The following is a 114,443-nucleotide window of genomic DNA, read 5'->3' on the forward strand; positions in this document are numbered from 1 at the left end:
CGTGGCCGACTCCGGCGTGGACGCCCTGGCCGTCGCCATCGGCAGCACCCACGCCATGACCACCCGCACCAGCACCCGGCGGGTGCCGCCGCTTCTCTCGTGGTCACGCCACCGCGTCCACCAGTCGGAACGCCGAGTCCGCGCGGTAGAGGCCGTTGTCCTGGTAGGGGTCCAGTTCGAGCTGGAAGTTCCGGTGGCGCAGGAAGCGGCCCGGGTAGTTCACCGACTCCAGCATGACGGCGCCGGAGTAGGCGGAGGGGCGGGGGCAGAAGGTGGCGTCCCCCTTGAAGAAGGACGAACCGTCGTCGCGCTCCGCGCGCAGGATGAAGTCGCGGTGGCGGAGATAGGCGCCCCCGGCCGTGGTGAAGGAGTAACAGGAGCTGTCCGCAAGGCCCTTGACCACTTCGAAGCCGGCGTTGTTCCGGGCGGAGGGCGAGTCGACCGGGTCGAGTTTGACGAGGCCGCCGGTCACCTGCCAGTAGCGGTCCGGGTAGTTGACCGAACGGATCGCCTGCCAGTCGGCCGAGGAATCCGACGAGGAGCCCGACGAGCCGGACGAACTCCTGTGGGACGAGGAGGACTTGGTGGGTGCGGGCGCCTTGGCCGACGCACCGGAGCCGTGCTCCGGGGAGGCGGACGGCGAGGACGGGGCGGACCCGGACCGCCCGGCCGTGGACGGGCGGTGGGCGGGCGCGGACGTCTTCTTGGACGGCGAGGCGAAGGAGAGCAGCCCCGGCCCGTCCGTGTCGACCGGCGCGGTGGTGTTCCGCGACCCGTCTGACGTCGCGTCAACTGCCTTGTCGTTCAAGAAGATCGCGGTGCCGCACGCCGCGATCGTGGCCACGGCGAGCGCGGCGGCCAGATAGAGGCGTCGGGTTCCAGGGGTCGGGGAGGTGTCCGGGCTCCAGTCGTTCTCCCAGGGACCGTTCTCCGGGGGCTGGGACGTGCTGTCTGGCATGCGCTGTTCCTCCAGCGGCGCCCAAGGCGACGGCCGTGGCATGAAAGCCAACTGTGTGAAGGCTGAAACACTAGTGGAGCCGGAGGCTGCCGAGCACCCCTTTCAGCGAGCGGTTTCTACGAGATCGCCGCGTCCTCCCCGAGCGGGCGGGACGGAGGGGATCCGCACCCGCGCGCACCGCCCCGCGCGGGTGCGCCGACCAGGCCGCCCGGTCCCCGAGACACCCCGTCCGCCGGTTCGCTCCCGTCGCCCCCGCCAGGCTAGGTTTTCCCCATGACCGACACGACTGCTGCTCGCACCACCGGCGCCGTTGCCGCCGGCCTGGCCACCATCGCCGCCGACGGTACCGTCCTCGACACCTGGTTCCCCGCGCCCGCACTCTCCGCCGAGCCCGGCCCGGCCGGTACCGAGCGGCTCTCCGCCGAGCGCGCCGTGGAGCTGCTGGGCGACGGTGCCGCGCGGGCGGTCGGACCGGACGTCCGCCGGGGTGTCGAAGTGATCGCGGTCCGTACGGTCATCTCCTCCCTGGACGACAAGCCGATCGACGCGCACGACGTCTACCTGCGTCTGCACCTCCTCTCGCACCGCCTGGTCCAGCCGCACGGCCAGAGCCTGGACGGCATGTTCGGCTTCCTCGCCAACGTCGCCTGGACCTCGCTCGGCCCGGTCGCCGTGGACGACGTGGAGAAGGCGCGGCTCAACGCGCGCGCCGAGGGCCTGCACCTCCAGGTGACCTCCATCGACAAGTTCCCGCGCATGACGGACTACGTCGCCCCCAAGGGCGTCCGTATCGCCGACGCCGACCGGGTCCGGCTGGGCGCGCACCTCGCCGAGGGCACCACGGTCATGCACGAGGGCTTCGTCAACTTCAACGCCGGCACGCTCGGCACCTCCATGGTCGAGGGCCGGATCTCCGCCGGTGTGGTGGTCGGCGACGGTTCCGACATCGGCGGCGGCGCCTCCACGATGGGCACGCTGTCCGGCGGCGGCAACGTCCGCATCACCATCGGCGAACGCTGCCTCATCGGCGCGGAGGCGGGTGTCGGGATCGCGCTCGGCGACGAGTGCGTCGTCGAGGCCGGCCTCTACGTCACCGCCGGCACCCGCGTCACCATGCCCGACGGCCAGATCGTCAAGGCCCGCGAGCTGTCCGGCGCCTCGAACATCCTCTTCCGCCGCAACTCGGTCACCGGCACGGTCGAGGCCCGCCCGAACAACGCGGTCTGGGGCGGCCTGAACGAAATCCTGCACAGCCACAACTGACCACAGCGAACCGTGAGTCGAGCGCCCACCCGGCTTCGGGGAGGGCGCTCTTCCGTCTCCCTGCCCCTCCGCGCATCGCGTCACCCCCGCCAAGACGCCCGCAATCGGCTCCGGTTGAAGGTCGGCGTCGGCTCAGGCGGCCACGAACTCCTCGTACACCGCCCGCAGGCCGTCGGCCGCCTCGCGGGAGGCGGGGCGCAGCGGGGCCCGGACCGGGCCCGCGGGCAGGCCGAGTCGGGACAGGAGGGCCTTGGCGGTGACGGTGCCGGGCAGGCCGGCCGACATCATCGCCTCGATGAGCGGGGTGAGGCGCTGCTGGAGGCGGGCGGCCGTACGGGTGTCGCCCGCGTCGAACGCGTCCAGGATCGCTCGCACCCGGTCCGGGACGACGTTCGCGACCGTGCTCACATACCCCGCCCCGCCCACCGCGTAGAGCGCCAGAACGTGCTCGTCGCATCCCGCGTAGTACGCCAACTCCGTCCGCTCCAGCACCTTCTGGATGCCGAGGAAGTCGTAGGAGCAGTCCTTGACCGCGACGATCCGGGGGTGTCCGGCGAGGCGGATCATGGTCTCGGGCTCGATGCGGGTGCCGGTGCGGCCCGGGATGTCGTAGAGGACGACGGGCAGGCCGGAGGCGTCGGCGACCTCCCGGAAGTGGGCCTCCACCGCCTCCTGCGGGGGCCTGCTGTAGTACGGCGTGACCACCAACCCCCCGTCGGCGCCCGCCTTCTCGGCCTCCAGGGCGAGTTCGACGGTGTGCCGGGTGTCGGCGGTGCCGACGCCCGTCACGAGGGGGACGCCGTCACCGACCGCCTCGCGGACGGCCCGGACGAGCGCCGACTTCTCCGCGTCCGTCGTGGTCGGCGACTCACCCGTCGTCCCGGAGAGCACCAGCCCGTCACAGCCCCGCGCGACCAGCCGTGCGGCGAGGCGCCGCGCCCCGTCGAGATCGAGTCCGCCGGTCTCGGTGAAGGGCGTGACCATCGCGCAGAGGGCGCGGCCGAAGGGCGGGGCGGGATGCAGGAGTCATGGGAGCAGTCTCGGCGCACCGACCGTACAGCTCCACTTAAATCTTCTACGGGGTACCGGTCAGTTCTGCTGTCGGGACGGGTGAGGAAACCCGATCCCTGTCGACGACCTGAGTCGCCTGGACAAACTAATTGTTCGGTGGGAGGGTGGACCCATGCTGGACGTCACCGTGATCGAGGACCCCGAGGCCGCGGTCGCCTCCCTGGACCCTGTGAGGGCCCGGCTGCTCGCCGAGCTGGCCGCCGGGCCCGCCTCGGCCACCATGCTGGCCGGGCGGGTCGGACTGCCCCGGCAGAAGGTGAACTACCACCTGAAGACGCTGGAGCGGCACGGCCTGGTAGAGCTGGACGGAGAGCGCCGCAAGGGCAATGTCACCGAGCGGCTGATGCGGGCGACCGCCGCGTCGTACGTCATCTCGCCGCTCGCGCTCGCCGCCGTGCAGCCCGATCCGGACCGGTTCCGCGACCAGCTCTCCGCGCGCTGGCTGCTGGCGCTCGGCGCCCGGCTGGTCCGGGACGTCGGCTCGCTGGTCACCGGCGCGGCCAGGGCCCACAAGCGGCTGGCGACCTACGCCCTCGACGGCGAGGTCCGCTTCGCCTCGGCCGCCGACCGGGCCGCGTTCGTCGAGGAGCTGACCGCCGGCGTGAGCGCCCTCATCCGCAAGTACGACGCAGGCGACGCGCGGGACGGCCGGGACCACCGGATCGTCGTCGCCGTCCACCCCACGGTCCGGCAAGAGCCGCGACCCCTTCCCGCACCGGATCAGCAGGACTGAGGAGTCAGCCATGCCCGAGGAATTCGAGATCGCCTACGAGTTCGAGGTCGACGCCACTCCGGAGGAGGTGTGGGCGGCCCTCACCGACGGCACCGGCGGCTGGCTCTGGCCGATGGAGTTCGACGGCGAGAACCGCGTCGGCCCCTTCGGCTCCACCCTGACCGCCTTCGACCCGCCGCACCGGCTCACCGCCCGCACCGAGGACGTCGGCTTCCCGACCCAGAGCCTCAACCAGATCGACGAGACCGTCGAGCCCCGCGACAACGGCCGCCGCGCCTGGGTGCGTTACGTGCACAGCGGGATCTTCACCGACGACTGGGACAACCAGTACGACGGCGCGCGCAGGCACAACGCCTTCTACCTGCACACCCTGCGGGAGTACCTGACGCACTTCGCGGGCCGCCCGGTCGCCTTCGCCACCCTGCACGGCCCCGGGGCGTCCACGGCCGCCGACGCGTTCACCGCCGTCGGACGGGCGCTCGGGCTCGGCGACGACACCGCCGAGGGAGCGCGGGTCCGGGCCCGCGGACCCGAGGGTCAACTCCTCGACGCCGTACTGGACTTCCGCAGCCCGTACTTCGTCGGCCTGCGCACCGGCAGCGCCCTCGTCCGCTTCTTCGGGCGCAACCACTGGGGTGCGCCGGTCGGCATCAGCGTGCACGACTTCGCGCCCGACGCCGACGCCAAGGCGAACGAACTCGCCTGGCAGGGCTGGCTGGACGGGGTCTTCGCCTGACCCTGGGGCCGTCGACCCCGTCCAGCCGCCCGGCCTGCTACGGCTGGAAGCGCAGCACCTGCGGGTCGTGGTCGCTGATCTGGTCGCGGAACTCCGAGTTGATGTGCACGCTGTCGTACTCGAAGCGGTCCTTGCGGATCGAGGGGCTGATCAGGATCTGGTCCAGGACCTGCTCGTTGCCCTGGTAGTCGTAGGTGTAACGCTCGTTCTTCGGCAGGGACTTGATCGCCGAGTACAGCTCGCCGTGCCCTTCCAGGATCTTCGCGGTGTCGGAGAACTCGAAGTCGTTCATGTCGCCGAGCGTGATGACGTCGGCGTTCTTCTGCGCGGCCAGGATCTGGTTCACGAAGGTGTTCACCGCCGTCGCCTGCGCATGGCGCTGGGTCTCCGAACCGCGGGTCACCGGCTGGTACTGCGCGGTCAGCCCCTGGTCGCCGCCCTTGGAGATCAGGTGGTTGGCGATGACGAAGACCGTGCGGCCCCGGAAGACGAACTCGCCTGCGAGCGGCTTGCGGCTGGCGCTCCAGGCCGCGTTGGCGGGGTCGATCCGGCCGGGGGACGCGGTCAGCTGCGCCTTGCCGTGCACCTTGGTCACCCCGACGGCGGTCGTGGAGTCGCCGCCCGCGCGGTCGGTGAAGGAGACCCGCTCCGGGTTGAAGAGGAACACCTGGCGGATGTTGCCGCCCGGCTCGCCGCCGTCCTGGTCGTTGACCGGGTCGATCGAGCGCCAGTCGTAGCGGGGACCGCCGGCCGCGACGATCGCGTCGATCAGCTTGTTCACCGTGACGCTCGCGTCGACCGTGCCGTCGTCGGTCGCCCCGTTGTTGTCCTGGATCTCCTCCAGGGACACGATGTCGGGCGACTCCAGGTTGTTCACGATCGCGGAGGCGTGCGCCGCGAAGGTGGCGTCCGAGGGGTCGAGGTTCTCGACGTTGTACGTCGCGACCGCCAGCTGGTTCTTCGACTGCTTCTTCGTCGTCTCGCGCTCCAGACCGCCGCCGCGCACGGTGCCGATCTTGTTCGCCACGAGGGTGTAGCCGCCGAACTGGTTGTAGTCCAGAGGGCCGTCCGTGACGCCCGCGAGGGTGTCGCCGACGTTCACGGCCGGGAAGTCCGCCGTCGCGCCGAGGGACTGGATCTGCAGCCGCCCGGTGTTCTGCGAGGTGTAGGAGCCGTAGACCGTGCCGCCGCGCCGACTGGCGTTCTCGTGCGGCTTCACCGTGACCCACAGCTCGCTGTACGGGTCGGTGCCGGTGACGACACGTGTGTCGGCGACCTGGACGTTCATGCCCTCCAGGGACTCGTAGTAGTCCAGGGCGTACTTCTTCGGCAGCAGGGTCAGGGCGTTGATCGAGCCGTTCGCCGCGGTGTCGCCGGCCGGGGTGTAACGGCCGGGCACCGAGCGGGAGTTGATCACGGTGGCGGCCGGTACCGCGTTGCCCTTGGAGACCACGGTGACCGTCGGCTTGGTGATCTCGGTCACCGACTGGTTGCCCGAGGAGGTACCCCCGGGGACGTACTCGGAGACCGTGCCGGAGACGGTGACCGAGTCCCCGGTCGCCACGGTCGGGGCCGAGCTGGTGAAGACGAAGACGCCCTCGCTGGTCGCCGGGTCGGCGTCCGGGTTCGGGTCCTGGAACCAGAAACCCTTGGACGAGCCGTAGGTGCGTACACCCGTGACGATGCCGGGCACGTCCGTCACCTTCTGGCCGGCGTAGGCAGAGATGCGGGTGGCGCCCTGGATGTCGTGGATGTGCACCGAGTCCGCGTGGGCGGGCGAGGTGAGGACGACCGCGGACGCCGCGGAACAGACGGCGGCGACGGTGAGTGCGGCGAGACGCGAGGAAGACTTGCTCGGCAACGGAATCCCTCCGGGGACAGACATGGGTGCCGGGACGAGGTGCGGGAGAACCAGGACTGAGAACTGCCGGAACTCGGAACTGCGGGAACTGCCAGAACTGCCAGAACTGCCAGAACTGTGAGCACACGGTGTGCCACCACGATGATGGGGGTCGCCACCGTGGAACAGGAGTGACGCGCGTAGAAAATACGGTGAACAGATGTCCAGTAGATTTCTACGCGCGTCAATCTCCTGCCTGCCGAAGCCAGTTGTCAAGGTTTCGGCCATGCACACCTCCCAGCCCCCAGATGAACCGGGCGGCATGGGGCGATATCCGTCTAGGCTGAGCGGCTGAGTCACGTACGGCCTTCGAGGCGCCCTAGGAGAACAGCCGATGTCAGACAGCTCCCCCCTGCCGCCGGTGCGGTTGCACCCCGAAGCGGAGCTGGCGCGCGACGCGCTGTCCACGCCCTTGCTCGCGCGGGCCGCGCGGCTCGCCCGCTGGGCCGGCCCGGAGACCCGCGTCGACGCAGGTGGCGGGCTGGTGGAGGAGCAGCTGCCGGCCGCCGCCGAGGCGCTCGGGCTGAGCGGCGAGGAGGCGGCGGCCGACGCCAGTGAGGCCTGGCGGGTCGCCGTGGACACCGGACTGGTCGAGATCGTGGACGAGGAGGAGGGCACCGTGGCGGCCGGCGAGGAGCTGGCGCTGCTCACCGCGGGCTCGCCGCACGACGTGCTCGCGGTCTGGCTGGCCGCCCTCGACGCCGTGCTCGCGGACGCGAGCGTGCCCGATCTGGACGGTCTTGTCGAGGCCATGGACGAGGGCGGCGAGGTCGATTTCGCGTCACTCGACTGGGACCCGGAGGCGGAGGCCGACTTCCTCGACGGGGTGCTCGGCAACCTCTACCTGCTCACTGTCAGCGAGGACGGTCCGGGCGACGGCCCCGTCCCGCTGCCCGCCCTCGCCGCGTCGATGATCGTGCCCAGCGACATGGGGGAGCCCACCAACGACGTGCTGGAGCAGGTCTCCGACGCGATGATGCGGCTGGACGACCAGTTCCGGCTGCTCGAACCGGTCGGGATCGTCGCGTACCAGCCCGTCGACGAGGCGCTGATGGCCGACCCCGACGACACGGCCGGGTCCGGCGCCACCGCGGAGGGGGCCTCGGCGCCGGTCGACGAGAGCGATGTCGCGCGCTACGGCATGGTGCGCCTCACCCCGCTCGGGCTCTACGGGCTGCGGGCCCGGCTCCTGGAGGCCGGCTTCGCGGCGCCCGCCGTCGGCGAACTCGTGGACAAGGGCGCGGACGCGCTGCTCGACGGGGTGACGGTGTTCCCGCCGACGGCCGCCAGGGCCGAGACCGAGCAGTGGCTGGACCGCCGTGAACCCCTGCCCGCCGCACGGGAGTTGCTGGCCGCGGCCCGGGGTGCCGACGCCGGTGCGCCGGTGCGCAGGCTGTACTGCCAGCAGGCGCTGTCGCTGGTCGGTCCGGCGGCCGAACCGGCGCTGCGCGAGGTGCTCGACGACCCGGAGCTGGGCGGCCTCGCCCGGGTCTGGCTGAGCGAGCGGGGCCTGCCCGACGTGCCGGTCCCGTCCGAGGAGCTGGTGTTCTGGCTGACCGTCGACACGATCGCCGCGCAACTGGCCGCCGAGGGCAACTCCGAGGAACTGCAAGCCCTGGTGGAGGGACTGGCCCAGCGGCACAGCGGGTTCTTCGCCGCCGCCTGGCGGGTGGACCACCCCGCGACGGCCGACGTCCTGGAGGCCATGGGGCGGCTGCACCCCGACAAGCGGATCGCCAAGGAGGCCAGGAAGGCGGCCTTCAAGGCCCGCTCCCAGCGGGGGAATTGACGCGGGCGCCCTGAAGACCGCCCATGACCTGGGCGTTTTTGGGAATCCTGGCGGAGTGCTTACGGATTCATGGAAGTAAGCCCGGTGCGGTCGGCTGGTGTTCAACTCCCGTTCAGACACGGGCGGGACGGTGGCGCACGAGGGCCGCCGGCCTCCACGGCACCCCACCGTCACAGGAGACTCCATGTCGCTCACCCGCAGGGACTTCACCGCGAAATCCGCGCTCACCGGCGCCGGGGTGGTGCTGGCGGGCAGCGTCGGCGCCCTCGCCACCGCGCCGAACGCCCTCGCGTCCACCGAGACCACCACCGACCGCGAACCGGAGACGGCCCACCACGGCGTCGGCTACGGGCCGTTGGTGCCCGACCCCGACGGCCTCCTCGCCCTGCCCGCCGGCTTCACCTACCGCGTGATCACCTACAGCGGCCGGACCAAACTGGAATCGGGGGAGTTCACCCCCTCCAACCACGACGGCACCTCCACCTTCGACGGCCCCCGCGGCACCACCCTCCTCGTCAACAACCACGAACTGGCCGGACCCCGCGCCAACTGGAAGTACCCGGTGCCCCTCACCGAAGGCCTCGTCTACGACCCCGCGGCCTCCGGCGGCTGCACGGTGGTGGAGGTGCGCCCCGGCGGCCAGGTCGCCGAGTGGGTCGGCATCGCCGGCACCGCGACCAACTGCGCGGGCGGCAACACCCCTTGGGGCACCTGGCTCACCTGCGAGGAGACCGAGGACAGGGCCGGCTCCAACGGCATGACCAAGGACCACGGCTACGTCTTCGAGGTCGACCCCGAGGACCGCCGCGCCAACCGGAACCCCCAGCCGATCAAGGCACTCGGCCGCTACGCCCACGAGGCCGTCGTCGTCGACCCGCAGCGCGGCCATCTCTACCTCACCGAGGACGCCGCCAACCCCAACGGCCTGCTGTACCGCTGGACTCCGCCGGCCCACTTCCGGCACGGCCGCGGCCGGCTGCGCACCCTCGCCGCCGGCGCGGGCGTCCTCCAGGCCTTCAAGTGCTTCGACTCCGGCGGCACGTTCGTCGACGACCTCTCCCGCGCGACCAAGATCGGCACGGTCTACGGCGTCGACTGGGTCGACGTCCCCGACCGCGACGCCACGTCGGTCTCCGTCCGCAAGCAGTTCACCACCGGCCAGGTCACCCGCGCCCGCAAGCTGGAGGGCATGTGGTGGAGCGACGGCGGCACGTACATCGTCTCCTCCTTCGCCCGCACCGAGAGCCCCGTCCAGCACGACGGCGCCGTCTGGTTCTACGACCCCAAGCGCCGCACCCTCACCCTCAAGGTGCTGCTCGGCGTCAACCCCGACCCGTCGGCCGACGGCGCCTTCGACGGCCCCGACAACATCACCGTCTCGCCCTACGGCGGCCTCGTCATCGCCGAGGACGGCGAGGGCGTCCAGCACCTGTTCGGCGCGACCGACAGCGGCCGTACCTACCCCATCGCCCGCAACGAACTCAATCTCGGCACCGAAGAGGCGCCCGAATACAGCGAGTTCACCGGCGTCACCTTCTCGCCCGACGGCCGCACCCTGTACGCCAACATCCAGACCCCCGGCATCATGCTGGCCATCACCGGCCCGTGGAAGCGCCAGCGGCGCGGCTGACTCATCGGCCGGCTCAGGGGGTGACCCCCCGTGTCGGTTCCGCCGACCTTGCTGTCGGGAGGCGTGGCTCCGCACCGGCGCGCCTTCGCCGATTCCGGTCCCTGACCGCCGCGGGCGCCCCTGACCCGGGGGCGCCGCGGCGGTCGTAGGACCGCTGGTCACAGGGCCTGCGCGGACGGCTTCACCATGCCTCGCACCGTGCGGGACTTCACGAAGTCGCCCATCGCGGTCATGTCCCACTCGCCGGAGAACTGTCTGATCAGCTTCGCCATCATCACGCCGGTCTGCGCCTCGGCGTTGGTGAGGTCGAAGCGGACCAGCTCCTCGCCGGTCGCGGCGTCCAGGAGACGGCAGTAGGCCTTGGCGACCTCGGTGAACTTCTGGCCCGAGAAGGAGTTGACCGTGAAGACCAGGGCGGTCACCTCCTGCGGGAGGCGGCCGAGGTCGACCACGATCACCTCGTCGTCACCGCCGCCCTCGCCCGTGAGGTTGTCGCCGGAGTGCTTCACCGCGCCGTTCAGGATCGACAGCTTGCCGAAGTAGCAGCTGTCGACGTGGTTGCGCTGCGGGCCGTAGGCGATGACCGAGGCGTCCAGGTCGATGTCCTTGCCGCGGAACGCCGGCTCCCAGCCGAGGCCCATCTTGACCTGGGAGAGCAGCGCACGGCCGTCCTTGACCAGGGAGACGGTCTGGTTCTTCTGGAGGCTGACGCGGCCCTTGTCGAGGTTGATCTTCCCGGCGCCGAGCGGGGGCGCGGCGGGCGGCGGCGGGGGAGTCACGGCGGCCTGCGGCACCGGCGGGGCCTGCGGCGCGGGGGGCGCGGGCGGGGTCTGCGGCACGGGCGGCGCCACCGGGGTCGAGGCGGGGGCCGGCTCCTCCACCGTGACGCCGAAGTCGGTGGCGATGCCCGCGAGGCCGTCGGCGTATCCCTGGCCGACGGCGCGCGCCTTCCACACGCCGTTGCGCAGATAGATCTCCACCACGACCAGAGCCGTCTCCGTGCCGAGCCGCGGCGGCGTGAAGGTGCCCAGCACGCTGTTGTCGTCCGCGTCGCGGATCGTGGCCGTCGGTTCGATGCCCTGGAAGGACTGGCCGGCCGCGTCCGGACTCGCGGTGACCACGATCTTCTCGATGCCCGGGGGTACGGCGGAGGTGTCGACGGTGATCGCGTCGGGCGCCGTACCGCCGCCCGAGCGGTAGGTCACGCCCGGGCCCGCGGGCTGGTTGTAGAAGATGAAGTCGTCGTCGGAGCGCACCTTGCCGTCGGCGGTGAGCAGCAGGCCCGAAACGTCGAGCCGTACCGGGGCGGCGACGTCCACCGTCACGCGCGCGGCGGAGAGAGGGATGTTCGAGCCGGGGGTCATAGCTGTCATACCGGGAGAACGAGCGACATGGCTTTGCCGTTCCCTTACCCGCCGGTGCCGTGGCGCGAGGGCGAAGGAGAGGGGCGGGTCCCCCGCGACGTCCGGGGCCGGACGGTGCGGGGGACGGTCGGCGTGCGGCCGTTCGGCGGGGGCCGGCGTGCGGCCGTCGTCGGTGATCGGGACGCGTCCGTCCGTGTACCGGCCCCCGCCGCGGTCAGTTCAGACTCACCACCGTTCCCGCGCCGTTGGCGTACTCGATCCACGCCGTCGACCGGACGTCCGCGGGCAGGCCGGACCAGGAGGCGGTGAGGTCCAGGGGGGTGCCCGGGGTTGTCGTGGTCTGCCTGGGTGTCACGGCGAGCGTGCCCGTCGGGACGCTGTCCGCGGTGACCTGGTTGTCCTGGTACACGTACGGTGTGGTGGCGGCCGTGGGGGTTCCGGTCTCCACCGCCAGGACGGCGACGAGGTACGTGCCCGCGTCGGGCTTGGGCAGGACGACGTCCGCGACGCCGTGGGCGTCGGGCAGGACGACGTTGCCCTCCTGGAGGGTTCCGTCGATCCAGCGGCCGTAGACGATTCCGGTGAGCGCGGAGGACGGGTCGAACTTCACGCTGAACTCGGCGGCCTCGGTGCCCCCGGCTATCACCGGGTGGTAGTCCTGCTCCTCGGTCCCGGTCAGGGTCCCGTGGACGGGTGGCGCGGAGACCGGGCCGTAGACCGTCGCCGTCAGTGACGTCGAGGCCGGCGTGACCGAGTAGGACAGCTGTCCGGCGGCGCCGCTGCCGGTCACCAGCTGGGGCGCCCGTACGGTCTGCGGGACGACGACGACCGGACTGCGTACGGCGGTACGGCCGGACGTCCAGGTCAGCGAACCGGTGTCGGTGACGCCCACGCGCGCGGCGGTGACGTCGAAGCGGACGGTGAAGGTGCGCCGCTGGCCGGGTTTCGTGAAGTGCAGGGTGGCCGGGCTGACCGTGGCCTTCACCCCTGGCAGGTCGACGGCGACCCGGTAGGTGCCCGGGGTGACGGCGGTGACGGTGCGGGTCACGGTCTGGCTGCCGAACAGGTCGCCGATCGCGATGGACGCCGAGTTGAGGTCACTGGCGTCGAGGGCCTTCGTGCCGGTGCCGGTGTCGATACCCAGGCCCTCCAGGTAGCCCAGCCAGTCCTCTTCGGTCGAGTCGTAGACCAGGCCGGGTCGGAGCATCGCCCGCGTCTCGACCTCGCCGGCGCCCTGCGCGAAGGCGTCGTCGCTGTCCTTGCCCTCGGGCGACTTCGTGGGCGTGGCGGTGGTCATCATCGCCGACTTGACGGCCATGGGTGACCAGGCGGGGTGCAGGCCCAGGTACAGCGCGGCGAGGCCGGATATGTGCGGTGCCGCCATGGACGTACCGGAGTAGAAGTCGAAGGAGCGCCCGCTGTTGGTCGGCGGGGCGACCGCGGCCAGGATGGAGACGCCGGGGGCGGTGATGTCCGGCTTGAGGATGTCGCCGTTGCTCGCGGTGGACGGGCCGCGCGAGGAGAAGGCGGCGACCTGCGGGTACGGGACGTCGCTGCCGCCGGTGACCAGGCCGGCGGTGGCGCCGTCGGTGGCCGCGTAGGCGCGCACGGTCGTGGAGTCGGGGGTGTTCAGGTGCACGGTGGGCACGCTGTGCAGGTCGCCGTCGGTGCTGCCGTCGGTGAGGTTGACCAGCACCATGCCCAGGCCGCCGGCCCGGCCGACCTCGGCGGACTTGGCGACCCGGGCGTTGACGCCGCGGTCGCACACCACCAGCTTGCCCGCGGTCTTCGCGGGGTCGAGCGTGCCCTCCTCGCAGAGTGCGGCGTCGGCGGCGGCGGCCGAGTCGTTCTTCAGCGACACCGCCCGTACCAGCGGCGCGGGGCCGACGGTCCGGGTGACGGTGGTGCTGATGCCGGTGTAGCGCTCACCGTTGCCGAGTACGACCGTGGCCTTGTGCGGCGCCACGGTGCCGGCCGCCACGGTGGTCGTCCAGGGCGCGGTGTTGGACAGTGTGCTCGCTTCGGGGCCCGAGTTGCCGCCGGCCGTGGAGACGAACACCCCGGCGGCCGCCGCGTTGCGGAAAGCGGCCTGCACCGGGCTGTCGGGGGCGTCCTCCACAAGGCCGCCGACCGAGTAGTTGATCACGTCGACGCCGTCGGCGACGGCCTGGTCGATCGCGGCAACGATGTCACTCGTCAGACCGCCGCTCTGGGTTCCGTCCTTGCTCTCCCACAGCGCCTTGTACACCGCGATCGCCGCGCCCGGCGCCACACCGGAGACGGTGCCGAAGTCCCGTCCGGCGACGCGGGCTTGGACGTTCGCGTCGCCCGCGGCGGTGGAGGCGGTGTGGGTGCCGTGGCCCTCGCCGTCCCGGGGCGAGACGTAGTCGGCGCGGTTGGACTCCGGCACCGTTTTCAGCCAGCCGTCGCCGTAGTAGCGGGCGCTGACGATCTTCTGGTTGCAGTCGGCGGCGGTGAAGTCGTCACCGGTCTGGCAGGTGCCGGTGAAGGTGGTGCCGTCGGCCTTGCGCATGACGGTGGTGGTGCCGCGCAGGTAGGGCCGGTACCGGTCGGAGGCCGCGGCGGACGGCTTGGCGGTCTTGAGTTCGGGCGCGGCGAAGGAGGCGCTCTCGGGCCAGATGCCGGTGTCGATGTCACCGATGACGACGCCGCGGCCCGCCTTCGCGGTGCCGCCGAGCGCCGCCCACAGGCCGCTGCGGCCCGAAAGGCCCATGAAATCAGTGGAGTTGGTGTCGTCCGTCACATGGAGCAGAACGTCGGGCGTCACCGAGGTGACGCCCTTCGCCACGGTCAGCCGCAGGACCTGGGCGGGGGTCAGCTGGGCGGCGAAGGTGTCGCTCGCCACCGCGTAGTGCCGACTGACCTCGGCACCCACCTTGTGTGCCGCGGCGGTCTGTTCGTCGAGGAGATGGGCGCGGTAGCGGCGGGCGGCGGACGTGCCGACGTCCACCTTGGCGTCCTTGGCCGGCCTGGTCGCTGGGATGCCGTCGACGCCGCCGGCGTAGGTGGCGATCGGCTGGTCGGTGAGGGTGACGAGATATCGCCCCGCGACCGGACGGGCGGGGCCGGTCGTGGTACCGGAAGCCGCGGCGGGGGCCGCCAGTGCCGGTGCGGCCAGCGGCGAGGCGGCCAGCAGCAGAGTGGCCACGACGGTACCGGCCGTGCGGCGTGCTGGGCGTGCTGGGCGTGCTGATCTTCGTGACGGAGATGCCACGGGACTCCTCCCAGGTTCGGGCATGAAGGGGAGAGAAGCGAGCGACGCTCGCTTCTCCAAGAGCCGTGCGGGAGACGGCAGTTCGCACCACTGCTGGGGCGTGTGATGCCGGATGTGACAGAAGTGAACGCCGGGTGATCACTTGTTGTCCAGACAATCCCGTGGCGTCTTTGGCACTCTGTCCAAACACGCCACCCGTGCCGCACGTGCCACCCGGCCACCCCGGCCGTAGCGGCCAACGCCCTTCACCCGGAAGGCAGTTCATGCTGGACGCGCTCGGCATCAGCACCTTCGACGAACATGTCTACCGCGCCCTGCTGACCGGGCCGCAGACCACGGTCCGCGAACTCTCCGGTGCCGTGGACGCCACCGTCGCCCGCACCGTGCACGCCCTCAGGCGCCTCGCGGGCCTGGGACTTGTCCGGCGCACCGGTCCCGGCCGCTGGGAGGCGGCGGGGCCGCAGTCCGCGCTCACCGCGCTGGTCAACCGGCGCCGTTCGGAGGCGGAGACGGCCTTCACCGACGCCGAGGCCATCCTGCCCGACCTCAACCGCCTCTACCGCACCGGCCGGTTGCAGACCGACCCGGGCAGCCTCGTCGAGGTGCTGACCGGCCGGGAGACCGTGGCCCGGAAGGTCGAGGAGCTGAGCCGGTCCGTCACCGCCCACTTGTGGACGCTGGACAAGCCGCCCTACCTGGAGCCCGTCGGCGAACCAGGGTTCAACGACCAGGAGACGGCCACCACCCGGATGTGGCTGGGGCGTGGAGTCGAGGTGCGTACGGTCTACTGCCGTGAGTCGCTGGAGCCCCCGGGCCGCTTCCGAAGTCTGCTGCACCTCGCGTCCCTGGGCGAACAGGCCCGGCTGCTGCCCCGCCTCCCGTTCAAGGCACGGATAGTCGACCGCCGAATCGCGCTGGTGCTGCTCGTCGGCGGGAGCCAGGACAGCATCGCCGTCGTGCACCCCTCCGGCCTGCTCGACGCCCTGATCGAACTCTTCGAGGCCTACTGGGACCGGGCCGAACCCCTCGACCCGGCCCCGGCGCCGGCCGAGGCGGAGCCGCCGGGCGCGAGACCGGGCGAGGATGAACTCCTGCTCCTGCGCATGCTGCACGCCGGCTACAAGGACCATGCCATCGGCCGTCAGCTCGGTATCAGCACCCGCACCGCCACCCGCCGCGTCGCCGCCCTGATGCGCACCCTCGACGCCCGCAACCGATTCCAGGCCGGCGCCGCCGCCTACGCCCGTGGCTGGCTCTCCTGAGCCGGGCCACAGCCGGTCGGCCGCGAACCGCAACCGCAAACCGCAACCGGCAACCGGCAACCGAACCGCCAACGCGGCCGGGCCGCGGGCCGGGGACCCGCTACGGCACCACCACGATCTTCCGCCCCACCCCCGCCGCGAACTGCTCCAGCGCCTCCGGGTACCGCTCCAGCTCGATCCGGTCGCTGATGAACACCTCCGGATCGAGCACCCCGTTGGCGAACAGCTCCGCCGCCCGCTCGAAGCTGTGCAGCACCGCCATCGAGCCGGTGATGGTGATCTCCTGGTTGTAGATCCGGTACGGGTCGATCGACACCCGGGTCGCGTAGTCGGCGACCCCGAACTGGAGGAACGTGCCCGCCTTCGCGACCCGGTCCAGACCGTCCTGGATGGCCGCCGCGTTGCCGGTCGCGTCGATGACGAGGTCCCAGCCCTGCGGCCGGTCCAGCTCGTCCGCGCCGGCCGCCGACCCCGAGACGCCGAGCTTGCGCGCCGTCTCCAGCCGGGCCGGATTCAGGTCGACCACGTCCACGCTCGCCGCGCCGGTGCGCTTGGCCAGCTCCAGCATCATCAGGCCCATCGTCCCGGAGCCGTAGATCAGCACGTGCGCGCCGAGCCGGGAGCGCAGCACGTCGTAGCCGCGCACCGCGCAGGACAGCGGCTCCACCAGGGCGGCGTCCTGGGTGCGTATGTGCTCGGGCAGCTTCACGCAGTTCGCCACCGGGGCCACCGCGTACTGGGCCGCGCCGCCCGCCGTGGTGACGCCGATGGCGGCCCAGCGTTCGCAGAGGTTGTTGTGGCCGTTGCGGCACTGCCGGCACTCGTGGCAGTACAGCGAGGGGTCGACGGCCACCTGGTCGCCGACCGAGACCTCGGTGACCCGGGTGCCGGTCGCGACGACCTCGCCCGCGAACTCGTGGCCGGGCACGATCGGCAGCTTGGGCGCGAACTCGCCCTGGAGGATGTGGAGATCGGTGCCGCACAGCCCGCAGGCCGCGACCTCGACGACGACCTCGCGGGGGCCGGGCGTCGGGTCCGGGACGTCGGCGACGACGGCCCGGCCCACGGACTCGATGACGGCGGCCTTCATTTCACGGCTCCCAGCGACAGGCCCTGGACGAGTTTGTCCTGGGCGGCGAACCCCGCGGCGAGCACCGGCAGGGAGACGACGAGCGACGCGGCGCACACCTTGGCCAGGAACAGACCCTGGCTGGTGATGAAGCCGGTCAGGAAGACGGGCGCGGTCTCGGCGGCCACACCGGTGAGCACCCGGGCGAAGAGCAGTTCGTTCCAGCTGAAGATGAAGCAGATCAGGGCGGTCGCCGCGATACCGGGGAGGGCGATCGGGGCCACCACGCGCGCGAGGATGGTCGGCAGCCGGGCGCCGTCGATCTGCGCCGCCTCGATCACCGCGACCGGGACCTCGGCGAGGAACGACTGCATCATCCACACCGCGATCGGCAGGTTCATGGAGGTGTAGAGGATGACCAGGAGCCAGATGTTGTCCAGCATCCCGGTGTTCTTCGCGAACAGGTAGACGGGCAGCAGACCGGCCACCACGGGGAGCATTTTGGTGGAGAGGAAGAAGAACAGGACGTCGGTCCACTTCTTCACCGGCCGGATCGACAGCGCGTAGGCCGCCGGGAAGGCCAGCAGCAGCACGCAGAGCGTCGAGACAAGGGACGCCACCGTGGAGTTGATCAGCGCCGGCCAGGGGCTCGCGCCGCCTCCGGTGCCGAAGAACTCCCGGTAGCCGTCGAGGGTGAAGGCGGCCCCGAAGGACGGCGGGTTGGTCGCCGCGTCGGTCTCGGAGTGGAACGACGTCAGCGCCATCCAGGCGATGGGCAGGAAGAACACGATGCCGACCAGCCAGGCCACCAGGCCGAGGCCCGATCCCTTACGGCCGGCTCGCACGCGTACGGCGACGGTGCTCATGCGCGGGACACCTCCTCGCGGAACAGGGACGACACCACGCGCAGGGCGAAGGTCGCGATGATGATCGAGCCGATGACGACCAGGACGCCGGCCGCCGAGGCGAGACCGTTCTCGTGGGCCTGGTAGAAGCTCTGGTACACGGTGTAGGGCAGGTTGGCGGTGCCGAGGCCGCCGGAGGTGATCGTGAAGACCGCGTCGAAGTTCTGCACGATGTAGATCGAGCCCAGCAGGGCGCCCAGTTCGAGGTAGCGGCGCAGATGCGGGAGGGTCAGATAGCGGAAGACCTGCCAGGCGTCGGCGCCGTCCACCTTCGCGGCCTCGATCTGCTGCTGGTCGCGGCTCTGGAGTCCGGCCAGCAGGATGAGCATCATGAACGGCGTCCACTGCCAGACCAGGGAGGCTTCCACGGCGAGCAGCGGGGTGCGGGAGATCCAGTCCGGCTGGGGGCCGCCGACATAGTGCAACAACCCGTTGAGCAGGCCGTATTCGGGGTTGTACAGCACATGCTTCCAGAGCAGGGCCGCGGCCACCGGCACCACCAGGAAGGGGGCGATCAGCAGGGTGCGGACCACGCCCCGGCCGCGGAACCTTTGGTCCAGGAGCAGCGCGAGCAGCAGGCCGAGGACCAGGCTGGCCAGCACCACCGACACCGTGAGGAGCACGGTCGTCCACACCGAGTGGCGCAGGTCGGCGTCGTTCAGCACCTGGCGGTAGTTGTCGACGCCGGTGAAGTGACGGGCCTTCGGGTAGAGCGCGTTCCAGTCGAAGAAGGAGATGAACAGCGTTGCCACGAAGGGCAGTTGGGTGACAACGATCATGAAGACCAGGGCGGGCAGCAGCGGGGCGCGGGTGGCCCAGGCGCGCAGCCGGCCGGACGGCGTCCGTACGGTGCGGGCGGGAGTGGCGGCCAGCGGGGCCGTTGTGGTGGCGGTCATCGTCCCTCGTACTCCTTGGCGATCTTCTCGGCGAGTTGCTGGGACTTCCTCAGGGCCGAGTCGACCGACTGGCGTCCGGCGATGGCCGAGCTGATCTCCTGGGAGACCTTGGTGCCGAGGTCGGTGAACTCCGGGATGTCGACGAACTGGATGCCGGGTGCGGGGCGCGGCTGCACGCCCGGGTCGTTGGGCCGGGCCCCCTCGATGGCCGCCTTCGTCATCTCCTGGAAGGCCGCGGCCTCCTTGCGGTAGTCGGCGTTGGTGTACGTCGAGGCGCGCTTCCCGGCCGGGACGTCGGACCAGCCGTCCGTGGCGCCGACCAGTTGCTCGTACTCCTTGCCGGACGCCCAGGAGACGAACTTCCAGGCCTTGTCCGGGTTGTGCGACGCCTTCTGGATGCCCCAGGCCCAGGTGTAGAGCCAGCCCGAGGACGGCGTCTTCTCCACGGGGGCGGGCACGTAGCCGAGCTTCCCCTTGACCGGGGAGTTGTCCGCCTCCAGCGATCCGGCCGCGGAGGTGGCGTCGTACCACATGGCGACCTTGCTCTGGGTCATGTTGTTGAGGCACTCGGCGAAGCCGGACTGGGCCGCGCCGGACTCGCCGTGCTTGCGGACGAGGTCGACGTAGAACTTCGTCGCCTGCTCGAAGCCCGGGGAGTCCAGCTGCGCCTTCCAGTCCTTGTCGAACCAGGTGCCGCCGAAGGTGTTCACGACGGTGGTCAGGGGCGCCATCACCTCGCCCCAGCCGGGCAGTCCGCGCAGGCAGATCCCCTTCATGCCCGGCTTCGCCCCGTCGGCCTTGGCGGCGAGGTCCGCCACCTGGGTCCAGGTGGGGTGGGCCGGCATGGTGAGGCCCTTCTCGGCGAACACGTCCTTGCGGTAGATCAGGAAGGACGACTCGCCGTAGAACGGCTGCCCGTAGAGCTTGCCGTCGTCGGCGGTCAGCGCCTGGCGCATCGGCTTGAGGATGTCCTGCTCGTCGTAGCCGTGGTCCCTGCTGACGTAGGAGTCCATCTCGTGCAGCCAGCCGTTGCGGGCGTACATCGGGATCTCGTAGTTGGAGAGGGTGGCCACGTCGTACTGGCCCGCCTGGTTGGCGAAGTCCTGGCTGATCTTGTCGCGGACGTCGTTCTCGGGCAGGACGGTGAAGTTGACCTTGATGCCGGTCTCTTTGGTGAAGTGGGCGGCGGTGAGCTTCTGCAACTCGGTCATCTGGGGGTTGTTGACCATCAGGACGTTGATCGAGTCGCCGCCTGATCCGGCCCCGCCCGCTCCGACCCAGCAGCCGGAGAGCAGCGGGGCGAGCAGCGTCCCTGCGGCGGCCAGGGCGAGCGTTGCTCGCGAGGGCCGTCGTCGGCTCTGGGTTCGCATGGATCGCTCCAGGAGATAAGGGGAGATTTGTGGCATGAAGAGGGTGTGAAGTCGCCCTACGGGGAGGTGGGTTGGATGTCCCGAGGAGGCTAGTGGGGCGCGATGGAATTTCAGACGCGGATGACCTGCGGCCCCAGAAGTGCGTAACGATGGGCCTCGGCCGACGGGAGCAGGGTGCTGGTGACGATCGCCTCCAGGGCGCCGACTTCGGCGAACCGGCAGAAGCTGACCGCCCCGAACTTGGTGTGCACGCCCGCGAAGACGGTGCGCCGGGAGGCGCGCACGGCCTGCGCCTTGACCTCGCTGACGGCGGGGTCGGGCGTGGTCAGTCCGTGTTCCCGGGTGATGCCGTTGGCGCCGATGTAGGCCAGGTCGACGACGAAGCCGGCGAGCATCTTCGTCGTCCAGTGGTCCACGGTCGCCAGCGTGCCGTGGCGGACCCGGCCGCCGAGCAGCAGCACGGAGGTGTTCTCGGCCTCGGCCAGCACGCCGGCGACCGGCAGGGACGCGGTGACCACGGTCAGCGGCCGGTCCCGGGGCAGGGCCTCGGCGATGAGCTGCGGGGTGAAGCCCTCGTCGACGAAGACGGTCTCGGCGTCCCCGAGCAGTTCGGCCGCGGCGAGCGCGATCCGGCGCTTCTCGGGCACCTGGCTGGTGGCGCGGAAGGCGAGGGTCGTCTCGAAGCCGGCGCTCTCCACGGGATAGGCCCCGCCGTGCGTCCTGCGGACCAGCCCGTGGTCCTCCAGGGCGCGCAGGTCACGCCGTACGGTCTCCTTGGCCACGCCGAGTTCGGCGGCGAGCGCGGCGACATCGACCGCGCCGGTGCGCCTGGCGGCCAGCACGATCTCCCGCTGCCGCTCCTCCGCGGTCCGCGCGCTCATGGCCGACACCTCCCTTGCTGTCGCTCACTCCTGCCCGTTCGGGCCCGGTGGGACCCATGGGGGAAGTTGTACAGGCGGTGTGCGGCACTGACCAGGCTTGTTGCACGCCCGATGCTGCCCGGGTGTGCCCGTTTGCCGGGCGACGGCCCCGGGCCGGACCTGCGTGGCTGCGGGACGAGGCGGGGGAGCGGGCAGCGTCCGTGCCCGCATACGCCGGCGGACGGGCCCGTTCGGTGCCCGCCCGCCGCTTCGGAACGCGTTTTCCCGTCAGTACGGCCAGATCGGCGGGTCGTTCACGAAGTGGCCGCCGAGGTAGGCCTGGGCCACGTTCTCCGGGTCGAGCTCGCCCTGTTCGGCGATGAGCTTCTCGGCGAACTGCTCGGAGTCGTCCCGGGGTTCGTAGCCGAGGGCGCGCGCGGTCGACAGGTCCCACCAGAGCCGGGTGTTGGCGGAGGAGCCGTAGACGACGGTGTGGCCGACCTCCTCGGCGGTCAGCGCCGCGTGGAAGAGGCGGGCGCCGTCGGCGGGGCTCATCCAGACGGACAGCATGCGGACGCTGCTGGGCTGGGGGAAGCAGGAGCCGATGCGGACCGAGACGGTCTCCACGCCGTGCTTGTCCCAGTAGAGCTGGGCGAGGTCCTCGCCGAAGGACTTGGACAGGCCGTAGAAGGTGTCCGGGCGGCGCGGGGTGTCGACCGGGATGAGCGGGGCGCCGTCGCGGGGGTACGGGGTGAAGCCGACCGCGTGGTTGGAGGAGGCGAAGACGACGCGCCGTACGCCCTCCTCGCGGGCGGCCTCGTAGAGGTTGTGGGTGCCCTCGATGTTCGACTTGAGGATCTTGTCGAAGGAGGCTTCCAGGGAGATGCCCGCGAGATGGATGATCGCGTCGACGCCCCGTACGGCCTCGCGGAGCGCGGCGCGGTCGGCGAGGTCCGCGGTGATCGCGTCCGGTTCGCCCTCGATCGGGCGCAGGTCCAGCAGCCGCAGGTGGTAGCCGAAGGCGGGGAGCAGGTTGCGCATCAGGGTGCCGAGTCCGCCTGCGGCGCCGGTGAGCAGAACGGTGCGGGGAGCGGGCATCCTTGGGTCTCCTCGGGTCGACATGGACACAGGGCCCGACACAGAGTCCGGTCCATGGATGATATTCACATGCATGGACAAACTAGGGACCTGTGCCGCACCCGTCAAGTGTGGCGCGGACCTGGGAAATCCGCTCGCCTCTTGCTCATTTCCCTGCTTGACCCATCCTGAGAGGGCTCCATAGGGTGGGCTTGTTCAGAAATGTGGACGTTGATCAGAACGTTGATCCGACGACGTACGTGCCTGTCAAGGGAGAGCCCGTGACGCCAGCCCCTCTCGCCGCCCGGCTCAGTGTCCCCAGCGGGCCGCTGTTCTTCCCCGTCACCGCCTACGGCCCCGACGGCTCGCTCGACCTCGACGTCTACCGCACGCATGTGCGCCGGGGCGTCGAGGCCGGTGCCGCCGCCGTCTTCGCGTGCTGCGGCACCGGGGAGTTCCACGCGCTGCTGCCCGAGGAGTTCGAGCGGTGCGTCCGGGCCGCCGTCGAGGCGGCGGACGGCCGGGTGCCGGTGGTCGCGGGCGCCGGCTACGGCACCGCGCTCGCCGTACGGTACGCCCGGCTCGCCGAGGCGGCCGGCGCCGACGGGCTGCTCGCCCTGCCCCCCTACCTCGTCCTCGCCGGACAGGAGGGGCTGCTGCGGCACTACCGCGAGGTGGCCGCGGCGACCGCCCTGCCCGTCATCGTCTACCAGCGCGACAACGCGGTCTTCACCCCCGCGACGGTGGTCGAACTCGCCCGTACCGAGGGCGTCATCGGCTTCAAGGACGGCCTCGGCGACCTCGACCTGATGCAGCGGATCGTGAGCGCCGTACGCACCGAGGTCCCCGGCGACTTCCTCTACTTCAACGGACTGCCCACCGCCGAGCAGACCCAGCTCGCCTACCGGGGCATCGGGATCACCCTCTACTCGTCCGCCGTGTTCTGCTTCGTACCCGAACTCGCGCTCGCCTTCCACCGGGCGCTCGCCTCCGGCGACGACACCACCGCGCACCGCCTGCTGGACGGCTTCTACCGGCCGTTCGTCGAACTGCGCGCCCAGGGCCGCGGCTACGCGGTCTCCCTTGTCAAGGCGGGGGTACGGATGCGCGGACTCGACGTCGGCGAGGTCCGGCCGCCGCTGCACGAGCCCGCCGCGGAACACGTCAAACAGCTCGCCCGGCTGATCGAGCGCGGTCACGCGCTCATCGAGGAGGAGAAGTGAAGGCGTCCGCGTTCCTTTACCCCTGGGACGTCGTCGGCGACCCGGAGGCGGCGCACCGGACCGCCGCGCTCGGCGTCCGGCAGGCGACCCTCGCCGCCGCCTACCACTCCACGCGCGCCCTGACCCCCCGCCACCCGCGCCACCGCGTCGTCACCGCCGAGCACGCGGCCGTCCTCTACCCCCCGGACGACCGCTGGGCGGCCCGGACCCCGCGCCCGTACCCGGCCGGCGACTGGGCGCCCGGTGACGCCTACGGCGAGGCCGCCGCCGCGCTCGCGGACGCGGGTCTGGAGGTGCACACCTGGGTCGTCCTCGCCCACAACTCCCGTCTGGGCGCCGACCGTCCGGACACCTCCGTGGTCAACGCCTACGGCGACCGCTACCCCTGGGCGCCCTGCATCGCACAGCCCGCCACGCGCGCGTACCTCGTCGACCTGGCCGCGGAGGCGGCGGTACGGCCCGGTGCGCGCGGCACCGAACTGGAGTCCCTCGGCTGGTACGGCCTCGCCCACCTGCACGCCCACGACAAGACCGGCGGAGTCGCGCTCGGCGACGCCGGCCAGTACCTGATGTCCCTGTGCTTCTGCCCCGACTGCCGGCAGGGCTACGGCGAACAGGGCCTGGACGCCGACCGGTTGGCGGTTGACGTACGGAACGCGCTGGAGCCGCTGTGGCGCGGCGCACCCGCCGACGACGGCTGGCCCGGGGTCGAGAAGCTCCTGGGCGAGGCCGCCGCGACGGCCACGCGCGCGTGGCGTGACGAGCGGGCCCGCACCCTCCAGGAGGCCGCCGTCGGCGCGGTCCGGGCCGCCGCGCCCGTGGGGTTCCAGGTCCTGCTGCACGCGGACCCGTGGTCGTACCACTGCGGCGCCAACGCGGGCGTGGACCCGGGGCACATCCTGTCCGTGGCCGACGGCGTGGTCGTCCCCTGCACGGGCGGCGCGGAGCTTCTGACGCCCTTCGCCGCCCAGGACCGCCCGGACGCCGTGCTGGCCGCCAACTTCACCATCGTCTCCGGCATGGGCGGCCACCCCGTGACCCTGCCGGCCGACGCGGCCAGCGCCCGCGCCCTGGGAGCGACCGAACTCCGGCTCTACCACGCCGGGTTGGCCTCGGACGCCGACCTGGGCGCGGTACGCGGGGCGCTCGCGACGCTGTGAGGCGCGGGGCCCTGCCGCCGCCCTGCCGGGCCGGGGCCGCGGTGACCGCCGCTACCGGCTGTCGTACGCCGTGCGGATCCGGTGCGGGTACGGCCGATGAGTTCTGTGGGCGACCGAACTCCGGCTACACCACGCCGGGTTGGCCTCGGACGCCGACCTGGACGCGGTACGCGAGGCGCTCGCGACGCTGGGAGGTGCGGGGCTCGGCCGGGCCGGGGCCGGGCCGCGGGTGACCGCCCCGACCGGTGGCGTCGTCTCGTACCTGCCCGCCGCAGGCGTCGGTGACCGCGGCGATCAGGGCGCGACCGGCTGTCGTACGCCGTGCGGAACCGGCGGGAGAACGGCCGATGAGTTCCGCGGGCCCGACCGGTCCACCATGAGGGGAGCCCGACCGCGGACTCCTGACGCCGGACTCCGGGCCACCGGCCGCGCAGGCCGTCGGCTCGCTGAGGAGAAGTGATGACCGACCCGACGTTCGATCTCGGCCCGCAGGCCCTTGTCGTGGCACGGCTCGCGGAGGGCGTGGGCGACGAGCTGCTCGCCGCCGGGACACCCTGCCCCGGCCTCGCCGTCCGCAACATCCTGGGCCATCTGCTCGGCCTCTCCACCGCCTTCCGCGACGCCGCCCGCAAGCGGCTGGGCGCGACGACGGACACCGCCGCGAACACCGCCGTCCCGGACGTCGGTGCCGGCTGGCGCGCGGAGCTGCCCAAGATCCTCGACGAACTCGCCGAGGCGTGGCGCGATCCGGCCGCGTGGACCGGCATGACCCGCGCCGGGGGTGTCGACCTGCCCGCCCCGGTCGCCGCCGCCGTCGCCGCCGACGAGCTGGTGATCCACGGCTGGGACCTCGCCAGGGCCACCGGCCAGGGCTACGACCCCGACCCGACCGCCCTCCAGGTCTCGTACGACTTCCTGCGCGCGGCGGCACAGGACCCGGTCCGCGGCGGGATCTTCGGCCCGGTGGTGCCGGTACCCGAGGAGGCACCGCTGCTGGCGAGAGCGGTCGGGCTCAGCGGACGCGACCCGGAGTGGAAACCGTAGGAGGACCCGCGGGCGCCGCCCGACCGTCCCAGGGGGTGGCCCGCCCCCTGGGACGTGAGCGCCCGGGGGCCACCGTCCGTATCCCTCCTCACCATGCCCCTCAGCCTCACCGTCCTCGGCACCGCCTCCCCGCATCCGCGTCCGGGGCGCCCCTGTTCCGGGTATCTGCTGCGCGGCGGAGGTGCCGAGGTGTGGGTGGACGCCGGGCCAGGTACGTTCGCGGAGTTGCAGCGGCACACGGATCCCGCGCGGCTGTCCGCGATCTGGATCTCGCACCTGCACGCCGACCACAGCGCCGATCTGCTCGCCGCGGTCCAGGCGTTCGTCTTCGGCGGGCTCACCCCGCCCGCGCCGATCCCGGTCTACGCGCCCCGGGACTGCGCCCGCCGCCTCGCCGGGTTCCTCGGCCGGCCGGACGCGGGTTTCCTGAGTGGAGTCCTCGACTTCAGGCCGCTCCACGACGGTCACGCCGTCCGGCACTGGAACCTCCGCCTCACCGCCCGCGCCGTGGCGCACGACATCGAGGCGTACGGGCTGCGCGCCGAGTGCCAGGGCAGCGTCCTCGCGTACTCCGGGGACAGCGGCCCCTGCGCGGCGCTCCCCGAACTCGCCGCCGGGGCCGACCTGTTCCTGTGTGAGGCCACCATCGACCGGCATCGCGGAAGCGAACGACAGGTCCACCTCACTCCCGAGGACGCCGCCGCCTGCGCCAGGGGCGCGCGCGAACTCCTCGTCACCCACGTCGGGCCCACCCTCACCCGGGAGGCGGCGCTGCAACGCGCCGCCGCCGGCCACCCCGGCCGGACCTCCGCCGCGCTCGAAGGCGTCACCAGGACCTTCTGAGCCGTCGGCCCCGGCCGCCCCAACTTCCTCTGCCGCAAGCATTGACGAAACACAGGGGCACTCCTACCTTTCAACGCGTCGTACTTCGTACGTCATATATGAGACGCGATACGCGAGACCGAGGTGCGCGACCGGTCGGCGACCGCGGCCCGTGACATCCGAGAGGCGCGCATGACCTCTGTGCCCACGCCGATCCCGTCCCGCACGCAGTTCGTGCTGGAGGGGATCAAACACCGCATTCTCACCGGGCAGTTGACGCCCGGCCGACCACTGGTCGAGACCGAACTCGCCGCCGGGTTCGGGGTGTCCAAGACCCCGGTGCGCGAGGCGCTCAAGACGCTGGCCGGCACCGGGCTCGTCGTACTGAACCAGTACAAGGGCGTCACGGTGCGCACGGTGGACGCGGAGATGGCGCGCCAGGTCTACGACGTACGGCTGCTGCTGGAACCCGAGGCGCTCCGGCGCACCGTACGGCGCGGAGCCTCCCTGGACGCGGCCCGGGACGCGCTGACCCGCGCCGACCGGGCCACCGACACCGCCGAACGCTCCCTCGCCAACCGGGAGTTCCACCGCGCCCTCTACCTGCCGTGCGGCAACCCGCTGCTCGGCCGGATGCTCGACGAGGTGCGCGACCAGGCCGCCCTCGTCGCCGCCGTCGCCTGGGCCGCCTCCCCCTCCTGGGAGCGGGAGGCCGGTGAGCACCGCGAGATCCTGCGGCTCGCCCTCGACGGTGACTCGGAGGGCGCGGCGAGCGCCCTCCACGCACACATCGGATCGTTCGTGCGACGGGCCTTCCCCGAGGCGGAGTCCGGGTTCCAGGGAGAGGACGGTCAGGCATGACGGCGATGTTCGAGGCCCAACGCGCGGCCCTGGCCGACGTGGTGGCGATCCCGGTGACCCCGTTCGCCGAGGACGGCGCCATCGACCGGGACGCCCACCGGGCCCTGCTGCGCCGGCTGCTCGACGGCGGGATCCGTACCCTCACGCCGAACGGGAACACCGGCGAGTTCTACACCCTGACACCCCAGGAGCGGCGCCTGGTCACCGAGTCGACCGTGGAGGAGGCGGGGGAGCGGGCCGCGGTCCTGGTCGGCGTCGGACATGACGTGCCGACCGCCGTCGACTCCGCCCGGCACGCCAGCGAGCGGGGCGCGACGATGGTGATGGTGCACCAGCCGGTCCACCCGTACGTCTCGCAGGGCGGCTGGGTCGACTACCACCGGGCCATCGCCTCGGCCGTGCCCGATCTGGGCGTGGTGCCGTACATCCGCAACGCGCAGCTGCCCGGCGCCCGGCTCGCCGAACTCGCCGACGCCTGCCCGAACGTGATCGGCGTCAAGTACGCCGTGCCGGACGCGGCGCGCTTCGCCGCCTTCGCCCGGGACGCGGGGCTCGAACGCTTCGTCTGGGTGGCCGGCCTCGCCGAGCCGTACGCGCCCTCGTACTTCTCGGCCGGCGCCACCGGTTTCACCTCGGGGCTCGTCAACGTCGCCCCCGCGGTCTCGCTGAACATGATCGAGGCGCTGCGCTCGGGGGACTACCCGGCGGCGATGAAGGTGTGGGAACAGATCCGCCGCTTCGAGGAACTGCGCGGGGCCAACGGTTCCGCGGACAACGTCACGGTGGTCAAGGAAGCGCTTTCCTCGCTCGGTCTCTGCCGCCGGGACGTACGCCCGCCGAGCCGGGAGCTGCCCGAGAGCGCACGGGCCAAGGTCGCCGCCATCGCCGCCGGGTGGCCGCTGTGAACGCCCCCGCCGGCCGCAGGCGCCCCGAGGAGCTCAGAAGCCACCAGTGGTACGGCGCCGAAGGGCTGCGCTCCTTCAGCCACCGCGCCCGCACCCGCCAGCTCGGCTACCTCCCCGAGGAGCACCTCGGCAAGCCGGTCATCGCGATCCTCAACACCTGGTCGGACATCAACCCCTGCCACGTCCACCTCCGCGACCGCGCGCAGGCCGTGAAGCGGGGTGTCTGGCAGGCCGGCGGCTTCCCGCTGGAGTTCCCGGTCGCCACGCTCAGCGAGACCTTCCAGAAGCCGACCCCGATGCTCTACCGCAACCTGCTCGCGATGGAGACCGAGGAGCTGCTGCGCTCCTACCCGGTGGACGGGGCCGTCCTGCTGGGCGGCTGCGACAAGTCGACGCCCGCGCTGCTGATGGGCGCGGCCAGCGTCGACCTGCCCGCCGTGTTCGTGCCGGCCGGACCCATGCTGCCGGGCCACTGGCGTGACGAGGTGCTCGGCTCGGGCACCGACATGTGGAAGTACTGGGACGACAAGCGGGCCGGTCTCATCGGCGACTGCGAGATGACCGAGCTGGAGAGCGGCCTCGCGCGCTCACCGGGTCACTGCATGACGATGGGGACGGCGTCCACGCTCACCGCCGCCGCCGAGGCGCTCGGCGTGACCGTGCCCGGCGCGTCCAGCATTCCGGCGGTGGACTCCGGGCACGACCGGATGGCCGCCGCGTCCGGACTGCGCATCGTCGACCTGGTCCACCAGGACCGCAGGCTCTCCGCGATCCTCACCCGCGACGCCTTCGAGGACGCGGTCACCACCGTGCTCGGGCTCGGCGGCTCCACCAACGCCGTGATCCACCTGATCGCCATGGCCGGCCGCGCGGGGGTGCGCCTCACCCTGGACGACTTCGACCGCGTCGCCCGTACGGTCCCGGTCCTGGCCAACGTACGGCCGGGCGGACGGCGGTACCTCATGGAGGACTTCCACTTCGCCGGCGGGCTGCCCGGGTTCCTGTCCCGGATCACCGATCTGCTCCACCTGGACCGTCCGACCGTCTCCCACGACACCCTGCGCGAACAGCTCGCCGGCGCGCGGGTGCACAACGACGACGTGATCCGCCCGCGCGACAACCCGGTCGCGAGCGAGGGCGGGGTGGCGGTCCTGCGCGGCAACCTCTGCCCGGACGGCGCGGTCATCAAGCACATCGCCGCCGAGCCGCGGCTGCTCAAGCACACCGGACCCGCGGTCGTCTTCGACGACTACCGGACCATGCAGCGCACGATCAACGACCCGTCCCTCGGCATCACCGCCGACAGCGTGCTGGTGCTGCGCAACGCGGGTCCCAAGGGCGGGCCCGGCATGCCCGAGTACGGCATGCTCCCGCTCCCCGACCACCTGCTCCGGCAGGGCGTACGGGACATGCTGCGGATCTCCGACGCCCGGATGAGCGGCACCAGTTACGGCGCCTGTGTGCTGCACGTGGCGCCCGAGTCCTACGTCGGCGGACCGCTGGCGCTGGTGCGCACCGGCGACTCCATCACCCTCGACGTCGCGGCGCGGTCCCTGCAACTCAACGTCGAAGACGCGGAGTTGAAGCGTCGCCGCGAGGAGTGGACACCGCCGCCCGCCCGGTACGAGCGCGGCTATGGCGCGCTCTACAACGACCAGATCACCCAGGCCGACACCGGCTGCGACTTCGAGTTCCTGGCCCGGCCGGGCCAGGTCCCGGACCCGTACGCGGGCTGAACCCCCGGCAGCGGCGCGGGACTTGCGCACGTCCGTCGAGTAAGCGCTTCCTGCACAGTCCGTACACGACCGACCGCAAGTGAACGGAGAAGAGTCATGGCCCAAGCCGCAGCCGTGGCGACACCGCCCGCGCCGGCCCGGCGGCGCCGTGCCTCCGCGACGCCACGCAGACTGCCGTATCTGCTGATCGCCCCCGCCGCCCTGCTCCTGCTCGGCTTCATCGCCTACCCGGTCATCAGCGTCTTCTACTACAGCCTGCGGAACTACAACCCCACCAAACCGTGGCGCAACGGCTACGCGGGCCTCGGCAACTTCACCCACGCCTTCTCCCACGACCCGCAGTTCTGGTCCACGCTGACCTTCAGCGCCCAGTGGGTCGTCGTCGAGGTCGGGCTCCAGCTCCTGTGCGGACTCGCCCTGGCGCTGATCGTCAACCAGAGCTTCGTGGGCCGCTCGCTGGGCCGGGCGCTGGTGTTCTCCCCGTGGGCGGTGTCGGGCGTACTGACCTCCGCGATCTGGGTGCTGCTCTACAACTCCCAGACGGGGATCACCCGTTACCTCGCCGACCTGGGCGTCGGCCAGTACGGCACGAGCTGGCTGTCGGACCCCTCGACCGTCTTCCCCGCCGCGATCGTCGCCGACCTGTGGCGAGGCGTCCCCTTCTTCGCGATCCTCATCCTCGCCGACCTCCAGTCCGTCTCCAAGGACCTCTACGAGGCCGCCGAGGTCGACGGCGCCGGCCGGTTCAAGCAGTTCCTGCACATCACCCTGCCGCACCTCAGGGACGCCATCGTGCTCTCCACGCTGCTGCGCGCGGTGTGGGAGTTCAACAACGTCGACCTGCTCTACACCCTGACCGGCGGCGGACCGGCCGGCGAGACCACCACCCTGCCGCTCTACATCGCCAACACCAGTGTCGACGCCCACGACTTCGGCTACGCGTCGGCCCTCACCACGGTCGCGTTCGTGATCCTGCTCTTCTGCTCGATCGTCTACCTGCGGCTGAGCAAGTTCGGAGGCGGAGAGAAGTGATCACCGAGGAAGCCGTCCAGACCGCCCCCGCACCGACGCGCCCGGCACCCCGGCCACCGCGCCCCCGCACGGCCCGCCGCGCCTGGGACGAGGCACCGCGCTGGCAGCTCTACGTCCCGCTCGCGCTCTACCTCCTCTTCACCCTGATCCCCTTCTACTGGATCCTGCTCTTCGCGCTCCGCCCGGCCGGCTCGACCTCCCTGGTGCCCTGGCCGGTCACCTTCGACCACTTCCACAAGGTGTGGACCGAGCGCAGCTTCGCCACCTACTTCCAGAACAGCGTCTACGTCGGGGTCGCCACCCTGCTGCTCACCACGGGCGTCGCACTGGCCGGCGGATACGCCCTCGCCCGCTTCGACTTCAGGGGCAAGCGCGGCTTCATGCTGGCGCTGCTCTGCTCCCAGTTCGTGCCCGGCGCCCTGCTGCTGGTACCGCTCTTCCAGATCTTCGCCGAGCTGCGGATGATCAACTCGCTGGGCAGCGTCGTCCTCGCGGAGACCGTCTTCCAGCTGCCGCTGTCGATGATCCTGATCAGCGGCTTCATCCGGAACGTGCCGTACGCCCTGGAGGAGGCCGCCTGGGTCGACGGCTGCGGCCGGCTCGCCGCCTTCCGCATCGTGGTGCTCCCGCTGCTGCGCCCCGGGCTGATCGCGGTGGGCTCCTTCGCCTTCGTGCACGCCTGGAACCACTTCCTGTTCGCCCTGATGTTCCTCAGCGACCAGAGCAAGCAGACCATCCCGGTCGGCCTCAACACCCTGATGGGCGCCGACAGCGTCGACCTCGGAGCGCTCGCGGCCGGCGGCATCGTCGCCGCCGTACCGGTGGTGATCGTGTTCGCCTTCATCCAGAAGTGGCTGATCACCGGCTTCGGCGCCGGGGCGGTGAAGGGATGAGGAAACCGCTTACCCTGCTCGCGGTGATCGACGACGCGACGAACCACGACGCGAAGGCCGACGCTGCGAAGGCCGACGAGGCAGGGAGAAACCCATGACCGTACCCATCGTCCTGGCGGGCGCGCGCGGCCACGGCCGCTGGCACGTCGAGAACATCCGCCGGCTCCAGGACCGGGGACTCGTCCGGCTCGCCGGGATCTGTGAACTGACCCCGCTGACCGAGGAGGAGTTCGGGGGTGAACTGCCCTCGCAGTCGGCCGACTTCGGCACTCTCCTCGACGCGACCGGCGCCCGGGCGGCCGTGGTCTGCACCCCGATCCCCACCCACACCGGCCTGGCCCTCGCGGCGGCGGAGCGGGGCGTGCACCTGCTGCTGGAGAAGCCGCCGGCGCCGTCCTACGCCGAGTTCCGCCGGATGGCCGACGGTGTCGCGGCGGCCGGGGTGGCCTGCCAGATCGGGTTCCAGTCGCTGGGCTCGCACGCCGTGCCGGCGGTCCGGGCCCTGATCGAGGAGGGCGCGGTCGGCACGGTGACCGGCGTCGGCGGGGCCGGGGCCTGGGCGCGCGACGAGGCGTACTACCGGCGGGCACCCTGGGCCGGAAAGCGGCGCCTGAACGGCGTCGACGTGATCGACGGGGTGCTGACCAACCCGCTCGCGCACGCCGTCGCCACCGCGCTCGCGCTCGGCGGTGCGACCCGCGCCGAGGACGTGGCCTCCATCGAGACCGAGCTGCTGCGCGCCAACGACATCGAGTCCGACGACACCTCGTGCGTCCGGATCACCACCGTCCAGGGCCGCCCGGTCACCGTCGCCGCCACCCTCTGCGCCGAACACCCCGGCGAGCCGTACGTCGTCGTCCACGGCGACCGGGGCCGGATCACCTACTGGTACAAGCAGGACCGCGTCCTGCTCCAGCGGCCCGGCCACGGCCCGCGCGAGTTCCGGTACGGCCGTACCGACCTGCTGGAGAACCTCCTCGCCCATCTCGCCGACGGCACCGCGCTGTTGGTCCCGCCGGACGGGACCGGCGCCTTCATGAAGGTCGTCGAGGCGATCCGCCGGGCCCCCGACCCGGCCCAACTGCCCGCCGACGCCTGGCGGCCGATCGCCGCCGAGCGGCGCCGCGTGGTGCCCGGCATCGACTCCCTGGTCGCGGACGCCGCCGACACCCTCCGCCTCTACTCCGAACTGGGCGCCGAGTGGGCGCCGCCCGCCGTGCCGAAAGAGGTGAGCACCTGATGACACTCCCCGACTCCCCGGTACTGCGCGTCGCGGGCCGCCCGGTCGCCCGGTACGTCACCCGGCCCGAGCTGCCCGCCCGGCTCGCCCCGCGCCCGTACCTGCACCCCGTGACCACCCTGGCTGGTACGGCGGTCACCGAGCTGAGTCCCGCCGACCACACCCACCACCTCGGCGTCGGTGTCGCCGTTCCCGACGTCGAGGGGCACAACTTCTGGGGCGGGCGGACTCACGTCCACGGCCGGGGCCCCGTCGAGCCCGACCACCACGGCACCCAGCGGCACACCGCGTTCCAGCTCCGCGACCCGGACGGGTTCGTCGAGGAGCTGCGCTGGGTGGCCGCCGGCACCGAACTGCTGCGCGAGCGCCGCACCGTCGCGGCCACCGAACTCAGCGACACCGCCTGGGCGTTGGACTTCACCTTCGCGCTCACCAACGGCACCACCGGCCCGCTGTCGATCGGCAGCTCCGCCACCAACGGACGCCCCGGCGCCACCTACGGCGGTTTCTTCTGGCGGGCCCGCAGGCAGGACACGGCCCCGCGGGTCTTCACCGCCGACCGTGCGGGCGAGCCGGAGATCCACGGCACCCGCGCCGACTGGCTCGCCCTGGCCGGTGCCGACTGGACCCTCGTCCTCGCCGGGGCCACCGAGCGGACCCGCCGCGACCCGTGGTTCGTCCGGACCGCCGAATACCCGGGCGTGGGCTCGTCGTTGGCGTCCGCCGAGCGGCTGCCGGTCGGGCCCGGCGACACCATCGTACGGCGGGTCGTGACCGTCGTCGCCGACGGCGTGCTCGGCCGGGACGAGGCGGCGGCCCTGGTGCGGAAGGCGGCCGGCGCATGAGCCTCCCCTCGGCGGACCTCGGCGACGGCACCTACCGCAATCCGGTGCTGAACGCCGACTGGTCCGACCCCGACCTCGTACGGGTCGGCGACGACTACTACCTCACCGCCTCCAGCTTCGGCCGCGCCCCGGGCCTGCCGCTGCTGCACTCGCGCGACCTGGTCAACTGGACGCTGGTCGGCCACGCCCTCCAACGCCTGGAACCGGCCGCGGAGTTCAGCACCCCGCGGCACGACCGGGGGGTGTGGGCACCGGCGCTGCGTCACCATGACGACCGCTTCTGGATCTTCTGGGGCGACCCCGACCAGGGCATATTCCAGATCAACTCGCCCGCGATACGCGGCCCTTGGAGCCGACCGCACCTGGTGAAGGAGGGCAGGGGGCTGATCGACCCCTGCCCCCTGTGGGACGACGAGACCGGCGAGGCGTACCTGGTGCACGCCTGGGCCAGATCCCGCGCGGGCGTCAAGAACCGGCTCACCGGCCACCGTATGCGTCCTGACGGGACGTCACTTCTCGACGTGGGCAAGGTGATCGTCGACGCGGACCGCATCCCCGGCTGGTTCACCCTCGAAGGCCCCAAGCTCCACCGGCACGACGGCTGGTTCTGGATCTTCGCGCCCGCCGGGGGAGTGGAGACCGGCTGGCAGGGCGCCCTCCGCTCGCGCGGCTTCTTCGGGCCGTACGAGGAGAGGGTCGTCCTGGCGCAGCGGGACACCGACGTCAACGGCCCGCACCAGGGCGGCTGGGTGCGCACCCAGCACGGCGAGGACTGGTTCGTGCACTTCCAGCAGCGCGGTGCGTACGGCCGCGTGGCGCACCTCCAGCCGATGCGCTGGGACGGCGACGGCTGGCCGGTCGTCGGGGACGCGGGCGCCCCCGTCGCCGTACACCCGAAGCCGGATCTTCCGGCCCAGTCGTCCGTCGCGCCCGCCACCGACGACGACTTCCCCGGCGGCCGGTACGGGCGGCAGTGGCAGTGGGCGGCCAACCCCGCCGACGGCTGGGCCACCCAGCACTCCGGGGACGGCCTGCGGCTGGCCTGCGTACGGTCGGCCCACGCCCACGACCTGCGCCTGCTGCCGCACGTCCTGACCCAGCGGCTGCCCGGCGTGCCGGCCGCGGTCGACGTCGAACTCCGCCTGCACAGCGAGGAGTCGGGGGCGCGCGCCGGGCTGGCCGTGCTCGGGGACGCGTACAGCTGGATCGGGCTCCGGCGGGAGGAGGACCGGTCCGTGCGGTTCGTGCACCGGTTCGCCGAGCCGGTGGCGGAGCGGGAGCGGGACGCCGGCGGCTCGTGCCTCGCGCCCGAGGGACGGGTCCGGCTGCGGGTGGAGATCGGCACCGGCGCCCGCTGCCGCTTCCGCTACGACGTCGGGGACGGCCCGCGCTCCTCCGGCGAGGTCTTCGCCGCCACCCCCTGGCGCTGGGTCGGGGCCCTGCTCGGGCTCTTCGCGCTCGCCCCGGCCGGCGCGGGACACGCCGGCGCGGCGACGTTCACGCGGTTCCGGATCACCCCTCTGTAAGCGCGCCACCGCTCACCCCGTCGCACCCCTTCTCGACCCGTCTCAGCCCTTCAAGACCCTGTTGGATCCAGAAGAAGAGAGCCGACCTATGAAGAACAGCATCCACAGAGGCAGACGTGCCGCCACGGCCGTCGCCCTGGGCTCCGTGCTCGCGCTGACCGCCACCGCCTGCGGCGACGACGGCAGCGGCGGCGCGGGGGACAAGGGCGACGAGGGTTCCGGGAAGGGCACCATCACCTTCTGGGACAACAACGGCGGGGTCCGCACCGACATCTGGAAGCAGATCATCGCGGACTTCGAGAAGAAGAACCCCGGCATCAAGGTCAAGTACGTCGGGATACCCGCGGCCGGCGCGCAGTCCAAGTACGACACCGCCATCCAGGGCGGCGGCCTGCCCGACGTCGGCGGCGTGGGCACCGCGATGCTCGCCGAGGTCGCGGTCCAGGGCGCGCTGGAACCGCTGGACAGCCGGCTCGCCAAGTCCCCGCTGAACGGCAGGCTGAGCCAGAACCTGCTCGACGTCAGTACCTCGGCGGGCGGCGCGGACAAGCTCTACCAGGTGCCGACCTCCGCCAACAACGGCACGCTGTGGTACCGCACCGACCTGTTCAAGGCGGCGGGCCTGGCCGCGCCGACCACCTGGTCGACGTTCTACGCGGCCGCCGACAAGCTGACCGACAAGCGGAAGAACAGGTTCGGCTTCACCATCAGGGGCGGCGAGGGTTCCATCGCCCCCGCCCTGGACGCGGTGTACGGCCAGACCGGCATCACCTCGTTCTGGAACGGCGACCGGACGACGGTCAACGACCCCAGGAACGTCGCCGCGTTGGCGAAGTACATCGCGCTGTACAAGAAGGACACCCCGTCCGCCGACCTCAACAACGACTTCACCAAGATGGTCGCCCAGTGGGACAGCGGCACCATCGGCATGCTGAGCCACAACCTCGGCTCCTACCAGGACCATGTGAAGGCGCTGGGCGCGGGCGCGTTCCGGGGCATCCCCAACCCGACCCGGGACGACGGCTCCCGGGTGCAGATCTCCAACCCCGTCGACGGGCTGAGCCTCTTCAAGTCGAGCAAGCAGAAGGCGGCGGCCTGGAAGTTCATCGAGTTCGCCGTCTCGGCCGCGGAGAACTCCAAGTTCAACGAGTCGGCCGGGCAGGTGCCGGCCAACACCGACGCGGCCAAGGACGCCTGGATCCAGCGGGCCGAGCCCACCCGGCTGGCCGCGGAGGCGCTCAACGGCGCCGACACGAAGATCGTGCAACTGCCGTACTACCTGCCCGACTGGAACACCATCTCCAAGGCCGACAACGAGCCGAACTTCCAGAAGCTGCTGCTCGGGAAGGTGACCGGGAAGCAGTTCCTGGACACGCTGGCCGACCAGTTGAACAAGGCGCAGGCGGACTGGAAGCAGAACCACTGAGCCAGGAGCCACCAGCCGAAAGGTGAACTCATCGTGTCCCTCACCCGCAGACAGGTCACGTCCGGCGCGCTCGCCGCTCTTCCGCTGGGCGGCGCGCGCGGCGGGCGGAACCGTACCCTCTACCTCGCCGGCGACTCCACCGCCGCCCAGAAGTACTCCACCGAGGCTCCCGAGACCGGCTGGGGCATGGCCCTCCCGTTCTTCCTCCGGAGAGCGGTGAGAGTCGCCAACCACGCGGTGAACGGCCGGAGTTCGAAGAGTTTCGTCGACGAGGGCCGGCTCGACGCGATCCTCGCCGTCCTGCGCCCCGGCGACCTCCTGCTCGTCCAGTTCGCCCACAACGACGAGAAGAGCGCCGACCCCGCCCGCTACACCGAGCCCTGGACCACGTACCAGGACCATCTCCGGCTCTACCTCGACGGGGCCCGGCGCCGTGGCGCCCGTCCCGTGCTCGCGACCCCCGTCGAGCGGCGCAGGTTCGACGCGGACGGCAACGCCGTGCCGACCCACGGCGACTATCCAGCGGCGATGCGCGCGCTCGCCGAGGAGGAGGGCGTGGCGCTGCTGGACATCGAGGCGCTGTCGCTCGCGCTGTGGCAGCGGCTCGGTGTGGAGGAGACGAAGGTCTACTTCAACTGGACGGCGACCGAGCAGGACAACACGCACTTCAATCCGCCCGGCGCGATCGCCGTGGCGCGGCTGGTGGCGCGGGAGTCGGCGCGCACCCGGGTGCTCGCGCCGCGTGACGTCGTCCGGCTGCACCAGGACGTGCCCACGTCCTGGATCACCTGGCCCGAGGCGACCGACGCCCCGGAAGCGTAGGCAAGGAGACCCGCACAGTGCGTACTTCAAGATGTCATGGACGTGTCATTGCTGCGCTGGTGGGGTGCACGGTCCTGACCCTCGCCGCCACCACGGCCACCGCGCAGGCCCACCCGCGCGACCCCGCCCGCGGGACCCTTGGCGCCGGTGACGGCTGGGCCTCCTACGGCACCGGCACCACCGGCGGCGCGAGTGCCGCCCCCGAGCACATCTACACCGTCACCGACTGGGCCGGCTTCAAGGCCGCCCTCGCCGACGGCGGCACCGCACCGAAGATCATCAAGGTGAAGGGGACGATCGACGCCGAGGCCGAGGGCTGCGACTCCTTCGCCGCGCCCGGTTACGACTTCGCCCAGTACCTCGCCACCTACGATCCGGCGGTCTGGGGCTACGACCAGAACCTGGACGACGAGCCCGCCGACAGCCCCGAGGGCCTGCGCCGCGTCTCCGCCGCGCGGCAGAACACCGCCATCGAGGCGTACGTCCCCGCCAACACCACCATCGTCGGCGTCGGCAGGGGAGCCGGTTTCAAGGGCGCCGGCCTCCAGATCAAGGCCGTCGACAACGTGATCGTGCGCAACCTGTCCTTCGAGACCCCGCTGGACTGCTTCCCGCAGTGGGACCCCACCGACGGCTCCACCGGCAACTGGAACTCCGAGTACGACAGCGCCGTGCTCTACGGCTCCACCCATGTCTGGCTGGACCACGACACGTTCACCGACGGCGCCCACCCGGACAGTTCGCTGCCCACCTACTACGGCCGTGTCTTCGAGCAGCACGACGGTGAACTCGACATCGTCAAGGGCGCCGACTACGTCACGGCCTCCTGGAACGTCTTCGCCGACCACGACAAGACGATCCTGATCGGCAACAGCGACAGCGCGGCCACCGCCGCCGTCGACCGGGGCCATCTCAAGGTCACGCTCCACCACAACCTGTTCTCCAACCTCGTCGAACGCGCGCCCCGGGTCCGCTTCGGACAGGTCGACTCCTACAACAACCACTTCGTCGCCGGTTCCGGCTACGGCTACAGCTACGGCATCGGCCTGGAGTCCCAACTGGTCGCGGAACACAACGCGTTCACCCTCCCGGCCGGGGTCCCGAACGCGACCGTCCTGAAGAAGTGGTCCGACGCGCCGCTCACCGCCGACGACAACTACGTCAACGGCAGGCGCACCGATCTGATCGCGGCGCACAACGCGGGCGTGCCCGGCGAGATCCTGCGGTCCGGCGCGGGCTGGACACCGACCCTGCGCACGAGCATCGACCCCGTACGGGCCGTGCCGTCCGTCGTGGACCACGGTGCGGGCGCCGGCCGACTGCGCTGACCGCCGCCCGCACCGGCCGGGCGGGGCGGCCCCCACCCGACCCCGCCCCGCCCGGCCGCCGACCTGCCACCAGGAGGACGTACCGCCACCACCCCGGCACCACCCCCACCGCGAAGGAGCACCCGCATGCCCTCGCCCCACCGCCCTCGACCCCGCCTCTCCAGACGGCGGTTCCTCACGGCGGGCGCCGCCACGGGCGCCGCGCTCGCCCTCGCCCCGGTATCCGCCCGGGCGGCCGGCGGCCCCCGCCCGTTCGGCCGGTACGGTTCGCCGGCCGCTCGCCTCACCCCTCGCACGCTCTACGTCGACCAGCGCGGCCGGGGCGACTTCACCACCGTCCAGGCCGCGGTCACCGCCGCCACCACCGCCGGACACACCCTGGTCGTCGCCCCCGGTGTCTACCGCGAGACGGTCAGCGCCGGAGTCGTCGACCCGGCGACCGGCACGCTCTCCGAGGCCGCCTCCGAGATGACCTGGATCGGCGCGAGCGAGCACCCGCGGGACGTCGTCATCGTCTACGACAACGCCAACGGCACCCCGAAACCCGACGGTTCGGGCACCTACGGCACCACCGGCTCGACCACCACGCTGATCCGCACCGACGGGTTCACCGCCCGCTGGATCACCTTCGCCAACGACTGGCTGCGCGCCGACCACCCGGACATCACCGGCACCCAGGCCGTCGCGATCAAGGTGCAGGGCGACCGCTCGGCCTTCTTCGACTGCCGCTTCCTCGGCCACCAGGACACCCTGTACGCCGACTCGTCGGCCCTCGGTGTCTTCGCCCGGCAGTACTACTCCCGCTGCCACATCGAGGGAGACGTCGACTTCGTCTTCGGCCGCGCGACCGCCGTCTACGACCACTGCCACTTCCGCACCCTGGACCGCGCCGACCTGACGGCACCGCCGTACGGCTTCGCCTTCGCGCCCTCGACCGCCCTCGCCGACCCGCGCGGATATCTGGTGACGCACAGCCGCGTCAGCAGTGCGGCCCCGGACGGCTTCTACAAGCTGGCCAGACCCTGGGTGCCCGGCTCGGACCCCACCGCGCGTCCGATGCTCACCGTCCGCGACACGCTGCTCGGCGCCGGGCTCGACGCGGTCGCGCCGTACGCCACCATGTCGGACACCCGTCCCTGGCAGGCGCAGCGTTTCGCCGAGTACCGGAACACCGGACCGGGCGCGGTGGTCACCGTCCCCGAGAACCGGCCCCAACTCACCGCCGGCGAGGCCCGGTCGCACACCCCCGCGGCCTACCTCGGCGACTGGCACCCCTCACCCCGCTCGCTCTGAACCGACGAAAGGACCCGCACGTCATGCGTCGCATCAGAAGCACCCGCGCTCTCCTCACCGCCCTCTCCGTCGTCACCGCCACCGTCGGGCTCGGCCTGTCGGCCACCCCGGCGCACGCCGCGACGGTCGTCGTCGACACGACCGCCGAACTGACCAGCGCCATCTCCGGTGCCACCGCCGGCACCGTCATCCAGGTGCGCGCCGGCACCTACTACCCGACGGCCACCCTCCAGTCCACGACGAACGGCACCTCGTCGAACCCGGTCACGCTGACGGCGTACGGCTCCGAGACGGTCAAGATCGACGGCTCGTCGCTGCCGTCCGGTTCGTGGATCTTCAAGCTGACGGCCGACTACTGGAACGTCTCCAACCTCACCTTCCAGAACTCCCCGGACAGCGCGGTCGTCTGCCAGTCCTGCACCGGCACCAACTGGAACAACGTCAAGACCATCAACGGCGGCGACTCCGGCTTCACGCTCACCGGTGACGGCACCGTCAACAACACGGTCAAGAACCTGGACTCCTACGGCAACTACGACGCCGCGACCCACGGCGAGAACGCGGACGGCGTCGCCATCAAGTTCGGCTCCGGCAGCGGAAACCTCGTCACCGGCGCACGGCTCTACAACAACTCCGACGACGGCATCGACTTCTGGTCCTTCTCCACCCCGGTCACCGTCGAACACACCTGGTCCTTCGGCAACGGCGTCAACCGCTGGTCCGACTCGTCCTTCGCGGGCGACGGCAACGGCTACAAGCTCGGCGGCGACGGCGAGGTCGTCGCCCACGTCATCAACAACTCGGCGGCCTGGGGCAACGCGGGCAACGGCTTCACCGAGAACTCCAACACCGGTGCCCTCGTCATCAACCGCACCACCGCGTACGCCAACGGCAACTGGGGCTACTACTTCGCCACCAGCTCCGCCAAGCTCGGCAAGAACCTCGCGGTGAGCAACGGCAGCGGCTCGGTCAGCAAGGGCTCCTCGGTCACCTCGTCCGGCAACAACTGGGACTCGGGCATCTCGACCCCGGCCTTCGTCTCCACGAACGCGGCGACCACGTACAACGCCCGCTCGTCGAGCGGCACCCTGCCGGCGACCACGTTCCTCACCACCGGCAGCTCGACGATCGGGGCGACCATGAACTAGGCGGCCGGCTCCGCGTGTTCGGTCCGTGGCGGTCGCCCGGGAGACCGCGGATTGCGTATCGATCGGATAAAGGTCCTCGCATCCGCGGTGTGATGCGCGTAGACAATCCCTGACCTGGTGCAGTACCCGACAACCAGATCCGGAGATTCCATGCGCAAGTCTCTCAGAGCGGCCGCCATCGGCGCCGCCTGTGTCGTCGCCGGTGGCGCCCTCTACGGCACGGGCGTCGCCACGGCCGGGCAGTCGACGGCCAACTCCACCCACGAGCCCTACAACATAGGGCAGTTGACGAAGGACATCGACGCCTACTACGGCACCACGCTCGACAGCGCCGGTGTGTACCAGGCGTCGGCGACCAGCCCCTACGCCGAGGACCTGGCGCGTGTCGACGCCGCCGCCAGGAAGTACATCGACCAGGCGGCGCGCAAGGACCACCACCGGGGCGAGAAGCCCGCGGTCGTCTTCGACATCGACGACACGCTGCTGCTCAGCCTCGACTACGAGAAGAAGAACAACTACGGCTACAGCTCAGCCTCCTGGGCCGCCTACGTGGCCCAGGCCAACCGGCCGGCCGTCTTCGGCAGCCCCGAGCTGGTGACGTACGCGGCGTCCAAGGGCGTCACGGTCTTCTACAACTCCGGTCTGAGCGAGGCACAGCGCTCCTACGCGGTCGCCAACCTGAAGAAGATCGGCGCCGACGTCAACCTCGACGCCGCCCACATGTTCCTCAAGGACACGGCCAACCCGCCGTCGTACCTGAGCGGTTGCGCCACCGCCGGCGCCTGGACCTGCACCACCGTCCAGTACAAGTCCGGCACCCGCAAGCACATCGAGAGCCTCGGGTACGACATCGTCGCCAACTTCGGCGACCAGTACTCCGACCTCGACGGGGGCTACGCCGACAAGACCTACAAGATCCCCAACCCGACGTACTTCGTCGGCTGATCCCCGTTCGGCGGTTCCGGCCGCGGTCGCGGGACGTGCGGCACGGACGAACGCCCCCGCCGGTCGTCACCGGCGGGGGCGTCCGGCTGCTGACCGAGGGGGGCTCGGGTCAGCAGGTCCGGCACTGCTGGAGACGCCGAAAACGCGCGCGAGGTTGTCTCCCGCCCGAATCTCAGTCGGTGCCGGTGGCCGCGAAGCCGCCGCGCACCGCACGCCGCCGGCCGTCGCCCGTGCCGGCCACCGCCGTGTAGCCGTCGCCCGTGGAGTTCCGGCCGCCCCGGTCGTGGTCGTACTGGGCGGCGAAGACCCACTCGCCGGCCGGCACCGTACGGCCCGCCCTCAACGTCCAGGTGTAGACCAGGAAGCCGTCCCGCTCGGCCACGGTCAGGGTGAAGTCGTCCTCGGGCAGCGTCCGCCAGGCGCCGGTGGAGGAGACCCCGCCGGTCTCCCTGATCTTCAACCGCACGGTGAGCGCGGTCAGTTGCGTGCTGTTCCGCAGCGTCACGTCGCTCTGGCCCCAGAAGTCGTTGGTGCCCGGGTCGACCGCGCCGTCCGACCACAGCGGGCCGTCCTGGGCGCCGGTGGCGGCCGGCGACGCGGCGGCGGAGGCCGGGCCGGTCACGCGCGGAGCCGAGGAGGCGCCGGTCGCGGGGGCGGAGGAGCGGGGGCCGCCCGTACCGGGACGCGGCTCCGCCGGCCGCGCCGGGGCACGGCTCGTCGCGTCCGGCGAGGGACCGGTGGCCGCCGGGACGGAGACGGTCCGCTCCGCGGGGGCGTCGCTCCGCACCGCCGACGCCACCGCGTAGCCGCCGAGCGCGAGGATGGCCGCCGCCCCGGCCGTCGCGCCGACCACCCGCACCCAGCCCCACACCGGTCCCCGGAGGGCCCGTCGGCCGCTGCCGGACCGGGGCGCGGCCATCCCGCGCTCGACCCGGGCGAGGATCCGTGCCCGGTCGGGCTCGTGCGTCCCGGCCGCCTCGCGCAGCCGGGCGCGCAGCTCGTCGTGCGCGTACCGGCTCATCGGTTCCGCCCTCCGCTCCCGGCGCCGCGCGCCATCGCCGCGTGCACCCTGCGCGGGACGTCCCGGCTGCCCAGCGACCGCTGGAGTTCGGCCATGCCCTTCGACGTCTGGCTCTTCACCGTACCGACGGAGATGCCGAGGGCGAGCGCGGTGTCCTTCTCCGACAGGTCGAAGGCGTGCCGCAGCACCACGCAGGCCCGTTTGCGGAACGGCAGTCCGCGCAGCGCCCGTTGGACGTCGACCACACCCGCCACATCGGGATTCTCGGTCCTCTCCTCGCGCTGCGACCAGAACAGCGCGATCCGCCGGCGCTCGCGCACCGCGCCGCGGATCCGGGTGCGGGCCAGATTGGCGACCACCCCGCGCGCGTAGGCCACCGGATGGTCGGCCGCGCGCACCCGGTCCCAGCGGTGCCACAGCGCCAGCAGGGCGTCCGCCGCGAGATCGTCGGCCGCGTCCGCCTCACCGGTCAACAGCTGGGCCAGGCGCGACAGTTCGGCGTAGTGCCGCTCGAAGAAGGCGCGGAACTCGGCGGCGGCGTCGTCGTCGACGGTGCCCACGGGCGACCTCTCCTCGCTGGGCCGGCGGCTGTGCGTGTCAGGCAAGTGACTGGTGATCGTCCGCAGTTGTCCGGGTCGGGATCCGGAAGCGTAGCAGCGAAGCCCCAGGTGACCTGTACAGACTACCGAACGGCGTGCGGCGGGCCGACCGCGATTCCGTAACACGGTGAAAACCTGAAACCGGTGCGACAAGGGAACAATCCAGCCAGCATCCGCGCACCGATCACTGAGGCGACGAGGAGTACCCGCATGTCCGACACCAAGACGGCGGCCGAGCGGCCGTCCGCCGTACCACCGGCGGCAGGCACCGTTGACCGGTTCTTCCGGATCTCCGAACGGGGGTCCACCTTCGGCCGCGAGATACGCGGCGGCTTCGCCACCTTCTTCACGATGGCCTACATCCTCGTCCTGAACCCGATCATCCTCGGCAGCGCCAAGGACAAGTTCGGCCACACCCTCGACACCGGCCAACTGGTCACCGCCACCGCCCTGGTGGCCTGCGTGATGACGGTCATCATGGGCGTCGGCGGCAACCTGCCGCTCGCCATCGCGGCCGGCCTCGGCCTCAACGCCGTCGTCGCCTTTCAGCTGGCGCCGCTGATGAGCTGGCCCGACGCCATGGGGCTCGTCGTCATCGAGGGCGTCCTGATCTGTGTGCTGGTCCTCACCGGGCTGCGCGAGGCGATCATGAACGCGATCCCGCACCAGCTCAAGCAGGCGATCGGCGTCGGCATCGGGCTCTTCATCGCGTTCATCGGCTTCGTCGACGCCGGCTTCGTCAGCCGGATCCCGGACGCCGCCGAGACCACGGTGCCGGTCCAGCTCGGCGCCGTGGGCCGGCTGACCGGCTGGCCCGTCCTCGTCTTCTGTCTCGGTGTGCTGCTGACCATCGCGCTCGTCGCCCGCAAGGTGAAGGGCGCCATCCTGATCAGCATCGTGTCCATGACCGTCCTCGCGATCGTCATCGACTCGGTCGCGGACATCAAGAGTTGGGGGCTGATGACGCCCAAGGTGCCGGACGAGGTGGTGGCGGCGCCCGACTTCGGGCTCATCGGTCACTTCAGCCTCTTCGGCGCCTTCGGGCAGACCAGCGCGATCACCGTGATCCTGCTGATCTTCACGCTGATCCTGTCGGACTTCTTCGACGCCATGGGCACCATCGTCGGCATCAGCGCCGAGGCCGGACTGCTCGACGAGAACGGGCAGGTACCGCGGATCGGCCGGGTCCTGTTCATCGACGGCGCCGCGGCGGTCGCCGGCGGCCTCGGCTCCGCCTCGTCCAACACCGCCTACATCGAGTCGGCGGCCGGTGTCGGCGAGGGCTCGCGCACCGGTTTCTCCAACCTGGTCACCGGCGGCCTCTTCGGCCTCGCGCTCTTCCTCACCCCGGTGCTGACGATCGTCCCGTTGCAGGCCGCCGCGCCGGCGCTGATCGCGGTCGGCTTCCTGATGATGACCCACGTCAAGCACATCGACTGGGACAGATACGAGATCGCCGTACCGGCCTTCCTGACCATCGCCGCCATGCCGTTCACGTACTCGATCACCGACGGCATCGGCGCGGGCTTCATCTCCTACGTCGTCATCAAGTCCGTCCTCGGCAAGGCGAAGGAGGTCAACTGGCTGCTGTGGGGCGTCTCGGCGCTCTTCCTGGTGTACTTCGCGATCGACCCCGTCGAGCAGCTGCTGGGCGTGCGCTGAGGCGGGGCCCCGGCGGCCGGGCGCGCTCTCCGGGCGCCCGGCCGCCGGGGCCCTCGTCCGCCCCCTCGGCCGGCCGGCTAACTCTTCAGCGCCGCCTTCATCATCGCCCTGGCGACCGGGGCCGCCAGGCCGTTGCCGCTGACCTCCGACCGGGCCGCGTCCGACTGCTCGACCATGACCGCCACGGCGACCTGCTCGCCCGTCGAGTCGGACGTCCCGTACGAGGTGAACCAGGCGTACGGCGTCTTGCTGTTGTTCTCGCCGTGCTGGGCCGTGCCCGTCTTGCCGCCCACCGTCACGCCGTTGACCCTGGCGTTCGTGCCGGTGCCCCGCTCGATCACCGTCCGCATCGCCGACCGCAGCTGCGCGGCCGTGCGGGCGCTGACGACCCGCTTGGTGGTGGCGGAGTCGTCGTAGTTCCTCAGGACGTCGCCGCCGCTGTCGGTGGTCTCCGCCACCATGTGCGGCGAGACCAGCTCACCGCCGTTCGCCAACGCCGCCGACACCATGGCCATCTGCAACGGGGTGGCGGTCACGTCGTACTGGCCGATACCGGTGAGCGCCGTGGAGGACTTGTCCATGTCCGACGGGTACACGCTGGGATACGCACGCACCGGAACATCGAGCGCGCTGTCGTTGAAGCCGAACTTCTCGGCCATCGCCTTCACCTTGTCCTGGCCCAGTTCCACGGCGATCTTCGCGAAGACGGTGTTGCACGAGTACTGGAGCGCGACCCGGATCGAGGCGTTCACGCAGGGCGCGGAGGCGCTCTCGTTCCGCAGCGGCGTGGTCGTGCCCGGCAGGACGTACGGCGAGGGGCTGTCCGTCTTCTCGTCCACCGAGGAGTACAGCCCGTCCTCCAGCGCGGCCGACGCCACGACCAGCTTGAAGGTGGACCCCGGCGGCAGCGGCTGGCGCAACGCCCGGTTGGTGAGCGGCTTGTCGGGGTCGGCGTTGAGCTTCTTCCAGGCCGACCCGGCGGTGTCGGCGTCGGTCAGCGACGACGGGTCGTACGACGGGGTCGACACGATCGCGAGGATTCTGCCGGTCTTCGGGTCGATCGCGACGGCCGCGCCCTTCTTGTCGCCGAGCGCGCCGTACGCCGCCTTCTGAACGGCCGGGTCGATCGTCGTGACCACGTCGCCCGGGGCGGCCCGCTCGCCGGTGACCGTGTCCATCACGGTCCTCAGACCGCTGTCCGTGCCGTCGAGCAGGTTCGTGTAGATGCCCTCCAGCTGGGTCGGCGCGTAACTCTGCGAGGCGAATCCCGTCACCGCCGCGTAGAGCTTGCCGTCCGTGTAGGTGCGTCTGTACGCGAGATCGCTGCCCGACGTCCGGGCCGAGCCGGTGATCGCGTCACCGGCCACGACGATGTTCCCGAGCGGGTCCGCGTAGGTCGCGATCGCGTTGCGCCGGTTGTCCTTGTCGTCCGCGAGCGCCTGGCCGTCGTAGAACTGGACCCAGGTCGCCCGCAGCAGCAGAGCGAACACCAGGAACAGCGTGAAGACGGAAGCGCGCCTGATCGTCTTGTTCATCCCGCACGGAGGACGAGCGGGACGGACCGAATCGTTCCCGTCCGGGACATTTCTCATCGGCCGTTCAGAGAAGCGGCGGCTGCCGGCCGGCGCTCACGAGGCCAGCGTCATCACCAGCTCGTCGATCTCCGCGCCCCGGGCGTCGGCGTACCCCGTGGCGTACGCGCTGACCCGGAACCCGCACTTCTCCAGCACCCGGCGCGAGGCCGCGTTGTCGGCCGCCGCCCGTGCGTACAGGGGACGTTCGGGCGACTCGGCCAGCAGGCTCAGCAGCGCGGCCGTCGCGATCCCCCGGCCCCAGTACGCCCGGTCGATCCAGTACGTCACCTCGCGCTCGCCCGGCTCGCCGTACACCGCCACACTGCCCACCACGTCGCCGTCGAGCAGGACCGTGCGCACCACGGCGGACGAGGCGCGGACGCGTTTCCAGTGGGCGTCGAAGGCGTCCCGGTCGGCGGGGTCCGCCGGGGTGAACGCGGCCATCCGCAAAGACTCGGGGTCGTTCGTCTGCCGGTAGAAGACGGGCAGATCGCTGTCGTGGACGGGGCGGAGCGCGACCTGCATGGTTCAGAGCCTCCGGGTGGCGAGTGTGAGCCGGTCACGGGCGTCGAACAGGGCGTCCTTCACCAGCTGTTCGTGCGCGGGCGTCAGCCGGGCCACCGGCACCGAGCAGCTGATCGCGTCCCGGGCCGGGGTGCGGTACGGGATGGCCACGCCGAAGCAGCGCAGCCCCAGCGTGTTCTCCTCGCGGTCCACGGCGAAGCCCTGCTCACGGACCTGGTGCAGCTCCTCGATGAGCTTCTCGCGGTCCGTGATCGTGTGCTCGGTGAGCGCGGGCAGCGTCTCCGGGAGCATCTTGCGGACCTGCTCGTCGGAACAGGTGCTCAGCAGCGCCTTGCCCAGGGAGGTCGAGTGCGCCGGGAGGCGGCGGCCGACCCGGGTGAAGGGCCGCAGGTAGTGCTGCGACTGCCGGGTGGCCAGGTAGACGACGTTGGTGCCGTCGAGCCGCGCCAGGTGGATGGTCTCGGTGGTGTCGTCGGAGAGCCGGTCCAGCGTCGGCCGGGCCGCCGCGACCACCTCGTCACCGTCGATGTAGGAGGTGCCCACCAGCAGGGCCCGTACGCCGATGCCGTACCGGGTGCCCGTCGCGTCCGTCTCCACCCAGCCCAGCTCCACCAGCGTGCGCAGCAGCATGTAGAGACTGGACTTGGGATAACCGACGGCCTCCTGGACCGCCGCGAGGGAGTGCATACCGGGCCGGCCGGCGAAGTACTCCAGCAGCTCCACCGTCCGCACCGCGGACTTGACCTGCGCCCCGCCGCCTGTCTCGCCTGCCGACATCGCCCGTGACCCCTTCGTTCGACGAGAAGCTTGAGTTATCGTCTCCGATAGATATTCATCATCAGAGACAGCGTTCAGCATATCGAACGACCCTGGTGAATGACCCCGTACTGCGGCATGACATGTGTGGAGGGACCCGCGGTGGCAGCAGCACCAGTCTGGAGTGTCGACCCCCGGAACGGGAAGCAGCGTGAACAGGTCGCGGTGGAGGCCACGGCGCAGGAGGTGGACGAGGCCGTCCGCGCCGCGCATGCCGCGCGCGGTTCCCTCGCCGACCGTACGGTGCGCGCCGCCTTCCTGCGCGGCGCCGCCGACCGGCTCGAAGCCGCCAAGGAACAGCTGGTCGAGGTCGCCGACGCGGAGACCGCGCTGGGCCCCGTCCGGCTCACCGGTGAACTCGCCCGCTCCTGCTACCAGTTGCGGGCCTTCGCGGACATCGTCGACGAGGGTGCCTTCCTCGACGTGGTGATCGACCACCCCGACGACACCGCGACCCCGCCCATCCCCGACCTGCGCCGCTACAAGGTGCCGCTGGGCGTCGTCGCCGTCTACTCGGCCTCCAACTTCCCCTTCGCCTTCTCCGTCCCCGGCGGCGACACGGCGAGCGCGCTGGCCGCCGGCTGCCCGGTCGTCGTCAAGGCCCACCCCGACCACCCCGGCCTCTCCGAGCTGGTCGCCAAGGTGCTGCGCCGGGCCGCCGCCGAGCACGGCGTCCCGGACGGCGTCCTCGGCCTGGTGCACGGCTTCGAGGCCGGCGTCGACCTGGTCAGGCACCCGCTCGTCACGGCGGCCGGGTTCACCGGTTCCGTACGCGGCGGCCGCGCCCTCTTCGACGCGGCGGCGGCGCGGCCCGTCCCGATCCCCTTCCACGGCGAACTGGGCTCCCTCAACCCCGTGCTGGTCACCGAGGCGGCGGCGGCCGAGCGGGCCGAGGCGATCGGCACCGGGCTCGCCGGTTCGATGACGCTGGGCGTCGGGCAGTTCTGTGTGAAGCCCGGACTCGTCCTGGTGCCGTCCGGTGCGGCGGGTGACGGTCTCGTCAAGTCCCTCACCGACGCCGTCAGCGACACCGACTCCGGTGTCCTCCTCGACCACCGCATGCGCGACAACTTCCTCGCCGGTGTCACCGAGCGGACCGAACTGCCGGGCGTGGACTCGCCGGTGACCCCGGGCGCCGGCGGCGAGCACACGGTGAGTCCCGGCTTCCTGACGGTGGCCGCCGAGAAGCTCGCGGCGCAGGGCGCGTACGACCTGCTGCTGGAGGAGTGCTTCGGGCCGGTCACCGTCGTGGCCCGTTACGAGGACGACGCACAGGCGCACGCCGTGCTGTCGCGGCTGCCGGGCAACCTGACCGCGACGGTGCATCTGTCGGCGGAGGAGTCGGCGGGGCAGGGCCGGGGCGCGGAGATCCTGGCCGAACTGACGCCGCTCGCCGGCCGGGTGCTCGTCAACGGCTGGCCCACCGGGGTCGCCGTCGCGCCCGCGCAGCACCACGGCGGGCCGTACCCGGCGACCACGTCCACCTCGACCTCCGTCGGCGGTACCGCCATCGAGCGCTGGCTGCGGCCCGTCGCCTACCAGAACACCCCTGAGGCGCTGCTGCCGTTGGAGCTCCGGGACGACAACCCGCTCGGCCTGCCGCGGCGTTACGACGGTCACCTGGAGCGGTAGCGCGCGCCGGGGTGCGCGGGGTCCGTCCGACGGCCGGACCCCGGCGTCCGCCGACCGGCCTGGAACAATGGGCGGATGGACTTGGAACTCGCCCAACTGCCCTTCCCCCTGCGCACCTACGGCCCCGACGGGCACTGGTCCTACGACGAGGGGATGCTCTCCGGATGGGCCGGGCCCCGGCAGGACCGGTTCGTCCCGCCCACCGGGGAGGCGCTCGACCCCGCCTCGGACGCCCCCCGGCTGCTCGGGGCGCCGGAGGGCGACTTCCAGCTGATAGCCCGGGTCACCGTCGGGTTCGCCGGGTCCTTCGACGCCGGTGTGCTCTACGTCCATGTCGGCGAGCGGGCCTGGGCGAAGCTCTGCCTGGAGTACTCGCCGGATGTGCCGACCGTGTGCACGGTGGTCACCCGGGGACACTCCGACGACGCCAACTCCTTCACCGTGGAAGGCAGTTCGGTCTGGCTGCGGGTCAGCCGGACCGGGCGCTCGTTCGCCTTCCACGCCTCCCGTGACGGACAGCGGTGGATCTTCGTCCGGCTCTTCACCCTGGGCGGCGAGAAGGAGACGGGGGACGCCCTCGTCGGCTTCATGACCCAGTCGCCGATGGGGGAGGGCTGTGTCGTGACGTTCGACCACATCGAGTTCAGGCCCAGCTGGCCGGTCGATCTGCGGGACGGCCGCTGAGCGCCCGGAACCACGGCGGCGCCGGAGCTCGTCCTCCGCCCCGTGATCAGTGAACGAGTGACCGGCGGCCGGGTGATCCGTACCGCCCTGCCCGCCGAGGCGGAGGCCGTGACCGACCTGCACGCACGGGCCCGGGCCACCTACTACCCCGACGGGTTCCCGGACGACGGCACCGACTGGCTCGATGCCTGGAGCAGCGCCCTCGCCCGGCCGGACGGACAGGTGCTGTGCGCCGTAGAACAGGGGCGCCTCGTCGCCATCGCCTCCTTCCGGGTCCCCGAGGAGACCGGCCGGGACACGGTCAAGCTCTTCCAGTTCCACGTCGACCCCGGTCACTGGCGGTCCGGGATCGGTACGGCCCTGCACGCCGCCTGCGTCGAGCAGTGGCGCGCCGACAGCCGGCGCACCGCCGTACTCGACGTCCACGCCGGCAACGACCGGGCCCGCGCCTTCTACGCCCGGCAGGGGTGGCTCGCGGAGCCGTCCGACGGCGGTCACCATCTGCGCCTGCGCCTGGACGTGTCCGGCGGCTCCCGGCGGCGAGCGGAATGAAAGCCGCCGCTCGAACGTTCCTCCAGGCGCCGGAGGGAGTCTCCGTGCCCGCACGACCTGGAGAGAGCCGAAGACATGCGCGTCGAGATCTGGTCGGACATCGCCTGCCCCTGGTGCTACGTCGGCAAGGCCCGCTTCGAGAAGGCGCTGGCCGCGTTCCCGCACCGTGAGCAGGTCGAGGTCGTGCACCGGTCCTTCGAGCTGGACCCGGGCCGCGCCAAGGGCGACACCCAGCCCGTGCTCACGATGCTGAGCAAGAAGTACGGCATGAGCGAGGCGCAGGCGCGGGCCGGCGAGGAGAACCTGGGCGCGCAGGCCGCCGCCGAGGGCCTGGAGTACCGCACCAGCGGCCGGGACCACGGCAACACCTTCGACATGCACCGGCTGCTCCACCTCGCGAAGGAGCGGGGCCGCCAGGACGAGCTGATCCAGGCGCTGTACCGGGCGAACTTCGCCGAGGAGCGGTCCGCCTTCGACGGCGACGAGCGGCTCGTGGAGCTGGCCGCCGGCGCCGGACTCGACGCCGACGAGGCCCGTGCGGTGCTCGCCGACCCGGCGGCCTACGCCGACGAGGTCCGCGCCGACGAGCGCGAGGCCGCCGAACTCGGCGCCAACGGCGTCCCCTTCTTCGTCCTCGACCGCGCCTACGGCGTCTCCGGCGCCCAGCCCGCCGACGTCTTCGCCCAGGCCCTCACCCAGGCGTGGGGCGAGCGCTCCCCGCTCCGGCTGATCGAGGACAGCGCGGCCGGGGGAGCCGAGGCGTGCGGTCCGGACGGGTGCGCGGTCCCGCGGGGCTGAGAAGCCGCAGGTCGGCGCGGATCCATAAGCGCTCCTTCGGGAATCCCCGCAGAAAGACGCAATGGACGTGGGCAGCCGCGCGCCGCACAGTGGTGCCATGGAGACGTTCGAGAGCCTCGTCGGGGCCGAGTTCGCCCCGAGGAACACCTACCTGAACACCGCGAGCACCGGGCTGCTGCCCGCCCGCACGGTGACCGCGCTGCGGACCGCCGTGGAGGCGGCCGCCGTCGGTACACCGACCGACATGTTCGACGACGTCGAGGCGGCCCGGGCCTCCTTCGCCCGGCTGACCGGGGTGTCCGGCCGCCGGGTGGCGGCCGGGGCCTCGGTCGCCGTGTACAGCGGACTGATCGCCGCCGCCCTGCCCCCGGGCGCCGAAGTCCTCACCGCCGAAGGCGACTTCAGCTCCGTGGTGAACCCCTTCCACGTCCGCGGCGACCTCAAGGTGCGCACCGTCCCGCTGGAGCGGATCGCCGAGTCGGTACGGCCGGGCACCGCGCTCGTCGCGGTCAGCGCCGCCCAGTCCGCCGACGGCCGGGTCACCGATCTGCCCGCGCTGCGCGCCGCCGCGCGCGAACACGGCGCCCGCACCTACCTCGACGCCTCCCAGGCGGCCGGCTGGCTGGACCTGGACGCGGACGCCTACGACTATGTGGCCGCCGTCGCCTTCAAGTGGCTGGTCTGCCCGCGCGGGGTGGCCTTCCTGGTCGTCCCCGAGGACCTCGGCGGCCTCGACCCGCTCTTCGCGGGCTGGGTGGCCGGAGAGCGTCCCTGGGACAGCTGCTACGGCCCGGTCGGTGAACTGGCCCACTCCGCCCGGCGGTTCGACGAGAGCCCCGCGCTCTTCTCCTACGCCGGTGCCCGCCACTCCCTCGCCCTGCTGGAGGAGTTGGGCCTGCCCGCCGTACGCGCCCACGACCTGGCACTCGCCGACCGGTTCCGCGACGGCCTGGACCGCCTCGGCCACCGGCCGGTCCCGGCGCCCGGCTCGCCGATCGTGTCGGTGCCCGGACTCGGCCGCAGACAGGGCGAGTTGAGCGCGGCCGGAGTGGAGGTCTCCGACCGGGCGGGCAACCTCCGGGCGGCCTTCCACCTCTACAACACGCCCGCGGACGTGGACCGGTTGCTCGACGTGCTCTCCGGCTGAGCCCGTCACCTCAGCGCGGTCGCCACGCCTCCGCCACGGCCGACCGGGCCCCCTCCGGGTCCACCGTCAGCCCCGCGGCGGCGAGCGCTCCGCCCAGCGCGGCCAGGGCGCCCTGAACGGCTTCGGCCGTCGCGTCGGGGCCGTAGTGGTTGACCCGGATCATCTCCCGGGCGAGCGCGCCGCCGCCCGCGGCGAGCGGGAGGCCGGGGTCGGCGGCGAGGGCGTGGGCCACCAGGTCCGACGCGACGACGCCGGACGGCGTCCTGAGGGTCGTCGCGACCGGTGCCGCGTCCGCCGCGTCGCGGACGTACGGCTCCAGGCCGCCGCCCAGGGCCACCGCCCCGGCCCGGGTCGCCGCGGCGGCCCGCGCGTGCCGCTCCATCACGGCGGCCGGCCCCGCCGCCTCGATCCGCTCGACGCACGCCTCCAGCGCCAGCATCTCCAGCTGGGCCGGCGCGTGCGGCAGCGCCGTGCGGCCGGCGTCGGTCCACCGCTCCTTCCAGTCGAGGAGGGAGAGGTAGGAGCGGCGCGGCGCCCGCGGGTTGGCCGCCATCCGGGCCCAGGCCCGCTCGCTCACCGACACCGCCGACACACCCGCGGGCCCGCCCATCGCCTTCTGCGCCCCGATCACGCACAGGTCGACGCCCCACGCGTCCGGCAGCACCGGCTCCGCCCCGACGGAGGCGACCGCGTCCAGGTAGAACAGCGCGCCCTGCTCCCGTACCGCCTCGCCGATCTCCGCGACCGGGTTGGTGTTGCCGGTCGCCGCCTCCGCGTGGACCAGGGAGACGAAGTCGATCTCCGGGTGCGCGGCGAACGCCTCCCTGATCCGCGCCGCGGTCACCGCCGTGTGGAACGGCACGGCGAGATCGATCACCGTGGCGCCGCACTCCCGCAGCCAGTCGCCGAAGGTCTGCCCGTAGGGGCCGGTGACGACGTTCAGCGCGGTCGTCCCCGGCCCGGCGGTCGACCGGATCGCGCCCTCAAGCGGCAGCAGCGCCTCGCCCTGCATGATCACGACGGTCTGCCGGGTGGAGAGCAGCCGGGCCACCCGGTCCTCGATGGAGGCGAAGTGGGCGGCGCTCAGCGGGGCGAGGTCGAGGAAGGGGTGGGTCACGGCGGTGCTCTTTCGCTCGCGGGGGCCGGCGGGAAACGCGGGATCGACGGAGACGAGGGTATCCGGCGGGCCCGAGCCCCCCGCGACCGGCGGCTTTTCACCCGGACGGCCCCCGCGCACCGGTTCGGGGCGAGCGCCCGCGCGAGCCCCTCCGGATAATCGGAATCCACCGTTCCGTCTCAGGAGGCGCTCCGTGAACACGCTCCCCGGCCGCCGGGCCCGCACCCTGGCCGCCACCACCGCGACGGCCGCGCTCGTCCTCCTGGCCGGCTGCACGTCGAGCGGCAGCGGCGGAAGCGGTTCGAAGACCGCCGCCGGTGGCGTCGAACTGGTCAAGGCCGGCCGGCTCACCACCTGCACCCACCTGCCCTACCCGCCCTTCCAGTCGGAGATCGACGGCAAGGTGCAGGGCTTCGACGTCTCCCTGATCGACCTGGCCGCCAAGGACCTCGGCGTGAAACAGCAGATCCTGGACACGCCGTTCGAGAACTTCAAGACCGGCGCGTTCCTCAACTCGGGCGAGTGCGACCTGGCCGCCGCCGGCATGACCATCACCGCCGAACGGAAGAAGAACGTCGACTTCTCCGACCCCTACTTCGACGCCACCCAGGCCGTTCTGGTCGACCGCAAGAGCGGCCTGACCTCCCTCGCGGACGTGAAGTCCAAGGGCCGCAAACTCGGCGCCCAGGCGCAGACCACCGGCGAGGACTACGTCAAGAAGCAGGGCTTCGACCCCGTCTCCTTCGAGTCCTCGGACGCCGTCCTCAACGGCCTGCGCACCGGCCAGGTCCAGGCCGTCGTCATCGACTACCCGGTCGTCCAGGGCTGGCTCAAGAACAAGGCCAACGCCGCCGCCTTCAAGGTCGTCGGCAACCTCAACACCGGGGAGCAGTACGGCTTCACGGTGAAGAAGGGCAACGCCAAGCTCCTCGCGGCCGTCAACAAGGCGATCCGGGACGCCAAGGCCGACGGCACGTACAAGAAGCTCTACGAGCAGTGGATCGGCCCCTATCAGCCCTCGGCCGCCTCTCCGTCGGCCTCATGACCGACGGCCCGGCCGACACCCAACTCCAACCGCGCAAAAAGGGCCTGACGCGACGTCAGTGGCGCAGGCTCTCGCAGGGGTTGCAGTACGCGCTCTTCGCCGCCGTCGTGATCGCCTTCGCGGTCACGGCCGACTGGGGCCGGCTGAGCAACCAGTTCGCCCAAGGGGCCATCGCCCGCCGGATGTTCCCCGAGGTCATCACCCTCGCGCTCAAGAACACCGTGCTGTACACCCTCTCCGGCTTCGTCTTCGGACTCCTCCTCGGCATGGCCGTCGCCCTGATGCGGCTGTCCTCCGTCGGCCCCTACCGCTGGCTCGCCGGGATCTACATCGAGATCTTCCGCGGTCTGCCCGCCCTGCTGATCTTCATCTTCGTCGGCGTCGCCGTGCCGCTCGCCTTCCCCGGCACCGAGATCATCGGCGGCACCTACGGCAAGGTCGCCCTCGCGCTCGGCCTGGTGTCGGCCGCCTACATGGCGGAGACGATCCGCGCGGGCATCCAGGCGGTGCCCAAGGGGCAGACGGAGGCGGCCCGTTCGCTCGGGTTCTCGCCCGCCCGTGCCATGGTCTCGATCATCGTCCCGCAGGCGTTCCGGATCATCCTGCCGCCGCTCACCAACGAACTCGTCCTGCTCTTCAAGGACTCCTCGCTCGTCCTCTTCCTGGGCGTCACCCTGGAGGAACGTGAACTCTCCAAGTACGGCCGCGACCTGGCCAGTACGACCGCCAACTCCACCCCCATCCTGGTCGCGGGCCTCTGCTACCTCCTGGTGACGATTCCGCTCAGCTTCGTGGTGCGCCGGATGGAGACGAAGACCGGGGAGGCCGTGCGGTGACCGCCCCGCCCGAGATCGAAGTCCGCGGTCTGCGCAAGTCGTTCGGCACCAACGAGGTGCTGCGCGGCATCGACCTGGAGGTCGGCCAGGGCGAGGTGGTGTGCGTCATCGGCCCCTCCGGCTCCGGCAAATCCACCCTGCTGCGCTGCGTGAACCTGCTCGAAGAACCCACCGCGGGACGGGTGTTCGTCGGCGGGACCGAAGTCACCGACGCCGACGTGGACATCGACGCCGTACGCCGTCGGATCGGCATGGTCTTCCAGCAGTTCAACCTCTTCCCGCACCTCTCGGTGACCGGCAACCTCACCCTCCCGCAGCGCCGGGTGCTCGGCCGCGACAAGGCGACCGCCGCCCGGGTGGCCGCCGAGAACCTGCGCCGCGTGGGCCTGTCGGAGAAGGCGTCCGCCTACCCCTCCGCCCTCTCCGGCGGCCAGCAGCAGCGCGTCGCCATCGCCCGCGCCCTCGCCATGGGCCCCGAGGTGATGCTCTTCGACGAGCCGACCTCGGCGCTCGACCCCGAACTCGTGGGGGACGTACTCGCCGTGATGCGGATGCTCGCCGACGAGGGCATGACGATGATGGTCGTCACCCACGAGATGACCTTCGCCCGCGAGGTCGCCGACCGGGTCGTCTTCATGGACGACGGGGTGATCGTCGAGGACGGCACGCCCGGCCAGGTCATCGGCGCCCCGCGCAACGCCCGCACCCGCCACTTCCTCTCCCGCCTCCTCGATCCGGCGGGGGCGGAGGTCGAGGAGGAGCGGCCGGACCCCGCTGGCTAAGGTGCCTGCATGAGCGATCAGCCGGTGCTGCACGTGCGGGGACGGGTCCTCACCGGACCCTCCGAGGACCAGACCCGCGACGAACTGTGGGTCATCGACGGCCGTGTCTCCTACGACCGCCCGGCCGGCGCCCGTGACGTACGCACCGTGGAGGGCTGGGCGCTGCCCGGACTCGTCGACGCCCACTGCCACGTGGGCCTCGGCCCGCACGGCCCGGTCGACGAGGCCACCGCGGAGAAGCAGGCCCTCACCGACCGCGAGGCGGGCACCCTGCTGATCCGCGACGCCGGCTCGCCCTCCGACACCCGCTGGACCGACGCCCGCCCGGACCTCCCGAAGATCATCCGCGCGGGCCGGCACATCGCCCGCACCCGCCGCTACCTCCGTGGCTTCGCCCACGAGATCGAGCCGGCCGAACTGGTCGCCTACGTCGCCCAGGAGGCCCGGCGCGGCGACGGCTGGGTGAAGCTGGTCGGCGACTGGATCGACCGCGACCTCGGTGACCTGTCGGCCTGCTGGCCCCGGGACACGGTGGAGGCGGCGATCGCCGAGGCCCATCGGCTGGGCGCGCGCGTCACGGCACACTGCTTCGGCGAGGACCCGCTGCGCGACCTGGTCGAGGCCGGGATCGACTGTGTCGAGCACGCGACCGGCCTCACCGAGGAGCTGATCCCGCTCTTCGCCGAACGCGGCGTCGCGATCGTCCCCACCCTCGTCAACATCGCCACCTTCCCCGCCCTCGCCGCCGACGGCGAGGCCAAGTTCCCCCGCTGGTCCGCCCACATGCGCCGGCTCCACGCACGCCGCCACGACACGGTCCGCGCCGCCTACGACGCCGGCCTCCAGGTGTTCGTCGGCACCGACGCCGGCGGCACCCTCGCGCACGGCCTGGTCGCCGGAGAGGTCGCGGAACTGGTGACCGCAGGCATCCCGCCCCTCGACGCCCTCTCGGCGACGGCCTGGGCCGCCCGCAGCTGGCTGGGCCGCCCCGGACTGGAGGAGGGAGCACCGGCGGACCTCGTGGTCTACGAGGAGGACCCGCGCGCGGACGTACGGGTGCTGGCGGCACCGCGCCGGGTGGTGCTCAACGGACGCGTCGTGAGCTGAGGGAGCGAGCAGCGCCATCACACCCGTACCCCGCGACACCGGAGCGGCGGCGCCGCTCGTGGCCGCCGGGGGAGTGGTCGGCCTCCCCTGGGGCCTGGGGCCTGGGGCCTGGGGCCTGGGGCCTGCCGGGACTTCGTCGGCCGGAGGTGTGGACGGCCGGGTCAGCGACCCGCGACCGTCACCGCCTGGTCCAGTGCCTGGAGAAAACGGTTCACCGTCCCCCGGTCCCGCACCGCCAGCCGCAGCCACTCCTCGTCGAGTCCCGGAAACGTGTCACCGCGCCGGACCGCGAAGCCGAGGTCGCGCAGATGACGGCGTACGGCCGCGGCCCGGGGCAGCCGGACGAGGACGAACGGCCCCTCGGCCGGCTCCAGCACCCGGAGCCCGTCCGAGGCGAACTCCCGCAAACCCGCGACGAGGTGGGCCCGGTCGGCGGCGACGCGGTGGGCCGCGTGCGCGGCCTCGGCCAGCGCCCGCGGCTCCACACACGCCTCCGCCGCCGCGAGCGCGGGCGTGGAGACCGGCCACAGCGGCTGCGCCCGCGCCAGCTCCGCGACCGTCTCCGGGGCGGCCAGCACGTAGCCGATCCGCAGCCCCGCGAGCCCCCAGGTCTTCGTCAGGCTGCGCAGCACCACGAGACCGGGCACGTCGGTGCGTCCGGCCAGGGCCTCCCGCTCGCCGGGCACCGCGTCCATGAACGCCTCGTCCACCACCAACGTCCGCCCGGGACGGGCGAGTCGGGCGAGTACGGCGGCGGGATGCAGGACCGACGTGGGGTTGGTCGGGTTGCCGACCACCACCAGGTCCGCGTCCTCCGGCACCGCCGCCGGATCGAGCCGGAAACCGTCCTCGGGCCGCAGCAGCACCCGCTCCACGGCATGCCCCGCGTCCCGCAGCGCCGCCTCCGGTTCGGTGAACTGCGGGTGCACCACCACCGGCTGACGGACCGTCAGCGCGCGGGCCAGCAGTACGAACGCCTCGGCGGCGCCCGCCGTCAGCAGCACCCGCTCCACCGCGAGCCCATGTCGCCGCGCCACCGCCGCCCGCGCGGCCCGGCCGTCCGGATAGGCGGCGAGGCCCGCCAGCGACCCGGCGATCCGCTCGCGCAGCCAGGCCGGGGGCGTGTCGGCGCGGACGTTCACGGCCAGGTCGACGAGGGCCGAACCCTCGTCGCGGACCTCGGCGTCACCGTGGTGGCGCAGATCGTGGCCGCCCTCAGTGCGCATGCGCGTGTCCACCGTGATGGTGGTGCCCATGCTGGTGGCCGTGGTCGTGGCCCTCGTCGTCCGGGTGGAAGTGCGGCTGCTGCGGCTGCCCCACCTTGTCCTCGAAGCCGGGCAGCGCGATGCGGTACACGCACGAGTCGCAGTTCATCCGCACCTCGTCCCCCGCGGCCTCCCGGTAGCGCTCCATCACCAGGTCGAGCAGCTCCGGCTCCGGGCCGATGACGTCCGCCGACCGCACCTCGACCTCCGGGTGCGCCGCCGCCCAGCTCTCCGTCTGGTCCCGCACCCGGTCCGGGAGGATGCCGGTGAAGAGGAAGAACGGCAGTACGACGATCCGCCGCGCGCCCAGCTTCACGCACCGGTCCAGACCGCCCGGCACGTCGGGCTCCGCCAGCGACACGAACGCCGTCTCCACGCCCGCGTAGCCGCGCCCCTCCCACAGCAGCCGGGCCGCCTTGTGCACCTCGGCGTTGGCGTCCGGGTCCGTCGAACCGCGCCCCACCAGCAGGACGGTCACCTCCGCCCGCACCCCGGGGGTGCGAGCCGGGTCGCCGAGCGCCTCGTCGAGCCGCCGCTCCAGCACGTTCAGCAGCGCGGGGTGCGGGCCCAGCGGACGCCCGTACGTGTAGCTGATGCCGGGGTGGCGCTCCTTCTCGCGGGCCAGCGCCGCCGGGATGTCGCCCTTGGCGTGCCCGGCCGACACCAGCATCAGCGGGACGGCGGCGAACCGCCGTACCCCCCGCTCCACCAGTTCGGCGACGGCGTCGCCCAGCGGCGGCGGGGACAACTCGATGAAGCCGCCCGCGACGGGCAGTTCGGGGTGGCGTTCCCCCAACTCCCGTACGAAGTCGCGGAACGCCTCGGCCCCGGCCTCGTCCCGGGTGCCGTGGCCGGCGATGAGCAGGGCGGGCGGGGTGGTCACGATGTCTCCTCGGAAGGTGAAGTGGGGTGGTACAGAAGGGCGTTGAGGGCGGCGGCGGCGACCGCCGAGCCGCCCTTCTCGGACACGTTGCTCACCGCGGGCAGTCCGGCGGCGCGCAACGCGGCCTTGGACTCGGCCGCGCCGACGAAGCCGACGGGCAGTCCGATGACGAGCGCGGGGGAGGCGTCCAGGGTCAGCAGCTCCTCCAGGGCGGTCGGCGCGCAGCCGATCACCCACAGCGCGCCGGGACCCACCTGTTCGTAGGCCAGCCGGACGGCGTGCGCCGAACGGGTCAGCCCCGGACCGGAGACGGCGTCCCGGAGCCGGCAGACCGTCTCGCGCCGGGTGATCCCGGCCGCGACCATCTCGACGTCCACGACGACGGGCGCCCCGGCGTGCAGCGCGGTGTGCGCCTTCGCCAACTCGCCCTCGTCCAGGACGAGATCGGACGCGTACTCCAGGTCGGCGGCGGAGTGGACGACCCGCTCCACCACCGCCCGGGTCAGCGGCGGGAAGTGCGAGGTGTCCAGGCGGGCACGGAGCCGCCGGAAGGACTCCTGCTCGATCGGATGAACCACACGGTCCACGGGGTTCACTCGGCGTCCTCCTTCGACGTCTGCCAGCGGTAGCCGCGGGGCGTCACCATGCGCCCGGCGATGGAGCGGGTGGCGGTGTTGCCCACGGTGACGACCGTCATCATGTCGACGGTCGCCGGGTCGAGCGCGGCCAGGGAAGTGAGCCGGCTGGACTCGTCCGGCCGCGACGCGTTGCGTACGACTCCGACCGGCGTCGTCGGTTCGCGGTGCCCGGCGAGGATCGCGAGCGCCTTGGGCAGCTGCCAGTCGCGGCCCCGGCTGCGCGGGTTGTAGAACGTCACCACGAGGTCCGCCTCGGCCGCGGCCCGCACCCGCCGCTCGATGATCTCCCACGGGGTGTGCAGGTCGGAGAGGCTGATCGACACATGGTCGTGGCCGAGCGGCGCGCCGAGGATCGCCCCGGCGGCCAGGGCCGCGGTCACGCCGGGCACACCCACCACGTCGATGTCGTCGGAGGCCTCGGCGAGCGCCGGCGAGGCCATCGCGTACACGCCCGCGTCCCCGCTGCCGATCAGCGCGACCGCCCGCCCCGCGCGCGCCTCCCGCACCGCCGTCCGCGCCCGCTCCTCCTCCGCGCCGAGCCCCGACTCCAGGACCAGCGTGCCCGGCCGCAGCAGGTCGCGGATCTGGTCGACGTACTGGTCGAGGCCGACCAGGACGGCGGCGCGCCGCAGTTCGTCCCTGGCGCGCGGGGTGAGCAGGTCTCGGGCGCCCGGTCCGAGTCCGACGACCGCGAGCCGGCCGCGCGCGGGCCGCCGTACGACGGCGCAGGTCGCCATCGCGGGACGGCCGTCGGCGCGCACGGACTTCCGCTTGGGGACGAGGAGTTCGCCCCCACGGGCCAGGGCGGCGGCCTCCGCGACGGACGGGGTGCCGACGGCGGCGAGCGGCGCGGCGGAGGGGTTCGGCACCTCGACCGCGGCCAACTCCCCGGCGGTGTACGTCACCAGGGGCACCCCGAGCCGCCGGGCCGCCTCGACCAGGCCGGGTTCGCCGGCCTTGGCGTCCACGGTGGCCAGTTCGGCGAGCGACCCGGCGGCGAGACCGGCGTCCCGCAGCGCGTCCGCCACCAGCTCCAGCACCTCTTCGGCGGAGGCCCCCCTGGACGCGCCGACGCCCGCCACCAGCGACGGCGGCCGCAGGACGACCTCGCCCACGGCGGGTGCGACGGCGCGATCGGTGACGCGGATGACGTGGGAGCCACCACCCGCCGACGCCGACGCCGATACCGGAAGGGGCGGCAGCGGCCACGCCGACTCGGCTTCCAGGGAGACCGGTTCGCCGTCCAGCAGGGCCCGGGACACTGCGGCGACATCGCCTTCCACCGGGAAGCCGAGCGTGTCGAGGCCGGGAATCCCCGCCGCGTCCGTGGCCGTGGTCACCACCGGCTCCGCACCCAGCAACTCCCCGACCTCGTAAGCGAGTTGGTTGGCGCCGCCGCCGTGTCCGCCGACCAGGGACACGGCGAACCGGCCGCCCTCGTCGACGCAGACGACACCCGGGTCGGACGTCTTGTCGCCGAGCAGCGGCGCGACCAGCCGGACGACCGCCCCCGTGGCGAGGAAGCAGACGAGCCGCTCGCACTCGGCGAACGCGGTCCGTACGGCGTCCCCGACGGGACCCTCGTACACACGCGTGCGGTCCGGCCAGGCGGCGGCCAGCCGGTCCCGCGCGACCGCGCCCGCCGCGGTGGCGGAGATGAGGCCGATCACTGAGCAACTCCTTCACGAGGGGCCGGGGGCCGGACGCCCCACAGCAGGAAGACGGGATTGGCCGCCGCGAGCCGGGTCACGTCCCCCGGCAGCGGGGTCAGCCGGGACGCCTGAAGCAGCACGCCCTCGACCGCGAACCCGGCGCCGGCGAGCGCCTCGCGCGCCGCGGGCACCCGGTCCAGCGCGGCCATGGCGACGACCACGGTCCGCCGGGCCCGCCGCGCGCACGCCGTGACGACGGCGGGCAGTTCGCGCCCGCCGCCGCCGACGAAGACGGCGTCGGGATCGTCGAGGCCGTCGAGGCCGTCGAGCACGGCCGGCGCGGTCCCGTGCACGGTGTGCACCTCGACCCCGTGCGCGCGGGCGTTGGCACGGATCCGCTCGACACCGTCCCGGGTCTTCTCGACGGCGGTGACGGCGGCGCCGAGCCGGGCGCACTCGACGGCCACGGACCCGGAGCCCGCGCCGACGTCCCAGACCAGCTCACCGCGCCGGGGTCCGAGCCGGGCCAGCGCCAGCGCCCGTACCTCGAACTTGGTGATCATCGAGGAGCGGTGGCTGAACTCCCGTTCCTCCAAGGCCCATCGGTCCGGCCCGGCGGGCGCCCCGGCCACCGTCCGCGGGCCGCCCGGCGCCCGCGACTCGTCGAGACAGAGCACCACGCTGACGGCCGTACCCCAGTCCCGGACGGCCGCCTCGGCGGGGGTGACCCGCTCGACGGACTCCTCGTCCGAGCCGAGCCCCGTGGCCACCACGAGCACCCGGCCCTCCGTCCGGTGCGCGAGCGCCGCCCCCAGCTCGGCGGGACCGGCCCCGGGGCCGGTCAGCACCGCGACCTTCGGATGCGCCCGGCACACGTTGACGGCCGTACGGAGGTCACGCCCGTGCGCGCTCGCCACCACCGCGTCGTCCCAGGGCAGCCCCAGCCGAGCGAAGGCGGCGGCCACCGAGGAGACCCCGGGCCGGACGTCGAGCGCGTCGGCGCCGAACCGCTCGGCCAGCACCCGCACGATCCCGAAGAACCCGGGATCGCCGGAGGCCAGCACGACGACCGGTTCCCCCTTGCGTACATAGGCCTCTACGGTGTCCAGCGCGGGCGCCAGCGCACCGAGGACGACCCGCTCGGCGTCCCCGGGCACCGCGGCGGCGGCCAGATGACGCCGGCCGCCCACCACGAGCCGGGCCCGGCCCAGCGCGTCGTCCGTGACCGGGGCCCCCGGCACCGTGCCTGTTCCGACGACCGTGATCACGTGCCGGCACCCCGCTCGCGCAGGGCCCTGCGGGCCGCCGGGTCGGCCCTGCGATAGCCGTGGAAGTGACCGGGGTGGTAAAGGTGCGAACGGGTCCCGTGGGCGCCGAGGGCCGGTCCGACCAGGAAGAGGGTGTGCTTCCAGAGCTTGTGCTCCTTCACCGTCTCCTCCAGCGTGCCGACCGTGCACCTGACGATCAGCTCCTCCGGCCAGGTCGCCTGGTACGCCACGACGACGGGCGTCTCCGTGGGATAGCCGCCCTCCAGCAGCTCCCGCACCAGCTGCCCGCTGCGCGCCGCCGACAGGAAGATCGCCATGGTCGTGCCGTGGCGCGCGAACTCCCGCACCTCCTCGCCGGGCGGCATCGGCGTCTTGCCTCCGCCGAGCCGGGTCAGGACCACCGACTGCGCGACCTCCGGAATGGTCAACTCCCGCTGCGCCAGGGCGGCGACGGCGGAGAACGCGGAGACTCCCGGCACCACCTCGGTCGCGACGCCCAGCTCCGCGCACCGGTCCAGCTGCTCCTGCGTGCCGCCCCACAGGGCGGGGTCGCCGGAGTGGACGCGCGCCACCCGCAGCCCCTCGGCCCGGGCCCGCTCGTACACCGCGACCACGTCCTCCAGGGACATGGTCGCCGAGTCCAGGATCTCGGCGCCCTCACGCGCGTGGTCGAGCACCTCGGCCTGGACGAGGCTGGCCGCCCAGATCACCACATCGGCCTCGGCGATCGCGCGCGCGGCACGGAAAGTCAGCAGGTCGGCGGCGCCGGGACCGGCACCGACGAAGGTCACCTTGCCGGTGGGGGCATCGGCTGCATCGGCCATGGGGTGGGGTCCTCTCGTACGGAACATCAATGCGAAGGCGGGCGGCGCGGGCCAGGACGTGCGCGACCGGGGGTTGATCGGATAGCAAGGGGGCTATGGCGGTCCTCGTCGCGCTCGGCGCGTTCCTGATGACGCTGGCCGGCGGCTGGACGGCACAGCGGGTGACCGACCGCCGCCATCTCGTCCTGGGCCTGGCCGGCGGCCTGATGCTGGGCGTGGTCGGCCTCGACCTGCTGCCCGAGGCGCTGCGCACGGCGGGCCGCGAGATCTTCGGCGTACCGGCCGCGCTGCTGCTCTTCGTGGCCGGTTTCCTCGTCGCGCACCTGGTGGAGCGCCTGCTCGCCGCGCGCCAGGCCGCGCACGGCGCCGAGGAGCACGACGGGCGGGCCCCCGAGGTGGGTCTGACGGCCGCCGCCGCGATGGTCGGGCACAGCGCCATGGACGGCGTGGCGATCGGCGCGGCGTTCCAGGTGGGCGGCGGCATGGGCACGGCGGTGGCGCTCGCCGTCATCGCCCATGACTTCGCGGACGGCTTCAACACGTACACGATCACCAGCCTGTACGGCAACGCCCGCCGCAAGGCGCTCGCGATGCTGGTCGCCGACGCCGCCGCCCCGGTGGTGGGCGCGGCCTCGACGCTGCTGTTCACCATCCCGGCGCAGCTGCTCGGCGGCTATCTCGGCTTCTTCGGGGGCGTGCTCCTCTATCTGGCCGCCGCCGAGATCCTCCCCGAGGCCCACCATGAGCACCCCGCCCGTTCGACCCTGCTGTGCACGGTCGCGGGGGCCGCGTTCATCTGGCTGGTGGTGGGGCTCGCGGGCTGACGTTCCGCGGCTCACAACTTGCCGCCCCGGCCGCCCTCGCGCCGCGGCGGGGCGATGAGCGTGGACAGGTACGGCAGCGGTTCCCCGTCGAGTTCGGCGGCCGGCCGGATCGACTCCTCGGGCAGTCCGAGCGCCGACCCCCACACCGCGTCATCGAGCCGTCCGGTCTCCCGCAGCGCCTCCGCGACCTCGCGGGCCTGCCGCCCGAACTTGTACGCCACCACCGTGCCCGGCCCGTTCAGGGCGTCCTTGAGGACGGCCGCCCCGGCGGTCACCGGCACCAGCGTGAGCGGTTCGGTCCCCTCGGTGAGGACCGCCCCCGACCGCGCCGCGAGCTCCTGCATGGCGGTGATCCCCGGCACGGTCTCGACGACCGTGCCCGGCGCCGACTCGCCTATGGTGAGCGCGAGGTAGGTGAAGGTGGAGTACACGTTGGGGTCACCGATGGTCGCGAACGCGACGACACCGTGCGCGTCGAGCAGTTCCGCCACCCGGGCCCCGGCCGTGTCCCACGCCGCCTCCCGGCGAGCCCGGTCGGTCCGCTCGTTCAGCGCGAACACCACCCGGACCACCTTCTCCTGCGGCACGTAGTGCAGCACGGTCGCCTCGGCCCGGCCCCGCTCACCGCTGTCCATCACGGGGACGACGACGATGTCGGCCTCCCGCAGAGCGTTGACGCCCTTGACGGTCACCAGCTCGGGATCGCCGGGACCCACCCCGACTCCGATCAGCCTGCTGCTGCTCATGACGTCCGGCACCTCTCCACGAACCGACGGGCCACACCGGGCTCGGCCGCCCAGTGTGTGTGCAGATAACTCGCGTGCACACCTTCTTGTACGAAACCTTCCAGCCGCCGTACGGGCGTCCGCACCCCCCAGGCGGCCACCGCCCCGGCGCCGGGTTCGACGACGGTCCGGTGGAACTCGTGCCCCCGCAGCCGCGTCCCCGCGGCGGCCAGCACACTGTCGCTCACCGCCACCGCGTCCCGGTAGCCCAGAGTGAGCCGCTCGCTCATCCGCGCGCTCGCGTCGAGCACCCCGCACATCGGCAGCCCGTCCAGCTCCCGGCAGAGATAGAGCAGCCCCGCGCACTCGGCGGCCACCGGCGCCCCGCTCTTCACGAGGGCGGAAACCGCCCCGCGCAGCGGCTCGTTGGCGGACAGCTCGGCGGCGTACACCTCGGGGAAGCCGCCGCCGATGACCAACCCGCGCGTCCCGTCCGGCAGTCGCTCGTCCCGGAGCGGATCGAAGACGACGACCTCGGCCCCGGCGGCGGTGAGCAGTTCGGCGTGCTCGGCGTAGGAGAAGGTGAAGGCGGAGCCGCCGGCGACGGCGACCCGGACCCGTGCGCCGGGCCCGGCGGCCCCGGTGCCGAGGACCTCGTCCGCGTCCCAGGCCGCGCAGGGCAGCGCCCCGGCTCCCCGCGCCAGCGCCAGCAGCTCGTCGAGAGCGCAGCCGGCCTCGACCTGTGCGGCCATCGCCGCCACCGCCTCCACCGCCGCGGCCCGCCGCTCGGCGACCGGCACCAGTCCCAGGTGCCGGGAGGGCGTCTCCACCTGCGGCGCCCGCCGCAGCACCCCCAGCACCGGCACCCCCGCGGCGTCCAGCGCCTCCCGCAGCAGCGCCTCGTGCCGGTCCGACGCCACCTTGTTGAGGATCACGCCGCCGATCCGGACCTCGGGGTCCCAGGACGCGAAGCCGTGCACCAGCGCGGCGACCGACCGGGACTGCGAGGAGGCGTCGACCACCAGCACGACGGGCGCCCGCAGCACCTTCGCGACCTGCGCGGTGGACGCCAACTCCCCTTCGCCCGCGGCCCCGTCGTACATCCCCATCACGCCCTCGACGACGGCGAGGCCGCAGCCGCGCGCACCGTGCGCGAAGAGCGGACCGAGCAACTCCGGCCCGCACAGGTACGCGTCGAGGTTCCGCCCCACCCGGCCGGTGGCGAGCGCGTGGTAGCCGGGGTCGATGTAGTCCGGCCCGACCTTGTGCGGCGATACGGCGAGCCCCCGCGCGGTGAACGCGGCCATCAGCCCGGTGGCGACGGTGGTCTTGCCGCTGCCCGAGGAGGGCGCGGCGATGACCAGCCGGGGCACGGAGACGGAGGAGACAGAGGGGACGGAGGAGGGGGAGGAGAGGGGAGAGGCGGAGGAGACGGGAGAGGCGGGGGAGGTCACGGGGTCACCACTCGATGCCCCTCTGGCCCTTCTGGCCGGTGTCCATCGGATGCTTGACCTTGGACATGTCGGTCACCAGGTCGGCGAAGTCGACGAGCGGGCCGGGGGCGTTCCGGCCGGTGATCACGACGTGTTGGGTCCCGGGCCGGTCCCGCAGCACCCGGACGACCTCCTCGACGTCGATCCAGCCCCAGTGCAGCGGATAGGCGAACTCGTCGAGCACGTACAGCCTGTACGTCTCCGCGGCGAGGTCACGCCGGACCTGCTCCCAGCCCTCGCGCGCCTTCTCCTCGTTGTCCATCTGGGAGTCGCGCTGGACCCACGACCACCCCTCGCCCATCTTGTGCCAGTCGACGGTGCCGCCCTCGCCGGAGGCGCCCAGCACCCGCAGCGCGTTCTCCTCGCCGACCTTCCACTTCGCCGACTTGACGAACTGGAACACCCCGATCGGCCAGCCCTGGTTCCAGGCGCGCAGCGCCAGCCCGAAGGCGGCGGTCGACTTGCCCTTGCCGACGCCCGTGTGCACGACGACGAGCGGCCGGTTACGTCGCTGACGGGTCGTCAGGCCGTCGTCCGGTACGACACTCGGCTGTCCCTGCGGCACTACGCGGCCCTCCCGTGGTTCCCGTGGTTCCCGTACTTGCCGTTGGTTCCCTGGACTTCCCTGACCAGCCCGGCGATCGAGTCGGCCCGCAACTCGTCCAGCGTCACGGCCGTGCCCTCCAGCTCGGCCGCCAACTGCCCGGCCAAGCCCAGCCGTACGGGCCCCGACTCGCAGTCCACGACCACTGACGCGACCGAGTCGGCGGCGAACAGCCGCGCCGCCCGCCCGGCGAGCGCGACCGGCTCGGGGCCGCCGGTGGCGCGCCCGTCGGTCACCACGACGACCAGCGCCCGCCGCGCCGGATCGCGCAGCCGCTCCACCCGCAGCACGTCGCGGGCCTTGAGCAGCCCGGCCGCCAGCGGAGTCCGCCCGCCGGTCGGCAGCGACTCCAGGCGTACGGCGGCGGCGTCCACGGACGAGGTCGGCGGCAGCGCCACCTCGGCGGCCGAACCCCGGAAGGTCACCAGCCCCACCTTGTCCCGCCGCTGATAGGCGTCGAGGAGCAGCGACAGCACGGCACCCTTCACCGCGCCCATCCGCTGCCGGGCCGCCATCGACCCCGAGGCGTCCACCACGAACAGCACGAGGTTGCCCTCCCGCCCCTCCCGGGTGGCCTGCCGCAGATCGTCCCGGCGCACCACCAGCCCGCGTCCGGACCGGCCGCGCGCCAGCTGGTGCGGGGCAGCCGCCTGCACGGTCGCCGCCAGGTGCAGCTTGGTGAGCGCCCCCCGGGGCCGCCGGGCCCCGGTGGTCCGCCCGTGTTCGGTCCGCGCGCGTGAGCGCCGTCCGGCGGCGCCCTCGCCGATGCCCGGCACGCTCAGCATCTTGGTACGGAAGGGTTCGGCGGCCCGTACGGGCTGCTGCTCACCGGAGCCGGAAGGCTGCGGCGCCCCGCCCTCCCCCTCTTCGGGCCGCGCGCCGGTGTCCCCGTCCCGCGGTCCGTCGGAGTCCGGCTCGGGCGGCTGCTGACCGCCGCCCCCACCGCCGTCGGGGCCGTCGGGGCCGTCCGGCTCCGGCCCGTCGTCCGCCGGCTCCGCGAACTCCTCCAGCGTCTCGTCGAGCTTGTTCTCGTCGAGTCCCGGCGCGTCGAAGGGATTGCGCCGCCTGCGGTGCGGCAGCGCGAGCAGCGCCGCCTGCCGTACGTCCTCGGCCAGTACGTCGGTCCGTCCGGCCCACGCGGCCAGCGCGGTCGCCGTCCGTGCCATCACGATGTCGGCGCGCATCCCGTCCACCTCGAAGGCGGCACAGGTCGCCGCGATCTGCCGCAGCGCCCCGTCGCCCAGGCGCACCGACGGCAGCAGCGTACGGGCGGCGGTGATCCGGGCCCGTACGGCGGACTCCTCGTCCGCCCAGCGGGTGGCGAAACCCTCCGGATCGTCGTCGTAGGCGAGCCGGCGCCTCACCACCTCGACCCGCTGGTCGGGCTCGCGCGAGGCGGCGACCTCGACGGTGAGCCCGAACCGGTCGAGCAACTGCGGCCGCAGTTCGCCCTCTTCGGGGTTCATGGTGCCGACGAGCAGGAACTTCGCCGCGTGCCGCACGGAGACGCCCTCGCGTTCCACATACGACGCGCCCATTGCCGCCGCGTCCAGCAGCAGGTCGACCAGGTGGTCGTGGAGGAGGTTGACCTCGTCGACGTAGAGGATGCCCCGGTGCGCGTCGGCCAGCAGCCCCGGCTCGAACGCTTTCACACCCTCGGCGAGGGCCCGCTCGATGTCGAGCGCGCCGACCAGCCGGTCCTCGGAGGCGCCGACCGGCAACTCGACCATACGGGCCGGGCGTCGTGCTCCCGGCCCCTGCTCGTGCGGGCCGTCCGGGCACGCCGGGTCGGGCGCCGCGGGGTCGCAGGAGAAGCGGCACCCGGGCACGACGGGGACCTCCGGCAGCAGCGCGGAGAGGGCCCGTACGGCGGTGCTCTTCGCCGTGCCCTTCTCGCCCCGCACCAGCACCCCGCCGACCGCCGGCGACACGGCGTTCAGCAGCAGCGCGAGCCGCAGATCGTCCTGGCCGACAAGGGCCGTGAACGGAAAGGGAGTTGTCACTGGTCGTCGCCCTCCAGGTCGCCTTCGAGCTCCAGATAGGTGGCCCGCAGCCGGTCCAGCGTCTCCGCGTCCGGCTCCGCCCACAGTCCGCGGTCGGCGGCTTCGAGCAGCCGCTCGGTGATGCCGCGCAGCGCCCACGGGTTGGACTTCTTCATGAAGTCCTGGTTCTCGGCGTCGAAGACGTACTCGGCCGAGAGCTTCTCGTACATCCAGTCGTCCACCACCCCGGCCGTCGCGTCGTAGCCGAAGAGGTAGTCGACCGTCGCCGCCATCTCGAAGGCGCCCTTGTAGCCGTGCCGCCGCATGGCCGCCATCCAGCGCGGGTTGACGACCCGCGCGCGGAAGACGCGGTGGGTCTCCTCGCCCAGCGTGCGGGTCTTCACCTGGTCCGGCGTCGCGGAGTCGCCCACGTACGCCTCCGGTGAACTCCCCGTCAGGTGCCGCACCATGGCGACCATGCCGCCGTGGTACTGGAAGTAGTCGTCGGCGTCGACGAGATCGTGCTCGCGGGTGTCGACGTTCTTGGCCGCCACCGCGATCCGCCGGAACGCCGTCTCCATGTCCCCGCGCGCCGGCCGCCCCTCCAGCCCGCGCCCGTAGGCGTACCCGCCCCAGACGGCGTAGACCTCGGCGAGGTCGGCGTCCGAACGCCAGTTGCGCGCGTCGATCAGCGGCAGCAGACCCGCGCCGTACGCCCCCGGCTTGGAGCCGAAGACCCGGGCCGTCGCGCGCCGCCGGTCACCGTGCTCGGCAGTGTCCTCGTCGGCGTGCGCCCGCACGTAGTTGGACTCGGGGGGCTCGGCCAGCTCCGCCACCGCCCGCACCGCGTCGTCGATCAACCCGATGACGTGCGGGAAGGCGTCCCGGAAGAAGCCGGAGATCCGCACCGTCACGTCGATGCGCGGCCGGCCCAGCTCCGTCACGGGCACGATCTCGAAGCCGGTCACCCGGCGCGAGGCGTCGTCCCAGACGGGGCGGCAGCCCAGCAGCGCGAGGATCTCGGCGATGTCGTCGCCCTGGGTGCGCATCGCGGACGTGCCCCACACGGTGAGGCCGACGGACTTGGGGTACTCGCCGGTGTCCTGGAGATACCGCTGCACCAGCGACTCCGCGAGGGCCTGCCCGACCTCCCAACTCAGCCTGGACGGGATGGCCTTGGGGTCGACCGAGTAGAAGTTGCGGCCGGTGGGCAGCACGTTGACCAGGCCGCGGGTGGGGGAGCCCGACGGACCTGCCGGGACGTAACCGCCGTCCAGGGCCTTCAGGATGTGGCCGATCTCGTCCGTCGTACGGGCCAGCCGCGGCACCACCTCGTCGGCGGCGAACTCCAACACCGCCACGGCGTCCGGGAGTTCGGTGCCGAGCACGTCCCGCACCAGGGCCGGGACGGCCGCGCTCCGCCACGCCCGTTCCTCCATGCCCTCCGCGAGCCGGCGACACAGCTGCTCCAGCAGGTCGACGGCGTCGGCAGCCGACCGGGCCGGCCCCTCGACCAGGCCGGTCAGTTCGGCCGGCACCTTCACCGGCGCGCCCGGCTCGGCCAGCAACTCCTTCTCGGCCAGGCCGAAGTGGCGGGCCAGCGAGGCCCGCAGACCCGGCAGAGCGTTCGCCTGCCCGCCCCACACCTGCGAGGCGCGCAACACCGCGAGCACCAGGTTGACACGCGGCTCACCGACCGGTCCGCCGCCGAGGATGTGCAGCCCGTCGCGGATCTGCACGTCCTTGATCTCGCACAGGTAGCCGTCGATGTGCATCACGAACTCGTCGAACGCCGCGTCGTCCGGCTGGTCGTCCACATGCAGGTCGTGGTGGAGTTCGGCCGCCTTCACCAGCGTCCAGATCTGCGCCCGGACGGCCGGGGTCTTCGTCGGGTCCAGGTCGGAGACGAGCGCGTACTCGTCGAGGAGCTGCTCCAGCTTGGCCAGGTCGCCGTAGGTGTCGGCGCGGGCCATCGGCGGCACGAGGTGGTCGACGACCGTGGCGTGCCCGCGCCGCTTGGCCTGGGTGCCCTCCCCGGGGTCGTTGACGATGAACGGGTAGATCAGCGGGAGTTCACCGAGCACGGCGTCGGGCGCGCAGCCGCCGCTCAGCCCGAGCCCCTTGCCGGGCAGCCACTCCATCGTGCCGTGCTTGCCCATGTGGACGATCGCGTCGGCGCCGAAGCCGCCCTCGGCGGGCGCGGCCTCCAGCCAGCGGTAGGCGGCCATGTAGTGGTGCGACGGCGGCATGTCGGGGTCGTGGTAGATCGCGATCGGGTTCTCGCCGAAGCCGCGCGGCGGCTGGATCATCACCACGACGTTCCCGAACCGCAAGGAGGCGAGCACGATGTCGTCGCCGTCGACGTAGAGCGCGCCCGGCGGCTCGCCCCACATTGCCAGCATGCGGTCCCGCAGCGCCGGGTCGAGCCGGTCGAACCAGGTCCGGTAGTCGGCGAGCGGCACCCGCGCGGGCGCGGCGGCCAGCTGCTCCTCGGTGAGCCACTCCACGTCGTGGCCACCGGCGTGGATGAGCCGGTGGATCAACTCGTCGCCGTTGTCGGGGTGTCCCTCGACCGCGTACCCGGCGTCCCGCAGCGCGTCCAGTACCCGCACCGCCGAGGCGGGTGTGTCGAGGCCGACCGCGTTGCCGACCCGGGAGTGCTTGGTCGGGTAGGCGGTGAAGACCAGCGCGAGCTTCTTCTCCGCGTTCGGCTTGTACCTCAACTCCGCGTGCCGTACGGCGATTCCGGCGACCCGGGCGGCCCGCTCGGGGTCGGCGACATAGACCGGGACATCGTCGGGGCCCTGCTCCTTGAAGGAGAACGGCACCGTCACGATCCGGCCGTCGAACTCCGGGATCGCCACCTGCATCGCCGCGTCCATGGGGGAGAGCGCCGCGTCGGACGCCTCCCAGGCACTCTTCGAGGAGGTGAGGCAGAGCCCTTGCAGCACCGGCACGTCGAGGTCGGCGAGGGTGCCGACGTCCCACGCCTCCTCGTCGCCGCCGGCCGAGGCCTTCGACGCGTGGGTGCCACCGGCGGCCAGGACGGTCGCCACCAGCGTGTCCGCCCCGGCGAGGATCTCGTACAGCCCGGCGTCCGCGTCGCGCAGCGAACCGCAGTACACGGCGAGGGCGTTGGCCCCGCGCGCCTCGATCGCGTCGCAGAGCGTGTCCACGAAGGCGGTGTTGCCGCTGAGGTGGTGCGCCCGGTAGAAGAGGACGCCGACGGTCGGCCGGCCCTCGACGCGGGCCCGCTCCCCGTGGACGCCGAACTCGGGCATCTCACGCGGCTCGACGAACCCCTCGCCGGTGAGCAGCACGGTGTCGGAAAGGAACCGCGCCAGCTCCACGAGGTTGCCGGGGCCGCCCTCGACGAGATACCGCAGCGCCTCCGCCACGACTCCGGCGGGCACGGACGACTCGGCCATCAACTCGGCGTCGGGCACGGCCTCCCCGCCGAGCAGCACGGTCGGGATGCCGGACGCCTTCAGGAAGGCCAGCCCGTCCTCCCAGGCGCGCTTGCCGCCGAGCAGCCGTACGACGGCGATGTCCGCGCCCGCGACGAGGGCGGGCAGCTCCTCCGTGACGTCCACCCGGGACGGGTTGCCGATCCGGTAGCCGGCGCCGGAGGCCCGGGCCGCCAGCAGGTCCGTGTCGGCGGTCGACAACAACAACACTGTGCTCATGCGGGCGCTCCCGGTGGAATGAAAGGCAGTCCTGGTGGCGTGCCGGACTCGATGAGCCGCCACAACGCGTCCGTGTCCGCGTGCTGTTCGACGAGATCGCCGAGCCGGTCGAGCTGCTCCTCGCGCAGCCCGGCGAAGGAGGTGTCGGCGGCGGGCACGAACCGGCGGCCCGCGGCGGCCGCCACCTCGCGCAGGAACGCCCGCCGGAAACCGTCCGACTCCAGCGAGCCGTGCCAGTGGGTGCCCCAGGTCCGGCCGACCCGGCAGCCGTCCAGAGCCCGTCCCTCGGCATCGGTGAACACGCTCTCCCCGCCCATGACTTCGGCGACACCGTGATGGATCTCGTACCCCTCGACGTGCTCGCCGAGAGCCTCGCCGGCCGGCCGGGTCAGCGTCTTCTCGCGGGCGAACCGCACCCGCACGGGCAGCACCCCGAGCCCCGCCACCGGACCCCGCCGGCTCTCCACCTCGTCGTCGATGTGCTCGCCGAGGATCTGGAAGCCGCCGCAGACACCGAGCACGGGACGCCCCTCGGCGGCCCTGCGGACCAGCGCGTCCGCGAGTCCCCGCTCACGCAGCCACTCCAGCGCGCGGACCGTGCCGCGGGTGCCGGGGATCACGACGAGGTCGGCGTCGGCCAGCTCCTCGGGCCGGTCCACGAACCGCACCACGACGCCCGGTTCGGCGGCCAGCGCGTCCACGTCGGTGAAGTTGGACATCAGGGGGATCGCGCAGACGGCGACCCGCAGCACGTCCTCACCGACGGGCGGCGCGGTGCTCGACGCGCGCACGGTGCCGCGCGGCGAGAGGCCCATCCCGTCCTCCTCGTCGATCCCGAGGCCGTGCCGGTAGGGCAGGACACCGTACGTACGGCGGCCGGTGAGGCCCTTCAGCATGTCCAGGCCCGGTTCGAGGAGGGAGACGTCGCCGCGGAACTTGTTGACGAGGAACCCGGCGACGAACTCCTGGTCCTCCGGGCTCAGCAGCGCGAGGGTCCCGAAGAAGGAGGCGAAGACGCCCCCGCGGTCGATGTCGCCCACCACGAGCACCGGCAGCCGCGCGTTGCGGGCGATCCCCATGTTGACGATGTCGGTCCGCCGCAGATTGATCTCGGCGGGACTGCCGGCCCCCTCACAGATCACCGCGTCATACGTGCCCCGCAACTCGGCCAGACAGTCCAGCACGGTGCCGAGCAGCGCCTCCTGCCGTCCGCCGTGATAGCCGCGGGCGGTCATCTCCCCCACCGGCCGGCCCATGAGCACGACCTGACTGCTCCGGTCGCCGCCGGGCTTCAGCAGTACGGGGTTCATCAGCGCGGTCGGCTCGATCCGGCACGCTTGTGCCTGCATGGCCTGAGCCCGGCCGATCTCGGCGCCCTCACGGGTGACGAACGAGTTGAGGGACATGTTCTGCGCCTTGAACGGCGCGACCCGCACGCCCTGCCGCACCAGCCACCGGCAGATCCCGGCGGTGACGACGCTCTTGCCGGCGTCCGAGGTGGTGCCGGCGACCAGCAGTCCGCCGCTCATGCCCTGCCTCCCTTCACGAGGTACCGGCCGGCGACCGCGACGCCCAGCGCCAGCAGCCCGACGCGCCGGGAGAGCCGTACCGCCCGTTCGATGTCGGACACGTCCACCGCGCGGCCGGAGCCGTTCAGTTCGGGCCGGTGCTCGACCCGGCCCCCGTAGGAGAGCGTGCCGCCCAGCCGGACGCCGAGGGCGCCCGCGAACGAGGCCTCCACGGGACCGGCGTTGGGGCTCGGGTGGTGCACGGCGTCGCTCCGCCAGGCGCGCACGGCACCCCGCGGGTCGTCGCCGGCGGCCGCCGCGAGGACGGCGGTGAGCCGGGCGCCCGGCCAGCCGGCCAGATCGTCGAGGCGGGCGGCGGCCCAGCCGTACCGCCGGTACCTGGGCGACCGGTGGCCGACCATGGCGTCGAGTGTGTTCACCGCCCGGAACCCGACGAGCCCGGGCACTCCGCCGAGCGCTCCCCAGACCAGGGCGCCCACGACGGCGTCGGAGGTGTTCTCGGCGACGGACTCGACGACGGCCCGGGCGATCCCGTCGGCGTCGAGCGCCTGCGGGTCCCGGCCGCACAGGTGCGGCAGCCGCTCACGGGCGCCCTCGACGTCCCCGTCCGCCAGGGCGCGCCCGATGGTGCGGGCCTCGCGCGCGAGCGAGGTGCCGCCGACGACGGCCCAGGTGGCGGCGGCGGTGAGGGCGACGGAGGCGGCACGAGAGGGGCGTACGCAGCGCACGGCACCGGCCGCGAGGGCGACGGCGCCGCCCGCGCAGACGCCGGTGTGCAGCGCTCCCCACCCGCGGTGGTCTCGCCACAGCACCCGTTCCACGGCGCCCGCGGCCCGCCCGAACGCGGCCACCGGATGGCCGCGGCGCGGATCGCCGAGCAGGTGGTCGCCGAGAAGGCCGGCGGCGGCGCCGTACGCGAAGACGCGATCGGCACGCACCGGGCTCAGCCGGTCGCCGGGCCGGACAGGGCGCTGGTACTGAACCTCGATCGGCAGCCGAGCATGGCGATATGTCCTCACTCAGGGTGTCCACGCCCTGGTTCGACGAGACCGGCGATGAGAGTTCCTGGCTCCCGGGGCTACCTACCCCGGTGACAGTGGCGGGACCGCGCCGGATTCACACCGGCTTCCTCTCCTGTCGCCGTACATGGCTCCGGCAGTCCACCACGGGGCCGGAAGAGCCGTCAACTTGCTGTTGACCTGCGAAGGGAGAGTGTGCTGAGGCCCACACGAGAGGGGCTGGAGAGCGCGCGGAAGGCCGGAGGGCGGAACGGTGGTCCGTCCCGCCCTCCGGCCGGTGCCGGGTGGTGTGCCGTCAGGCGACGATCAGCGAGATCCCGTACGCCACCGCCGCCGTGCAGGCCGCGAAGCACACACAGGCGCCGGTGAGGGCGAGGGTCGCGGAGTCGCCCTGCGCCGTGGCGCGTTCGCGGCGGGAGAGGGCGGTGATGCCGAGGGTGAAGACGGCCACGAGCGCCACGGTGATCACGAGGCTGACGCCGAAGACGGAGCCGAGGGCTGCCCAGTCGATGTCCATGCTGCTGCTTCCTTAGTAACCGGGGGAGTTGACCGGGGCGCGGACTCAGACGGCGGCGGCCGGCGGGACCGCCGGGTCGACGACGGCCGTGGCGGGGACGGGAGCCGGGGCGGGGGCCGGGATGGTGGCGGTGAGGTCCTCGGTCACCGTCGACCCCGCGGGGGGCGGGCTCACGGCGGCGATCGCCGTGGTGACCACACCCGCGGGCTCCTCGGAGGCGTTGACGTTCGAGGCGTCGATGACCTGGCGGCGGGAGAACTTCCAGATCGCGGCGCTGGAGGCGATCAGGAAGACGGCCACCAGGGCGGTGCCCCAGTCACCGAGGCCGGTGACCGACTCGGCGCCCGCGCCCACCAGCGCGGCGGCCGGCAGCGTCAGACCCCAGGCGACGAACATCCGGGTCGCGGTCGACCAGCGCACCACCCCGCCCTTGCGGCCGAGCCCGGCACCCATCACCGAACCGGAGACGGCGTGCGTGGTGGAGAGCGAGAAGCCGAGGTGCGAGGAGGCCAGGATGACGGTGGCCGCGCTGGTCTGGGCGGAGAAGCCCTGCTGCGGCTGGAGGTCGGTCAGCCCCCTGCCCATCGTGCGGATGATGCGCCAGCCGCCGATGTAGGTGCCCATCGCGATGGCCAGACCGGCGGAGAGGATGACCCAGGTGGGCGGGTCGGAGTCGGGGGCGACGGCGCCGCCGGCGACCAGGGCGAGGGTGATGATGCCCATCGTCTTCTGCGCGTCGTTGGTGCCGTGGGCGAGCGAGACCAGGCCGGCGGAGGCGATCTGGCCGACGCGGAAGCCCTTCTTGGCGGACTGGCCGCCGGCGTTCCTGCTCAGCGCGTAGGAGAACCGGGTGGCGATCAGCGCCGCGGCGCCCGCGACGATCGGGGCCGCGACGGCCGGGATCAGCACCTTGGTGACGAGGACGTCGCCGTGGACCGCGCCGGTGCCCGCCGAGGCGATGGTGGCGCCGATCAGACCGCCCATCAGGGCGTGCGAGGAGCTGGACGGCAGCCCGACCAGCCAGGTCACCAGGTTCCAGAGGATCGCGCCGACCAGGGCGGCGAAGATGACCTCGGGACGAATGCCGTTCTCGTCGACGAGACCCTTGGAGATCGTGTTGGCGACCTCCACGGAGAGGAAGGCGCCCGCAAGGTTGAGCGCGGCGGACATGGCCACCGCGACCTTGGGCTTGAGCGCACCGGTCGAGATGGTGGTGGCCATCGCGTTGGCGGTGTCGTGAAAACCGTTCGTGAAATCGAACGCGAGTGCGGTTATTACCACAATCGCGAGGATCAGCGAGAAGTTTTCCATTTACCCAGGCAATCGTTCGAAGTCATTGGCTGGTTGACCGTAGGCAACCTGAGTGAACGGAAGATGAACTGAGGAGGGCACTGCGGTGTCCGGATTCGACGGTCGCGACTCCGTCCCGGCCGACAGGCCGGACGCCGCTTGGTCAGTACCCCAGGGCGAAGTCCCGCAGCTCGTTCCAGGACCCGTTGAAGAGATCCTGGTCACCCGGGAGCGAACCGGCGTCGTCGTACTGCCAGAACGTCCAGGACGACCAGCCGCCCGGCAGCTCTCCCGCGTGCGCGGAGCCGTGCCGGGCGATCCACAGCGCGTGGTCCGCCGCGAAGGCGGCGCTGCCGCCGGTGCAGGTGTTCCACCACTGGGCGGTCGTGTAGATCACCGGTCGGCGGCCGGTCTCGCGCCTGACCTCGTCGCTGAAGGACCGGATCCAGGAGACCGTCTTCGCCTTGCTCAGGCGGTAGCACGGGTGCCTGGCGTCGTACGGGTTGTATTCGATGTCGAGCGCGGGCGGCAGCGTCCAGCCGTCCGCCTGCCAGTCGCCGCCGTGGGCCACGAAGTAGGCGGCCTGGGTCCTGCCCGACGACCTGTTCGGCACGGCGAAGTGGTAGGCACCGCGGAGGAGACCGCCGGACCGGGCGCCGTCGTACTGCTGGTCGAAGCGCGGATTGCGGTACGTGGTCGACTCGGTCGCCTTCACGTAGACGAAGGCCGCCCCGTCCGCCCTGGTGCGCCGCCAGTCGACGTTCTTCTGGTGCGAGGAGACGTCGTGCCCCTGCGGCAGGCTCGCCGCGGAGGCCGGGACGACGGTGAGGGCGGCGGCGGAGGTCAGGGCGGAGAGGGTGAGGACGACGGGCCGACGGCGGATGCGGAGGGGCGTGCGGCGGCGGACTCCGGCGGGGGCGGGCGTGGGGGTGGTGGTCGGGAGGGGTGTGCTGAGCGGCTTGCGGGTACGGGTCAAGATTTCCCCAGGGGTGGCGACGGATGGGACAAATCCCCCAGAGGTTACGGGGAGATCGACACTTTTCCGTCGATATCTGTACAGGTCGTGTCACAGACAGTCAGATACGTCCATTCCAGTCCCTGGCGGCGCTGATCTCGGCCCGAAGTGCTGTCGTCCCGGGGGCGGTTCGGGGCTTCGCCTGACAGGATCGCGACATGGCTGAGCAGCGGCGGGACGGGCGCGAGGGACAGGACGGGCAGGACGGGCAGGGCGGGCAGGACAATCAGGGCGGCCGAGCGGGTGAGGCCCGGGGGGAGAGCGGCGGACGGGCGGCTGCCGTGACCCCGGACGAGGAGGCGCGCGCCTGGGACGCGCTCGTCGCGGCGGCCCGCCGGACCGTCTCCGACGGCCTGGTCGTCGGCACCTCCGGCAACGTCTCGGTGCGCGTCGGGGACACCGTCCTGGTCACCCCGACGGGCGTCCCCTACGACCGTCTCACCCCCGCCGACGCGGTCGGCGTCGACCTCGCCGGCCGGCAGGTCCTCGGCATGCTGACCCCGACCAGCGAACTGCCCATGCACCTCGCCGTCTACCGTGCCACCGACGCCCGCGCGGTCGTCCACACCCACGCCGTCCACGCGACGGCCGTCTCCACCCTGGTCGCGGAACTCCCCGCCGTCCACTACATGTCCGGCGCGCTCGGCGGCCCCGTCCGGGTCGCCCCCTACGCGACCTACGGCACGGAACAGCTGGCCCAACACATGCTCCGCGCCCTCACCGGCCGCTCCGCCTGCCTCCTCCAGAACCACGGCACGCTCGCCCACGGCGCCACCCTGGACCAGGCCTACGACCGAACAGCCCAACTGGAGTGGATGTGCCGGCTGTGGCTGACGGCGTCCTCCGTACCGGGCTTGTCACCCTCGCTGCTCTCCCCGGAACAGGTGGCGGAGGCGGCGGAGCGGCTGCGGGGATACGGGCAGCCGCGCGGCTGACGGCGGCCGACGAGGTGACCGACGAGGTGACCGACGCGAGTCCCGGGCGCGGCATTCGCGTCGCCCTGCACTGGCCGGTCGCCCGGATCGCCACCACACTGGAGCCGTGCGCACAGTCAGAGCGACGGCCGCGGCCGTGACCATGGCACTGGCGGCCGGCGCCGCGAGTGTCGCCGCCGGCCGTCTCGCCAGCGACGCCGCCCTCAAGGCGCCGCCCGGCCGCCCCCTCCCCACCGACCCCCGGCTCACGGTGCACGCCACCGCCGCCGGCCGGATCACCCTCACCCGCGACCTCGCCTCCCTCCGGCCCGGCACCTACGGCCTCGCGGGCGACGGCTCCCACGCGGTCGTCGGCCCGGTCCTCGACGAGCCCCGGCGCTCCGCCGACACGGTCGTACGGCGCCTCGAACGCGTCACCCACGGCATCCTGCGCTCCGGCGACAAGGTCTGGCTCACCCCGAACGTCCACATCGGCAACCCGAGCGCCGCCCTCGGTCTCGACCACGCCGACATCGACATCCCCGGCGAACTCGGCTCCCTGCCCGCCTGGTTCGTGCCCAGCGTGCGGAAGATCTGGGTGATCGCCGTGCACGGGCTGGGCACCACCCGCGAACTCCCCCTGAACGTCATGGAGTTCCTGCACCGCCACCACTTCCCGGTGCTCGCCCTCTCCTACCGGGGCGACCTCGGCGCACCCCGCAACCCCGACGGCCTCAACCACCTCGGCGAGACCGAGTGGCGCGACCTGGACGCCGCCATCCGCTACGCCGTGCGCCACGGCGCCGAGCGGGTCGTCCTCCTCGGCTGGTCGACCGGCGCCACCATGGCCCTGCGCGCCGCCGCCCACTCCGCGCTGCGCGACCGCGTCGCCGGTCTGCTCCTCGACTCCCCGGTGCTCAGCTGGGAGACCACCCTGCGCGCCCTCGCCAGGGCCCGGCACACCCCGGGTGCCCTGCTGCCGCTCGCCGTCCGTGCCGCCCAGGGCCGCACCGGTCTGCACGGTGACCGCATCGCCGAGGCCGCCGACCCGAGCCGGCTCACCGTCCCGACGCTGATCTTCCACGGCCCGGGCGACGCGGTGGCCCCCTGGGCCCTCACCCGCCGCTTCACCGCCCTCCGCCCCGACCTGATCACCCTGCACACCGTCCAGCACGCCTCCCACGGCGCCATGTGGAACCCGGACCCGGCCGCCTACGAAGAGGTCCTGCGGCGCTTCCTGACGCCCCTGTCCTGAGATCCCCTCCGTTCCGCGGGGCCTCGTCCCGACCCCGGTGACGTCGTACTCCGCCGGGCCGGCACCCCGTTCCGTTTACCCCGGTACCACTGGCCGGTTCCCGGTCCCCGGCATCCCCCGAAGCCCCTCCCTCGGCCCTCCCCGCAGGCCGCCCCTGCATTCCGTTTGGGTTTTCGGACCGTCAACCGGAAGACTGCACCCGTGACGTCCCGTATCCCGCGCGACTCCAGGCTCCGACTCGTCCGCCCGCGACCCCTGGCCGCCGCCCCCCGAGCGATGAACCAGCGGCGCTCGCGCCGCCCCGCCCCCCGCCCCCCGGAGGGCACACCGGCCCCCGCGGAACTGGCCAGAATGGCACGCTCCGGCTTGGCCGGAGCGGCCCGCGTCGCCCACTGGGCCGACGCCGCACTACGCCCCGGCCCCGACAGCGCGAGCCCCGACGGCAAGGGCACCCTGTCCGACTCGACCGCCGAACAGGCCGCCCTCGACCTCGGTCTGACCCCGGCTCAGATCCGCGCCGACTGGGACACGGCCCGGCTGGCCGGTCTCGTCGAGGTGCACGGTGACAGCGCCCGCCCCGGCTGGCGGCTGCGGGCCTGGGACCGCGACGACAGTGCCGTACTGCGCGGCTGGGTCGCGCTCTTCGACGCCTGGTCGCTCGCCCACCCCGAACCCCTGGACCGCGCGCCGGGGGCCGTCGCCGAGGTCGTCTCGGCCATGCCCCAGGTGCTCTCCTTCCTGCAACTGTCGGCCGGCCCCGTGCCCGTGGAGCAGCTCCTCGACCTCCTCGAACAGCGGGTCACCGAACTGCGCACCGAGCGCTGCGAGATCCCGTACGGCCCGCAGCCCGAGCCGGTACCGCGGGAAGGTCAGGCGGTGCGGGCGGCGGAGCAGGCACCGGAGAGCGAGGACGCGCCCCTCGACTCCCTGCTCGACTGGGCGTTGCGCGCCCTCGCCTCCGTCGGCGCCCTCACCTACGGCGACGGCCAGGCCACGCTCACCCCGCTCGGCAGCTGGGCGGTCTGGGTCAAGCTGGAGCAGATCTGCGTGGCGGCGCAGAGCCCCGCGGGGAACATCGAGCAGTCCGCCGAGGACATGCTGCGCGGCTGTTCCCAGCTCCGTCCGAACGCGGCCCGCGCCGAGTACCGCGCCTGGCTCGCCGCCCGGACCGTGGGCAGCGCCGTGGGGGAGCTCATCGACGCGGCCCGCGGCGAGGACGCCCTGCTGCGCGGCCTCGCCTTCGAGGCGCTGCGCGTCGTCGGCGCCCCCGCCGAGCCCGACGTCCGCGGTGTCGTCGACGAGGCGACCCTGCGGCCGTACGCGCTGCTCTGGCTGGCCGAGCACGACGGGATCGACCCGGAGGACGCCCACGAGGTGCTCACCCGGCAGGAGGCCACCTGGCTCTGGGTCGACACCGCCGCCGCCGTCGCCGACCACGGTGAGGCCCCGCTGCTCGTACGGCACCTGGAGGCCGCGGTGCAGCCCACCGTCCCGGCGCTCCTCGACGAGGTGCGCGCGGTCGGGCACCCCCGCACCGTGCAGGTCCTGGTCGCTCTCGCCGCCGCGCACCCGGACCCGGCCCTCGCCAAGGCCGTGCGCCGGGCCGCCTTCCAGGTGCACACCGGAGGAAGCTGAGCGCCCTCCGGCGGGTCAGGCCCCCGGGCGCGGCAGCTCGGGGGCGTAGTTGCCGAAGCTCCAGATGTTGCCCTCGGCGTCCCGGGCCATGTAGTCCCGGGAGCCGTAATCCTGGTCCGTCGGGGGCATCAGGATCTCCGCGCCGTGCTCCGCGGCCCGGCGGTGGTGGGCGTCCACGTCGTCCACCACGATGTACACGCCGGTCGGCCCGGCGCTCTTCATCGCCTCGTCGAAACGCCCGCCGCGGCCCTTCGAACCGAGCATCACCGCGCCGTTGCCGTGCGCCAGTTCGGCGTGCATCACCGAGCCGTCCTCGCCCTCGTACACCGCGAGCGCCGTGAAGCCGAAAGCCTCCGTGAGCTGCTGGATCGCCGCCTTCGCGTCCGTGTACAGCAGCGATGGAAAGATGCTCGGACGCCCGCCGTCCGGATCTGTCATGCCGATCACTCCCTCTGTCCGTGCGTATCGAGTGGTTACCCGTGCCCTGCCCGGCTCGCCGCGCTTCCCCTCCCTCTCCCTCTCTCCCCCTTTTCCCTCCCTTCCTCCCCTTTTTCTTCCTTTCGCCGAGTGTCCCACCCGCCACTGACAACGGCCCGGACACCGGCGTCGGACCGCCCTCCGAACGGGGGTACGCCTCCGACACGCCCCCGCCCCGCCCGCCGTGTCCCGGCCGCCCGACCCCGCGCCTGACTAGGCTCTGCGCCTGATTCCCCGGTACGGGGCGTCCCGAAGGGAGCGTGGTGGTCGTTCTGCGGGCCGAGGGGGAGGGGCCGGACCCCGCCGCCCAGAAGACCGGGCACCCGGCTCCGCGCCGCGCCGCCCGCGTCCCCGGCGTCCTCCGGACCGTCCTCGCCACCCTCCTCACGGCCGCCCTCGCCGCTCTCCTCGTCCTGGCCCGGTCGGCCCGCCCCGTCCCCTACGGCGACCACCTCACCGTTCACGCGCGCGCGGAGCACGCCACGGAACCGCGCTCCCGGGGAGGCGGAAAAGGCACCGCACTGCGCACCCGCCGGGGTGCCGTGGAGGCGTACGACCGCTCCACCGGCGACTCCCGCTGGCGCTACGCCCGGGAGGGGCGCCGCCCGCTCGCCGTGCTCCCCGCGCGCGGGGAGGCGATCACGCTCTGGGACGACGGGCTCGTCACCGACACCGACGGCCGTTCCGTGCGCTGGCACCGCGCCCTGCCGGCCACCGAGGGCTGGCTGCCGGCCCAGGGCGGCAGCGGAGTACTGCGCCCCCTGGAGCGCGGCATCCTCGCCGTCGTCACCCCGAGCCGCGTCGCCGCGTACCGCACCGCCGACGGCGACCTGCGCTGGGCGGTGCCCGCGCGTCAGGGTTGCGCCTTCGAGCCCGCACGTGCCGTACGTCACGGCGCGACGCTTCTTCTCGCCCAGCCGTGCGCGGCGACGGAGCCGGGTACCGCGGCGGAACCGGCCTGGACCGGCCAAGTCGTCGCCGTCGACGACCTCGGGCGGATCACCCCGGGCCGCAGGCCGCTCGGCGACGGACCCACGCGGGCCGGAAAAGTGGTTGCACGGCCCCGTTAGACTTGGCCCATGGCCATTCTCCTCGCGCATTAGACGGCGGGAACGCCCTCAGCCGCCCATCCCGCCTTCCAATCCGCCCTGGAGTCTGACCTTGATCTCCGCCTCCGGTATCGAGCTGCGCGCCGGTGCCCGCGTCCTCATCGAGTCCGCCACCTTCCGAGTCGCCAAGGGCGACCGCATCGGTCTGGTCGGTCGCAACGGCGCCGGCAAGACCACCCTCACCAAGGTTCTCGCCGGTGAGGGACAGCCCGCGGGCGGCACCGTGACCCGCTCCGGCGAGGTCGGCTACCTCCCGCAGGACCCGCGCACCGGCGACCTCGACGTCCTGGCCCGCGACCGCGTCCTGTCCGCGCGCGGCCTGGACACCCTGATCCGCAAGATGCGGGAGAACGAACAGCGCATCGCCAACGGCGCCGGTGCCACCCGCGAGAAGGCCATGCGGCAGTACGAGCGCCAGGAGACGGAGTTCCTCACCAAGGGCGGATACTCCGCCGAGGCCGAGGCCGCCACCATCGCCGCCGCGCTCAACCTGCCCGACCGGGTGCTCGGCCAGCCCCTGCACACGCTCTCCGGCGGTCAGCGCCGCCGTATCGAGCTGGCCCGGATCCTCTTCTCGGACGCGGACACCCTGCTGCTCGACGAGCCGACGAACCACCTCGACGCCGACTCGATCGTCTGGCTGCGCGACTACCTGAAGACCTACCGCGGCGGCTTCATCGTGATCTCCCACGACGTCGACCTCGTCGAGACGGTCGTCAACAAGGTGTTCTACCTGGACGCCAACCGCGCCCATATCGACGTCTACAACATGGGCTGGAAGCTCTACCAGCAGCAGCGCGAGGCCGACGAGAAGCGCCGTAAGCGCGAGCGGCAGAACGCCGAGAAGAAGGCCGCCGCCCTGCACACGCAGGCCGACAAGATGCGCGCCAAGGCCACCAAGACGGTCGCCGCGCAGAACATGGCCAAGCGGGCCGACCGGCTGCTCGCCGGGCTGGAGGCGGTGCGCGCCTCCGACAAGGTCGCCAAGCTGCGCTTCCCCGAGCCGGCGCCCTGCGGCAAGACCCCGCTCACCGCCGAGGGCCTGTCGAAGTCGTACGGCTCCCTGGAGATCTTCACCGACGTCGACCTGGCCATCGACAAGGGCTCCCGGGTCGTCATCCTCGGCCTCAACGGCGCCGGCAAGACGACCCTGCTCCGGCTCCTCGGCGGTGTCGAGAAGCCCGACACCGGCGCGGTCGTCGAGGGCCACGGCCTCAAGCTCGGCTACTACGCGCAGGAGCACGAGACGCTCGACCCCGGGCGCACGGTGCTGGAGAACATGCGCTCCGCCGCCCCCGACCTGGACCTCGTCGAGGTCCGCAAGACGCTCGGCTCGTTCCTGTTCTCCGGTGACGACGTCGACAAGCCCGCCGGTGTCCTGTCCGGCGGTGAGAAGACCCGGCTGGCGCTGGCCACCCTGGTGGTCTCCTCCGCCAACGTGCTCCTCCTCGACGAACCGACGAACAACCTCGACCCCGCCAGCCGCGAGGAGATCCTCGGCGCCCTGCGCACCTACAAGGGCGCGGTCGTCCTCGTCACCCACGACGAGGGCGCCGTCGAGGCGCTCCAGCCCGAGCGGATCATCCTGCTGCCCGACGGCGTCGAGGACCTGTGGGGCGCCGACTACGCGGACCTCGTGGCCCTCGCCTGACCGCCGGCGCCGCGTGATCGAAAGCGTGATCCACGGCCTATGGATCATTCGGCCCATCGGTGATCCATCATCTGGGTGAGATCTCCTCGTACCCCGGTGTGTCCTCCACCGCATGACCGGCCGAGTCCCTCGTCGACAGGGGCTCGGCCGTCGCGCGTCCCTGACCAGGCCGTTCATGGAGAAAACCGTTCGGTCTTACGGACGGCCCGGTGCGGAATCGGGGATTCCGTATGTGGGGATGCGCTCCTGTCGTCAAAACCGTGTCTCACGGACCTTGCCGAATGGGTGGCCATGAAAGCCCGGAGGGGTGATCATGAGGAGTCCAGAGCGCACTTCCCATGAGGAGGCACGGGTGGCCGAGACTCTGAAGAAGGGCAGCCGGGTGACCGGCGCCGCGCGCGACAAGCTCGCGGCAGACCTGAAGAAGAAGTACGACTCCGGTGCGAGCATCCGGGCACTGGCCGAGGAGACCGGCCGCTCGTATGGGTTCGTGCACCGGATGCTCAGCGAGTCGGGCGTCACGCTTCGTGGGCGTGGCGGAGCGACCCGGGGCAAGAAGGCCGCTTCTGCCTGATTTCGGGCAGTCCATCGGCTTCTACGGTGGCCACCCGGTCGGTCGGCTGACCTACCGGGTGGTTACTGTGCAGTCACTTAACCGTGCTGTCGTACAGCACGGAAGATGACCGCACTCATCGGAGGCGCCCCATGGCTTCGCCCGAACAGGACCTCGGTCCCGTACTCGACAAGGACGGCGTACGGCTCACCGTCGACGACGCGATCGCCACGGTGACGCTGGCCAATCCGGACAAGCGCAACGCCCAGAACCCCGCTCTGTGGCGGGCGTTGGCGCAGGCCGGAAGGGAGCTGCCGGGCTCCGTCCGGGTCGTCGTACTGCGGGCCGAGGGCAAGTCCTTCTCGGCCGGGCTCGACCGGCAGGCGTTCACGCCCGAGGGCTTCGACGGCGAACCGTCCTTCATCGACCTCGCGCGCAGCGACGACCCCACGCTGGACGGGACCATCGCCGAGTACCAGGAGGGTTTCACCTGGTGGCGCCGGAGCGACCTCGTCTCCATCGCGGCCGTGCAGGGGCATGCCATCGGAGCCGGTTTCCAGCTCGCGCTCGCCTGTGACCTGCGGGTGGTCGCGGACGACGTCCAGTTCGCCATGCGCGAGACCAGCCTCGGCCTGGTGCCCGACCTGACGGGCACCAACCCGCTGGTCTCTCTCGTCGGCTACGCCCGCGCCCTGGAGATCTGCGCGACCGGGCGGTACGTCACGGCCGAGGAGGCCGTCAGCACCGGCCTCGCCAACATCGCCGTGCCGGGCGACCAACTCGACGACGCCGTACGGGACTTGGCCGCGGCGATCCTGGCCGCCCCGCGCGACGCCGTGATCGAGACCAAGGCCCTGCTGCGCGGCGCCCAGGAGCGCACCTACGACGACCAGCGCGCCGCCGAGCGCGCGGCGCAGGCGCGCCGGCTGCGGGACCTGGCCGGCGTCGGCGAGTAGGACCCGCCGGGCGCGGCGCTCACTCGACGGCCGTCACCAGCACCGCCACCGTCGGCCGGTCCCGTAGCGCCTCGCCCGCCGTCGCCCGGACCTCCCGGGCCACCTCCACGGCCCGGTGGTCCGCGCGTACCGCGAGTTCCACGCGCACATGGCGGCGGGTGAGGGCGGCGTCCTCCCGCCGCTCCTCGATGTGCACCGGCCGGCCGAGCCCGCCCAGCGTGCCGGTCAGCCGGGTCACGCCCGGGACGGTCAGCACCGCCGCGGCCACCCGGGACTCGTCGTCGTCGCCGGGCCGCGGCAGGGCGCTCTCCGGGTCCGGTCCCTCGGACGGCCGTACGGGGGCCGCGGATTCCGCGGTGTCGTCGAGAAGGCTCTCCACCCGCAGATCCACCTCCGTGACCGTCAGGCCCAGCCGGCGTGTCGCGGCCGCGGCCAGGGCCGCCCGCAGCCGGGCCGCCGCGTCCGGCAGCGGCTCCTCCGCCCCGGCCGCGAACTCCGCCGTCACCCGCAAGGGCCCCGGTGTCATCGCCCCCGGGGGAGCCGGTACGGCGGGTTCCTGGGCCTCCTCCGGGCCCGCCGCCGCCTCGATCCGCAGCGCCCCCAGCCGTACGCCGGGTACGTCCGCCGCCTCCTTCCGCAGCACTGTCCATGCCGCCGCTTCCGCGATCCACGCGCCGTCACCCGGCCCGCCCAGGGGCAGAAGCCTGCCCAGCCGCAGCTGTAGCCGTACCGCTCGGGTCAATCCGTCCGCCGTCATTCCTCCAGCGTGCCGCATCCCTGGCGCGTGATCGCGCAACGGCACTTACGGTGGATGAAGGACGACGACCGAAAGGGACGTACGGCGATGACCGACATGACGGAACGGAACCGGAGCCAGAACCCGGACGGCGACCAGGACTCGCCCCAACTGCGCAAGCCCGCCCGACGCGGGGGAGGCGACCCCGGCAACCGGGGGCGCACCACCATCGCCGACGGCGTGGTGGAGAAGATCGCCGGGCTCGCCGCCCGGGACGTGCTCGGTGTGCACGCCATGGGCAGCGGCCTCTCACGGACCTTCGGAGCGGTGCGGGACCGGGTGCCCGGTGGCTCGAAATCGGCGACCAGGGGAGTGAAGGCCGAGGTCGGCGAGGTACAGACCGCGATCGACCTGGAGATCGTCGTCGACTACGGCGTGTCGATCGCCGACGTGGCCCGCGCCGTGCGGGAGAACGTCGTCGCGGCCGTCGAGCGGATGACCGGTCTCGAAGTGGTCGAGGTCAACATCGCGGTGAGCGATGTGAAGCTGCCCGACGAGGAGGACGACGAGCCGGAACAGCCCCGGATCCAGTGAGCGGACGACCAGTGAGCACACGACAGTCGAGCGGACTACCTGAGAGCGGACTGAGGAGCGCACCATGAGCGGGGCCTTGATCGGCATGATCGCCGGAATGGCACTGGGCTTCGCCGGATACTTCGGCGGCTTCGGCGCCTTCGTGCTGGTGGCCGCCCTCGGCGCCATCGGCTTCATCGTCGGCAGGTTCGCGGAGGGCGATCTCGACCTCGGCGACTTCTTCCGCACCCGAGACGACCGGCGGCGGTGACCTCGGTGGCCGGCGCGGCCGGAACCCTGGACGAGCCCCGCGGCCGGCCCGCGGTCATCGCGCCCGGCGAGCGCGGCGCGACCCGGATCGCCGACCGCGTCGTCGCCAAGATCGCCGCGCAGGCGGCCCGCGAGGCCCTCGGACCGCTTCCGCCCGAGGCGGCGCCGCCACACGTCACCGTCGCGGTCCACCACGACACCGCCCGGGTCCGGGTCCATCTCGAACTCGGCTATCCGTGCGACATCGGATCGCACTGCACCCAGGTGCGTCGACAAGTCGTCGAGCGGGTACGCGCGTTGGTGGCGATGGAGGTGCCGGAGGTCGCCGTGCAGGTCGAGCGGCTGCATCCGGCGCGTACCCACGGCGTGGCCCAGGGGAGGACGCGATGAGCGAGTACCACGGCTCCGAGAGCACCACCCGACGACTGCCGGTCCTGTACCGGGTGGAGCCGGACAGCGGCACGGAGTACGCCCCCGGCCGGTCCGGCGCCGCGGAGGACTCCGCACCACAGTCCCCCGCCCAGGGCGAGGAGGGCACGAACGGCCGCTTCTGGTCGGCGCGCCGCGTCCCCGCGGCCGTCGTCGCCACGCTGCTGCTCGTCGGCGCGGGCACCCTGCTCTACGACGTGGCCGCCGTCCGCGCCCACCGGTCCGCCCTGAGCTGGCGGCGCTCACTGGCCCGGCAGCTGGCCGAGCGGCCCCTCGACGACACCTGGGTGCTGGTCGGCGCCGGGATCGCCGCCGCCCTCGGCCTCTGGCTGCTGCTGCTCGCGCTCACCCCCGGCCTGCGGGCCGTGCTGCCGATGCGGCGCACCCACTCCGACGTCCGGGCGGGACTGCACCGCGCCGCCGCCGCGCTCACGCTGCGCGACCGGGCCATGGAGGTCGCGGGCGTGGGGTCCGTGCGGGTACGGGTGGGACGGCGCCGGGCCGAGGTCCGCGCGCTCGTGCACTTCCGCGAACTCGACGACGTGCGCGCCGACTTGGACGCCACACTGACCGACGCGATCCACCGCCTCGGACTGACCCGGCCGCCCGGACTCTCGGTACGGGTCGCCCGGCCCGGACGGAAGGGATGAACGCCGTGCTCAGGACCGTCAACCGACTGCTGACCGGGCTCGTCGGGCTCGCCCTCCTCCTCCTCGGCGGGTCCGTGCTGGCCATCGGGCTCGGCGCGAAGCCCCCCTCCTGGTGGATCCACGACGGACGCCACGACGTGCTGCTCAGCGACGCCCAGCGGACCCGGTGGCGGGACGCGGGCTGGTGGTGGCCGGCGGTCATCGCCGTGCTCGCGGTCCTGGTGCTGCTCGCCCTGTGGTGGCTGATCGCGAACCTGCGCCGGCGCCGCCTCGCCGAGGTGCTGGTCCGCACCGGTGAGGGCGACGGCGCGCTGCTGCGGGGCCGCGCCCTGGAGAGCGTGTTCGTCGCCGACGCGAGCGAGCTGGAGGGCGTCTCCGACGCCCACGTACGCCTCACCGGCAACCGCACGGCCCCCCGGGCCCGGGTCCGCCTCCGGCTGGAACCGCATGTGGACCCCGAGGACGCGCTGCACCACCTGACCACCCGCGCCCTCGCCCACGCCCGCGACTCGGCCGGCCTCGCCGAACTCCCCACGGAGGTACGGCTCACCGGCGTCAAGCACCGTGCGCGGCGCGTGAGTTGACCGCCGCCAACAGTCGTACGGAGGAGACGAGTTGAGCGCCGTCAACAACCGTACGGGTTGGGCGAGTTGACGGCCGTCAAGGGCCGTACGTGGTAGGCGGGTCGGGCGAGGGCGAGTGGCCTACGGGCAGCCTGGGTCGATGGCGTCGGGGCGGGCCGGTGCTCCGCCCGCCGCCAAGTCCGCCGGGCGCAAGGCGCGTTGGGGTGGCCCGGCTCAGAAGCCGTGCCGCATTCCGCCGTCCACCGGAAGCATGATCCCCGTCAGGTAGGACGCGGCCGGCGACAGCAGGAACGCGGCCGTACGGCCGAACTCCTCCGGCGTCCCGTAGCGGCGCAGCGGGATGCGGGACTCGTTGGCCCTGCGGGTGGCCGCCGGGTCCGCGGAGAGGCCGTCCAGCTCGCGCACCCGGTCGGTGTCGATACGGGACGGCAGCAGACCGAGGACACGGATGCCGCGCGGGCCCAGCTCGTCCGCGAGGGACTTGGCGAAGCCGGCCAGACCGGGCCGCAGACCGTTCGAGATCGTCAGTCCGGCGATCGGCTCGTACACCGAACCCGACAGCACGAACCCGATCACCCCGCCCTCCGTCAGCTCCCCGGCCGCCGCGCGGGCGAGCCGCACCGCCCCCAGGAACACCGACCGGAACGCCGCCTCCCACTGTTCGTCGGTGTTGTCGGCGACGAACCCGGGGGCCGGCCCGCCCACGCTCACGAGGACGCCGTCGAAGCGCCCGAACCCCTCGCGCGCCGCCGCGATCAGCCGCGCGGGCGCCTCCGGATCGGCGTTGTCGACCGCCAACCCAACCGCGTTCCGGCCCAGTTCGGCCGCCGCGTCGGCGACCCGCTGCTCGTCGCGGCCCGTCACGACCACCTTCGCCCCGTCGGCCACCAGCTCGCGGGCGGTCGCGTTGCCGAGCCCGCGGGTGGCGCCGGTGACGACGTACACCCGGTCCTTCAGTCCAAGATCCATGGTCCCTATCCTGCCGTGTCGTCCCCGAACAGGACGAGCGCGGTGTTGACGAGCCCGATGTGGCTGAACGCCTGCGGGAAGTTGCCCAACTGGCGGCCGGCCAGCGGGTCGTACTCCTCCGCCAGCAGCCCCACGTCGTTGACCAGCTTGAGCAGCCGCTCGAACAGCTCCCGCGCCTCCCGTGTACGGCCCGTCATGTGCAGCGCGTCCGCGAGCCAGAACGAGCACGCGAGGAAGGCGCCCTCACCGCCCGGGAGGCCGTCCACGGGGGTGTCGGCGGTGTCGTAGCGGCGTACGAAACCGTCCTGGCCGAGCGCCTCGCGGACCGCGTCGACCGTGCCCACCACCCGCGGGTCGTCGGCCGGCAGGAAGCCGCAGCGGGGGATGAGCAGCAGCGCGGCGTCCAGTTCCCGCGAGCCGTAGGACTGGGTGAAGGTGTTGCGCTGCGGGTCGTAGCCCCTCTCGCACACGTCCCGGTGCACCTCGTTCCGCAGCGCCCGCCAGCCCGCGAGGTCCCCGGCCAGCTCCGGGTACTCCTCCAGGGTGCGCACGGCCCGGTCGGCGGCCACCCACACCATGACCTTGGAGTGCACGAAGTGCCGGCGCCCGCCGCGCACCTCCCACAGTCCCTCGTCCGGCAGCCGCCAGTGCGCGCGCAGCCACTCCAGCAGCTTTCCCTGCAACGACCACATGTGCGGCTTGGGGGAGAGGCCCGCCCGGCGGGCCAGCCAGAGGGCGTCCATCACCTCGCCGTACACGTCCAGTTGGAGCTGCTTCACGGCGCCGTTGCCGATGCGTACGGGGGCGGAGCCGGCGAAGCCGGAGAGCCAGGGCAGTTCGAACTCCGGCAGCCGGCGCTCGCCCGCCACGCCGTACATGATCTGCAGGTCCGCCGGAGCGCCCGCGACCGCGCGCAGCAGCCAGTCACGCCAGGCCGCGGCCTCCTTGTGGTAGCCGACGGAGACCAGTGCGCTCAGGGTCAGCGTGGCGTCGCGCAGCCAGCAGTAGCGGTAGTCCCAGTTGCGTACGCCGCCGATCTCCTCGGGCAGGGAGGTGGTGGGCGCGGCGACGATGCCGCCGGTGGGCGCGTAGGTGAGGGCCTTGAGGGTGATCAGGGAGCGCAGCACGGCCTCCCGGTGCGGGCCGTCGTAGCGGCAGCGGGCCGACCACGCCTGCCAGTCCGCGACGCTGTCGCGCAGTGTCCCGTAGGGGTCGACGAGCCGGGGGCGCGGTTCGTGGGAGGGGTGCCAGGTGAGGACGAAGGCGACCTTCTCGCCCGCCTTGACGGTGAACTCCGAGTGGGTGCCGAAGTCCTCGCCCCAGGTGTGCACGGAGGGCTCACTGCGCAGCCACACCGAGTCCGGGCCCGCGATCGCCACCCGGTGGCCATGCGCCTTGCGCATCCACGGCATGACCGAGCCGTAGTCGAAGCGCAGGCGGAGCGTGCTGCGCACGGTGACGCTGCCGTGGAGGCCCTTCACGATGCGTACGACCTCGGGGGCCCGCTCGCGCTGCGGCATCAGGTCGGTGACGCGTACCGCGCCCTCGTCGGTCTCCCACTCGGTGTCCAGGACCAGGGTGCCGGGGCGGTAGGCGCGGCGGGTGCAGCGGTCGGCGTCGAGGGGGGCGATGCGCCAGTTGCCGTTCTCCTGGTCGCCCAGCAGCCGGGCGAAGCAGGCGCCGGAGTCGAAGCGGGGCAGGCACAGCCAGTCGACGGAGCCGTCCATGCCGACCAGGGCCGCGGTCTGCTCGTCGCCGATGAGGGCGTAGTCCTCGATGCGGGGGTGCACGCAGTGCGGCTTCCCGGCGGGCCGACGGGGCAATCAGGTGGTGCGCCCGGGCGGGTGAAGGGAGCTGGTGCCGCGGCAGGCAACGGTTGCCCGTGAAGGAGCGGCGTCAGGTGCGTGCTCTCGGTGGGCCGGCCGGAAGTCCTCGTACTGGACGTACACGGGCTTTCGGCCGGTGCGGCGAGTGGGGGCACCTCCCACGCCCTCAAGGCAGTGGGGGAGCGTGCATGGCGTCGCGACGGGGCGAATGTTGCCTGTTGCGGCACTAGCCGGGCGCGTCAGCTAGACGTTCGCGGGTGCCGTCTCCGCGGTCTCGGCCGTCCGCGCGTCCTCGGCCGCCGCCTCCCGGCGGTCGCGCGCCTCGCGGCGGGCCAGTACCACGTAGCCGAACGGGACGGCCGCGGCGAACAGCCACCACTGGATCATGTACGCGTAGTTCAGCGGGGCGTCCTCGCTGCCGGGGTCGGAGATCTGTGCCGGGGAGCCGCCCTTGGGGTCCGGTGCCGTCTGCTCGACATAGCCGCCGAGCACCTGGACCCCCAGCCGGCGGGCCTGCTCCTCGCTGTTGATCAGCATGACCTGCCGGTCGGGCAGCCCCTTGATGTCCTTGATGCCGCTCGCCGCGGTCGTCTCGTCGGCCATCAGCCGCCCGGTGACGGTGGTCCGCCCGGCGGGCGGCGCGGGGATCTTCGGGAACGCCGTCTGCACGCCGGTCGCCGGGATCCAGCCCCGGTTGACCAGGACGACCTTGCCGTCCGTCAGGACGAACGGGGTGAGGACGTGGAAGCCGACCTCGTCGTCCGCGTTGACCCGGCGCCGGACGACGACCTCCTCGGAGGTCTCGAAGGTGCCGGTCGCGGTGACCGTGCGGTACTTCTCGGTGCGGGTCACGGAGTGCCCGGGGGCGCTCAGCCGCTCCACCGGCACGGGCTTCGCGTGCAGCGCGTCGGAGACGAGCTGGTTGCGCGCGCTGCGCATCTCGTAGCGGTGCATCTGCCAGATGCCCAGCCTGATCATCGTCGGGATCAGGAGGAGGGTGATGAGCGCGAGGATCACCCACTGCCGGGACATGAGGAAGCGGTACACCCCATTGACGGTACAACTCGGTCGCGGGGTGTTCTCAGCGGGGTCCGCTCGGGGAGTCCGGTGGAGAGGGTCCCGCGGACGCCTGTGGAGCGGCGCCACCGGGGGACGGAGATCGCTTCCGTCGGGCTGTCGGGTACATGCAGAGGCAACCTCCGTTTCGCCCACTACGCCGACCAGGTGCAACCCCTCCCCGGCCGGCGCCGTCGGCTTGCGGGCGCCTGCCCCGCCGCCGAGCATGCGGCTTATGACACGATGTGAAGTATGCGGCAATGACTACGAGCTGGCGTTCACCGTCGAAACCCGGGACGGGGCACGTCACGTCTTCGACTCGTTCGCCTGCGCGATCCACCGCATGGCCCCCATCTGCGAACACTGCCGGGTGCAGATCATCGGCCAGGGCGCCGAGGTGGACGGCCACTGGTACTGCGGCGCGCACTGTGCCCGCGCGGAGGGCAAGTCCGGCATCGTGGCCAAGGTCGGTTCCGCCCTCTAGACGACCGGACGACGTACCGCCCCGCCCGGCCCGGTGCCCGGTCGGTGGGCCGTCGGCGCGAACGGGCGCGCGGGCGCGGGGGGAGCCGCGCCCCCGTCACCCCTCCGTGCGGCCGTCCGCCGGGGCGACGTCGCGCAGCAGTTGCCCGAACGCGGCCTCGTCGACCACCGGCGTCCCGAACTGGCGCGCCTTGACCACCTTCGACGTGAGCGAGTCCGGATCGTTCGTGACGAGCAGACTGGTCAGCCGGGACAGGCTCGTCGCGACGTGCAGCCCCGCCTCCACGGCCCGGTCCTCCAGGAGTTCCCGCTCGACGGAGGTGTCACCCGAGAAGGCGATCCGCATGCCCTGTCGCAGCGGCTTGCCGTCCTCGAACCGGCCCGGGTTGGGATACGGACACGCCGGCCTCCTGCGCGCGGGGCGCCAACCGCTCGGCCGGTAGCCGCCGTAGCCCCCGCCCTGCCGGCCGATGAGGGGCGCGGCCCGGTCCGCCCACTCGGTCAGCGGCAGACACTCGTTCAACGGCAGCCGTACGCCCCCCTGGGCCGCCGCCCGCAGACTGGGCCGGAACGCCTCGGCGAGCACCCGCGCGTCGTCCAGCGCGTGGTGCGCGCGCTGCTGGACGACCCCGAAGTGCGCGGCCAGCGACTCCAGTTTGTGGTTGGGCAGCGGCAGACCCAGCTCCTTGGAGAGCGCGATGGTGCACAGCCGCTGACGGACCGGAGGCTCGATTCGCACGCGCGCGTACTCCCGCGCGATCATCTGCCAGTCGAACACCGCGTTGTGCGCGACGAGCACCCGGCCCTCCAGCCGCGTCGCGAACTCCTCGGCGATGTCGTGGAAGAGGGGCGCGCCCTCCAGCAGATCGCTCGTCAGGCCGTGGATCCACACCGGGCCGGGATCGCGCTCCGGGTTGACCATCGAGTACCAGTGGTCCTCGACCTCGCCCCGCTCGTCCAGCCGGTAGACGGCCGCGGAGATGATGCGGTCGTCCCGGGCCAGGCCAGTGGTCTCCACGTCAACGACCGCGTATCCCTTCGGATACGCGGCCGGCCACGGGGTGGCGGCGGACGCTGCGGTCGTGAGGTCTTCGAGCATGGTCACTGAGGATACGGGCCGCCACCGACAGCCCTGTCCCACAGGGGCCTTGTCCCGGCCGCCCGTTCGGGCCCGCCGAACGCACGCGCGCGTGGCTATGGACCTTTCGCCCGCCGGGTGCCACCGTGCTGCCCGCCTGACGGATGACGGCCTACGAAGGGCGGTACCGCGTATGGCACGCGTACGGTACGGCGCACGGACCGAGGCGGAGATCGCCGCCGCACGCACCGCGAGCACCCGGCTCCCCGACATCTGGTCCACCGGTGTGGTGGCCCTCTGGGAGAGCGATCCGGACGCGGTCGCGGCCGTGCTTCCCCCGCCCCTCGAACCCACCGGCCGGCCCCTGGTCCGGGCGAACATCAGCAGGGTCGACCTGGCCGGACGCCCGCTGGGCGCGGGCTCGTTCGCGGTCGCCGCCGCCCACGGGGGCGTCGAGGGCTGGTACCCGCTCGTCATGCCGATGACCCTCGAAAGGGCCCTCACCGGAGGCCGTGAGGTCTTCGGCGAGCCCAAGAAACTCGGCGAGGTGACCGTGGAGCGCGACGGCCTCCTGGTCCGCGCGTCGCTCGCCCGGCACGGCATCGTCTTCGTCGAGGTGCGCGGCGCGGTGAGCGGGGACCTGCCGCTGCCGGAGCCGGCCCGCAGAACCGACTTCTACTTCAAGTTCCTTCCCGCGGTGGACGGTTCGGGTCTCGACGGCGATCCGCTGCTCGTGCACTGTCTGCGCGAGGAGAGGACGCGCCGGCTGGAGCGCGTCACCGGCGACGTCGTCCTGCGCGAGTCGGTGTACGACCCGGTCGCCGACCTCCCCGTCCGCCGACTCGTCGGCATCACCGTCGGCGAGAGGACCAGCACCCAGACCGGCCGGGTCGTCGAACGGGCCGACACGAAGGCCCTGTTGCCGTACATCCACCAGCGCTACGACGACCCGCGCCAGATCCTCGACGCCCCGCCCGAAGGGAGCCCGTGATGGAACTGACGGCCGGACAGGTGGCCGTGGTCACCGGGGCGGCGAGCGGGATCGGCCTGGCGATGGCGCGACGGTTCGCCGCCGAAGGGCTACGGGTGGTCCTCGCCGACGTCGAGGAGGGCGCCCTGGAGAAGGCCGCCGCCCACCTGCGCGCGGAGGGCGCCGACGTGCACGCGCGCGTGGTCGACGTCGCCGTACGCCAACAGGTTCTGGATCTGGCCGAGTCGGCGTACGACACGTACGGCGCCGTGCACGTCCTGTGCAACAACGCCGGGGTCGGCTCGGGCGCCGAGGGCCGGATGTGGGAGCACGAACCGAACGACTGGGAGTGGGCCTTCGCCGTCAACGTGTGGGGCGTCTTCCACGGCATCCAGGCGTTCCTGCCCCGCATGCTCGCCGCCGGTGAGCCCGGACACGTCGTCAACACGTCCTCCGGGGACGGCGGGATCGCCCCGCTGCCCACCGCCTCCGTGTACGCGGTCACCAAGGCGGCAGTCGTCACGATGACCGAGTCCCTGTACGCGCATCTGCGCGCCGAGCACGCGCGCGTGGGCGCTTCGGTGCTCTTCCCGGGACCGCACATGCTGCGCACCGGCCTGTGGGAGTCGCACCGCAACCGGCCCGGCCGGTACGCCAAGGAGCGGCCCCGGAAGACCCCGTACCGCAGCCTCGGCCAGTGGGAGGCCGCGATGAAGGAGGCCGGCCGGGAGGTCGAGTTCACGCCCGTGGAGGAGGTGGCCGGCCTCGTCGTGGACGGTGTCCGCGCGGACCGCTTCTGGCTGCTGCCGGGCAGCGAGCGCAGCGACGCCCAGATCCGCGCCCGGGCCGCCTCGATGCTCGACCGGGCGAACCCGTCGTATCTCGAAAGCTTCATCCTGGACTAGGAGGTCGACGTGCCCGACCAGGAGCCGTACCTGATCATCTCCTCCGACTGCCATGCCGGGCTGCCCACCGAGGAGTACCGGCCCTATCTGGACGCCCGGTTCCACCGGGACTTCGACGAGTTCCTCGACGGGCGCGAGCGGCGCCGTGCGGAGATGACACGGCTGGGGATCCGCAACGAGGCGTTCGCGGCGAAGTGGTTCCAGGACAACGAGGAAGGGCTGCGCGGGGGTTGGGACGCGGCGCAGCGCGTCAAGGAACTCGACGGGGACGGGGTCGCCGCCGAGGTGGTCTTCCCGGACGCCGACGCCGTGGACAGCCGGACCGCCGCCCCCTTCGGCGTGGGACTCGGCCTCTCCGGCGACCACGACCCGGAGTTGGGGATGGCGGGCGCGCAGGCGCACAACCGCTGGCTGGCGGAGTTCGTCTCCGCACATCCCGAACGGCACTGCGGAGTCGCCCTGTTGCCCGTCACCGCCCCCACCGAGCGGGTCGTGCGCGAGGTGTTCCGAGCCAGGGAGTCCGGACTCGGCGCCCTGATGATCCCGGCCATGTGGGTCGACAAGGAGCCCTACCACGACCGGCGTTACGACCGTGTGTGGGCAGCGGCGGCCGAGTGCGGGATGCCCGTGCTGACCCACTCCGGGGCGGCACCCCGCCAGGAATACGGGGACCACCTGGGCATCTACGTCAGCGAGGTGACCTGGTGGCCCGCCCGGCCGCTCTGGTTCCTCCTGTGGTCCGGCGTCTTCGAACGCCACCCGGGGCTCACGTTCGGTGTGGCGGAGTCCGGTTGCTGGTGGCTGCCGAACCTGCTGTGGTTCATGGACCGCCTCTACCTGGGCGCCCACGGCGGCAAGAAGCTCTCGCCCTTCGCGGAGCTGACCCGGCCGCCCCACGAGTATCTCGACCGGCAGGTGTTCGTCTGCGCCACCAACACCAAGCGCCGCGAACTGGCCCAGCGGTACGAGATCGGCGTCGACAACATCCTCTGGGGCAGCGACTTCCCGCACCCCGAGGGCACCTGGCCCGACACGCGCGCGTGGCTGCGGCGCACCTTCCACGACATCCCGGTGACCGAGACCCGGCGCATGCTCGGCCTCTCGGCGGCGGCGGCCTTCGGCTTCGACCTCGGTCGACTCGCCCCGCTGGCCCGCCGTATCGGCCCGACCCCGGCCCAACTCGGCCAGCCCGAGGACCAGTCGGCGGTCGAGGCGTCCTGGGCGCGCTCGCGCGCGGTGGGCCGGCACTGGCTGACCGACCACGACTTCCCCGTCCTGGGGGCGACCTCATGAGCGACGACCGGTACACCGTGATCTCGGCGGACTGCCACGCCGGAGCCGATCTCCTGGACTACCGGCCCTACTTGGAGAAGCGGTACCACGACGACTTCGACGCCTGGGCGGCCACCTACGTCAACCCGTACGAGGACCTGCTCGCCGACACCGCCGACCGGAACTGGAACTCCGAACGCCGGCTCGCCGAGCTGGAGGCGGACGGAATCGTCGCCGAGGTCGTCTTCCCCAACACCATCCCCCCGTTCTTCCCGTCCAGTTCGCTGATGGCACCCCCGCCCACGGGCGAGGAGTTCACGCTGCGCTGGGCCGGTCTGCGCGCCCACAACCGCTGGCTGGCGGAGTTCTGCCAGGCCGCGCCGGGCCGGCGGGCGGGCGTCTTCCAGATCCTCCTGGGTGACGTCGAGGAGGCGGCGCGCGAGGTCCGCCGCGCGGCCGGAGCGGGGCTGAAGGGCGGCCTGATGCTGCCCGGCACCCCGCCGGGCTCGGGGCTGCCGGAGCTGTACTCGTCGGCGTACGACCCGCTGTGGGCCGTCTGCGCCGAACTGGACGTCCCGGTCAACCACCACGCCGGGTCGGCCTCGCCGCCGCTCGGTGACGAACCGGCGGCCCGCGCGGTGTTCATGGTGGAGACGACCTGGTTCTCGCACCGCGCCCTGTGGCACCTGATCTTCGGCGGCGCCTTCCGCCGCCACCCCGGCCTCAGACTCGTCCTGACCGAGCAGGGCTCCGGCTGGATCCCCGGAGTGCTCGACATGCTGGACTACTACCACGGCCGGCTGGTCACGGCGGCGGAACGGGCGGCCACCGCCGAGTCCAGGTTCGGCGCGGGCCTGGCCGCCGGGATGGGGGAGGGGCCGTCGCGGGTCTGGCGCGAACACTGCTTCGTCGGCGCCAGCTTCATGCGCCCGCACGAGGTGCCGCTGCGCGCCCGGATCGGCGTGGACAAGATCATGTGGGGCAGCGACTATCCGCACGACGAGGGGACCTACCCGTACTCCCGGGAGGGGCTGCGGTTCGCGTACGCGGGCGTACCGCGCGAAGAGGTCGCCGCGATGCTCGGCCGCAACGCGGCCCGGGTCTACGGTTTCGACCTCGGCCTCCTGGACCCGATCGCGGCGAAGGCGGGGCCCACGGTGGCCGAACTCGCCGAGCCCCTCGCCGAACCCCCGGTGGACGCGACCAGTCCGGTGTTCGCCCGGGGAGCGTCGGTACGAGTGTGGTGAGCCCGCGGGTGGAATGCTCCCCCCGTGACGCGACCCACGCACTCCGAGGCGCACGAGGGCTCCCTGGGAGCCCGGCTGAACTGGCTGCGGGCGGCGGTCCTGGGCGCCAACGACGGCATCGTCTCGACCGCCGGCCTCGTCGTCGGGGTGGCCGGCGCGACGGACGACCGTTCGGCACTCCTCACGGCCGGGCTGGCCGGGCTGCTGGCCGGTTCCATGTCGATGGCGACCGGGGAGTACGTCTCCGTCTCCACCCAGCGCGACTCCGAGCGGGCCGCGCTGGCCGAGGAGCGGCGGGAGCTGAAGGAGCAACCGGAAGCCGAATTGGAGGAGTTGACCGAACTCCTGGAGGCGCGGGGACTGACCCGGGAGGTCGCCCTGGAGGCGGCACGACAGCTCACGGAACGGGACGCGCTGCGGGCGCACGCGCGCGTGGAGCTCGGTATCGACCCGGACGACCTCACCAACCCCTGGCACGCGGCCTGGGCGAGCTTCCTGTCGTTCACGGTGGGCGCGCTGCTGCCGCTGCTCGCGATCGTGCTGCCATCGGCCGGCCGGCGGCTCGGTGTCACCGTCCTCTCGGTCCTGGCCGCGCTGTTCCTCACCGGCTGGAGCAGCGCGCGGCTCGGGGCGGCGGGCCCGCGTCCGGCGATCCTGCGCAACGTGGCGGGCGGCGCGCTGGCCATGGGCATCACCTACGCGGCCGGAGCGCTGCTGGGGGCGGCGGGGGTGTGACCGTCGGCGTGGACCGCCGACGAGTAAGCGCGCGCCCGTTCATACTTGTCGGTAACAACGTCTAGCCGCGGCCCACGGGCCCGTCCTACGGTGCGTTCATGCCGAACCTGCCCGATGCCGTGCTGTGGTCGATACCCGCCTTCGTGCTGCTCACCGTGATCGAGGTGATCAGCGTCCGCGTCCATCCCGACGACGATGCGGCCGGATACGACGCCAGGGACGCCGCCACGAGCGTCGGCATGGGCCTCGGCAGCCTGGTCTTCGACCTCCTCTGGAAGATCCCGATCGTCGCGGTCCACACGGCGGTGTACGAGCTCACCCCGCTGCGCGTCCCCGTCCTGTGGTGGACCCTCCCGCTGATGCTGCTCGGACAGGACTTCTTCTACTACTGGTCCCACCGCGGCCACCACGTCGTCCGCGTCCTGTGGGCCTGTCACGTCGTCCACCACTCCAGCCGCAGGTTCAACCTCACCACCGCCCTGCGCCAGCCCTGGACGACCCTCACGGTCTGGCCCTTCTACGTCCCCCTCGTCGCCCTGGGCGTGCACCCGGCCGCCCTCGCCTTCTGCTCCTCGGTGAACCTCGTCTACCAGTTCTGGATCCACACCGAGCGGATCGACAAGATGCCCCGATGGTTCGAGGCCGTCCTCAACACGCCGTCCCACCACCGCGTCCACCACGCCTCCCAGGGCGGCTACCTGGACCGCAACTTCGGCGGCATCCTCATCGTCTGGGACCGGCTCTTCGGTTCCTACGTGCCGGAAACGGAGCGCCCCGTCTACGGGTTGACGAAGAACATCAACACGTTCAACCCGATCAAGGTGGCCACCCACGAGTACGTCGCCATCGCCAAGGACCTGAAGCGGGCGGGCGGTTGGCGTGAGCGCGCGGGCCGGGTCCTCGGCGGTCCCGGCTGGCAGCCCGCGCCCGCGCCGGAGCGGAGCGTCGCCTCCGAGGAGGCCGCGACCGCGTGAACCCGCGCCGCGTCCCGCTCCTCCCTCTCGCCCTCGCCCTCGCCACTGCCGTCGACCTCGTCTCGCTCGCGGTCGGCCACGGCCCCGGGCACACCGTCGCCAAACCGCTCCTGATGCCCCTCCTGGCCGCCTGCGCGGCCCGGCGCGGCGCTCCCCGGCTCCTGGTGGCCGCGCTCCTCTTCGGCTGGGGCGGCGACCTCCTCCTCCTCTCGGACAGTGACCCCGCCTTCCTCGCCGGCATGGCCTCCTTCGCGGCCGGCCACGTCTGCTACCTCGTCCTCTTCACGTCGTACGGCTCCCCGCGGCCGACCTCGCGCGCGCGTGCCGCCCTGCTCGCCCCGGGGTACGCCGTCGCCCTGATCGTCACCGTCGCGCTGCTCTGGCCCGGTCTCCCGGGGGAGCTGCGCATCCCGGTGGCCGGCTACAGCGCCCTGCTCGCGGCGACGGCCTGCGCGGCGGCCGTCCGGTCCGGTCCCGTCGCCGGGCTCGGCGGCGTGTTCTTCCTGGTCTCCGACACGCTCATCGCGACCGGGGTGGCCGGCCTGCCCCAGCCGCCCAGGCCCGACTTCTGGATCATGCTCACCTACATCGCCGCCCAGTCCCTGCTGGTCAAGGGCGTGCTGAGCACCCTCGCCGAGCGACGCGCGCCCTCGGCGGCGTACCGTGAAGTGCGCTCGACCACCCCTTGAGCACACCGCACGAGCCCACCGTACGAGCACCCCCGTACGAGCACACCAGAGACGAGAAGGACCCTCGCCATGCGCGCCACCACCATCCACGCCCCGTACGACATGCGCGTGGAGGACGTGCCCGAGCCCGTGGTCCGGGTGCCCACCGACGCCGTGGTCCGGGTGCTGCGTGCCTGCATCTGCGGCAGCGACCTGTGGGCGTACCGCGGCGACGCGGCCCGGCAGCCGGGGCAGCGGATCGGCCACGAGTTCCTCGGGACCGTCGAGGAGACCGGCTCCGAGGTGAGCGGCGTCCGGCGCGGTGACCTCGTGGTCGCGCCCTTCATGTGGTCCGACGGGGTGTGCGACTACTGCCGCGAGGGCCTCACCACCTCCTGCGAACACGGCGGCTTCTGGGGCGCCGTGGGCCACGACGGCGGCCAGGGCGAGGCCGTCCGCGTCCCGTTCGCCGACGGCACCCTCGTCCGGCTGCCCGCGGAGGCCGCCTCCGACGACCGTCTGCTGTCGGCCCTGCTGACCCTGTCGGACGTCATGGGCACCGGTCACCACGCGGCCCTCGGCGCGGGCGTCCGACCGGGTGCGACGGTCGCCGTGGTGGGCGACGGGGCGGTCGGCCTGTGCGCCGTGCTCGCCGCGAAGCGGCTCGGCGCCGAGCGCGTCATCGCGCTGGGACGCCACCAGGTCCGTACCGACATCGCACGCCGCTTCGGCGCCACCGACGTGGTCGCCGAGCGCGGCGAGGCGGCCGTCGAGGCCGTCCGCGCGCTCACCCGCGGCCAGGGCGCCCACGCCGTCGTGGAGGCGGTGGGCACCGAGCAGTCGATGCGCACCGCGGTCGGCGTCGCCCGCGACGGCGGCGCGATCGGCTTCGTCGGCGTGCCGCACGGCAGCGGCACCGGCCTCGACCTGAGCGTCCTGTTCGACCGGAACATCGCGCTGCGCGGCGGGGTCGCGCCCGTCCGCGGCTACATCCCGGAGCTGCTCCCCGACGTCCTGGACGGCACCATCGACCCGTCCCCCGTCTTCGACCTGACGGTCGGGCTGGAAGACGTGCCCGAGGGCTATCGGGCGATGGACCGGCGCACCGCCCTCAAGGTGCTGGTCACCAACGGCTGATCAATCGTTGATCAACGGTTGACGGACGGTTGATCAGGGCGGGTGGACCGGCAGCGGCAGCGCCGTCAGCAGCCCGGAGACCGCGACCACCGCCCCCAGGGCCACCACCTCGGCCCGCGCGGGGGAGCAGGCGGCCAGCGGATCCGCCGCGCGCCGCAACCGGGTCCGCGCCCACAGCGCGAGCGCGGCGACAGCGACGACGAGGAGCACCTTGGCGAGGAGGGCGCGCCCGTACGCCGTCGTCGTCAGCTGGTCCAGGACGGTGGCGGCCGGCAGCCTGCGCAGCGAACTCCACACGCCGGTGGCGGTGACCGCCGCCAGCAGCACGGCCGCCACGCGCGCGTAGAGCCCCAGCAACGCCGCCCCCGCGGCGCCGTCCCGCCACCACCGCAGGGTCCGCAGCGCGCACAGCAGTCCACCGGTCCACAGGGCCGCGCACGTCAGATGCACCAGGGTCAGTCCCGAGCCGACGAGCGGAGCGTGCTCCCCGGGGGGATGCGCGCGCAGCGCCTCGGCGACGACCACCGCGGCGAACGACCAGAGCTGCGCGAGCGGCCGGCGCCACCAGGCGCACAGGGCGGCCAAGGCGAACGCGTTGATTTCCAGCAGCACCAGCCGGCCCTCGCGGGACCGGTGGAGACCGCTCATGTCGATCCCCGTGAAACCGTGCGGCACCGCGTGGCCGATCGACACGAACGAGGCGAGCCCCAGCGCGGCGACGAACCCGGCCCCGGCCGCGTACGGGGACCAGCTGCCGGGGCGGTCCGGGGGAGCGTCGGGCACGCCACGCGCCAAGCGCCGCACCAGCAGCTCGCCCAGGGGCACACAGACCGCCCCGAACAGGACCGCCCGGAGCAGCCCGACACCGCCCGCGTGGGGCGCGGCGGCCTCCCCGGTGCCGTGCACCGCGACGGGCGGCCCGAGCAGCGGCAGCAGCCCGGCGAGCACCACCAGGACGAGCACGGTCACGGACCGGCCGGTGTGCGGGCGCGGTCCGGGCCCACCGGGATCGGCGGCCTCGACGGCCGGTCGTAGCAGGGTCACCTCAAGATCTTGACCAACCAGCACAGAACCGGGCAACCGAGACAGGGCAACGGATGGAACAGCGGCCCGGCCCCGCGCTCCCCGCCCGCCCGGCCCCGCGCTCCCCGCCCGCTCGGCCTACGCCCAGACGGCGTCGTCCGTTCCCCACGCCCCGGGCGGCCGGGCCCAGTCGACCGGCCCGCCCTCGAAGGAGACCGGCGACAGGGCGTACCGCAGCCGCCCGACCGGGCTGTCCCGCTCGGCGAGCCAGGGACCGGGATCGTCGTGGGCCGGCTCGTCGTGCGCGCGTCCCTCGCGGGTCGCCCCGTCGCCCCTCCGGCCGCTCTTCGCGCCCGTCTCGGCCCCGTACGTCAGCCAGGCGGCGGTCCGGGCCAGGGCCAGCCGTACGACCCTGCTGCCGCCCTCGTACGACCGCTCCGTCAGGGCCCGCAGCACGGCGGCCGCCACCAGATAACCGGTGCCGTGGTCGAGGGCCTGCGCGGGCAGCGCGCCCGGCCGCCGCGAAGAGCCCTCGGCCACCGCGATGCCCGTGGCGACCTGCACCAGACTGTCGAACCCGCGCCGCTCGCCCCACGGCCCGTAGGAGCCCCAGGCCGACAACTGCGCCACGACCAGGCCGGGCCGGCGCTCGGCGAGCGCCTCAGGGGAGAGCCCGAACCGGTCCAGGGCGCCCGGCCGGTACCCGGTGACCACGACGTCCGCCCGCGCGAGCAACTCCTCGAAGCGGCACCGGTCGGCCGCCCGGCCGAGGTCGAGCCGCGTCGAACGCTTGCCGAAACCGGTGTCCGCGTGCGTGTCGACCTGCTCGGGCAGACCCGGCGCGTCCACGCGCAGCACGTCGGCGCCGAGCAGCGCGAGGGTGCGGGTGGCGACCGGGCCCGCGATGACCCGGGTCAGATCGAGGACGCGCAGTCCGCCGGCGGGCCGCGCCGGATCGCCGCCGAGCGGCGCGAGCGCATCCCCGGGCGCGGTGCCGAGCCGTTCGCGCTCGACCAGCGGACGCCCGGCCACCGCGGCCCCCTGTGGATGCGCCGCCCACTCCTCGGCCGTCCGGAGCGCGACCGCGAGGCCCCCGGCGGCGTACACCGCCTCCTCCGCGTCGAGGGCGGGCAGACCGGCCAGCCGGGCTGCGACCTCCTCCGGCGCGGCACTGTCGGGCAGTCGCAGCGCGCTCAGCAGCCGTGCCCGGTGGTGCGGGTAGTTCGCGTGGGTGCGGACCCAGCCGTCCGCCGTCCGCCAGAACCGCGACAGCGGCGAGAAGGCGACCGGGGCCCGTCCGTCGATCAGCAGCTGCCGCTCGCTGACGAACGCCGTGGCGACGGCCCCGTCGTCCACCCGCACCCCGGGTACGTCGGCCGCCCCGGTCCGCCGGGCCCCCAGCTCGGCGGCGGCCAGCGCGCACGCGCCCACGCAGACCCGGGCCAACTCCCGTACGGGCAGCCGTGCTTGCAGCGCCCCCGGGCGCGCGACGACCGAGATTCGCGAGACCAGGGCGGGATCGCCGCCCAGCCCGATCCATGTCTGCGTCATGTCAGTCATGACTGCACTATGCAGTATTGATTGAATCAATGTTCAGTCGACACCGGCACGCCGGATCATGCGCCACCTGAGCGCACCGGAACACGCCGGACGGATCGGGCGACCGTCCACTCGGTCCCCCGGATCCGTCCGTCCGCCCGGTCCGCCCGGTCCGCTCTCAAGCGGCCCGCGCGTTCCTACTTGGTCACCGCCGCCAGCGCGTCCGCCGTGCCCCAGCCGTAGAAGCCGTTGCGGTTCTTCGACCCCTCGCAGACCGCGTCGACCTTGCCGTCGCCGTTGATGTCGTACGGGTCCGTGCACGGCGTGGCGTCGGCCTCGGCGTACAGCAGGGCCTTGACCAGGGCGGCCGAGGCGTGGGGATGGGTTGACTTGATCAATGCGGCCACCCCCACGACATGCGGGGTCGCCATCGACGTACCGGCCATGTACCCCCACTTGCCGCCCGGCAGCGGGCCGAGGATCAGACCGCTGGTCGCCGGGGGCGCCGGAGTCTGGTAGGCCGTGGAGTCGCCGCCGGGCGCGGCGATGTCGATGACCCCGAGGCCGTAGTTGGAGAACGAGGACTTGAGGCCCTTCGCGCCGGTCGCCGCGACCGTGACGACGCCCGGCAACTGGGTCGGTATGTCGAAGCACTCGGACGGGTCGATGACCCGGTCCGACGGTGTGCCGTCGTTCGGGGACACCGGGTCGGTGATCGAGTCGGCCGCCAGGTCGTAGCTCTCGTTGCCCGCCGCCGCGACGTTGACCGTGCCCTTGCTCTCCGCGTACCGCGAGGCCCGGGTGATGGCGTCCACGAGGGCCCGCTGGTCGGGGTCGTCCGCGCAGTTGAAGTACCAGGGGTCGGTGTAATAGCTGTTGTTGGTCACGTCGACGTGGTGCGTCGCCGCCCACATGAAGCCGCACACCACGGCCTCCGTGTAGAAGTAGCCCCCCGTGGTGGCCACCTTGATGCCGGCCACCTTCACGCCCGGCGCGACCCCGGTGACGCCGACCCCGTTCTTGGCGGCCGCGATCTCGCCCGCCACATGCGTGCCGTGCGGGCTCTCCGCCGCGCTGGGCCGCCAGGAGCCGTCGGTCGTGTCCGCCTTGCCCGTCACGCAGTTGGCGGACGCGGCGCGATCGAAGTTGGGCGCGATGTCGGGGTGGGTGTCGTCGACACCGGTGTCGATCACGGCGACGGTGACCTTGCGGCTGCCGAGCGTCTTCTCGTGCGCCTTGTCCGCCTTGATGGCGGGCAGGTCCCACTGGAGCGGCTCCAGGGGGTCCTGCCCGGCACTGGCCCGCGCGCCGGCCGCGGCCACGTCGGCGGCGCTGAGCACCTTCGGCGTACCCACGTCGGTCGTCGACTGGGCGGGCAGCGGCGCGTTGCGCGTGTTGCCCGCCGACTGCACCCCGGGCACCTTGCGGATGATCCGCGCGAAGTCGGCGTTCGACGAGTGGACGACGATCACGCCGATCTGGTCGTACGAGGTGACGACCGACCCGCCCGCCTTGCCGATCGCCTTCCGCACGGACGCCGAAGTGCCGTGCCCCGGGCGGACGTTGACGACATAACTGAGCGCCGTCCCGTCGGCCGCGGTCGTCGACGCGGCCACGGTGGCCGCCGTCGGCGCGGCCGCGGCCGAGACGTTCGGCAGGAACGCGAGGGCCGTGGCCGTGGCCATTCCGAGCGGGATCGCCAGGGCGCGGCGGTGACGCTGATGAGGCGCGGTCATGGTGTCTGTGTCTCCAGTTCGTTCGCGGGACGAGCGGGACGAGCGGGACGAGCGGGCCGTGCGAGAACTCCCGGCGGGCGCGGGCCACTTGACCGTGCGGAGCGGGCCGACGACGCCGGGACGGAACCCCGGAACCGCCCGATGCGCGGTGCTATGCGGGCAGGTACATGACGAGTGGTGCAGGCCGAAGCTATCTCCCGGAACCATCCCCCAGCAATGAGTTCCCAAAGACCGGTTCCGAAAGGAGTCAAAGGAGTTGAACCGGCGTACGCCCGGCGCCGTGCCCTTGGACAGGAAGGGCCAAGCCCTGAGATCAGCACCCGCCTGTCCGTGACGCGAGGAGACACCGTGGCCACCGAGACACCACCCCCCTCGAAAGCCGAACGCCGACTCCCCAGCACCGAGGAGTTCGAACAGGTCCAGCAGAGCGCGGAGTTCGCCGAACTGCGCCGGACCCACCGGTCCTTCGCCTTCCCGCTCACCATCGCCTTCATCGTCTGGTACCTGCTGTACGTCCTGCTCTCCAGCTACGCGGACGACTTCATGGGCACCAAGGTCGTCGGCAACATCAACATCGCGCTGGTGCTGGGCCTCGCCCAGTTCCTCACCACGTTCCTCATCGCCTGGTGGTACGCGCGCCGCGCCGCCGCACAGCTCGACCCCCGGGCCGAGGCCATCAAGTCCCGGATGGAGGGCGGCGCATGAGCCCCGCGATCACCCTGGCCACCGGCGAGGCGAGCCAGCACCGCCCGCTGATCATCACCCTGTTCGCGATCTTCGTCGCCGCGACCCTGGTCATCACCGTCTGGGCGGGCCGCCAGACCAGGAGCGCCGTCGACTTCTACGCGGGCGGCCGTCAGTTCACCGCCTTCCAGAACGGGCTGGCCGTCTCCGGCGACTACATGTCCGCCGCGTCCTTCCTCGGCATCGCGGGCGCGATCGCCCTCTTCGGCTACGACGGCTTCCTGTACTCGGTCGGCTTCCTCGTCGCCTGGCTGGTCGCCCTCCTCCTGGTCGCCGAGCCCCTGCGCAACTCCGGCCGCTACACCATGGGCGACGTCCTCGCCTACCGCATGCGCCAGCGCCCGGTCCGTACGGCGGCCGGCACCTCCACCATCGTGGTCTCGATCTTCTACCTGCTGGCCCAGATGGCCGGCGCCGGCGTCCTGGTCTCGCTCCTGCTGGGCATCACCAGCGACGCCGGGAAGGTCGGCATCGTCGCCCTGGTCGGCCTGTTGATGATCGTGTACGTGGTCATCGGCGGCATGAAGGGCACCACCTGGGTGCAGATGGTCAAGGCCGTGCTGCTCATAACCGGTGCCGTGCTGCTGACCTTCCTGGTGCTGCTGAAGTTCGACTTCAACGTCTCCGACCTGCTCGGCAAGGCCGCCGACAACAGCGGCAAGGGCTCCGCCTTCCTGGAACCCGGCCTCAAGTACGGCGCCACCGGCACCACCAAGCTGGACTTCATCTCGCTCGGCCTCGCCCTGGTCCTCGGCACCGCCGGCCTGCCGCACATCCTGATCCGCTTCTACACGGTGCCCACCGCCAAGGCCGCCCGCAAGTCGGTCATCTGGGCCATCGGCCTGATCGGCGCCTTCTACCTGATGACCCTGGCCCTCGGTTTCGGCGCCGCCGCACTGATCAAACCGGACGAGATCATCTCCTCCAACAAGGCCGGCAACACCGCGGCCCCGCTCCTCGCCCTGCACCTGGGAGGCGTCGACTCCACCTGGGGAGCGGTCCTGCTGGCCACCATCTCGGCGGTCGCCTTCGCCACCATCCTCGCGGTCGTCGCGGGCCTGACCCTCGCCTCGTCCTCCTCGTTCGCCCACGACATCTACGCCAACGTCATCAAGAAGGGCACCGCCACCGAACGGCAGGAGATCACCGCGGCCCGGTACGCCACCGTCGGCATCGGCGCCGTCTCCATCGTCCTCGGCGCACTCGCCCGCGACCTGAACGTCGCCGGCCTGGTCGCCCTGGCCTTCGCGGTCGCCGCCTCCGCCAACCTCCCGACGATCCTCTACAGCCTCTTCTGGAAACGCTTCACCACCCGCGGAGCCCTGTGGTCGATCTACGGCGGTCTCGTCACCGCCGTAGGCCTGGTCCTGTTCTCGCCGGTCGTCTCGGGCAGACCCGCCTCGATGTTCCCGGACGTCGACTTCCACTGGTTCCCGCTGGAGAACCCGGGCATCATCTCGATCCCGGTCGGTTTCCTGCTGGGCTGGCTCGGCACGGTCCTGTCCAAGGAGGAGCCGGACACCGGCAAGTACGCGGAGCTGGAGGTGCGCTCCCTGACCGGCACCGGAGCCCACTGAGGGACCCCTCGCGGAGGGCCGCGTCGTAGCTCCCTACGACGCGGCCGGACCGTACCTCGTGGGATCGGGCCGCTCTCACTGTCAGTGCTGTCGCGTAGGCTCACAAGTAGTCGAAAAACCGCGACACCAGTGAGGGAGGGGACCCACGTGCTCATCGACACCTACGGCCGGGTGGCCACCGACCTGAGAGTCTCGCTCACCGACCGGTGCAACCTCCGGTGCACGTACTGCATGCCCGAGGAAGGCCTGCGGTGGCTGGCCAAGCCCGAGCTGCTCACCGACGACGAGATCGTCCGCCTGATCGGCATCGCCGTCACCTCACTCGGCATCGAGGAGGTCCGGTTCACCGGCGGCGAGCCCCTGCTGCGCCCCGGTCTGGTCGGCATCGTCGAGCGGGTCGCGGCCCTGACACCCCGTCCCCGGATGTCCCTGACGACGAACGGCATCGGCCTCGGACGTACGGCGGCCGCCCTCAAGGCGGCGGGCCTGGACCGGGTCAACGTCTCCCTGGACACCCTGCGGCCGGACGTCTTCAAGACCCTCACCCGCCGCGACCGCCACCACGACGTCCTCAACGGCCTCCGCGCCGCCCACGACGTCGGCCTCACCCCGGTCAAGGTCAACACGGTCCTGATGCCGGGGCTCAACGACGACGAGGCCCCCGACCTCTTGGCCTGGGCCGTCGAGCACGGCTACGAACTGCGCTTCATCGAGCAGATGCCCCTGGACGCCCAGCACGGCTGGAAGCGCGACGGCATGGTCACCGCGGGCGACATCCTCGCCTCGCTCCGCACCCGCTTCGAGCTGACCCCCGAGACCTCGCGGCAGCGCGGCTCGGCACCGGCCGAGCGCTGGGTGGTGGACGGCGGACCGCACCGCGTCGGCGTCATCGCCTCGGTCACCCGCCCGTTCTGCGCGGCCTGCGACCGCACCCGCCTCACCGCCGACGGCCAGATACGCAACTGCCTGTTCGCCTCCGAGGAGACCGACCTGCGCGCCGCGCTGCGCTCCGACGCTCCCGACGAGGAGATCATCCGTGTCTGGCGTCTGGCGATGTGGGGCAAGAAGGCCGGGTCAGGGCTGGACGACCCGTCGTTCCACCAGCCGGACCGCCCCATGTCGTCGATCGGGGGCTAGGGGCGCGTGCCCTCGGAGGTGTCCCACTCCTCGAACGTGACAACGTCCTTCAAAAACCCCCGTACACCGAGGAACTGGGAGAGGTGCTCGCGGTGCTCCTCGCACGCCAGCCAGGTCTTGCGGCGCTCCGGGGTGTGCACCTTCGGGTTGTTCCACGCGAGGACCCAGAGCGCGTCGGCACGGCAGCCCTTGGCGGAGCAGATCGGCGTCTCGTCACTCACTGGTTCGTCTCACAGATGCGCTGAGAAAGGCGACGCCGAGCAGCCACGGGGGGAGCTGCCCGGCGTCGGTCTGTCGCTCCGACGGGGGATGCGGAGCGCGTACGAAGTATGTCACGGGTAACCGGTCGCCCGGCACCGGAACAACATGATTGATCTGAGCTTTTCTTGAGCTTGGTGCGCGGTCGGGCAACCGGTCGCGAGGCGTCCGCGGGGCTCAGGACAGGTCCCCCGGCCCGCGTCGTGCGCCCGGCGTCGGCTCGGGCACGACCTCTTCCGGAACGGGCTCCGGGGAGCCGTCGTTCGTCCGCGGCGGCGCGATCATCGGAGGCAGCGGAGCGGTCACGAACGTGGACGGAAGCCCCGGCGTGTTCTCCCGCCCGGCGTTGGCGATCACCACGGCGACGTAGGGGAGGAGTATCCCCAGCGCGAGGGCGACGATCGCGACGTGGCGTTCGACGTTCCAGAGCGAGGCGGCCAGGATCACCGACACCGTGCGCACCGACATCGAGATGACATACCGGCGCTGCCGTCCGCGCACGTCCTCGGCGAGACCGGTCCGGGCACCGGTGATCCGGAACACCTGGGCCTTGCCGCCACCGCGCAGCTTCCGAGTCACATTCCACCATCCACCCGCATCGGACTCTCTTGGGCCCGCCCCCCCGTTCCGCACGTCGTCCGGGAACCGGACCCCAGGACACTCCACGTTACGCCGCGCCTGCGCCGCCTTCGAGAGTGGGGCACTCCCGGCCCGGGCGACCGGTCTGCGCCCCCGCACGTACGGCCGTACCCGACATGCGCCGTACGGGGGCCGGGCCGAGACTGGGCGCAAAGCTCACCTGAGCCGGACGAGGAGGCAGTCATGGGCTGGTTGTGGGCCATCATCGTGGGATTCGTGCTGGGCCTGATCGCGAAGGCGATCATCCCGGGCAAGCAGCACAGCCCGCTCTGGCTGACCACCATTTGCGGCATCCTGGGCGCCATCGTGGGAAACGCGATCGCCCGCGCCGCCGGGGTCGCCGCCACCAGCGGCATCGACTGGACCCGGCACATCTTCCAGCTGGTCGCCGCGATCGTCATCGTCGCCCTGGGCGACATGGTGTACATGGCGACGATCGGCAAGAACAAACACCGTGAGCGAGCCTGAGCGCGCTCCCGCCCGCCGGTACGACGAAGGGGGCGCCCGCCCACTCGGGAAGGCGCCCCCCGCGGCCCGTGCTCAGGCGCCGGTGACCTCGACCGCCGCGAGGTTCTTCTTGCCCCGGCGCAGCACCAGCCAGCGCCCGTGCAGCAGATCCTCGGCGGCGGGGACCGCGTCCTCCGCGGCGACCTTGACGTTGTTCACGTAGGCGCCGCCCTCCTTCACCGTGCGGCGCGCGGCCGACTTGCTCGCCACCAGCCCCACTTCGGCGAAGAGATCGACGACGGGACCGGCCTCGGCGACCCGCACATGCGGCACCTCGGAGAGCGCCGCGGCCAGCGTCCGCTCGTCCAGCTCCGCCAACTCGCCCTGCCCGAACAGGGCCTTGGACGCGGCGATCACGGCGGCCGTCTGGTCCGCGCCGTGCACCAGCGTCGTCAGCTCCTCGGCGAGCGCGCGCTGCGCGGCCCGGGCCTGCGGACGCTCCTCGGTCTGCCGCTCCAACTCCTCAAGTTCCGCGGGGGACTTGAAGGACAGGATCCGCATGTACGTCGAGATGTCCCGGTCGTCCACGTTCAGCCAGAACTGGTAGAACGCGTACGGCGTCGTCATCTCGGGGTCGAGCCAGATCGCCCCGCCCTCGGTCTTGCCGAACTTGGTGCCGTCCGCCTTGACCATCAGCGGCGTCGCGATGCAGTGCACCTGGGCGTCGGGCTCCAGCCGGTGGATCAGGTCCAG

General features: G+C 72.5%; 105 protein-coding genes and 1 riboswitch (1 of these 106 running past the window's edge). Of the genes, 60 read left to right on the top strand and 45 right to left on the bottom strand.

Annotated elements, in window-relative coordinates; translation table 11 throughout:
• Positions 1-103: 103 nt before the first annotated feature.
• Positions 104-958: an AbfB domain-containing protein gene (locus tag ABZT12_RS20735; RefSeq protein ID WP_356386310.1), complete on the bottom strand. Its 855-nt coding sequence runs from the start codon at positions 956-958 to the stop codon at positions 104-106.
• A gap of 273 nt (positions 959-1,231) precedes the next feature.
• On the opposite strand from ABZT12_RS20735, the gene dapD reads away from it, so the two are divergent.
• Positions 1,232-2,221, top strand: a complete 990-nt coding sequence (dapD, locus tag ABZT12_RS20740) for a 2,3,4,5-tetrahydropyridine-2,6-dicarboxylate N-succinyltransferase (RefSeq protein ID WP_356386312.1) — start codon at positions 1,232-1,234, stop codon at positions 2,219-2,221.
• Positions 2,222-2,353: 132 nt separating this feature from the next.
• Here the strand turns inward: dapD and dapA are convergent, their stop codons facing one another.
• Positions 2,354-3,205 carry a 4-hydroxy-tetrahydrodipicolinate synthase gene (gene dapA / locus ABZT12_RS20745; protein WP_356386315.1) on the bottom strand — a complete coding sequence of 284 codons (852 nt, stop codon included), beginning with the start codon at positions 3,203-3,205 and terminating at the stop codon, positions 2,354-2,356.
• Between the two features lie 199 nt (positions 3,206-3,404).
• Here dapA and ABZT12_RS20750 point away from each other — a divergent pair, with 199 nt between their 5' ends.
• Both ABZT12_RS20750 and ABZT12_RS20755 read left to right on the top strand, forming a co-directional pair.
• Positions 3,405-4,025 (top strand): helix-turn-helix domain-containing protein, encoded by a 621-nt coding sequence (locus ABZT12_RS20750; RefSeq protein WP_356386317.1) that lies wholly within the window; start codon positions 3,405-3,407, stop codon positions 4,023-4,025.
• Positions 4,026-4,035: 10 nt separating this feature from the next.
• On the top strand, positions 4,036-4,761 hold the full coding sequence (locus ABZT12_RS20755) for an SRPBCC domain-containing protein (RefSeq protein WP_356386320.1): 726 nt from the start codon (positions 4,036-4,038) through the stop codon (positions 4,759-4,761).
• 37 nt (positions 4,762-4,798) lie between these two features.
• On the opposite strand, the gene ABZT12_RS20760 is transcribed toward ABZT12_RS20755, so the two are convergent.
• Positions 4,799-6,622: an endonuclease/exonuclease/phosphatase family protein gene (locus tag ABZT12_RS20760; RefSeq protein WP_356386323.1), complete on the bottom strand. Its 1,824-nt coding sequence runs from the start codon at positions 6,620-6,622 to the stop codon at positions 4,799-4,801.
• Between the two features lie 373 nt (positions 6,623-6,995).
• On the opposite strand from ABZT12_RS20760, the gene ABZT12_RS20765 reads away from it, so the two are divergent.
• Both ABZT12_RS20765 and ABZT12_RS20770 read left to right on the top strand, forming a co-directional pair.
• The gene (locus ABZT12_RS20765; protein ID WP_356386326.1) at positions 6,996-8,450 is read left to right on the top strand and encodes a hypothetical protein; all 1,455 of its coding nucleotides are present in this window, start codon (positions 6,996-6,998) and stop codon (positions 8,448-8,450) included.
• Positions 8,451-8,634: 184 nt separating this feature from the next.
• Positions 8,635-10,080: an alkaline phosphatase PhoX gene (locus ABZT12_RS20770; protein WP_356386329.1), complete on the top strand. Its 1,446-nt coding sequence runs from the start codon at positions 8,635-8,637 to the stop codon at positions 10,078-10,080.
• 158 nt (positions 10,081-10,238) lie between these two features.
• Here ABZT12_RS20770 and ABZT12_RS20775 read toward each other — a convergent pair whose 3' ends face one another.
• Entirely contained in the window at positions 10,239-11,444 is a 1,206-nt protein-coding gene (locus ABZT12_RS20775) for a TerD family protein (protein WP_356386656.1), read from the bottom strand.
• 214 nt (positions 11,445-11,658) lie between these two features.
• Entirely contained in the window at positions 11,659-14,613 is a 2,955-nt protein-coding gene (locus ABZT12_RS20780) for a S8 family serine peptidase (protein ID WP_356386332.1), read from the bottom strand.
• 329 nt (positions 14,614-14,942) lie between these two features.
• Here ABZT12_RS20780 and ABZT12_RS20785 point away from each other — a divergent pair, with 329 nt between their 5' ends.
• The gene (locus tag ABZT12_RS20785) at positions 14,943-15,941 is read left to right on the top strand and encodes a LuxR C-terminal-related transcriptional regulator (protein ID WP_356386334.1); all 999 of its coding nucleotides are present in this window, start codon (positions 14,943-14,945) and stop codon (positions 15,939-15,941) included.
• A 100-nt stretch (positions 15,942-16,041) separates the two neighbouring features.
• On the opposite strand, the gene ABZT12_RS20790 is transcribed toward ABZT12_RS20785, so the two are convergent.
• The 6 genes from ABZT12_RS20790 to ABZT12_RS20815 form a co-directional block, all read right to left on the bottom strand.
• Positions 16,042-17,031 carry a zinc-dependent alcohol dehydrogenase family protein gene (locus ABZT12_RS20790; protein WP_356386337.1) on the bottom strand — a complete coding sequence of 330 codons (990 nt, stop codon included), beginning with the start codon at positions 17,029-17,031 and terminating at the stop codon, positions 16,042-16,044.
• Positions 17,028-17,876: a carbohydrate ABC transporter permease gene (locus ABZT12_RS20795; protein ID WP_356386340.1), complete on the bottom strand. Its 849-nt coding sequence runs from the start codon at positions 17,874-17,876 to the stop codon at positions 17,028-17,030. The genes ABZT12_RS20790 and ABZT12_RS20795 overlap by 4 nt, the downstream gene beginning before the upstream one ends.
• Complete coding sequence (locus ABZT12_RS20800; protein ID WP_356386343.1) at positions 17,873-18,811, bottom strand: sugar ABC transporter permease; 939 nt, start codon at positions 18,809-18,811, stop codon at positions 17,873-17,875. Before ABZT12_RS20800 ends, ABZT12_RS20795 begins: the two co-directional genes overlap by 4 nt.
• The gene (locus ABZT12_RS20805; protein ID WP_356386345.1) at positions 18,808-20,181 is read right to left on the bottom strand and encodes a sugar ABC transporter substrate-binding protein; all 1,374 of its coding nucleotides are present in this window, start codon (positions 20,179-20,181) and stop codon (positions 18,808-18,810) included. Before ABZT12_RS20805 ends, ABZT12_RS20800 begins: the two co-directional genes overlap by 4 nt.
• Positions 20,182-20,291: 110 nt before the next feature.
• Positions 20,292-21,062, bottom strand: coding sequence for a DeoR/GlpR family DNA-binding transcription regulator (locus tag ABZT12_RS20810; protein ID WP_356386348.1), 771 nt, complete (start codon positions 21,060-21,062; stop codon positions 20,292-20,294).
• A gap of 267 nt (positions 21,063-21,329) precedes the next feature.
• A complete protein-coding gene (locus tag ABZT12_RS20815) occupies positions 21,330-22,139 on the bottom strand; it encodes an NAD(P)-dependent oxidoreductase (RefSeq protein ID WP_356386351.1) in 810 nt (269 codons plus the stop codon).
• Between the two features lie 260 nt (positions 22,140-22,399).
• Between ABZT12_RS20815 and ABZT12_RS20820 the strand changes: the two genes are divergently transcribed.
• From ABZT12_RS20820 to ABZT12_RS20905, 18 genes are all read left to right on the top strand, one after another.
• Positions 22,400-23,341: a 5-dehydro-4-deoxyglucarate dehydratase gene (locus ABZT12_RS20820; protein ID WP_356386354.1), complete on the top strand. Its 942-nt coding sequence runs from the start codon at positions 22,400-22,402 to the stop codon at positions 23,339-23,341.
• A complete protein-coding gene (locus ABZT12_RS20825; RefSeq protein ID WP_356386357.1) occupies positions 23,338-24,501 on the top strand; it encodes a hypothetical protein in 1,164 nt (387 codons plus the stop codon). Before ABZT12_RS20820 ends, ABZT12_RS20825 begins: the two co-directional genes overlap by 4 nt.
• Positions 24,502-24,960: 459 nt before the next feature.
• Complete coding sequence (locus ABZT12_RS20830; protein WP_356386360.1) at positions 24,961-25,545, top strand: TIGR03086 family metal-binding protein; 585 nt, start codon at positions 24,961-24,963, stop codon at positions 25,543-25,545.
• Positions 25,546-25,638: 93 nt separating this feature from the next.
• Positions 25,639-26,388 carry an MBL fold metallo-hydrolase gene (locus tag ABZT12_RS20835; RefSeq protein WP_356386363.1) on the top strand — a complete coding sequence of 250 codons (750 nt, stop codon included), beginning with the start codon at positions 25,639-25,641 and terminating at the stop codon, positions 26,386-26,388.
• A gap of 171 nt (positions 26,389-26,559) precedes the next feature.
• Entirely contained in the window at positions 26,560-27,228 is a 669-nt protein-coding gene (locus tag ABZT12_RS20840) for a GntR family transcriptional regulator (RefSeq protein WP_356386366.1), read from the top strand.
• The gene (locus tag ABZT12_RS20845) at positions 27,225-28,133 is read left to right on the top strand and encodes a dihydrodipicolinate synthase family protein (protein WP_356386369.1); all 909 of its coding nucleotides are present in this window, start codon (positions 27,225-27,227) and stop codon (positions 28,131-28,133) included. The genes ABZT12_RS20840 and ABZT12_RS20845 overlap by 4 nt, the downstream gene beginning before the upstream one ends.
• Positions 28,130-29,869, top strand: a complete 1,740-nt coding sequence (gene araD / locus ABZT12_RS20850) for an L-arabinonate dehydratase (protein ID WP_356386372.1) — start codon at positions 28,130-28,132, stop codon at positions 29,867-29,869. The genes ABZT12_RS20845 and araD overlap by 4 nt, the downstream gene beginning before the upstream one ends.
• Before the next feature lie 96 nt (positions 29,870-29,965).
• Positions 29,966-30,901 (top strand): sugar ABC transporter permease, encoded by a 936-nt coding sequence (locus ABZT12_RS20855; protein ID WP_356386375.1) that lies wholly within the window; start codon positions 29,966-29,968, stop codon positions 30,899-30,901.
• On the top strand, positions 30,898-31,794 hold the full coding sequence (locus tag ABZT12_RS20860; protein ID WP_356386378.1) for a carbohydrate ABC transporter permease: 897 nt from the start codon (positions 30,898-30,900) through the stop codon (positions 31,792-31,794). Before ABZT12_RS20855 ends, ABZT12_RS20860 begins: the two co-directional genes overlap by 4 nt.
• A gap of 94 nt (positions 31,795-31,888) precedes the next feature.
• Complete coding sequence (locus tag ABZT12_RS20865; protein ID WP_356386381.1) at positions 31,889-33,034, top strand: Gfo/Idh/MocA family oxidoreductase; 1,146 nt, start codon at positions 31,889-31,891, stop codon at positions 33,032-33,034.
• Entirely contained in the window at positions 33,034-33,879 is an 846-nt protein-coding gene (locus ABZT12_RS20870; protein WP_356386384.1) for a PmoA family protein, read from the top strand. The genes ABZT12_RS20865 and ABZT12_RS20870 overlap by 1 nt, the downstream gene beginning before the upstream one ends.
• Positions 33,876-35,405, top strand: coding sequence for a family 43 glycosylhydrolase (locus tag ABZT12_RS20875; RefSeq protein ID WP_356386387.1), 1,530 nt, complete (start codon positions 33,876-33,878; stop codon positions 35,403-35,405). Before ABZT12_RS20870 ends, ABZT12_RS20875 begins: the two co-directional genes overlap by 4 nt.
• An 88-nt stretch (positions 35,406-35,493) precedes the next feature.
• A complete protein-coding gene (locus ABZT12_RS20880; protein ID WP_356386389.1) occupies positions 35,494-36,831 on the top strand; it encodes a sugar ABC transporter substrate-binding protein in 1,338 nt (445 codons plus the stop codon).
• A gap of 33 nt (positions 36,832-36,864) precedes the next feature.
• Positions 36,865-37,653: a rhamnogalacturonan acetylesterase gene (locus ABZT12_RS20885; protein ID WP_356386392.1), complete on the top strand. Its 789-nt coding sequence runs from the start codon at positions 36,865-36,867 to the stop codon at positions 37,651-37,653.
• 59 nt (positions 37,654-37,712) lie between these two features.
• Positions 37,713-38,981 carry a pectate lyase gene (locus ABZT12_RS20890; RefSeq protein WP_356386395.1) on the top strand — a complete coding sequence of 423 codons (1,269 nt, stop codon included), beginning with the start codon at positions 37,713-37,715 and terminating at the stop codon, positions 38,979-38,981.
• Positions 38,982-39,107: 126 nt separating this feature from the next.
• Positions 39,108-40,274 carry a pectinesterase family protein gene (locus ABZT12_RS20895; protein WP_356386398.1) on the top strand — a complete coding sequence of 389 codons (1,167 nt, stop codon included), beginning with the start codon at positions 39,108-39,110 and terminating at the stop codon, positions 40,272-40,274.
• A gap of 23 nt (positions 40,275-40,297) precedes the next feature.
• Positions 40,298-41,422, top strand: coding sequence for a chondroitinase-B domain-containing protein (locus ABZT12_RS20900; protein WP_356386400.1), 1,125 nt, complete (start codon positions 40,298-40,300; stop codon positions 41,420-41,422).
• A 150-nt stretch (positions 41,423-41,572) separates the two neighbouring features.
• On the top strand, positions 41,573-42,367 hold the full coding sequence (locus ABZT12_RS20905; RefSeq protein ID WP_356386403.1) for an HAD family acid phosphatase: 795 nt from the start codon (positions 41,573-41,575) through the stop codon (positions 42,365-42,367).
• A gap of 172 nt (positions 42,368-42,539) precedes the next feature.
• On the opposite strand, the gene ABZT12_RS20910 is transcribed toward ABZT12_RS20905, so the two are convergent.
• Entirely contained in the window at positions 42,540-43,388 is an 849-nt protein-coding gene (locus ABZT12_RS20910) for a hypothetical protein (protein ID WP_356386406.1), read from the bottom strand.
• Positions 43,385-43,948 carry a SigE family RNA polymerase sigma factor gene (locus tag ABZT12_RS20915; protein WP_356386409.1) on the bottom strand — a complete coding sequence of 188 codons (564 nt, stop codon included), beginning with the start codon at positions 43,946-43,948 and terminating at the stop codon, positions 43,385-43,387. Before ABZT12_RS20915 ends, ABZT12_RS20910 begins: the two co-directional genes overlap by 4 nt.
• A gap of 249 nt (positions 43,949-44,197) precedes the next feature.
• On the opposite strand from ABZT12_RS20915, the gene ABZT12_RS20920 reads away from it, so the two are divergent.
• Positions 44,198-45,649, top strand: coding sequence for an NCS2 family permease (locus ABZT12_RS20920; protein WP_356386412.1), 1,452 nt, complete (start codon positions 44,198-44,200; stop codon positions 45,647-45,649).
• 77 nt (positions 45,650-45,726) lie between these two features.
• On the opposite strand, the gene ABZT12_RS20925 is transcribed toward ABZT12_RS20920, so the two are convergent.
• From ABZT12_RS20925 to ABZT12_RS20935, 3 genes are all read right to left on the bottom strand, one after another.
• The gene (locus ABZT12_RS20925; RefSeq protein WP_356386415.1) at positions 45,727-47,184 is read right to left on the bottom strand and encodes a penicillin-binding transpeptidase domain-containing protein; all 1,458 of its coding nucleotides are present in this window, start codon (positions 47,182-47,184) and stop codon (positions 45,727-45,729) included.
• 93 nt (positions 47,185-47,277) lie between these two features.
• Entirely contained in the window at positions 47,278-47,748 is a 471-nt protein-coding gene (locus ABZT12_RS20930; protein ID WP_356386418.1) for a GNAT family N-acetyltransferase, read from the bottom strand.
• Between the two features lie 3 nt (positions 47,749-47,751).
• Positions 47,752-48,525, bottom strand: a complete 774-nt coding sequence (locus ABZT12_RS20935) for an IclR family transcriptional regulator (protein WP_356386421.1) — start codon at positions 48,523-48,525, stop codon at positions 47,752-47,754.
• 141 nt (positions 48,526-48,666) lie between these two features.
• Between ABZT12_RS20935 and ABZT12_RS20940 the strand changes: the two genes are divergently transcribed.
• The 5 genes from ABZT12_RS20940 to ABZT12_RS20960 all read left to right on the top strand — a co-directional run bounded on the left by ABZT12_RS20940 (position 48,667) and on the right by ABZT12_RS20960 (position 53,377).
• A complete protein-coding gene (locus ABZT12_RS20940; protein ID WP_356386424.1) occupies positions 48,667-50,196 on the top strand; it encodes an aldehyde dehydrogenase (NADP(+)) in 1,530 nt (509 codons plus the stop codon).
• Between the two features lie 75 nt (positions 50,197-50,271).
• Entirely contained in the window at positions 50,272-50,880 is a 609-nt protein-coding gene (locus tag ABZT12_RS20945) for a DUF1349 domain-containing protein (protein WP_356386427.1), read from the top strand.
• Positions 50,881-50,922: 42 nt separating this feature from the next.
• Complete coding sequence (locus tag ABZT12_RS20950) at positions 50,923-51,432, top strand: GNAT family N-acetyltransferase (RefSeq protein ID WP_356386430.1); 510 nt, start codon at positions 50,923-50,925, stop codon at positions 51,430-51,432.
• Positions 51,433-51,507: 75 nt separating this feature from the next.
• A complete protein-coding gene (locus tag ABZT12_RS20955) occupies positions 51,508-52,230 on the top strand; it encodes a DsbA family oxidoreductase (RefSeq protein ID WP_356386433.1) in 723 nt (240 codons plus the stop codon).
• Positions 52,231-52,327: 97 nt separating this feature from the next.
• Complete coding sequence (locus ABZT12_RS20960; RefSeq protein ID WP_356386436.1) at positions 52,328-53,377, top strand: aminotransferase class V-fold PLP-dependent enzyme; 1,050 nt, start codon at positions 52,328-52,330, stop codon at positions 53,375-53,377.
• A gap of 10 nt (positions 53,378-53,387) precedes the next feature.
• Here the strand turns inward: ABZT12_RS20960 and ABZT12_RS20965 are convergent, their stop codons facing one another.
• A complete protein-coding gene (locus ABZT12_RS20965; RefSeq protein WP_356386439.1) occupies positions 53,388-54,494 on the bottom strand; it encodes an aminotransferase class V-fold PLP-dependent enzyme in 1,107 nt (368 codons plus the stop codon).
• Between the two features lie 193 nt (positions 54,495-54,687).
• Here ABZT12_RS20965 and ABZT12_RS20970 point away from each other — a divergent pair, with 193 nt between their 5' ends.
• The 4 genes from ABZT12_RS20970 to ABZT12_RS20985 are packed head-to-tail and all read left to right on the top strand — an operon-like array spanning position 54,688 to position 58,264.
• Complete coding sequence (locus ABZT12_RS20970) at positions 54,688-55,539, top strand: transporter substrate-binding domain-containing protein (protein ID WP_356386442.1); 852 nt, start codon at positions 54,688-54,690, stop codon at positions 55,537-55,539.
• The gene (locus ABZT12_RS20975; RefSeq protein ID WP_356386445.1) at positions 55,536-56,375 is read left to right on the top strand and encodes an amino acid ABC transporter permease; all 840 of its coding nucleotides are present in this window, start codon (positions 55,536-55,538) and stop codon (positions 56,373-56,375) included. Before ABZT12_RS20970 ends, ABZT12_RS20975 begins: the two co-directional genes overlap by 4 nt.
• A complete protein-coding gene (locus tag ABZT12_RS20980; protein ID WP_356386448.1) occupies positions 56,372-57,157 on the top strand; it encodes an amino acid ABC transporter ATP-binding protein in 786 nt (261 codons plus the stop codon). The genes ABZT12_RS20975 and ABZT12_RS20980 overlap by 4 nt, the downstream gene beginning before the upstream one ends.
• Positions 57,158-57,166: 9 nt before the next feature.
• Positions 57,167-58,264, top strand: a complete 1,098-nt coding sequence (locus ABZT12_RS20985; protein WP_356386451.1) for an amidohydrolase family protein — start codon at positions 57,167-57,169, stop codon at positions 58,262-58,264.
• Between the two features lie 161 nt (positions 58,265-58,425).
• Here the strand turns inward: ABZT12_RS20985 and cobC are convergent, their stop codons facing one another.
• The 6 genes from cobC to cobM are packed head-to-tail and all read right to left on the bottom strand — an operon-like array spanning position 58,426 to position 64,794.
• Complete coding sequence (cobC, locus tag ABZT12_RS20990; protein WP_356386659.1) at positions 58,426-59,490, bottom strand: Rv2231c family pyridoxal phosphate-dependent protein CobC; 1,065 nt, start codon at positions 59,488-59,490, stop codon at positions 58,426-58,428.
• The gene (locus ABZT12_RS20995) at positions 59,480-60,415 is read right to left on the bottom strand and encodes a sirohydrochlorin chelatase (RefSeq protein WP_356386662.1); all 936 of its coding nucleotides are present in this window, start codon (positions 60,413-60,415) and stop codon (positions 59,480-59,482) included. Before ABZT12_RS20995 ends, cobC begins: the two co-directional genes overlap by 11 nt.
• On the bottom strand, positions 60,409-60,999 hold the full coding sequence (locus ABZT12_RS21000; RefSeq protein ID WP_356386666.1) for a precorrin-8X methylmutase: 591 nt from the start codon (positions 60,997-60,999) through the stop codon (positions 60,409-60,411). The genes ABZT12_RS20995 and ABZT12_RS21000 overlap by 7 nt, the downstream gene beginning before the upstream one ends.
• Before the next feature lie 5 nt (positions 61,000-61,004).
• The gene (gene cobJ, locus ABZT12_RS21005; protein ID WP_356386454.1) at positions 61,005-62,720 is read right to left on the bottom strand and encodes a precorrin-3B C(17)-methyltransferase; all 1,716 of its coding nucleotides are present in this window, start codon (positions 62,718-62,720) and stop codon (positions 61,005-61,007) included.
• Entirely contained in the window at positions 62,717-63,970 is a 1,254-nt protein-coding gene (cbiE, locus tag ABZT12_RS21010; RefSeq protein ID WP_356386457.1) for a precorrin-6y C5,15-methyltransferase (decarboxylating) subunit CbiE, read from the bottom strand. Before cbiE ends, cobJ begins: the two co-directional genes overlap by 4 nt.
• A complete protein-coding gene (cobM, locus tag ABZT12_RS21015; RefSeq protein WP_356386460.1) occupies positions 63,967-64,794 on the bottom strand; it encodes a precorrin-4 C(11)-methyltransferase in 828 nt (275 codons plus the stop codon). Before cobM ends, cbiE begins: the two co-directional genes overlap by 4 nt.
• 95 nt (positions 64,795-64,889) lie before the next feature.
• Here cobM and ABZT12_RS21020 point away from each other — a divergent pair, with 95 nt between their 5' ends.
• The gene (locus ABZT12_RS21020; protein ID WP_356386462.1) at positions 64,890-65,618 is read left to right on the top strand and encodes a ZIP family metal transporter; all 729 of its coding nucleotides are present in this window, start codon (positions 64,890-64,892) and stop codon (positions 65,616-65,618) included.
• A gap of 11 nt (positions 65,619-65,629) precedes the next feature.
• Here the strand turns inward: ABZT12_RS21020 and cobI are convergent, their stop codons facing one another.
• From cobI to ABZT12_RS21070, 10 genes are all read right to left on the bottom strand, one after another.
• Positions 65,630-66,376 carry a precorrin-2 C(20)-methyltransferase gene (gene cobI, locus ABZT12_RS21025; RefSeq protein WP_356386465.1) on the bottom strand — a complete coding sequence of 249 codons (747 nt, stop codon included), beginning with the start codon at positions 66,374-66,376 and terminating at the stop codon, positions 65,630-65,632.
• Complete coding sequence (locus ABZT12_RS21030; protein WP_356386669.1) at positions 66,361-67,716, bottom strand: cobyrinate a,c-diamide synthase; 1,356 nt, start codon at positions 67,714-67,716, stop codon at positions 66,361-66,363. Before ABZT12_RS21030 ends, cobI begins: the two co-directional genes overlap by 16 nt.
• An 85-nt stretch (positions 67,717-67,801) precedes the next feature.
• Positions 67,802-68,401 carry a cob(I)yrinic acid a,c-diamide adenosyltransferase gene (gene cobO, locus ABZT12_RS21035; protein WP_356386468.1) on the bottom strand — a complete coding sequence of 200 codons (600 nt, stop codon included), beginning with the start codon at positions 68,399-68,401 and terminating at the stop codon, positions 67,802-67,804.
• A complete protein-coding gene (locus tag ABZT12_RS21040) occupies positions 68,401-70,443 on the bottom strand; it encodes a putative cobaltochelatase (protein WP_356386471.1) in 2,043 nt (680 codons plus the stop codon). The genes cobO and ABZT12_RS21040 overlap by 1 nt, the downstream gene beginning before the upstream one ends.
• Entirely contained in the window at positions 70,440-74,108 is a 3,669-nt protein-coding gene (gene cobN / locus ABZT12_RS21045; RefSeq protein WP_356386474.1) for a cobaltochelatase subunit CobN, read from the bottom strand. Before cobN ends, ABZT12_RS21040 begins: the two co-directional genes overlap by 4 nt.
• Positions 74,105-75,637 carry a cobyric acid synthase gene (locus ABZT12_RS21050; protein ID WP_356386477.1) on the bottom strand — a complete coding sequence of 511 codons (1,533 nt, stop codon included), beginning with the start codon at positions 75,635-75,637 and terminating at the stop codon, positions 74,105-74,107. The genes cobN and ABZT12_RS21050 overlap by 4 nt, the downstream gene beginning before the upstream one ends.
• Positions 75,634-76,575, bottom strand: coding sequence for a cobalamin biosynthesis protein (locus tag ABZT12_RS21055; protein ID WP_356386480.1), 942 nt, complete (start codon positions 76,573-76,575; stop codon positions 75,634-75,636). The genes ABZT12_RS21050 and ABZT12_RS21055 overlap by 4 nt, the downstream gene beginning before the upstream one ends.
• A 100-nt stretch (positions 76,576-76,675) precedes the next feature.
• Positions 76,676-76,818: riboswitch (cobalamin riboswitch) on the bottom strand.
• A gap of 133 nt (positions 76,819-76,951) precedes the next feature.
• Positions 76,952-77,173: a hypothetical protein gene (locus ABZT12_RS21060; RefSeq protein ID WP_356386483.1), complete on the bottom strand. Its 222-nt coding sequence runs from the start codon at positions 77,171-77,173 to the stop codon at positions 76,952-76,954.
• 45 nt (positions 77,174-77,218) lie between these two features.
• A complete protein-coding gene (locus ABZT12_RS21065; protein ID WP_356386485.1) occupies positions 77,219-78,484 on the bottom strand; it encodes an inorganic phosphate transporter in 1,266 nt (421 codons plus the stop codon).
• Between the two features lie 142 nt (positions 78,485-78,626).
• Positions 78,627-79,310 carry a lysozyme gene (locus ABZT12_RS21070; protein ID WP_356386672.1) on the bottom strand — a complete coding sequence of 228 codons (684 nt, stop codon included), beginning with the start codon at positions 79,308-79,310 and terminating at the stop codon, positions 78,627-78,629.
• A 326-nt stretch (positions 79,311-79,636) separates the two neighbouring features.
• Here ABZT12_RS21070 and ABZT12_RS21075 point away from each other — a divergent pair, with 326 nt between their 5' ends.
• The 3 genes from ABZT12_RS21075 (at position 79,637) to ABZT12_RS21085 (ending at position 83,282) form a co-directional block, all read left to right on the top strand.
• On the top strand, positions 79,637-80,413 hold the full coding sequence (locus ABZT12_RS21075; protein ID WP_356386488.1) for a class II aldolase/adducin family protein: 777 nt from the start codon (positions 79,637-79,639) through the stop codon (positions 80,411-80,413).
• A 106-nt stretch (positions 80,414-80,519) separates the two neighbouring features.
• Positions 80,520-81,647, top strand: a complete 1,128-nt coding sequence (locus ABZT12_RS21080; RefSeq protein WP_356386491.1) for an alpha/beta fold hydrolase — start codon at positions 80,520-80,522, stop codon at positions 81,645-81,647.
• Between the two features lie 201 nt (positions 81,648-81,848).
• A complete protein-coding gene (locus ABZT12_RS21085) occupies positions 81,849-83,282 on the top strand; it encodes a hypothetical protein (protein WP_356386494.1) in 1,434 nt (477 codons plus the stop codon).
• 15 nt (positions 83,283-83,297) lie between these two features.
• Here ABZT12_RS21085 and ABZT12_RS21090 read toward each other — a convergent pair whose 3' ends face one another.
• Positions 83,298-83,720: a VOC family protein gene (locus ABZT12_RS21090; protein ID WP_356386496.1), complete on the bottom strand. Its 423-nt coding sequence runs from the start codon at positions 83,718-83,720 to the stop codon at positions 83,298-83,300.
• A 299-nt stretch (positions 83,721-84,019) separates the two neighbouring features.
• On the opposite strand from ABZT12_RS21090, the gene ABZT12_RS21095 reads away from it, so the two are divergent.
• The 4 genes from ABZT12_RS21095 (at position 84,020) to ABZT12_RS21110 (ending at position 88,028) form a co-directional block, all read left to right on the top strand.
• A complete protein-coding gene (locus ABZT12_RS21095; RefSeq protein WP_356386499.1) occupies positions 84,020-84,829 on the top strand; it encodes a hypothetical protein in 810 nt (269 codons plus the stop codon).
• 91 nt (positions 84,830-84,920) lie between these two features.
• Positions 84,921-86,519, top strand: a complete 1,599-nt coding sequence (locus ABZT12_RS21100) for an ABC-F family ATP-binding cassette domain-containing protein (RefSeq protein WP_356386502.1) — start codon at positions 84,921-84,923, stop codon at positions 86,517-86,519.
• 352 nt (positions 86,520-86,871) lie between these two features.
• Positions 86,872-87,093 carry a helix-turn-helix domain-containing protein gene (locus tag ABZT12_RS21105; RefSeq protein WP_006123601.1) on the top strand — a complete coding sequence of 74 codons (222 nt, stop codon included), beginning with the start codon at positions 86,872-86,874 and terminating at the stop codon, positions 87,091-87,093.
• Between the two features lie 131 nt (positions 87,094-87,224).
• Entirely contained in the window at positions 87,225-88,028 is an 804-nt protein-coding gene (locus ABZT12_RS21110) for an enoyl-CoA hydratase/isomerase family protein (protein WP_356386505.1), read from the top strand.
• Between the two features lie 19 nt (positions 88,029-88,047).
• Here the strand turns inward: ABZT12_RS21110 and ABZT12_RS21115 are convergent, their stop codons facing one another.
• Entirely contained in the window at positions 88,048-88,785 is a 738-nt protein-coding gene (locus tag ABZT12_RS21115; RefSeq protein ID WP_356386508.1) for a nucleopolyhedrovirus P10 family protein, read from the bottom strand.
• 87 nt (positions 88,786-88,872) lie between these two features.
• Here ABZT12_RS21115 and ABZT12_RS21120 point away from each other — a divergent pair, with 87 nt between their 5' ends.
• The 5 genes from ABZT12_RS21120 (at position 88,873) to amaP (ending at position 91,270) form a co-directional block, all read left to right on the top strand.
• Positions 88,873-89,358, top strand: a complete 486-nt coding sequence (locus ABZT12_RS21120) for an Asp23/Gls24 family envelope stress response protein (protein WP_356386511.1) — start codon at positions 88,873-88,875, stop codon at positions 89,356-89,358.
• Positions 89,359-89,422: 64 nt separating this feature from the next.
• Positions 89,423-89,608: a hypothetical protein gene (locus tag ABZT12_RS21125; protein WP_356386513.1), complete on the top strand. Its 186-nt coding sequence runs from the start codon at positions 89,423-89,425 to the stop codon at positions 89,606-89,608.
• On the top strand, positions 89,605-89,997 hold the full coding sequence (locus ABZT12_RS21130; RefSeq protein ID WP_356386516.1) for a hypothetical protein: 393 nt from the start codon (positions 89,605-89,607) through the stop codon (positions 89,995-89,997). The genes ABZT12_RS21125 and ABZT12_RS21130 overlap by 4 nt, the downstream gene beginning before the upstream one ends.
• Entirely contained in the window at positions 89,994-90,686 is a 693-nt protein-coding gene (locus ABZT12_RS21135; RefSeq protein ID WP_356386519.1) for a DUF6286 domain-containing protein, read from the top strand. The genes ABZT12_RS21130 and ABZT12_RS21135 overlap by 4 nt, the downstream gene beginning before the upstream one ends.
• Positions 90,683-91,270 carry an alkaline shock response membrane anchor protein AmaP gene (gene amaP, locus ABZT12_RS21140; RefSeq protein WP_356386521.1) on the top strand — a complete coding sequence of 196 codons (588 nt, stop codon included), beginning with the start codon at positions 90,683-90,685 and terminating at the stop codon, positions 91,268-91,270. Before ABZT12_RS21135 ends, amaP begins: the two co-directional genes overlap by 4 nt.
• A gap of 213 nt (positions 91,271-91,483) precedes the next feature.
• On the opposite strand, the gene ABZT12_RS21145 is transcribed toward amaP, so the two are convergent.
• The 3 genes from ABZT12_RS21145 to ABZT12_RS21155 all read right to left on the bottom strand — a co-directional run bounded on the left by ABZT12_RS21145 (position 91,484) and on the right by ABZT12_RS21155 (position 95,112).
• Positions 91,484-92,239 (bottom strand): SDR family oxidoreductase, encoded by a 756-nt coding sequence (locus ABZT12_RS21145; RefSeq protein ID WP_356386524.1) that lies wholly within the window; start codon positions 92,237-92,239, stop codon positions 91,484-91,486.
• Between the two features lie 5 nt (positions 92,240-92,244).
• On the bottom strand, positions 92,245-94,029 hold the full coding sequence (locus tag ABZT12_RS21150; RefSeq protein WP_356386527.1) for a glycoside hydrolase family 15 protein: 1,785 nt from the start codon (positions 94,027-94,029) through the stop codon (positions 92,245-92,247).
• Between the two features lie 279 nt (positions 94,030-94,308).
• Positions 94,309-95,112 carry an SURF1 family protein gene (locus tag ABZT12_RS21155; protein ID WP_356386530.1) on the bottom strand — a complete coding sequence of 268 codons (804 nt, stop codon included), beginning with the start codon at positions 95,110-95,112 and terminating at the stop codon, positions 94,309-94,311.
• A gap of 244 nt (positions 95,113-95,356) precedes the next feature.
• Between ABZT12_RS21155 and ABZT12_RS21160 the strand changes: the two genes are divergently transcribed.
• Positions 95,357-95,605, top strand: a complete 249-nt coding sequence (locus ABZT12_RS21160; RefSeq protein WP_356386532.1) for a hypothetical protein — start codon at positions 95,357-95,359, stop codon at positions 95,603-95,605.
• A gap of 96 nt (positions 95,606-95,701) precedes the next feature.
• Here ABZT12_RS21160 and ABZT12_RS21165 read toward each other — a convergent pair whose 3' ends face one another.
• The gene (locus ABZT12_RS21165; protein WP_356386535.1) at positions 95,702-96,703 is read right to left on the bottom strand and encodes a DEDDh family exonuclease; all 1,002 of its coding nucleotides are present in this window, start codon (positions 96,701-96,703) and stop codon (positions 95,702-95,704) included.
• 172 nt (positions 96,704-96,875) lie between these two features.
• Between ABZT12_RS21165 and ABZT12_RS21170 the strand changes: the two genes are divergently transcribed.
• The 8 genes from ABZT12_RS21170 to ABZT12_RS21205 all read left to right on the top strand — a co-directional run bounded on the left by ABZT12_RS21170 (position 96,876) and on the right by ABZT12_RS21205 (position 104,590).
• Positions 96,876-97,673 (top strand): acetoacetate decarboxylase family protein, encoded by a 798-nt coding sequence (locus tag ABZT12_RS21170; protein ID WP_356386538.1) that lies wholly within the window; start codon positions 96,876-96,878, stop codon positions 97,671-97,673.
• The gene (locus ABZT12_RS21175; protein WP_356386541.1) at positions 97,673-98,557 is read left to right on the top strand and encodes an SDR family NAD(P)-dependent oxidoreductase; all 885 of its coding nucleotides are present in this window, start codon (positions 97,673-97,675) and stop codon (positions 98,555-98,557) included. The genes ABZT12_RS21170 and ABZT12_RS21175 overlap by 1 nt, the downstream gene beginning before the upstream one ends.
• 9 nt (positions 98,558-98,566) lie before the next feature.
• On the top strand, positions 98,567-99,850 hold the full coding sequence (locus tag ABZT12_RS21180) for an amidohydrolase family protein (RefSeq protein WP_356386544.1): 1,284 nt from the start codon (positions 98,567-98,569) through the stop codon (positions 99,848-99,850).
• Entirely contained in the window at positions 99,847-101,076 is a 1,230-nt protein-coding gene (locus tag ABZT12_RS21185; protein ID WP_356386547.1) for an amidohydrolase family protein, read from the top strand. The genes ABZT12_RS21180 and ABZT12_RS21185 overlap by 4 nt, the downstream gene beginning before the upstream one ends.
• A 24-nt stretch (positions 101,077-101,100) precedes the next feature.
• Positions 101,101-101,811, top strand: a complete 711-nt coding sequence (locus tag ABZT12_RS21190; RefSeq protein WP_356386550.1) for a VIT family protein — start codon at positions 101,101-101,103, stop codon at positions 101,809-101,811.
• 98 nt (positions 101,812-101,909) lie between these two features.
• Complete coding sequence (locus ABZT12_RS21195; protein ID WP_356386553.1) at positions 101,910-102,785, top strand: sterol desaturase family protein; 876 nt, start codon at positions 101,910-101,912, stop codon at positions 102,783-102,785.
• On the top strand, positions 102,782-103,474 hold the full coding sequence (locus tag ABZT12_RS21200) for a lysoplasmalogenase (protein WP_356386556.1): 693 nt from the start codon (positions 102,782-102,784) through the stop codon (positions 103,472-103,474). Before ABZT12_RS21195 ends, ABZT12_RS21200 begins: the two co-directional genes overlap by 4 nt.
• 69 nt (positions 103,475-103,543) lie before the next feature.
• On the top strand, positions 103,544-104,590 hold the full coding sequence (locus tag ABZT12_RS21205) for a zinc-dependent alcohol dehydrogenase family protein (protein WP_356386559.1): 1,047 nt from the start codon (positions 103,544-103,546) through the stop codon (positions 104,588-104,590).
• Positions 104,591-104,623: 33 nt separating this feature from the next.
• Here the strand turns inward: ABZT12_RS21205 and ABZT12_RS21210 are convergent, their stop codons facing one another.
• The 3 genes from ABZT12_RS21210 to ABZT12_RS21220 form a co-directional block, all read right to left on the bottom strand.
• On the bottom strand, positions 104,624-105,628 hold the full coding sequence (locus ABZT12_RS21210; RefSeq protein WP_356386675.1) for a CopD family protein: 1,005 nt from the start codon (positions 105,626-105,628) through the stop codon (positions 104,624-104,626).
• A 123-nt stretch (positions 105,629-105,751) separates the two neighbouring features.
• Positions 105,752-107,173: a CoA transferase gene (locus ABZT12_RS21215; RefSeq protein WP_356386562.1), complete on the bottom strand. Its 1,422-nt coding sequence runs from the start codon at positions 107,171-107,173 to the stop codon at positions 105,752-105,754.
• A gap of 176 nt (positions 107,174-107,349) precedes the next feature.
• A complete protein-coding gene (locus ABZT12_RS21220) occupies positions 107,350-108,888 on the bottom strand; it encodes a S8 family serine peptidase (RefSeq protein ID WP_356386565.1) in 1,539 nt (512 codons plus the stop codon).
• A gap of 348 nt (positions 108,889-109,236) precedes the next feature.
• On the opposite strand from ABZT12_RS21220, the gene ABZT12_RS21225 reads away from it, so the two are divergent.
• The 3 genes from ABZT12_RS21225 to moaA all read left to right on the top strand — a co-directional run bounded on the left by ABZT12_RS21225 (position 109,237) and on the right by moaA (position 112,346).
• The gene (locus tag ABZT12_RS21225) at positions 109,237-109,593 is read left to right on the top strand and encodes a DUF485 domain-containing protein (protein ID WP_356386567.1); all 357 of its coding nucleotides are present in this window, start codon (positions 109,237-109,239) and stop codon (positions 109,591-109,593) included.
• Positions 109,590-111,209 carry a cation acetate symporter gene (locus ABZT12_RS21230; protein ID WP_356386570.1) on the top strand — a complete coding sequence of 540 codons (1,620 nt, stop codon included), beginning with the start codon at positions 109,590-109,592 and terminating at the stop codon, positions 111,207-111,209. Before ABZT12_RS21225 ends, ABZT12_RS21230 begins: the two co-directional genes overlap by 4 nt.
• A gap of 147 nt (positions 111,210-111,356) precedes the next feature.
• Entirely contained in the window at positions 111,357-112,346 is a 990-nt protein-coding gene (gene moaA / locus ABZT12_RS21235) for a GTP 3',8-cyclase MoaA (protein ID WP_356386573.1), read from the top strand.
• On the opposite strand, the gene ABZT12_RS21240 is transcribed toward moaA, so the two are convergent.
• Both ABZT12_RS21240 and ABZT12_RS21245 read right to left on the bottom strand, forming a co-directional pair.
• Positions 112,343-112,567, bottom strand: coding sequence for a hypothetical protein (locus ABZT12_RS21240; protein ID WP_356386577.1), 225 nt, complete (start codon positions 112,565-112,567; stop codon positions 112,343-112,345). The two genes, moaA and ABZT12_RS21240, sit on opposite strands and share 4 nt — an antisense overlap.
• A gap of 214 nt (positions 112,568-112,781) precedes the next feature.
• Positions 112,782-113,183 (bottom strand): DUF3099 domain-containing protein, encoded by a 402-nt coding sequence (locus tag ABZT12_RS21245; RefSeq protein WP_356386580.1) that lies wholly within the window; start codon positions 113,181-113,183, stop codon positions 112,782-112,784.
• Positions 113,184-113,426: 243 nt separating this feature from the next.
• On the opposite strand from ABZT12_RS21245, the gene ABZT12_RS21250 reads away from it, so the two are divergent.
• Positions 113,427-113,711 carry a GlsB/YeaQ/YmgE family stress response membrane protein gene (locus ABZT12_RS21250; RefSeq protein WP_356386582.1) on the top strand — a complete coding sequence of 95 codons (285 nt, stop codon included), beginning with the start codon at positions 113,427-113,429 and terminating at the stop codon, positions 113,709-113,711.
• 72 nt (positions 113,712-113,783) lie between these two features.
• Here the strand turns inward: ABZT12_RS21250 and tyrS are convergent, their stop codons facing one another.
• Positions 113,784-114,443: the 3' portion of a tyrosine--tRNA ligase gene (gene tyrS, locus ABZT12_RS21255; protein ID WP_356386585.1), read on the bottom strand. Its footprint extends 609 nt past the window's final position; the window shows 660 of its 1,269 coding nt (coding positions 610-1,269); its start codon lies off the right edge, out of view; it ends in the stop codon at positions 113,784-113,786.

The organism is Streptomyces sp. NPDC005423, assembly GCF_040606415.1.
Taxonomy (GTDB): domain Bacteria; phylum Actinomycetota; class Actinomycetes; order Streptomycetales; family Streptomycetaceae; genus Streptomyces.

Bases quoted from the DNA above. Each gene is read 5' to 3' on its own strand.
- ABZT12_RS20735 (WP_356386310.1), bottom strand. From the start codon at position 958: ATGCCAGACAGCACGTCCCAGCCCCCGGAGAACGGTCCCTGGGAGAAC.
- dapD (WP_356386312.1), top strand. From the start codon at position 1,232: ATGACCGACACGACTGCTGCTCGCACCACCGGCGCCGTTGCCGCCGGC.
- dapA (WP_356386315.1), bottom strand. From the start codon at position 3,205: ATGGTCACGCCCTTCACCGAGACCGGCGGACTCGATCTCGACGGGGCG.
- ABZT12_RS20750 (WP_356386317.1), top strand. From the start codon at position 3,405: ATGCTGGACGTCACCGTGATCGAGGACCCCGAGGCCGCGGTCGCCTCC.
- ABZT12_RS20755 (WP_356386320.1), top strand. From the start codon at position 4,036: ATGCCCGAGGAATTCGAGATCGCCTACGAGTTCGAGGTCGACGCCACT.
- ABZT12_RS20765 (WP_356386326.1), top strand. From the start codon at position 6,996: ATGTCAGACAGCTCCCCCCTGCCGCCGGTGCGGTTGCACCCCGAAGCG.
- ABZT12_RS20770 (WP_356386329.1), top strand. From the start codon at position 8,635: ATGTCGCTCACCCGCAGGGACTTCACCGCGAAATCCGCGCTCACCGGC.
- ABZT12_RS20775 (WP_356386656.1), bottom strand. From the start codon at position 11,444: ATGACCCCCGGCTCGAACATCCCTCTCTCCGCCGCGCGCGTGACGGTG.
- ABZT12_RS20785 (WP_356386334.1), top strand. From the start codon at position 14,943: ATGCTGGACGCGCTCGGCATCAGCACCTTCGACGAACATGTCTACCGC.
- ABZT12_RS20790 (WP_356386337.1), bottom strand. From the start codon at position 17,031: ATGAAGGCCGCCGTCATCGAGTCCGTGGGCCGGGCCGTCGTCGCCGAC.
- ABZT12_RS20795 (WP_356386340.1), bottom strand. From the start codon at position 17,876: ATGAGCACCGTCGCCGTACGCGTGCGAGCCGGCCGTAAGGGATCGGGC.
- ABZT12_RS20800 (WP_356386343.1), bottom strand. From the start codon at position 18,811: ATGACCGCCACCACAACGGCCCCGCTGGCCGCCACTCCCGCCCGCACC.
- ABZT12_RS20805 (WP_356386345.1), bottom strand. From the start codon at position 20,181: ATGCGAACCCAGAGCCGACGACGGCCCTCGCGAGCAACGCTCGCCCTG.
- ABZT12_RS20810 (WP_356386348.1), bottom strand. From the start codon at position 21,062: ATGAGCGCGCGGACCGCGGAGGAGCGGCAGCGGGAGATCGTGCTGGCC.
- ABZT12_RS20815 (WP_356386351.1), bottom strand. From the start codon at position 22,139: ATGCCCGCTCCCCGCACCGTTCTGCTCACCGGCGCCGCAGGCGGACTC.
- ABZT12_RS20830 (WP_356386360.1), top strand. From the start codon at position 24,961: ATGACCGACCCGACGTTCGATCTCGGCCCGCAGGCCCTTGTCGTGGCA.
- ABZT12_RS20835 (WP_356386363.1), top strand. From the start codon at position 25,639: ATGCCCCTCAGCCTCACCGTCCTCGGCACCGCCTCCCCGCATCCGCGT.
- ABZT12_RS20840 (WP_356386366.1), top strand. From the start codon at position 26,560: ATGACCTCTGTGCCCACGCCGATCCCGTCCCGCACGCAGTTCGTGCTG.
- ABZT12_RS20845 (WP_356386369.1), top strand. From the start codon at position 27,225: ATGACGGCGATGTTCGAGGCCCAACGCGCGGCCCTGGCCGACGTGGTG.
- ABZT12_RS20855 (WP_356386375.1), top strand. From the start codon at position 29,966: ATGGCCCAAGCCGCAGCCGTGGCGACACCGCCCGCGCCGGCCCGGCGG.
- ABZT12_RS20865 (WP_356386381.1), top strand. From the start codon at position 31,889: ATGACCGTACCCATCGTCCTGGCGGGCGCGCGCGGCCACGGCCGCTGG.
- ABZT12_RS20870 (WP_356386384.1), top strand. From the start codon at position 33,034: ATGACACTCCCCGACTCCCCGGTACTGCGCGTCGCGGGCCGCCCGGTC.
- ABZT12_RS20875 (WP_356386387.1), top strand. From the start codon at position 33,876: ATGAGCCTCCCCTCGGCGGACCTCGGCGACGGCACCTACCGCAATCCG.
- ABZT12_RS20880 (WP_356386389.1), top strand. From the start codon at position 35,494: ATGAAGAACAGCATCCACAGAGGCAGACGTGCCGCCACGGCCGTCGCC.
- ABZT12_RS20895 (WP_356386398.1), top strand. From the start codon at position 39,108: ATGCCCTCGCCCCACCGCCCTCGACCCCGCCTCTCCAGACGGCGGTTC.
- ABZT12_RS20900 (WP_356386400.1), top strand. From the start codon at position 40,298: ATGCGTCGCATCAGAAGCACCCGCGCTCTCCTCACCGCCCTCTCCGTC.
- ABZT12_RS20905 (WP_356386403.1), top strand. From the start codon at position 41,573: ATGCGCAAGTCTCTCAGAGCGGCCGCCATCGGCGCCGCCTGTGTCGTC.
- ABZT12_RS20910 (WP_356386406.1), bottom strand. From the start codon at position 43,388: ATGAGCCGGTACGCGCACGACGAGCTGCGCGCCCGGCTGCGCGAGGCG.
- ABZT12_RS20920 (WP_356386412.1), top strand. From the start codon at position 44,198: ATGTCCGACACCAAGACGGCGGCCGAGCGGCCGTCCGCCGTACCACCG.
- ABZT12_RS20925 (WP_356386415.1), bottom strand. From the start codon at position 47,184: ATGAACAAGACGATCAGGCGCGCTTCCGTCTTCACGCTGTTCCTGGTG.
- ABZT12_RS20930 (WP_356386418.1), bottom strand. From the start codon at position 47,748: ATGCAGGTCGCGCTCCGCCCCGTCCACGACAGCGATCTGCCCGTCTTC.
- ABZT12_RS20935 (WP_356386421.1), bottom strand. From the start codon at position 48,525: ATGTCGGCAGGCGAGACAGGCGGCGGGGCGCAGGTCAAGTCCGCGGTG.
- ABZT12_RS20945 (WP_356386427.1), top strand. From the start codon at position 50,272: ATGGACTTGGAACTCGCCCAACTGCCCTTCCCCCTGCGCACCTACGGC.
- ABZT12_RS20955 (WP_356386433.1), top strand. From the start codon at position 51,508: ATGCGCGTCGAGATCTGGTCGGACATCGCCTGCCCCTGGTGCTACGTC.
- ABZT12_RS20960 (WP_356386436.1), top strand. From the start codon at position 52,328: ATGGAGACGTTCGAGAGCCTCGTCGGGGCCGAGTTCGCCCCGAGGAAC.
- ABZT12_RS20975 (WP_356386445.1), top strand. From the start codon at position 55,536: ATGACCGACGGCCCGGCCGACACCCAACTCCAACCGCGCAAAAAGGGC.
- ABZT12_RS20985 (WP_356386451.1), top strand. From the start codon at position 57,167: ATGAGCGATCAGCCGGTGCTGCACGTGCGGGGACGGGTCCTCACCGGA.
- cobC (WP_356386659.1), bottom strand. From the start codon at position 59,490: ATGCGCACTGAGGGCGGCCACGATCTGCGCCACCACGGTGACGCCGAG.
- cobM (WP_356386460.1), bottom strand. From the start codon at position 64,794: ATGGCCGATGCAGCCGATGCCCCCACCGGCAAGGTGACCTTCGTCGGT.
- ABZT12_RS21020 (WP_356386462.1), top strand. From the start codon at position 64,890: ATGGCGGTCCTCGTCGCGCTCGGCGCGTTCCTGATGACGCTGGCCGGC.
- cobN (WP_356386474.1), bottom strand. From the start codon at position 74,108: ATGAGCACAGTGTTGTTGTTGTCGACCGCCGACACGGACCTGCTGGCG.
- ABZT12_RS21050 (WP_356386477.1), bottom strand. From the start codon at position 75,637: ATGAGCGGCGGACTGCTGGTCGCCGGCACCACCTCGGACGCCGGCAAG.
- ABZT12_RS21060 (WP_356386483.1), bottom strand. From the start codon at position 77,173: ATGGACATCGACTGGGCAGCCCTCGGCTCCGTCTTCGGCGTCAGCCTC.
- ABZT12_RS21065 (WP_356386485.1), bottom strand. From the start codon at position 78,484: ATGGAAAACTTCTCGCTGATCCTCGCGATTGTGGTAATAACCGCACTC.
- ABZT12_RS21075 (WP_356386488.1), top strand. From the start codon at position 79,637: ATGGCTGAGCAGCGGCGGGACGGGCGCGAGGGACAGGACGGGCAGGAC.
- ABZT12_RS21090 (WP_356386496.1), bottom strand. From the start codon at position 83,720: ATGACAGATCCGGACGGCGGGCGTCCGAGCATCTTTCCATCGCTGCTG.
- ABZT12_RS21110 (WP_356386505.1), top strand. From the start codon at position 87,225: ATGGCTTCGCCCGAACAGGACCTCGGTCCCGTACTCGACAAGGACGGC.
- ABZT12_RS21115 (WP_356386508.1), bottom strand. From the start codon at position 88,785: ATGACGGCGGACGGATTGACCCGAGCGGTACGGCTACAGCTGCGGCTG.
- ABZT12_RS21120 (WP_356386511.1), top strand. From the start codon at position 88,873: ATGACCGACATGACGGAACGGAACCGGAGCCAGAACCCGGACGGCGAC.
- ABZT12_RS21125 (WP_356386513.1), top strand. From the start codon at position 89,423: ATGAGCGGGGCCTTGATCGGCATGATCGCCGGAATGGCACTGGGCTTC.
- ABZT12_RS21135 (WP_356386519.1), top strand. From the start codon at position 89,994: ATGAGCGAGTACCACGGCTCCGAGAGCACCACCCGACGACTGCCGGTC.
- amaP (WP_356386521.1), top strand. From the start codon at position 90,683: ATGAACGCCGTGCTCAGGACCGTCAACCGACTGCTGACCGGGCTCGTC.
- ABZT12_RS21145 (WP_356386524.1), bottom strand. From the start codon at position 92,239: ATGGATCTTGGACTGAAGGACCGGGTGTACGTCGTCACCGGCGCCACC.
- ABZT12_RS21160 (WP_356386532.1), top strand. From the start codon at position 95,357: ATGACACGATGTGAAGTATGCGGCAATGACTACGAGCTGGCGTTCACC.
- ABZT12_RS21165 (WP_356386535.1), bottom strand. From the start codon at position 96,703: ATGCTCGAAGACCTCACGACCGCAGCGTCCGCCGCCACCCCGTGGCCG.
- ABZT12_RS21170 (WP_356386538.1), top strand. From the start codon at position 96,876: ATGGCACGCGTACGGTACGGCGCACGGACCGAGGCGGAGATCGCCGCC.
- ABZT12_RS21175 (WP_356386541.1), top strand. From the start codon at position 97,673: ATGGAACTGACGGCCGGACAGGTGGCCGTGGTCACCGGGGCGGCGAGC.
- ABZT12_RS21185 (WP_356386547.1), top strand. From the start codon at position 99,847: ATGAGCGACGACCGGTACACCGTGATCTCGGCGGACTGCCACGCCGGA.
- ABZT12_RS21195 (WP_356386553.1), top strand. From the start codon at position 101,910: ATGCCGAACCTGCCCGATGCCGTGCTGTGGTCGATACCCGCCTTCGTG.
- ABZT12_RS21205 (WP_356386559.1), top strand. From the start codon at position 103,544: ATGCGCGCCACCACCATCCACGCCCCGTACGACATGCGCGTGGAGGAC.
- ABZT12_RS21215 (WP_356386562.1), bottom strand. From the start codon at position 107,173: ATGACTGACATGACGCAGACATGGATCGGGCTGGGCGGCGATCCCGCC.
- ABZT12_RS21220 (WP_356386565.1), bottom strand. From the start codon at position 108,888: ATGACCGCGCCTCATCAGCGTCACCGCCGCGCCCTGGCGATCCCGCTC.
- ABZT12_RS21230 (WP_356386570.1), top strand. From the start codon at position 109,590: ATGAGCCCCGCGATCACCCTGGCCACCGGCGAGGCGAGCCAGCACCGC.
- ABZT12_RS21250 (WP_356386582.1), top strand. From the start codon at position 113,427: ATGGGCTGGTTGTGGGCCATCATCGTGGGATTCGTGCTGGGCCTGATC.